The organism is Cobetia sp. ICG0124, assembly GCF_004006355.1.
GTDB lineage: Bacteria > Pseudomonadota > Gammaproteobacteria > Pseudomonadales > Halomonadaceae > Cobetia > Cobetia marina.
Map to the genome: position 1 here is coordinate 285,938 of NZ_CP024893.1, position 115,343 is coordinate 401,280.

Annotated in this window: 101 protein-coding genes and 4 pseudogenes (1 of these 105 cut by a window edge); 67 read left to right on the forward strand and 38 right to left on the reverse strand. The window is 63.1% G+C overall.

Going from position 1 to position 115,343, the window contains the following annotated elements:
• On the reverse strand, nt 1-846 hold the 5' portion of the coding sequence (locus CU110_RS01380; protein ID WP_084207796.1) for a peptide ABC transporter substrate-binding protein. Its footprint begins 780 nt before the window's first position; only the first 846 of its 1,626 coding nucleotides appear in the window; the start codon lies at nt 844-846; its stop codon lies off the left edge, out of view.
• Between the two features lie 382 nt (nt 847-1,228).
• On the opposite strand from CU110_RS01380, the gene prfB reads away from it, so the two are divergent.
• The 5 genes from prfB (at nt 1,229) to CU110_RS01405 (ending at nt 5,233) form a co-directional block, all read left to right on the forward strand.
• Nucleotides 1,229-2,327, forward strand: a protein-coding gene (gene prfB / locus CU110_RS01385; protein WP_103751451.1) for a peptide chain release factor 2 whose coding sequence is annotated in 2 segments (ribosomal slippage) — nt 1,229-1,303 and nt 1,305-2,327 — 1,098 coding nt in all. Because the reading frame shifts where the segments join, the coding sequence is not laid out codon by codon here.
• A gap of 162 nt (nt 2,328-2,489) precedes the next feature.
• Complete coding sequence (lysS, locus tag CU110_RS01390) at nt 2,490-4,028, forward strand: lysine--tRNA ligase (RefSeq protein WP_077377722.1); 1,539 nt, start codon at nt 2,490-2,492, stop codon at nt 4,026-4,028.
• Nucleotides 4,029-4,270: 242 nt separating this feature from the next.
• The gene (locus CU110_RS01395; RefSeq protein WP_084207797.1) at nt 4,271-4,654 is read left to right on the forward strand and encodes a hypothetical protein; all 384 of its coding nucleotides are present in this window, start codon (nt 4,271-4,273) and stop codon (nt 4,652-4,654) included.
• A 46-nt stretch (nt 4,655-4,700) separates the two neighbouring features.
• Nucleotides 4,701-5,012 carry a BolA/IbaG family iron-sulfur metabolism protein gene (locus tag CU110_RS01400; protein WP_077377728.1) on the forward strand — a complete coding sequence of 104 codons (312 nt, stop codon included), beginning with the start codon at nt 4,701-4,703 and terminating at the stop codon, nt 5,010-5,012.
• A gap of 2 nt (nt 5,013-5,014) precedes the next feature.
• Nucleotides 5,015-5,233: a hypothetical protein gene (locus CU110_RS01405; protein ID WP_127734381.1), complete on the forward strand. Its 219-nt coding sequence runs from the start codon at nt 5,015-5,017 to the stop codon at nt 5,231-5,233.
• Here the strand turns inward: CU110_RS01405 and CU110_RS01410 are convergent.
• Together CU110_RS01410 and rsmD are read right to left on the reverse strand one after the other, a co-directional pair.
• Entirely contained in the window at nt 5,199-5,459 is a 261-nt protein-coding gene (locus CU110_RS01410; RefSeq protein WP_077377738.1) for a cell division protein ZapB, read from the reverse strand. The two genes, CU110_RS01405 and CU110_RS01410, sit on opposite strands and share 35 nt — an antisense overlap.
• Nucleotides 5,460-5,639: 180 nt before the next feature.
• Nucleotides 5,640-6,290, reverse strand: a complete 651-nt coding sequence (gene rsmD / locus CU110_RS01415) for a 16S rRNA (guanine(966)-N(2))-methyltransferase RsmD (RefSeq protein WP_084207800.1) — start codon at nt 6,288-6,290, stop codon at nt 5,640-5,642.
• 106 nt (nt 6,291-6,396) lie between these two features.
• Between rsmD and CU110_RS15665 the strand changes: the two genes are divergently transcribed.
• From CU110_RS15665 to CU110_RS17475, 6 genes are all read left to right on the forward strand, one after another.
• Nucleotides 6,397-6,534, forward strand: coding sequence for a hypothetical protein (locus CU110_RS15665; RefSeq protein ID WP_164850246.1), 138 nt, complete (start codon nt 6,397-6,399; stop codon nt 6,532-6,534).
• A complete protein-coding gene (gene ftsY / locus CU110_RS01420; RefSeq protein ID WP_127734383.1) occupies nt 6,494-7,717 on the forward strand; it encodes a signal recognition particle-docking protein FtsY in 1,224 nt (407 codons plus the stop codon). Before CU110_RS15665 ends, ftsY begins: the two co-directional genes overlap by 41 nt.
• Nucleotides 7,714-8,382, forward strand: coding sequence for a cell division ATP-binding protein FtsE (ftsE, locus tag CU110_RS01425; protein WP_084207802.1), 669 nt, complete (start codon nt 7,714-7,716; stop codon nt 8,380-8,382). The genes ftsY and ftsE overlap by 4 nt, the downstream gene beginning before the upstream one ends.
• Entirely contained in the window at nt 8,379-9,449 is a 1,071-nt protein-coding gene (gene ftsX / locus CU110_RS01430) for a permease-like cell division protein FtsX (RefSeq protein ID WP_127734385.1), read from the forward strand. Before ftsE ends, ftsX begins: the two co-directional genes overlap by 4 nt.
• A 257-nt stretch (nt 9,450-9,706) precedes the next feature.
• Complete coding sequence (gene rpoH, locus CU110_RS01435; RefSeq protein WP_084207803.1) at nt 9,707-10,582, forward strand: RNA polymerase sigma factor RpoH; 876 nt, start codon at nt 9,707-9,709, stop codon at nt 10,580-10,582.
• 12 nt (nt 10,583-10,594) lie between these two features.
• Nucleotides 10,595-12,997 carry a GGDEF and EAL domain-containing protein gene (locus CU110_RS17475; RefSeq protein ID WP_127734387.1) on the forward strand — a complete coding sequence of 801 codons (2,403 nt, stop codon included), beginning with the start codon at nt 10,595-10,597 and terminating at the stop codon, nt 12,995-12,997.
• 187 nt (nt 12,998-13,184) lie between these two features.
• Here CU110_RS17475 and slmA read toward each other — a convergent pair whose 3' ends face one another.
• The 6 genes and pseudogenes from slmA to CU110_RS16445 form a co-directional block, all read right to left on the reverse strand.
• Nucleotides 13,185-13,802 carry a nucleoid occlusion factor SlmA gene (gene slmA, locus CU110_RS01450; RefSeq protein ID WP_077377757.1) on the reverse strand — a complete coding sequence of 206 codons (618 nt, stop codon included), beginning with the start codon at nt 13,800-13,802 and terminating at the stop codon, nt 13,185-13,187.
• Between the two features lie 115 nt (nt 13,803-13,917).
• The gene (gene argB / locus CU110_RS01455) at nt 13,918-14,835 is read right to left on the reverse strand and encodes an acetylglutamate kinase (RefSeq protein ID WP_084207805.1); all 918 of its coding nucleotides are present in this window, start codon (nt 14,833-14,835) and stop codon (nt 13,918-13,920) included.
• A gap of 36 nt (nt 14,836-14,871) precedes the next feature.
• Nucleotides 14,872-16,254, reverse strand: a complete 1,383-nt coding sequence (locus CU110_RS01460) for a phosphomannomutase/phosphoglucomutase (protein WP_084207806.1) — start codon at nt 16,252-16,254, stop codon at nt 14,872-14,874.
• A 31-nt stretch (nt 16,255-16,285) separates the two neighbouring features.
• Complete coding sequence (gene dut, locus CU110_RS01465; RefSeq protein WP_077377766.1) at nt 16,286-16,744, reverse strand: dUTP diphosphatase; 459 nt, start codon at nt 16,742-16,744, stop codon at nt 16,286-16,288.
• The gene (locus CU110_RS16440) at nt 16,745-17,512 is read right to left on the reverse strand and encodes a phosphopantothenoylcysteine decarboxylase (RefSeq protein ID WP_240665437.1); all 768 of its coding nucleotides are present in this window, start codon (nt 17,510-17,512) and stop codon (nt 16,745-16,747) included. It lies immediately after the preceding gene.
• 97 nt (nt 17,513-17,609) lie between these two features.
• A pseudogene (locus tag CU110_RS16445) lies at nt 17,610-18,173 on the reverse strand (flavoprotein); the annotation flags it as partial.
• Here CU110_RS16445 and radC point away from each other — a divergent pair.
• The 11 genes from radC (at nt 18,166) to CU110_RS01525 (ending at nt 28,450) form a co-directional block, all read left to right on the forward strand.
• Nucleotides 18,166-18,840, forward strand: coding sequence for a DNA repair protein RadC (gene radC, locus CU110_RS01475; protein WP_077377769.1), 675 nt, complete (start codon nt 18,166-18,168; stop codon nt 18,838-18,840). The pseudogene CU110_RS16445 and the gene radC overlap by 8 nt on opposite strands.
• 333 nt (nt 18,841-19,173) lie before the next feature.
• A complete protein-coding gene (gene rpmB / locus CU110_RS01480) occupies nt 19,174-19,410 on the forward strand; it encodes a 50S ribosomal protein L28 (RefSeq protein WP_043336270.1) in 237 nt (78 codons plus the stop codon).
• Nucleotides 19,411-19,502: 92 nt separating this feature from the next.
• The gene (gene rpmG, locus CU110_RS01485) at nt 19,503-19,658 is read left to right on the forward strand and encodes a 50S ribosomal protein L33 (RefSeq protein ID WP_016417370.1); all 156 of its coding nucleotides are present in this window, start codon (nt 19,503-19,505) and stop codon (nt 19,656-19,658) included.
• A 156-nt stretch (nt 19,659-19,814) separates the two neighbouring features.
• Nucleotides 19,815-20,630 (forward strand): bifunctional DNA-formamidopyrimidine glycosylase/DNA-(apurinic or apyrimidinic site) lyase, encoded by an 816-nt coding sequence (gene mutM, locus CU110_RS01490; RefSeq protein ID WP_054556537.1) that lies wholly within the window; start codon nt 19,815-19,817, stop codon nt 20,628-20,630.
• 111 nt (nt 20,631-20,741) lie between these two features.
• Entirely contained in the window at nt 20,742-21,941 is a 1,200-nt protein-coding gene (locus CU110_RS01495; protein ID WP_205632721.1) for a class I SAM-dependent rRNA methyltransferase, read from the forward strand.
• A gap of 144 nt (nt 21,942-22,085) precedes the next feature.
• Nucleotides 22,086-22,442: a DUF2007 domain-containing protein gene (locus tag CU110_RS01500; protein ID WP_077377775.1), complete on the forward strand. Its 357-nt coding sequence runs from the start codon at nt 22,086-22,088 to the stop codon at nt 22,440-22,442.
• Nucleotides 22,443-22,451: 9 nt separating this feature from the next.
• Nucleotides 22,452-22,892: a thioesterase family protein gene (locus CU110_RS01505; protein WP_127734389.1), complete on the forward strand. Its 441-nt coding sequence runs from the start codon at nt 22,452-22,454 to the stop codon at nt 22,890-22,892.
• A gap of 143 nt (nt 22,893-23,035) precedes the next feature.
• Entirely contained in the window at nt 23,036-24,157 is a 1,122-nt protein-coding gene (gene ald / locus CU110_RS01510; protein ID WP_084207809.1) for an alanine dehydrogenase, read from the forward strand.
• A gap of 32 nt (nt 24,158-24,189) precedes the next feature.
• Nucleotides 24,190-25,203, forward strand: a complete 1,014-nt coding sequence (locus tag CU110_RS01515; RefSeq protein WP_084207810.1) for a tryptophan--tRNA ligase — start codon at nt 24,190-24,192, stop codon at nt 25,201-25,203.
• 11 nt (nt 25,204-25,214) lie between these two features.
• Nucleotides 25,215-26,459: a YeeE/YedE family protein gene (locus CU110_RS01520; RefSeq protein ID WP_084207811.1), complete on the forward strand. Its 1,245-nt coding sequence runs from the start codon at nt 25,215-25,217 to the stop codon at nt 26,457-26,459.
• 311 nt (nt 26,460-26,770) lie between these two features.
• Nucleotides 26,771-28,450 (forward strand): NAD-dependent malic enzyme, encoded by a 1,680-nt coding sequence (locus tag CU110_RS01525; RefSeq protein WP_077377790.1) that lies wholly within the window; start codon nt 26,771-26,773, stop codon nt 28,448-28,450.
• 152 nt (nt 28,451-28,602) lie between these two features.
• Here CU110_RS01525 and acnA read toward each other — a convergent pair.
• Nucleotides 28,603-31,330: pseudogene (acnA, locus tag CU110_RS01530) on the reverse strand (aconitate hydratase AcnA).
• Between the two features lie 136 nt (nt 31,331-31,466).
• On the opposite strand from acnA, the gene CU110_RS16450 reads away from it, so the two are divergent.
• The 3 genes from CU110_RS16450 to trxB all read left to right on the forward strand — a co-directional run bounded on the left by CU110_RS16450 (nt 31,467) and on the right by trxB (nt 33,687).
• The gene (locus CU110_RS16450) at nt 31,467-31,793 is read left to right on the forward strand and encodes a CPXCG motif-containing cysteine-rich protein (RefSeq protein WP_240665438.1); all 327 of its coding nucleotides are present in this window, start codon (nt 31,467-31,469) and stop codon (nt 31,791-31,793) included.
• A 143-nt stretch (nt 31,794-31,936) separates the two neighbouring features.
• Nucleotides 31,937-32,539 (forward strand): peroxiredoxin, encoded by a 603-nt coding sequence (locus CU110_RS01540; protein ID WP_065392448.1) that lies wholly within the window; start codon nt 31,937-31,939, stop codon nt 32,537-32,539.
• Between the two features lie 191 nt (nt 32,540-32,730).
• Nucleotides 32,731-33,687 (forward strand): thioredoxin-disulfide reductase, encoded by a 957-nt coding sequence (gene trxB, locus CU110_RS01545; protein ID WP_077377802.1) that lies wholly within the window; start codon nt 32,731-32,733, stop codon nt 33,685-33,687.
• Between the two features lie 48 nt (nt 33,688-33,735).
• On the opposite strand, the pseudogene CU110_RS17810 reads toward trxB, so the two are convergent.
• Nucleotides 33,736-33,843: pseudogene (locus CU110_RS17810) on the reverse strand (SlyX family protein); the annotation flags it as partial.
• Between the two features lie 125 nt (nt 33,844-33,968).
• Between CU110_RS17810 and CU110_RS17480 the strand changes: the two are divergent.
• Nucleotides 33,969-34,433 (forward strand): cold-shock protein, encoded by a 465-nt coding sequence (locus tag CU110_RS17480; RefSeq protein WP_077377808.1) that lies wholly within the window; start codon nt 33,969-33,971, stop codon nt 34,431-34,433.
• 100 nt (nt 34,434-34,533) lie between these two features.
• Here CU110_RS17480 and CU110_RS01560 read toward each other — a convergent pair whose 3' ends face one another.
• The 7 genes from CU110_RS01560 to map form a co-directional block, all read right to left on the reverse strand.
• Nucleotides 34,534-34,947 carry a hypothetical protein gene (locus CU110_RS01560; RefSeq protein WP_084207814.1) on the reverse strand — a complete coding sequence of 138 codons (414 nt, stop codon included), beginning with the start codon at nt 34,945-34,947 and terminating at the stop codon, nt 34,534-34,536.
• Complete coding sequence (gene dapE / locus CU110_RS01565; RefSeq protein WP_084209577.1) at nt 34,944-36,140, reverse strand: succinyl-diaminopimelate desuccinylase; 1,197 nt, start codon at nt 36,138-36,140, stop codon at nt 34,944-34,946. Before dapE ends, CU110_RS01560 begins: the two co-directional genes overlap by 4 nt.
• Nucleotides 36,141-36,219: 79 nt before the next feature.
• Nucleotides 36,220-37,245, reverse strand: a complete 1,026-nt coding sequence (dapD, locus tag CU110_RS01570; RefSeq protein ID WP_077377814.1) for a 2,3,4,5-tetrahydropyridine-2,6-dicarboxylate N-succinyltransferase — start codon at nt 37,243-37,245, stop codon at nt 36,220-36,222.
• 40 nt (nt 37,246-37,285) lie between these two features.
• Nucleotides 37,286-37,687: an ArsC family reductase gene (locus CU110_RS01575; protein WP_346427151.1), complete on the reverse strand. Its 402-nt coding sequence runs from the start codon at nt 37,685-37,687 to the stop codon at nt 37,286-37,288.
• A gap of 39 nt (nt 37,688-37,726) precedes the next feature.
• Nucleotides 37,727-38,926: a succinyldiaminopimelate transaminase gene (dapC, locus tag CU110_RS01580; RefSeq protein WP_077377820.1), complete on the reverse strand. Its 1,200-nt coding sequence runs from the start codon at nt 38,924-38,926 to the stop codon at nt 37,727-37,729.
• 138 nt (nt 38,927-39,064) lie between these two features.
• The gene (locus CU110_RS01585; RefSeq protein WP_084207815.1) at nt 39,065-41,776 is read right to left on the reverse strand and encodes a [protein-PII] uridylyltransferase; all 2,712 of its coding nucleotides are present in this window, start codon (nt 41,774-41,776) and stop codon (nt 39,065-39,067) included.
• A 5-nt stretch (nt 41,777-41,781) separates the two neighbouring features.
• Nucleotides 41,782-42,573, reverse strand: a complete 792-nt coding sequence (gene map / locus CU110_RS01590) for a type I methionyl aminopeptidase (RefSeq protein WP_077378170.1) — start codon at nt 42,571-42,573, stop codon at nt 41,782-41,784.
• A gap of 316 nt (nt 42,574-42,889) precedes the next feature.
• Here map and rpsB point away from each other — a divergent pair, with 316 nt between their 5' ends.
• From rpsB to tilS (CU110_RS17815), 19 genes and pseudogenes are all read left to right on the forward strand, one after another.
• A complete protein-coding gene (rpsB, locus tag CU110_RS01595; RefSeq protein ID WP_065392491.1) occupies nt 42,890-43,624 on the forward strand; it encodes a 30S ribosomal protein S2 in 735 nt (244 codons plus the stop codon).
• A gap of 179 nt (nt 43,625-43,803) precedes the next feature.
• Nucleotides 43,804-44,673 (forward strand): translation elongation factor Ts, encoded by an 870-nt coding sequence (gene tsf / locus CU110_RS01600; RefSeq protein WP_065392492.1) that lies wholly within the window; start codon nt 43,804-43,806, stop codon nt 44,671-44,673.
• A 115-nt stretch (nt 44,674-44,788) separates the two neighbouring features.
• Nucleotides 44,789-45,526: a UMP kinase gene (gene pyrH / locus CU110_RS01605; RefSeq protein WP_240499639.1), complete on the forward strand. Its 738-nt coding sequence runs from the start codon at nt 44,789-44,791 to the stop codon at nt 45,524-45,526.
• 4 nt (nt 45,527-45,530) lie between these two features.
• Nucleotides 45,531-46,088: a ribosome recycling factor gene (gene frr / locus CU110_RS01610; protein WP_077377825.1), complete on the forward strand. Its 558-nt coding sequence runs from the start codon at nt 45,531-45,533 to the stop codon at nt 46,086-46,088.
• Between the two features lie 55 nt (nt 46,089-46,143).
• A complete protein-coding gene (gene uppS, locus CU110_RS01615; protein WP_084207816.1) occupies nt 46,144-46,887 on the forward strand; it encodes a polyprenyl diphosphate synthase in 744 nt (247 codons plus the stop codon).
• Entirely contained in the window at nt 46,887-47,690 is an 804-nt protein-coding gene (locus tag CU110_RS01620; RefSeq protein WP_084207817.1) for a phosphatidate cytidylyltransferase, read from the forward strand. Before uppS ends, CU110_RS01620 begins: the two co-directional genes overlap by 1 nt.
• Nucleotides 47,690-48,922: a 1-deoxy-D-xylulose-5-phosphate reductoisomerase gene (gene ispC / locus CU110_RS01625; protein WP_240665439.1), complete on the forward strand. Its 1,233-nt coding sequence runs from the start codon at nt 47,690-47,692 to the stop codon at nt 48,920-48,922. Before CU110_RS01620 ends, ispC begins: the two co-directional genes overlap by 1 nt.
• Before the next feature lie 88 nt (nt 48,923-49,010).
• Nucleotides 49,011-50,366, forward strand: a complete 1,356-nt coding sequence (gene rseP, locus CU110_RS01630) for a sigma E protease regulator RseP (protein ID WP_084207818.1) — start codon at nt 49,011-49,013, stop codon at nt 50,364-50,366.
• Between the two features lie 218 nt (nt 50,367-50,584).
• Nucleotides 50,585-52,921, forward strand: a complete 2,337-nt coding sequence (gene bamA, locus CU110_RS01635) for an outer membrane protein assembly factor BamA (protein ID WP_205632722.1) — start codon at nt 50,585-50,587, stop codon at nt 52,919-52,921.
• A gap of 10 nt (nt 52,922-52,931) precedes the next feature.
• Complete coding sequence (locus CU110_RS01640) at nt 52,932-53,444, forward strand: OmpH family outer membrane protein (protein WP_077377836.1); 513 nt, start codon at nt 52,932-52,934, stop codon at nt 53,442-53,444.
• 86 nt (nt 53,445-53,530) lie between these two features.
• A complete protein-coding gene (gene lpxD / locus CU110_RS01645; protein WP_077378183.1) occupies nt 53,531-54,568 on the forward strand; it encodes a UDP-3-O-(3-hydroxymyristoyl)glucosamine N-acyltransferase in 1,038 nt (345 codons plus the stop codon).
• Between the two features lie 138 nt (nt 54,569-54,706).
• The gene (gene fabZ, locus CU110_RS01650; RefSeq protein WP_077377839.1) at nt 54,707-55,150 is read left to right on the forward strand and encodes a 3-hydroxyacyl-ACP dehydratase FabZ; all 444 of its coding nucleotides are present in this window, start codon (nt 54,707-54,709) and stop codon (nt 55,148-55,150) included.
• Nucleotides 55,147-55,914, forward strand: coding sequence for an acyl-ACP--UDP-N-acetylglucosamine O-acyltransferase (lpxA, locus tag CU110_RS01655; protein WP_077377842.1), 768 nt, complete (start codon nt 55,147-55,149; stop codon nt 55,912-55,914). Before fabZ ends, lpxA begins: the two co-directional genes overlap by 4 nt.
• A 2-nt stretch (nt 55,915-55,916) precedes the next feature.
• Nucleotides 55,917-57,068 carry a lipid-A-disaccharide synthase gene (gene lpxB / locus CU110_RS01660; protein WP_084207819.1) on the forward strand — a complete coding sequence of 384 codons (1,152 nt, stop codon included), beginning with the start codon at nt 55,917-55,919 and terminating at the stop codon, nt 57,066-57,068.
• Between the two features lie 92 nt (nt 57,069-57,160).
• Nucleotides 57,161-57,805, forward strand: a pseudogene (gene rnhB / locus CU110_RS01665) (ribonuclease HII); the annotation flags it as partial.
• Between the two features lie 384 nt (nt 57,806-58,189).
• On the forward strand, nt 58,190-61,690 hold the full coding sequence (gene dnaE, locus CU110_RS01670) for a DNA polymerase III subunit alpha (RefSeq protein WP_077377851.1): 3,501 nt from the start codon (nt 58,190-58,192) through the stop codon (nt 61,688-61,690).
• 234 nt (nt 61,691-61,924) lie between these two features.
• A complete protein-coding gene (gene accA, locus CU110_RS01675; protein ID WP_084207821.1) occupies nt 61,925-62,878 on the forward strand; it encodes an acetyl-CoA carboxylase carboxyl transferase subunit alpha in 954 nt (317 codons plus the stop codon).
• 143 nt (nt 62,879-63,021) lie between these two features.
• Nucleotides 63,022-63,960, forward strand: coding sequence for a tRNA lysidine(34) synthetase TilS (tilS, locus tag CU110_RS01680; protein WP_240665440.1), 939 nt, complete (start codon nt 63,022-63,024; stop codon nt 63,958-63,960).
• Between the two features lie 34 nt (nt 63,961-63,994).
• On the forward strand, nt 63,995-64,150 hold the full coding sequence (gene tilS, locus CU110_RS17815) for a tRNA lysidine(34) synthetase TilS (RefSeq protein WP_346427152.1): 156 nt from the start codon (nt 63,995-63,997) through the stop codon (nt 64,148-64,150).
• Here the strand turns inward: tilS (CU110_RS17815) and ppx are convergent.
• Nucleotides 64,080-65,612 (reverse strand): exopolyphosphatase, encoded by a 1,533-nt coding sequence (gene ppx / locus CU110_RS01690; RefSeq protein WP_240665441.1) that lies wholly within the window; start codon nt 65,610-65,612, stop codon nt 64,080-64,082. The two genes, tilS (CU110_RS17815) and ppx, sit on opposite strands and share 71 nt — an antisense overlap.
• 460 nt (nt 65,613-66,072) lie before the next feature.
• Between ppx and rho the strand changes: the two genes are divergently transcribed.
• From rho to folM, 4 genes are all read left to right on the forward strand, one after another.
• Entirely contained in the window at nt 66,073-67,332 is a 1,260-nt protein-coding gene (gene rho / locus CU110_RS01695) for a transcription termination factor Rho (protein ID WP_077377862.1), read from the forward strand.
• A gap of 117 nt (nt 67,333-67,449) precedes the next feature.
• Complete coding sequence (gene ubiD, locus CU110_RS01700; protein ID WP_084207824.1) at nt 67,450-68,919, forward strand: 4-hydroxy-3-polyprenylbenzoate decarboxylase; 1,470 nt, start codon at nt 67,450-67,452, stop codon at nt 68,917-68,919.
• A gap of 33 nt (nt 68,920-68,952) precedes the next feature.
• Complete coding sequence (locus CU110_RS01705) at nt 68,953-69,747, forward strand: FAD-binding oxidoreductase (RefSeq protein WP_084207825.1); 795 nt, start codon at nt 68,953-68,955, stop codon at nt 69,745-69,747.
• Nucleotides 69,748-69,800: 53 nt separating this feature from the next.
• Complete coding sequence (folM, locus tag CU110_RS01710; RefSeq protein WP_127734395.1) at nt 69,801-70,535, forward strand: dihydromonapterin reductase; 735 nt, start codon at nt 69,801-69,803, stop codon at nt 70,533-70,535.
• A 21-nt stretch (nt 70,536-70,556) separates the two neighbouring features.
• On the opposite strand, the gene CU110_RS01715 is transcribed toward folM, so the two are convergent.
• A complete protein-coding gene (locus CU110_RS01715; RefSeq protein WP_077377873.1) occupies nt 70,557-71,267 on the reverse strand; it encodes an anti-sigma factor in 711 nt (236 codons plus the stop codon).
• Entirely contained in the window at nt 71,246-71,800 is a 555-nt protein-coding gene (locus tag CU110_RS01720; protein ID WP_084207827.1) for a sigma-70 family RNA polymerase sigma factor, read from the reverse strand. The genes CU110_RS01715 and CU110_RS01720 overlap by 22 nt, the downstream gene beginning before the upstream one ends.
• Nucleotides 71,801-72,427: 627 nt before the next feature.
• On the opposite strand from CU110_RS01720, the gene CU110_RS01725 reads away from it, so the two are divergent.
• Both CU110_RS01725 and CU110_RS01730 read left to right on the forward strand, forming a co-directional pair.
• The gene (locus CU110_RS01725) at nt 72,428-73,588 is read left to right on the forward strand and encodes a 3-deoxy-7-phosphoheptulonate synthase (protein ID WP_167592958.1); all 1,161 of its coding nucleotides are present in this window, start codon (nt 72,428-72,430) and stop codon (nt 73,586-73,588) included.
• Nucleotides 73,589-73,696: 108 nt separating this feature from the next.
• A complete protein-coding gene (locus CU110_RS01730; RefSeq protein WP_084207828.1) occupies nt 73,697-75,847 on the forward strand; it encodes a PhoX family phosphatase in 2,151 nt (716 codons plus the stop codon).
• 9 nt (nt 75,848-75,856) lie between these two features.
• Here CU110_RS01730 and ppk1 read toward each other — a convergent pair whose 3' ends face one another.
• Entirely contained in the window at nt 75,857-78,025 is a 2,169-nt protein-coding gene (gene ppk1 / locus CU110_RS01735; RefSeq protein ID WP_077377882.1) for a polyphosphate kinase 1, read from the reverse strand.
• Between the two features lie 164 nt (nt 78,026-78,189).
• Entirely contained in the window at nt 78,190-79,209 is a 1,020-nt protein-coding gene (hemB, locus tag CU110_RS01740) for a porphobilinogen synthase (RefSeq protein WP_084207829.1), read from the reverse strand.
• A gap of 127 nt (nt 79,210-79,336) precedes the next feature.
• Between hemB and elbB the strand changes: the two genes are divergently transcribed.
• On the forward strand, nt 79,337-80,023 hold the full coding sequence (elbB, locus tag CU110_RS01745; RefSeq protein WP_084207830.1) for an isoprenoid biosynthesis glyoxalase ElbB: 687 nt from the start codon (nt 79,337-79,339) through the stop codon (nt 80,021-80,023).
• Here the strand turns inward: elbB and tatC are convergent, their stop codons facing one another.
• From tatC to CU110_RS01810, 13 genes are all read right to left on the reverse strand, one after another.
• Entirely contained in the window at nt 80,024-80,815 is a 792-nt protein-coding gene (tatC, locus tag CU110_RS01750) for a twin-arginine translocase subunit TatC (protein ID WP_077377891.1), read from the reverse strand.
• Nucleotides 80,815-81,219 carry a Sec-independent protein translocase protein TatB gene (gene tatB, locus CU110_RS01755; RefSeq protein WP_077377894.1) on the reverse strand — a complete coding sequence of 135 codons (405 nt, stop codon included), beginning with the start codon at nt 81,217-81,219 and terminating at the stop codon, nt 80,815-80,817. The genes tatC and tatB overlap by 1 nt, the downstream gene beginning before the upstream one ends.
• Before the next feature lie 5 nt (nt 81,220-81,224).
• Nucleotides 81,225-81,479 (reverse strand): Sec-independent protein translocase subunit TatA, encoded by a 255-nt coding sequence (gene tatA / locus CU110_RS01760; RefSeq protein WP_084207831.1) that lies wholly within the window; start codon nt 81,477-81,479, stop codon nt 81,225-81,227.
• Between the two features lie 113 nt (nt 81,480-81,592).
• On the reverse strand, nt 81,593-81,928 hold the full coding sequence (locus CU110_RS01765; protein WP_077377900.1) for a phosphoribosyl-ATP diphosphatase: 336 nt from the start codon (nt 81,926-81,928) through the stop codon (nt 81,593-81,595).
• Between the two features lie 34 nt (nt 81,929-81,962).
• A complete protein-coding gene (ubiB, locus tag CU110_RS01770) occupies nt 81,963-83,591 on the reverse strand; it encodes a ubiquinone biosynthesis regulatory protein kinase UbiB (RefSeq protein WP_084207832.1) in 1,629 nt (542 codons plus the stop codon).
• Entirely contained in the window at nt 83,588-84,256 is a 669-nt protein-coding gene (locus CU110_RS01775) for an SCP2 sterol-binding domain-containing protein (RefSeq protein ID WP_084207833.1), read from the reverse strand. The genes ubiB and CU110_RS01775 overlap by 4 nt, the downstream gene beginning before the upstream one ends.
• Before the next feature lie 7 nt (nt 84,257-84,263).
• On the reverse strand, nt 84,264-85,010 hold the full coding sequence (gene ubiE / locus CU110_RS01780; protein ID WP_077377909.1) for a bifunctional demethylmenaquinone methyltransferase/2-methoxy-6-polyprenyl-1,4-benzoquinol methylase UbiE: 747 nt from the start codon (nt 85,008-85,010) through the stop codon (nt 84,264-84,266).
• A 150-nt stretch (nt 85,011-85,160) separates the two neighbouring features.
• A complete protein-coding gene (locus CU110_RS01785; protein WP_240499733.1) occupies nt 85,161-85,520 on the reverse strand; it encodes a DUF971 domain-containing protein in 360 nt (119 codons plus the stop codon).
• A 242-nt stretch (nt 85,521-85,762) separates the two neighbouring features.
• On the reverse strand, nt 85,763-87,088 hold the full coding sequence (gene hslU / locus CU110_RS01790) for an ATP-dependent protease ATPase subunit HslU (RefSeq protein WP_077377915.1): 1,326 nt from the start codon (nt 87,086-87,088) through the stop codon (nt 85,763-85,765).
• Nucleotide 87,089: 1 nt separating this feature from the next.
• Complete coding sequence (hslV, locus tag CU110_RS01795) at nt 87,090-87,611, reverse strand: ATP-dependent protease subunit HslV (RefSeq protein WP_077377918.1); 522 nt, start codon at nt 87,609-87,611, stop codon at nt 87,090-87,092.
• Between the two features lie 208 nt (nt 87,612-87,819).
• Nucleotides 87,820-88,473, reverse strand: a complete 654-nt coding sequence (locus tag CU110_RS01800; protein ID WP_077377921.1) for an SPOR domain-containing protein — start codon at nt 88,471-88,473, stop codon at nt 87,820-87,822.
• 3 nt (nt 88,474-88,476) lie between these two features.
• Nucleotides 88,477-90,162 carry an arginine--tRNA ligase gene (argS, locus tag CU110_RS01805; protein ID WP_077377924.1) on the reverse strand — a complete coding sequence of 562 codons (1,686 nt, stop codon included), beginning with the start codon at nt 90,160-90,162 and terminating at the stop codon, nt 88,477-88,479.
• A gap of 200 nt (nt 90,163-90,362) precedes the next feature.
• Nucleotides 90,363-92,621, reverse strand: coding sequence for a primosomal protein N' (locus tag CU110_RS01810; RefSeq protein ID WP_240499640.1), 2,259 nt, complete (start codon nt 92,619-92,621; stop codon nt 90,363-90,365).
• 227 nt (nt 92,622-92,848) lie between these two features.
• Between CU110_RS01810 and rpmE the strand changes: the two genes are divergently transcribed.
• Nucleotides 92,849-93,061 carry a 50S ribosomal protein L31 gene (rpmE, locus tag CU110_RS01815; RefSeq protein ID WP_077377930.1) on the forward strand — a complete coding sequence of 71 codons (213 nt, stop codon included), beginning with the start codon at nt 92,849-92,851 and terminating at the stop codon, nt 93,059-93,061.
• A gap of 309 nt (nt 93,062-93,370) precedes the next feature.
• Nucleotides 93,371-94,639, forward strand: a complete 1,269-nt coding sequence (locus CU110_RS01820; RefSeq protein ID WP_077377933.1) for a malic enzyme-like NAD(P)-binding protein — start codon at nt 93,371-93,373, stop codon at nt 94,637-94,639.
• On the opposite strand, the gene CU110_RS01825 is transcribed toward CU110_RS01820, so the two are convergent.
• Both CU110_RS01825 and CU110_RS01830 read right to left on the reverse strand, forming a co-directional pair.
• Nucleotides 94,636-95,412, reverse strand: a complete 777-nt coding sequence (locus CU110_RS01825) for a DUF481 domain-containing protein (RefSeq protein ID WP_127734399.1) — start codon at nt 95,410-95,412, stop codon at nt 94,636-94,638. The genes CU110_RS01820 and CU110_RS01825 overlap by 4 nt on opposite strands.
• 16 nt (nt 95,413-95,428) lie before the next feature.
• Nucleotides 95,429-97,945 (reverse strand): penicillin-binding protein 1A, encoded by a 2,517-nt coding sequence (locus tag CU110_RS01830; protein ID WP_084207836.1) that lies wholly within the window; start codon nt 97,943-97,945, stop codon nt 95,429-95,431.
• A 247-nt stretch (nt 97,946-98,192) separates the two neighbouring features.
• Between CU110_RS01830 and pilM the strand changes: the two genes are divergently transcribed.
• The 13 genes from pilM to eno all read left to right on the forward strand — a co-directional run bounded on the left by pilM (nt 98,193) and on the right by eno (nt 115,290).
• Nucleotides 98,193-99,257: a type IV pilus assembly protein PilM gene (gene pilM / locus CU110_RS01835; protein ID WP_103751454.1), complete on the forward strand. Its 1,065-nt coding sequence runs from the start codon at nt 98,193-98,195 to the stop codon at nt 99,255-99,257.
• The gene (locus CU110_RS01840; RefSeq protein ID WP_127734401.1) at nt 99,254-99,805 is read left to right on the forward strand and encodes a PilN domain-containing protein; all 552 of its coding nucleotides are present in this window, start codon (nt 99,254-99,256) and stop codon (nt 99,803-99,805) included. Before pilM ends, CU110_RS01840 begins: the two co-directional genes overlap by 4 nt.
• The gene (locus tag CU110_RS01845; RefSeq protein ID WP_127734403.1) at nt 99,802-100,455 is read left to right on the forward strand and encodes a type 4a pilus biogenesis protein PilO; all 654 of its coding nucleotides are present in this window, start codon (nt 99,802-99,804) and stop codon (nt 100,453-100,455) included. Before CU110_RS01840 ends, CU110_RS01845 begins: the two co-directional genes overlap by 4 nt.
• On the forward strand, nt 100,424-100,954 hold the full coding sequence (locus CU110_RS01850; RefSeq protein ID WP_127734405.1) for a pilus assembly protein PilP: 531 nt from the start codon (nt 100,424-100,426) through the stop codon (nt 100,952-100,954). The genes CU110_RS01845 and CU110_RS01850 overlap by 32 nt, the downstream gene beginning before the upstream one ends.
• Nucleotides 100,951-101,466, forward strand: coding sequence for an AMIN domain-containing protein (locus CU110_RS16470; RefSeq protein WP_240665442.1), 516 nt, complete (start codon nt 100,951-100,953; stop codon nt 101,464-101,466). The genes CU110_RS01850 and CU110_RS16470 overlap by 4 nt, the downstream gene beginning before the upstream one ends.
• Nucleotides 101,427-102,950, forward strand: coding sequence for a type IV pilus secretin PilQ family protein (locus CU110_RS01855; protein WP_240665443.1), 1,524 nt, complete (start codon nt 101,427-101,429; stop codon nt 102,948-102,950). Before CU110_RS16470 ends, CU110_RS01855 begins: the two co-directional genes overlap by 40 nt.
• The gene (aroK, locus tag CU110_RS01860) at nt 102,950-103,492 is read left to right on the forward strand and encodes a shikimate kinase AroK (protein ID WP_077377951.1); all 543 of its coding nucleotides are present in this window, start codon (nt 102,950-102,952) and stop codon (nt 103,490-103,492) included. The genes CU110_RS01855 and aroK overlap by 1 nt, the downstream gene beginning before the upstream one ends.
• A gap of 71 nt (nt 103,493-103,563) precedes the next feature.
• Nucleotides 103,564-104,670: a 3-dehydroquinate synthase gene (gene aroB / locus CU110_RS01865; protein ID WP_084207838.1), complete on the forward strand. Its 1,107-nt coding sequence runs from the start codon at nt 103,564-103,566 to the stop codon at nt 104,668-104,670.
• Between the two features lie 551 nt (nt 104,671-105,221).
• Nucleotides 105,222-109,673 (forward strand): glutamate synthase large subunit, encoded by a 4,452-nt coding sequence (gene gltB / locus CU110_RS01870; RefSeq protein WP_084207839.1) that lies wholly within the window; start codon nt 105,222-105,224, stop codon nt 109,671-109,673.
• 77 nt (nt 109,674-109,750) lie between these two features.
• A complete protein-coding gene (locus tag CU110_RS01875; protein WP_084207840.1) occupies nt 109,751-111,166 on the forward strand; it encodes an FAD-dependent oxidoreductase in 1,416 nt (471 codons plus the stop codon).
• 193 nt (nt 111,167-111,359) lie between these two features.
• Entirely contained in the window at nt 111,360-113,000 is a 1,641-nt protein-coding gene (locus CU110_RS01880) for a CTP synthase (protein WP_077377963.1), read from the forward strand.
• Between the two features lie 46 nt (nt 113,001-113,046).
• Entirely contained in the window at nt 113,047-113,898 is an 852-nt protein-coding gene (kdsA, locus tag CU110_RS01885; RefSeq protein ID WP_084207841.1) for a 3-deoxy-8-phosphooctulonate synthase, read from the forward strand.
• 102 nt (nt 113,899-114,000) lie between these two features.
• A complete protein-coding gene (gene eno, locus CU110_RS01890) occupies nt 114,001-115,290 on the forward strand; it encodes a phosphopyruvate hydratase (protein WP_077377968.1) in 1,290 nt (429 codons plus the stop codon).
• Nucleotides 115,291-115,343: the final 53 nt, after the last annotated feature.

Below are 115,343 nucleotides of genomic sequence, written 5' to 3' on the forward strand. Positions count from 1 at the left end.
CAGCCAGCCGTATTGCTGGGTGGGGAATTCGCGTGCGATGTCGATCTCGCCGGCACGGAAGCGCTTCAGGGCGCTGTTGCGCTCCTCGATGGGGTAGTAGATCACCTCATCCAGCGCGACCTCCTTGGCATCGTGGAATTCAGGATTCTTGACCGCGACGATGCGGGTCTGCGGCTGCCACTCGCTCAGCTCGAAGGCGCCGTTGGAGACCATCTTGCCGGGGTCGGTCCAGTCCTTGCCGTACTTCTCCACCACATGTTTCGGCAGCGGGTAGGCGGTGTAATGCGAGAGCTGGTCCAGGAAGTAGGGCGTCGGGCGCTCGAGGGTGATCTCGAGAGTGTGGTCATCCACGGCTCGCACGCCGAGGGTATCCGGCTCGGCCTCGCCGCTGTTGATGGCCTTGGCATTCTTGATCGGATACAGGATGTAGGCGTAATCCGAGGCGTTCTCGGGTGTCATGATGCGCTTGAGCGCGTACACGAAGTCCTCGGCGGTCACCGGCTCACCGTCAGACCACTTGCCGTCCTGGCGCAGCGTGAAGGTATAGGTCTTGCCGTCATCGGAAATCTGCCATGACTCGGCCGCGCCGGGGATGCGCTCGCCATCGGCGGCTTCGGTGACCAGCCCCTCGAAGAGATCGCCCACCACGTCATTTTCCCAGGTGCCGGAGATCTGCTGCGGGTCCAGCGAGGCCGGCTCTCCCATGATCGCCAGCTTGAGCGTATCGGCCATGAGGCCCGGGGAAGCGGCGATGCTCCCGGCCAGCAGCAGGGAGCTTGCCAGTCGCTTGAGCGCGAAGCGCTTGGGGAGGGCCGGCGCATGAGACGAGGAGTGCAGTAGTGCCATGGTAGGGAGGCTCGCTATTGTTGTTAGGGGGAATACGAGTGATGCCTTCTACCATCGAGTCTTTTCCTGCCTGCTGTCCATGTTAAAAAATGGATAGCTCATGCATGCATTCGATGATCGCCATGCAAGACACGGAAAATCGGGCGTTCTGGGGCTGACAGCCGTTTGAATGACTTTGGTCGCAGTCGCATGGAAGGCAGGCAGCTGCCGGCTGGCGGGCAGCGTGACGGATACCCGAGAGCGTCCTTCGGCCACCTGGCCACGGATGATGGGGCGGGCATGGTCGCCACGCCGGGAAATGGCTACAATATCGGGCTTCGCGCGCTGTCGATCTGCGCAGGTGTCCCCCATTCACGCATCATCGCCTCAAGACAGGACGACCATGCAAGAGATCAATCCGATCACCAACCTCATCAAGGACCTGTCCGAAAGGGCAGAAGTCCTGAGGGGGTATCTTTGACTATGCCGAAAAGCAGGATCGGCTAGAGGAAGTCACTCGCGAACTCGAGAATCCGGATGTCTGGAATGACCCGGAATACGCGCAGAAACTCGGCAAGGAGCGTGCGTCGCTGGAGCTGGTCGTCAAGACCCTCGACGACATGAGCAACGGCCTGTCCGACTGCGCTGACCTGCTGGAGATGGCGGTCGAGGAAGAGGATGAAGGCACCGTGGACGAAGTCGTCCGCGAGCTGGATCAGCTCAAGGCCAGTCTCGAGAAGCTCGAGTTCCGCCGGATGTTCTCCGGTGACATGGATGCCAACAACGCCTACCTCGACATCCAGGCCGGCTCCGGTGGTACCGAAGCTCAGGACTGGGGCAACATGCTGCTGCGCATGTACCTGCGCTGGGCCGAGCATCACGGCTTCAAGACCGAGATCGTCGAGGCGAGTGCCGGTGAAGTCGCGGGCATCAAGTCCGCCACCATTCACATCGAGGGCGACTATGCCTTCGGTTGGCTGCGCACCGAGCTGGGTGTGCACCGTCTGGTGCGCAAGAGTCCCTTCGACTCCGGCGGCCGTCGTCACACCTCGTTCGCGTCCGTGTTCGTGTCGCCGGAAATCGATGACAACATCGAGATCGACATCAATCCGGCCGATCTGCGCACCGATACCTATCGCTCCTCCGGTGCCGGTGGTCAGCACGTCAACACCACCGACTCCGCGGTACGTATCACCCACATCCCGACAGGGATCGTGGCGGCCTGCCAGACCGAGCGCAGCCAGCACTCCAACCGTGACCGCGCCATGAAGATGCTGAAGGCGCGTATCTACGAAGCCGAGATGCAGAAGCGCAACGCCGCCAAGCAGGAACTCGAGGACTCCAAGTCCGACATCGGTTGGGGCAGCCAGATCCGCTCCTACGTCCTCGATGACCAGCGCATCAAGGACTTGCGGACCGGTGTCCAGTCGAGCAACTGTGACAAGGTGCTCGACGGCGATCTCGATGACTTCATCGTCGCCAGCCTCAAGATGGGGCTCTGATCGCGAGGAGACTCGCGAACCAGCGCCCATTCGCCTCCGCCGGTATCGCCGGCGGAGGCCACGAATTCCCGAATCGCGATCAGTCCTGATGCGCTATCCCCAGGCTGATCTTGATCTGTCGTGGCTTTGGCCATGACCCTTTGATACGAGACAGGCCCCTCCATGTCGACAGAGCAGACCCCCGCCATTGATGAGCAGCAGGCCGCCGAACAGGCTCAGGAAGAGAATCGCCTGATCGCCGAACGTCGCGCCAAGCTGAGTGCCCGCCGTGAGCAGGCCGCCGCCGAAGGCAAGAGCGCCTTCCCGAATGACTTCCGTCGTGACAGCCTCGCCGCTGACCTGCAGGCGGAGCTGGGCGAGAAGGACAAGGCCGAGCTGGAGACGCTGGACCGCAAGGCCGCCGTCGCCGGGCGCATCATGCGCAAGCGTGGCCCCTTCATCGTGCTGCAGGAAGTCTCCGGCCAGATTCAGCTCTATGTCGACAAGAAGGGCCTGCCGGAAGCGCTGCTCGAGGACATCAAGGGCTGGGACATCGGCGACATCGTCGGTGCCAGTGGCCCGGTGCACAAGTCCGGCAAGGGCGATCTGTACGTCATGATCGAAAGTGCCCAGCTGATGACCAAGAACCTGCGTCCGCTGCCGGACAAGTTCCATGGTCTGTCCGACCAGGAAATGCGCTATCGCCAGCGCTATGTCGATCTGATCATGAACGAGCAGTCACGTCGCACCTTCGCGCTGCGTGCCGGCATCGTCGCCTCCATCCGTCGTTTCCTCAGCGACCGCGGCTTCATGGAAGTCGAGACGCCGATGCTGCAGCAGATTCCGGGTGGCGCGACCGCGCGTCCGTTCATCACGCACCACAATGCGCTGGACATGGAAATGTACCTGCGCATCGCCCCGGAGCTGTACCTGAAGCGTCTGGTGGTGGGTGGCTTCGAGCGCGTGTTCGAGATCAACCGCAACTTCCGCAACGAAGGGCTGTCGACGCGTCACAATCCCGAGTTCACCATGCTCGAGTTCTACTGGGCCTACGCGGACTACCGTGACCTGATCGCGCTGACCGAAGACATGATCCGCACCGCAGCTCAGGAAGTGCTCGGCACTACGCAGATCACCTGTCAGGGCAGCGAGTACGACCTGAGCCAGCCGTTCATCCAGATGACCATGCGCGAGTCGATCATCAAGTATGGCGATGGCATCACCGCAGCCGACCTGGCCGATTACGACGCCGCACGCGCCACGGCGGAGCGTCTCGGTATCCAGGTCAAGCCGATCTGGGGGCTGGGCAAGCTCGAGACCGAGATCTTCGAAGCCGTCGCCGAGCACCGTCTCGACCAGCCGACCTTCATCACCGAGTACCCGGCCGAAGTCAGCCCGCTGGCGCGTCGCAACGATGCCAACCCGCACGTGACCGATCGCTTCGAGTTCTTCGTCGGTGGCCGCGAGATCGCCAATGGCTTCTCGGAGCTCAACGACGCCGAAGATCAGGCCGAGCGCTTCCAGGCTCAGGTGGCCGAGAAGGATGCCGGGGATGACGAAGCCATGTTCTACGACGCCGACTACGTGCGCGCGCTGGAATACGGCATGCCGCCGACGGCGGGTGAAGGCATCGGCATCGACCGTCTGGTGATGCTGCTGACCGACAGCGCCTCCATCCGCGATGTGCTGCTGTTCCCGGCGATGCGTCCGCAGCAGGGCTGATCGCGCTGCTCGCCTCCCGTGGTGAGTCATCGTGACGAACCGCGCTGATGGCACTTGCGACGCCTCCGATCCTCGATCGGGGGCGTCGTGGTCTCTGCAGGGCGACATTGGCTGACGACGAGCGGTGGCCGAGGCGCAATCGTCACGGATGAGGCGAGGCGGTGCTTGGCTTTGTTGCCTGCGAGCGGCCATAATGGTCGGCGTCCTGTCAGTCAGCCCCTGAATGTCCTGGAGAGTGCAGAATGAAGCTGCTTAACCGTTCCGCCCTGAGCGTCAAGCCGACCCAGGCGTTTGTCGACTGGATCAACTCGCTGGAATCCGAAGGTGAGGGAGGTGAGGATCTGGCGCTGGAGGATGTCAATCAGGAGAGTACCGTCTACCTGATTCCCGAGATGGACACTCGCGAAGCGCTGGATGGCTTCGTGTCCGAGCGCTGGCTGGACGTGCTGGAAAGCGAGCTGCGCGCCTGGGAGGAAGACACCCGCCATTGGCCGGAGCCGATGGACAAGGCGCTGTTCGAGCGCTTCCTGACCGTCGAGCACAGCTACCTGGCCGTTGACCTGGATGACGAGGCGCCGCTGGAAGTCTGCGAAGTGGACGACGAGCTGCTGGCGGATCTCGATTGAGTCCGTCGCGCGCCGTCTGTTGACGCCCCATTCAAGGAGATCGCGCATGAGCGTCCAGGCCCGGATAGAAAGCAAGCTAGCGACGCTCGACCCGCTGATGGTCGAGGTCGTCAACGAGAGCCACATGCATAGCGTGCCGGCCAATTCCGAGACGCACTTCAAGGTCACGCTGGTCAGCGAGCGCTTTGACGGCCTGATGCCGGTCAAGCGTCACCAGCTGTTGTACGCCCTGCTGGATGAAGAGCTCGCCGGCCCCGTCCACGCGCTGGCGTTGCATCTGTATACCCCGCAGCAATGGACGGCGCGCGGCGGTGAGATTCCCGAATCCCCCAACTGCCTGGGCGGTGGCAAGCACTGACCATGACCTCTGAACCGCAACGCCTGCAATACCTGGACGCCATGGGCCTGACCGCCTGGGTCGGTCGCTATCAGCTGCCCAATGCGCTGCCCACCGAGGCCTGTGAATGGCCAGAGCCGGTGGTGGCTGAGCCGGTGGCACCTCAGGCACGTCTGCATGCGCTGATTGAAGAGGCGCCGCAACCGATCAGGCGCTCTGGGTCTCGCTCTCGTTCTCGCTGAAGCGGGCGATCAGGCCTTCCAGACGGCTCGCCCACTGGTCGCGCTCTTCCTGCAGGCGCGCATTGGCCTGACGCAGCTGCTCCAGTTCCTCGCCCTGGCCTTGCTTGGCGTCGCTCAGACGCTGGTTTTCTTCCTTCAGCTCATCGACTTCCATCTTCAGCATCTCGATGGAGTCGATCGCCTGGCCGACTTTCTGCTCAAGCTGGGTAAAGAGTTCAGTGCTCATGCTATCTCCTTGTCGGGCCCCAAGGGCTCGAGGGTGTTCGTTGAGGGCGGTAAAAGTATGCGGTGAATGCTGGTGCGATGAAGATCGGCCACCCCGGCAGTCCCTGCCGGAACGGCGCAGCGATACCCGCCTGCAGGCAGACTACGATGCTGCCTTTATCGACACAAGCGCGAAAGGTGCTCAGGCCGGTTGCTGGCGTCGATAGAGGCGTCCGTGACTGTCGCCGGCGCGACTCTCGCGATGCAGCTGCCAGTTGGCGGGGACCTGAGGCGTCAGCTCCGCCTCGACTTCCAGATAGATCATGGCGCCATCCTTCAACCAGCCCCGCGACTCGAGCAGCTCGCAGCTCTCGGCGGCGAGTCCGAGCCGGAAGGGCGGGTCGAGCAGGACCAGATCCACGCCCTCCTCGGGCGGGGTGCCGCTCTGTAGCCAGTGGATCACGTCGGCGGTGATGACCGTCGCCGGCAGCTGGCCTTCATTGCTCAGGGTCGTGATGTTGTCGGCCAGCGCCCGAGCGACACGGCTCTCGCGTTCCACGAAGGTGACCTGGGCTGCCTCCCGTGACAGCGCCTCGAGTCCCAGTGCGCCGCTGCCGGCGAACAGATCCAGTACTCTGGCGCCACCGACATGAAAGCCGAGCCAGTTGTAGAGTGTCTCGCGAACGCGGTCTGGCGTCGGCCGCAGGCCGGGCGCCTCGATCACGGTCAGCAGGCGGCGCTTGAAACGTCCGCCGATGATTCGCAGACGCCCCGCTGGCCCTGCCTTGCCAGAGCGCGAGGGGGCTGAGGATTTGCCCCGTGCGGGGCCTTTGTGAGGTGCGCGTTTTTTCATGCCGCGAGTCTAGCATGTGCGACGCCGGATGCCGCGTGGTGCGTACCTTAAGGCCTGAAGGGATGGTAGGATGACGCCACTTTCACGAGTTCAGGACTGTCTCGCCATGTTCGGTTTTTTCAAGCGCAAGAAACACAAGGCTCAGGAGCAGCAAGCCTCCGAGCAGCAGGCCCTCGAGCAACAGGCTCTTGAACAGACACAAGATGCCACGCCCCACGAGCAGGACTCCGGCAAGCAGGGCTGAAGCTGAGCGCCTCGCCGCCCGCGAAGAAGAAGAGCGCCTGGCTGCCGCGCAGCTGGCCGCCATCGAGGCCGAAGAACAGGCCGCGCTGGAGCAGGCTCGCCTGGAAGAAGAGGCCCGTGCTGCCGAAGTCGCCGTGGCGGAGGCTGATGCCACGGTAGACGATGAGGATGCCCGCGATACGGCGCGCGATGGACGTGAGAAGCCGCGTCGTGGCTTCTTCGCGCGCATCAAGGCAGGTCTAGGCAAGACGCGCGCCAACCTGACCGAGGGTGTCGCCAGTCTGTTCCTCGGCAAGAAGCAGATCGACGATGAGCTGATGGAAGACCTCGAGACCCAGCTGCTGATGGCAGATGTGGGCATCGAGGCCACCACCGAGATCATCGACAACCTGACCGCGCGCATCTCGCGCAAGGAATTGAAGGAGCCGCAGGCGCTCTACGAAGCGCTGCAGGAAGAGCTGCGCGTGATGCTGGCGCCGGTCGCGAAGGATCTCGAGCTGCCGGCCAAGGGCGATGGCCCCTTCGTGATCCTGATGATCGGGGTCAACGGGGTCGGCAAGACCACCACCATCGGCAAGCTGGCCAAGCGCTACCAGAGCCAGGGCCGCAGCGTGATGCTGGCGGCGGGCGATACCTTCCGTGCCGCAGCGGTGGAACAGCTCAAGGTCTGGGGCGAGCGCAACAAGGTGCCGGTCATCGCGCAGCACACCGGTGCTGACAGCGCCTCGGTCATCTATGACGCCCTGGAAGCCGCCAAGGCGCGTAACGTCGATATCCTGATCGCCGATACCGCGGGTCGTCTGCACAACAAGAGCCACCTGATGGAAGAGCTCAAGAAGGTGCAGCGCGTGATGGCCAAGCTGGACGTCGCCGCGCCCCACGAAGTGATGCTGGTGCTGGATGCCGGTACCGGCCAGAACGCGCTGTCACAGGCCTCCACCTTCCATGAAGCGGTCAACATCACCGGCCTGACGCTGACCAAGCTGGATGGTACCGCCAAGGGTGGCATCATCTTCGCGCTGGCCAAGCAGCTCAATCTGCCGATTCGCTACATCGGTGTCGGGGAGGGAGTGGATGATCTGCGGCCCTTCGCGGCGGACGATTTCGTCAACGCCCTGTTCGCGCGTGCCGGAGAGGAAGAGGATGCACGTCCGGCGGATGGCGCGGAGACACGCGAGGCATGATTGCCTTCGAGCATGTGGGCAAGCGCTATGGAGGGCGCTTCGATGCACTCGCCGGGCTCGATTTTCGCATCGAGCGTGGCGAGATGGCGTTCCTGACCGGGCATTCCGGGGCAGGGAAGAGCTCATTGCTCAAGCTGATCATGCTCCTCGAGCGTCCCTCGCGTGGCCGTATCCTGGTGGCCGGGCACGATATCGGACGCCTGCATGCCTCGCAGGTGCCTTACTACCGCCGCCAGATCGGTGTGGTCTTTCAGGACCATCAGCTGCTGAGCGATCGCAACATCTTCCACAACGTGGCGCTGCCCCTGATGATCCAGGGGGGCACGCCGCGCGAGCAGGCGCGTCGCGTGCGTGCCGCTCTCGACAAGGTGGGCCTGCTGCATCGTGAGAAGGCGCTGCCCATCGAACTCTCCGGGGGGGAGCAGCAGCGCGTGGGCATCGCGCGTGCGGTGGTCAACAAGCCAGCCTTGCTGCTGGCGGATGAGCCGACCGGCAACCTGGACCCGAAACTCTCGACCGATATCATGCGTCTGTTCGAGGACTTCAATCGCATCGGTACCACGGTGATGATCGCCAGTCATGATCTGGCGCTGATCGCGCGTCTGCACCATCGCACGCTGGAGCTTTCCGACGGTCGCCTGATTGCCGACAAGGAGGCCCGATGAGCCCTCCCCGCACTCACCACGAGTCCTCGTCCGACAAGCGCCAGGCGGGAAGAGGTCGTGCCGCCAAGGCCGCCTCGGACGCTGTCGAATCCACGGAGTCTGTCGAGCGTCAGGCGCGCAAGGGCGCGCGCTCCAGCCGGATTTCCGTCGAGAGTCGCTATCGCAGCTGGCTGCGTCATCATGGCGCCATGGCGCGTGACAGCGCACGCCGTCTGCTGGTCACTCCGGTCGCCAGCCTGCTGACCATGCTGGCGATCGCCATCGCGCTGACACTGCCTGCCGCGCTGTGGCTGGCGCTGGACAGCGCGCGCCTGCTGGACAATGAGCTCAATGACAGCGCTCAGCTCACCCTCTATCTCGAGACGTCGGTCGACGAGAGCCAGGCACTGACGCTGTCGGACAAGCTGCGCGGCGCCCCGGGCGTCGGGGGCGTACGCCTGATCACTGCCGCCGAGGGCATGCAGGAATTCGCCCAGGCACTCGATCTCAAGCGCTCACTAAGCCTGCTGGACGACAACCCCTTGCCGGCCAGCATCGTCATCACGCCGCTGGATACCTCGCCGGAATCCGTCCGCGATCTTGCCGCACGCCTCGAGGGCGAGCCGGGCGTCGAGAGTGCACGGCTGGATCTGGCGTGGCTGGAGCGTCTGCGTCAATTGAGTGAGCTGGGTCAGAAAGTGACGCTGGGACTTGCGCTACTCTTCGGACTGGGAGTGCTGCTGGTGGTAGGCAATACCATCCGGCTGTCGGTGGAGAGCCGCCGGCAGGAGATCGAGGTCGTGACCCTGATCGGTGCGACCCACGCCTTCGTGCGGCGTCCCTTCCTTTATAGCGGTGCCTGGTATGGCCTGGGCGGCGGGTTGCTGGCGTGTGGCATTCTGGCGCTTGGCGGTAACTGGTTGGCGGCACCCGTGACGGCTCTTGTACAAAGTTATGGCGGCAACTATGTGTTGCCCGCACTGGGCATCACAGGGGGTACCACGCTGCTGTTTTCGAGTACAATACTGGGTTGGTTGGGGGCCTGGATCGCGGTCGGACGTCATCTGGCGAGTATTTCTCCGCGCTGATGCCGATCTTTTTTCGCGGTTTTCCGCCAGTGTTCCTCTCCAGAAAGGTCATCAGTTACGCTCCGGAAACAATTGCGCCGGGCGTCAGTGAAGGGGCTGGTGGGTGGTTAAACGTACCGCACACCCGCTGGCGTTACGAAGCGCTACTCGTCATGACAATTGTACACGTCATGTACAGCTATTGACGGGAACCTGTCGCAACCTTCACAGTCTCACTACTTGCATGCGTGTTAGGCAACCATGGAGACATCTGCATTATGAGCACCAGTCTTCAGCCACTTGGCCACCTGTCACCGGGTCAAGATCTAAACGGCTATATCCAGTCGGTGAACCGTATCGCTGTGCTTACTGCTGAAGAAGAGCATGAGCTTGCCCTGCGGTTGCATGAAGAGAATCATCTGGAGTCGGCCCGTCGACTCGTCATGTCGCACCTGCGCTTCGTGGTACATATCGCGCGCAGCTACAGCGGCTATGGCTTGCAGCAGGCGGACCTGATCCAGGAAGGCAATGTCGGCCTGATGAAAGCGGTCAAGCGCTTTGACCCCCATCAGGGCGTTCGCCTCGTGTCCTTTGCCGTGCATTGGATCAAGGCCGAGATTCACGAGTTCGTGCTGCGCAACTGGCGCATCGTGAAAGTCGCGACCACCAAGGCCCAGCGCAAGCTGTTCTTCAATCTTCGCGGTGCCAAGAAGCGTCTGGCATGGCTGAACAATGAAGAAGTGGACGCCATCGCAGGCGACCTGGACGTCAAGCCATCGGTGGTACGCGAGATGGAAAGTCGTCTCTCGGCTCACGATGCCGGCTTCGATGCGGGTCCCAGTGATGACGAGAGCTCCGCTTACCAGGCGCCGGTCAATTATCTCGAGGACCACAGTCTCGATCCGGCGGCTCAGGTCGAGCAGCAGGATCTGGAAGATGACTCCCACGGGCGTCTGCTCAAGGCACTGGCAGCATTGGATGAGCGTTCGCGCGATATCCTCCAGCAGCGCTGGTTGAGCGACAACAAGGCGACGTTGCACGAGCTGGCAGACATCTACAGTGTCTCGGCAGAACGTATCCGTCAGCTGGAAAAGAACGCCATGAAGAAGCTGCGTGAATCGATGGGTGACATGAGCGAAGGGTTCGCTGCCTGAATTGGTGGCTATGTGGACCCGATTACCTCGCGTCAACCAGGCACACATTCACTGTGGCGCATCCTTGGCATCAATGTCGCTTTGCTGGTGGTGTTGGGCGGGCTGTTTCTGGCGGGACAATGGTTTGATGTCCGCGAACAGGAGATGCAACGCCTCGAAGCGCTCGATACGCAACTGCACATCTCGACTGAACAGCTCGTGGCGGATGTCGCCCGCGAGATGATGGTGCTCGAGCGTGTGTTGCACGAGGAGACACCAAGACAGTGGAGAGGCTCGCTCGAGAGTGCGCTGGGGCGTCATCCGGCGCTGGTCTCCCTGATGATGGTGCCGTTCGCCGATTATCGTGGCAGCAGCCTCAATCAGATCGGTGTCGGGCGCAGCTGCAAGTGGCAGCTCTCGCAGGCCGAGGCGCAATCCCTGCCCGGCAGAAGCAATCTGTTGTTCGGTTCGGCATTGCCTCTCGGGTCCGGACAGCCCGGCTTGCCTTTCTATCGCCATATGCAGCTCGAGGACAAGGCGTGGCTGCTGATCGGGTGCCTGGATTTCTCGGAGTCCAGAAGTCTGCTGGCCAATCCGGGGGCGGATGACGGGCAGCGCCTGCGCCTGTTCTCGACCAACGGACTGCTGCTGTTTTCCAGCCCCCAGGAGCACGCGCTGGGGGTGACGGGAAAGTTGCCGTTGCCGACGCTGGCCAACATGGGCAAGTACATCTCCGAGCGTGGCGTGCGGCGTTATCACGTGGACGGCTTTGATGGCCGTCCGCGCATGGCGGCGGGCAGTTTTATCGCACCACTCAAGCTGTTCAGCGTCGTCAGTCAGCCTGTCTCGAGCCTGTGGTGGGTCTGGTGGCAGCGTATCTGGTTCGGTCTGCTGCTGGGAGGCATCTTCCTGGTGGTGCTTGGCGTGATGATCGCGCGTGCCGAGCGGCAACGCAGTGAGCGCCACGATGAGCTGGAGGGCGAGCTCGAATCGATGGCGGCGCGCTCGCGTACTCTGGTGACCTTGATGGATAACCTGCCCGGCGTGGTGTATCGCATCGAGGTCAACACCGGCACGCTGACCTTCATCAGCAGTGGCGCCGCGGAATTGTTCGGACGTTCGGCCGAGTCTCTGGTCGGGGCCGGCATCACTCTCAATGAGCTGATCCATCCCGAGGATCGCCCGTCCGTCGCGTCGGCGCGTCACTGGGCGATGTGCGCTCAGATGCGTCATGAACAGGTGTTCAGAATCGTCGCGGATCACGAGCGCTGGGTGCTGGACCGCAGCGTGATGATCGAGGGAGAGGAGGGTGTACGTTACTGGGAAGGCCTGCTGCTGGATATCAGCGCCCACAAGGAGTCGGAGCGTCAGCTCGACTACCTGGCGCGCCACGATGCCTTGACGGGGCTCTACAACCGCAAGGCCTTCATGGCGGCGGCGGATGAGCGGGTCGCGATCGGAGGCGTGATGATCTATGCCGACATCGATCGCTTCTCGACGGTGAATGATGGCCTGGGGCATGAGGCGGGGGATCAGCTGCTGGTCTCGATCGGTGAGCGCCTGCGGCGCATCCTGCCGCCCGGTGGCCTGGTCGCGCGTCTCGGGGCGGATGAGTTCGGCCTCTATTTCCCTCAGGTCGGCGAGCAAGCCGAGCAGATCGTGGCCGATGTCCAGCAGAAGCTGGAGCGCCCCTTCACGATTCTCGGGCGTCCCTTGATCATCAGCCTGACGGCCGGCTACTCCCTGGCCGAGGCAGATGGTGATGCCCAGGCGTTGATGCTCAATGCGGACGTGGCGCTCTATCATGCCAAGTCGCGTGGCGATCATGCCCTGCGCTGGGAGTCCTCGCTGGACAAGCATGTCGCCTCGCGCATGACGCTGGAGCAGGACCTGCGTCAGGCCATCGAGCGCCAGCAGCTCTTCCTTCACTACCAGCCGCAGCTGAACGCGGCGGGAGAGCTGCTGGGGGTCGAGGCGTTGCTGCGCTGGCAGCATCCTGAGCTGGGCATGATCTCTCCGGCCCAGTTCATTCCGCTCGCGGAAGAGACGGGACTCATCTTCCGGCTGGGGCGTTTCGTGCTGGAAGAGGCCTGCGCCCAGATGGTGCGCTGGCAGGAAAGCGGCCTTTACATGCCGCGCATGGCCGTCAACCTCTCGGCGCGCCAGCTGACCTCGGGCTATGAGCATGAAGTGATCAGCGTGCTCGAGAGTCAGAATCTCGCGCCGACGCGCCTGGAGGTCGAGGTCACGGAGACCCTGTTGATCCAGGACATGGAGGGTGGGCTCAGCGTACTGAGAGCACTGCGGGAGCTCGGTGTGCGTGTGGCGCTGGATGACTTCGGGCAGGGATACTCGTCACTGTCCTATCTGTCTTCCCTGCCGCTGGATGTGCTCAAGGTCGACCGCAGCTTCGTGATGAAGATGGACGCCCAATGAGCAGGCCATCCAGCTGGTAGGTGCCATCATCAGTCTGGGGCATTCGATGGGGCACGAGATCGTGGCGGAAGGTGTCGAGACACAGGCGCAGTTCGAGGGGCTCAAGCGATTGCGCTGCGACAGTTATCAGGGCTACCTGCTGGCGCGCCCGATGACGGCGACGGCCATCGTCGAGCGTTATGGGCCGTCAGACGGCAATCCGCTCCTGGCTGCTCAGCAGCAGGTCGCGACTCAACAGTCTCCACTGTTCTTCCCAGTGCTCGGTGGGTCGCTTGCGATAGTCGCTGCGGACATACTGTCCGATGCGGCCTTCGGCACTGGCCAGCAGGAGATTGGCTGCGGCTGTCACGGTAATGGCAGGCCGCAGGCCTTCACGAGGCTCGGCCTCGCGCAGTACCTGCTTGAGCTGGGTCTCGAGACGTTCGAACAGCTGCGCCATGCGCACGCGCAGACGAGCCGTCTCCCCGGTCAGGGCATCGCCGTTGAGCAGGCGGCACAGTCCGGGATTCTTCTCGGCAAAGCCAAGCAGCAGGCTCAGGATATGGTGCACCCTGGCATGAGCCGTATCGTTGTCCTGCAGAATCAGCGCGATGCGCTCGAACAGGGTGCTCTCGATGAACTCGATCAGCCCTTCGAACATGCGCGCCTTGCTGGGGAAGTGACGATAGAGTGCAGCCTCGGAGACGCCGACCTGACGTGCCAATGCCGCGGTGGTGATACGTTTGCCGCTGTCCTCTTCCAGCATCAAGGCAAGTGCCTGGAGGATCTGTTCGCGACGTGATTGTTTTGGATTCGCCTGCGTCATGGAATCTTGTCATTTCTCGCGGCCTGCAGCGATGTGCTGCGGGCGGGTCCGTGTCCTGAGGCGTGTCGCTGGCCTCGCGCGAATCACCGGAAGTCTGGCCCCGGCTTTATGCTCTTCATGCCTTGGAGGTGTCCGGATCAGCATTGCTGATCAAGGTGCCGACACCGGCATTGGTGAAGATTTCCAGCAGGGTGGCATGCGGTACGCGACCATCGATGATGTGTGCACTGCGCACGCCCTGCTTGACGGCATCCAGCGCGCAGCTGATCTTGGGCAGCATGCCGCCATAGATGGTGCCATCCTCGATGAGTCCATCCACCGCTTCGGTGGTCAGCCCCGTCATGACTTCGCCCTCGGCGTTCAGAAGGCCGGCGACGTTGGTCAGCAGCATCAGCTTCTCCGCCCCCAGCGCTTCTGCGACCTTGCCGGCGACCAGGTCGGCATTGATATTGTAGCTGCGTCCCTCATCGTCGACGCCGATCGGCGCGATCACCGGAATGAAGTCATTGCGGGTCAGCAGCTCGATCAGATCCGTCGAGACATGCTCGACTTCACCGACGTGACCGATATCGATGATTTCCGAGGCATTCATGCCCGGCATGTGGCGGGTGACCTTGAGCTGACGCGCGCGAATCTGGCCGCTGTCCTTGCCGGTGACGCCGATGGCCTTGCCGCCGCACTGGTTGATCAGATTGACGATGCCCTTGTTGACCAGGCCGCCCAGTACCATCTCGACCACATCCATGGTCTCTGAGTCGGTCACGCGCATGCCGTCGACGAAGCGTGATTCGATGTTCAGCTTCTTGAGCAGGGCGCCGATCTGAGGGCCGCCACCGTGCACGACCACCGGGTTGATGCCGACTTCCTTCATCAGCACCATGTCGCGGGCAAAGGAGTCGATCAAGGTATCTTCGGTCATGGCGTTGCCGCCGTATTTGACCACCACGGTCTTGCCCGAGAACTGCTGGATATAGGGCAGGGCTTCGGACAGGACCTCGACCACCTGGTGCGGGTCGCGGTTGGCGTGGCTCATCAACGTATCACTCCACAGAAATTGGGTCCGAAAGGATCAGAACGGGGCGGTGATGCTTGGCTCGGCCTGCTTCAGTGCGGCGCGGAAGCTGTCCTTGATGCGCTCCAGCGCCGCCTCTGACTTGCCTTCGAAGCGCAGTACCAGCACCGGTGTGGTGTTGGAGGCGCGGCACAGGCCCCAGCCGTCGGCGTAGTCGACGCGAATGCCATCCAGCGTGGTCTTCACGCCGTCGTCACCGAAGTCACCTTCGCTGGCCAGTCGCTCGACGATAGCGAACTTGGTCTCATCGGTCACTTCCACGTTGATCTCGGGGGTGCCCAGATCCTGCGGATAGCGTGCGAAGAAGGTGTCGGCATCGACATCCTGCTTGGCGAGGATTTCCAGCAGACGCGCCGCGCCGTAGAGGCCATCGTCGAAGCCGAACCAACGCTCCTTGAAGAAGATGTGGCCGCTCATCTCGCCGGCCAGGGCCGCGCCGGTTTCCTTCATGCGCGCCTTGATCAGGGAGTGGCCGGTGCGCCACATTTCCGGTGTGCCTCCCGCCTTCTCGATCACGGTGGCCAGGTTGCCGGTGCACTTGACGTCGAAGATGATGCGCGCGCCCGGTACACGTTCAATGAGGTCTTCCGACAGTGCCATCATCAGACGGTCGGGATACAGGATCTCGCCCTTGGGCGTGACGACGCCGAGGCGATCGCCGTCGCCATCGAAGGCCAGACCGATGTCCGCGCCGGTTTCCTGCATGGTTCTGATCAGGTCCTGCAGGTTCTCCGGCTTGCCCGGGTCCGGGTGATGGTTCGGGAAGTTGCCATCGATCTCCTCGAACAGCGGGATGGTCTCGACGCCGAGGCGACGGATCAGCTCCGGGCCCAGCTCACCAGCCACGCCATTGCCGCAATCGACCACTGCCTTGAGCGGGCGCTTGACGACCACGTCGCCGGTAATCTGATCCAGGTAGCGTTCGCGCACGTCTTCTTCACGCAGGCTACCTTCGCCTTGCGCCAGATCGCCTTCCTGCAGGCGGCGATAAAGGTCGGTGATGGTGTCGCCGGACAGGGTCTCACCCGCCAGCACGATCTTCAGACCGTTGTAATTGGCCGGGTTGTGGCTGCCGGTCAGCATCACGCCGGAGCGGGTGCCTTCCAGGATATTGGTGGCGTAGTAGAGCACCGGGGTCGGCACCATGCCGATGTCGATGACATCACGGCCGGCATCGCGCAGGCCGGCAATCAGCGCCTTGGACAGGCGCGGGCCGGAGAGGCGACCATCGCGGGCGACCACGACGGTGGACTCACCGCGTGCCGCGGCTTCGCTACCGATGGATTGGCCGATGGCGCGCACGCCGTCTTCGGTGAGGGTCTCATCCACGATGCCACGGATGTCGTAGGCGCGAAAAATTGAAGCGGGTACCTGACTCATGGTGCATCCCTGTCGGTTGAATCAATCGTGATCAATGACGACCAGAATGGCCAAAGCCGCCTTCACCGCGCTGGCTGGCCTCGAATTCCGTGACCTCGACCAGTTCGGCCTGTACAACCGGGACTAGCACGTACTGTGCCAGTCGCTCACCGGGTTCCAGCACGAACTCGCTGTCGCCGCGGTTCCAGACCGAGATCATCAGTTCGCCCTGGTAGTCGGAATCGATCAGACCGACCAGATTGCCCAGCACGATGCCGTGTTTATGCCCCAGACCGGAGCGCGGCAGGATCATGCCGGCCAGTGCGGGGTCGGCGATGTGGATCGCCAGGCCGGTACGCACCAGCTCACAGGCGCCCGGGGCCAGTGTCAGCGGGGCATCCAGCAGTGCGCGCAGGTCCATGCCGGCACTGCCGGGAGTCGCATGGTGGGGTAGCGGGTAATCGCGAACGCGCTCGTCGAGGATCTTGAGTTCGAGCCGGGGGCGGGTCATCTAAGGTGTTTCCTGGTCATCGATGGCGGAGGTCGCCATGTTCAAATTGGCGGCACCATGGAGGGCGCCGTCTTGATGCAGTGCCAGTGCGCGCTCGAGAATCGCACGCGCCAGCGCAATCTTGGGGCAGGCTGCGATGGCCTGTTCATGCAGTCTGTCATTTGCCTGGCCGGGGCGTCGCCACACCAGGGTGGCGGCATTGCTGTCACTGCCGAACCCCAGTCCCGGGGTGCTGACGTCATTGGCCACGATCATGTCGAGACGCTTGCGTGTCAGCTTGTCGCGGGCATAGCGAAGGACATCGCGAGTCTCGGCGGCGAAGCCGACCACCAGCGGAGCGGGCTGTCCGTTGGCGCGCCGCGCCTGACTCTGCTCGGCAATGCCGGCAATGATATCGGGATTGCGGATCAGATGGACCTGCATCTGTTCTTCGCCGACCTGCTTCTTGAGCTTGTGCTCGGCGACAGCGGCAGGTCGGAAGTCGGCGACGGCGGCGCAGCCGATGAAGACCTGGCTATCCTGCAGCGCCGCTTCGGCAGCGCCTTGCATCTGCAAGGCTGACTCGACATCGATGCGCTCGACGCCAGGCGGTGTGGGCAGGGCGACAGGCCCACTGATCAGGCGAACTCTTGCGCCCAGTGCCGCGGCTTCGCTGGCCAGGGCATACCCCATCTTTCCGGAGCTGTGATTGCTCAGATAGCGCACCGGATCCAGCGCTTCCCGGGTCGGACCGGCGGTGATGGTGATGGTCAGGCCCGCTGCCGGCAATGGTGCCGGCTCGCCCTTCGCCCTCGTCGAGCAGCTCGCTCAGACCGGCGACGATCTCTTCTGGCTCGAGCATGCGCCCGGCTCCCACGTCGCCGCACGCCTGTTCGCCGCTGGCCGGGCCGAGCAGCGTCCAGCCATCGGCACTGAGCTGCCGGGCGTTGCGCTGGGTGGCAGGGTGCGCCCACATCGCCTGATTCATCGCCGGGGCCACGACCCAGCGTGCGTTGTTGGCCAGGCACAGGGTAGTGATCAGATCATCGGCACGGCCATGGGCCAGGCGGGCCATGAGGTCGGCAGTGGCGGGGGCGATGAGAATGACCTCCGCCCAACGCGCCAGCTCGATATGTCCCATGCCGGCCTCTGCCTCAGGATCGAGCAGCGAGGTATGCACGGGATTGCCCGACAGCGCCTGCAGGGTCAACGGCGTGATGAAGGCCTGGGCACCTTCGGTCATGGCGACGCGTACCTCGCACCCGGCCTTTTTCAGCAGACGAGTGATGAGCGCCGCCTTGTACGCTGCGATACCGCCGCTGATGCCCAGCAGAATGCGCCGTCCGGCGAGTGAGTGCATGGTGTCCTCTACCATATCACCGTGATGCAACCTTGCGTAGCGTCGCTGGCCGGGCACGCCGTCTGTCGCGAGGAGAATGTGCATGGGCATCAGGGAGTGGCCAATCGGGGAGCGGCCCCGTGAGAAGCTTCTGTCATCGGGGGCTGCTGCGCTATCAGATGCCGAGTTGCTGGCAATCTTCCTGCGAGTGGGAATCAAGGGACGTTCGGCGGTGGACCTGGCGCGCGACCTGTTGACCACCTTCGGCGGGCTGCGCCCACTGCTGGAAGCCAGTCAGCAGGATTTCTGTGCCGCGCGAGGCCTGGGAGATGCCAAGTACGTACAGTTGCAGGCGTCGCTGGAGCTGTCCCGTCGACATCTGGAAAGCCTGTTGATGCGCGGGGCGGCATTGACCTCACCGCTGCTGGTACGGCGCTACCTCTCCTCTCATCTGCGTGATCTGCCACATGAGGTCTTCGCCGCACTCTTCCTGGATAGTCAGCATCGCGTCATTCGCTTCGAGACACTCTTCACCGGCACGCTGGATGCTGCTGCCGTCTACCCGCGCGAAGTGGTCAAGCGGGCGCTGGCGCTCAACGCGGGCGCCTTGATACTCGCCCACAACCATCCCTCCGGAGTGGCGGAGCCCAGTGATGCCGATCGTCGTATCACCCAGCGCCTGGAAGAGGCGTTGGGGCTTTTCGATATCCGGGTGCTGGATCACTTCGTGGTGGGGGACGGCGAGGTGATCTCCTTCGCCGAGCGTGGCTGGTTGTGAGCCAGGCATCGCAGGGATTGCAAAACAGGGCGTCGATTGTGGTAATGTTGCGCCTCCCGTACCACCCACCACAGAATTCGCGACCACTCTGGCCGACATTGGCTGAGTGACAGCGTCTGGCTAAGGCGTGTTGGCGAAAAAAATCCGTCTTGGGCGTGCTTTCGCGTTCCTCTTCGGGTAAAATGCTGCGCCTGCACGTTCCAGTACCCTGAAGCTTGTCTTCCGGAATGGACGTAACACACTTTGAAATCAGGGCATGAGGCGGCGCCTGCCACTTCCGGTTTGCCCGACAGGTTTTGAACAACTTAGCCAACGCAGCGGTTGGAGGCTCCAATGTCCAAAGTATGTCAGGTTACCGGCAAGCGCCCGGTGACTGGTAACAACGTTTCTCACTCCCAGCGCAAGACTCGTCGCCGGTTCCTGCCGAACCTGCACACCCACCGTTTCTGGGTTGAATCCCAGCAGCGCTTCGTCAAGCTGCGCGTCTCTACCAAGGGCATGCGCATCATTGACAAGAAGGGTATCGACGAAGTCCTCAAGGACCTCACTGCACGTGGCGAGCGCTTCTAAACACTAGAAGACAGCCCCTGTAGCAATGGCAACCGAGCCGAGGGCAACGCTCTCAATCGTTCGGTGAATGCGACTGTGGAAGGAAACTGAAAATGCGTGACAAGATCAAGTTGGTGTCAAGTGCCGGTACTGGCCACTTCTACACCACCGACAAGAACAAGCGTAACACTCCGGACAAGCTTGAATTCAAGAAGTACGATCCGGTCGTTCGCAAGCACGTGATGTACAAGGAAGCCAAGATCAAGTGATCTTGTCTCCCGCCAGCGTGCTGTCGGAACCCTCGAAAACCCGGTCCTGACCGGGTTTTCGAGTATCTGGATGTCGGAGTTCCGGGCATCCTGCAACAGGGTGGCGGCTTCTGTCGTCACCCTGTTGTGCGTCTGGCGGTCAGTCGAGGAGGAAGCATGCCCGAATTACCGGAAGTCGAGACGACTCGCCGTGGTATCGCACCATTGGTCGAGGGCCAGGAGGTCACCGAGGTGATCGTGCGTCAGCCACGGCTGCGCACGCCAGTACCGAGTGAGCTGGCGGAGTGGCTGGTGGGGCAGCGTTTCGGTGAGCTCTCGCGCCGTGCCAAGTACCTGCTGTTGCCGATCGCCGATGGCCACCTGCTCTGGCATCTGGGCATGTCCGGCAGTCTGAGGCTGGTACCCATCGGCACGCCGCCCCGTACGCATGACCATGTCGATGTGGTGCTGGGCAATGGCCAGGTGTTGCGCTATCACGACCCGCGTCGCTTCGGTTTCGTCGACTTCGTGCGCGGTGACCCGCACGCTGACACACGTCTGGCGAGGCTCGGGCCGGAGCCCTTGTCGGACGCCTTCACCGGTGAGCTTCTCTTCGCGCGCTCGCGCAAGCGACGCGTGGCGATCAAGCCTTTCCTGATGGACAACGCCAATGTGGTCGGCGTGGGCAACATCTACGCCAGTGAGGCGCTCTTCATGGCCGGCATCGACCCGCGTCGTCCGGCGGGGGAGACCTCCCTGGAGGAATATGAGCGCCTCGCCGAGGCCTCACGCAGCGTGCTGGCGGCCGCCATCGAGCAAGGCGGTACCACCTTGCGTGATTTCGTCGGTGGTGATGGCAAGCCCGGCTACTTCGCCCAGCGCCTCAACGTCTATGGGCGAGGGGGCGAGCCCTGCCGCGAGTGTGGCCATGAGATCATGAGCCTGGTGCTCGGGCAGCGTGCCAGTTGCTTCTGCCCTCATTGCCAGAGCTAGTGCCGGATGATCACTTGACCGGAGGCTCCGTGACCGGGGCCGCCATGACGACTAGAATGGCCCCATTCGGGCGCGCCCTGTCGTCGTCCTGTCCCTTTCCCTGTCTTATGGATGATTCCCGTGACTGAACGTCTGCGCCTGAAGAAGAATGCTGATCGCCGCCTCAAGGCTGGCCATCTGTGGCTGTACTCCAATGAAGTCGATACCGTCGCGACGCCGCTCAAGAATTTCGAACCGGGCGCCCAGGCGATCATCGAGGCCAGCAACGGCCGCGCGATGGGCGTTGCCTACGTCAACCCGAACTCGCTGATCTGCGCGCGTATCGTCTCGCGCAACCCGGAACAGCGTCTGGACCGCTCGCTGCTGGTGCATCGCTTCAACCAGGCGCTGTCACTGCGCGAGAGCCTCTATGACAAGCCGTTCTACCGTCTGGTCCACGGCGAGGGCGACCTGCTGCCGGGTCTGATCGTCGATCGCTTCGACGACGTGCTGGTCTGCCAGCTCAACACCTTCGGCATGGAGCGACTGGCGGAAGTGATCGTCGATGCGCTCTTGAAGGTCGTCAAGCCGACCGCCATCGTGTTCAAGAACGATTCCAGCGGTCGCCGTCAGGAACAGCTCGAGCGCAACGTCGAAGTCGTCTATGGCGAGCTGCCGGAAAGCGTGCTGCTGGAAGAGAATGGGGTCCAGTTCAGCGCGCCGGTACTGGATGGCCAGAAGACCGGCTGGTTCTATGATCACCGCGACAACCGTGCCTGGCTGAATCGTCAGGTGGCAGGCAAGCGCGTGCTGGACCTGTTCAGCTACGTCGGTGGCTGGGGTGTGCAGGCGGCGGCGCATGGCGCCAGCGAAGTGCTGTGTGTCGACGCCTCCGGTGCGGCACTTGAGCGAGTCTCGGGCAACGCCGTGCTCAACGGTGTCGAGGATCGCGTCTCCATCGCGGAGTCGGATGTCTTCGAGGCACTGACGGCCCTGCGCGCGGAAGGCGAGCAGTTCGACGTCATCATCGCGGATCCGCCCGCCTTCATCCGCAAGCGCAAGGACATCACCAATGGTGAGCGTGCCTATGCACGCCTCAACCGTGAAGCCATGCGCCTGCTGGGCCGCGACGGTCTGCTGATGTCCGGCTCCTGCTCCATGCATCTGGCGCCGGAGCGCCTGATGGATGTGGTGCGCGGCGCCGTGCGTCACCAGGACCGCCACGGTCAGGTCATCTTCCAGGGCCATCAGGCCAGCGACCACCCGGTGCACCCGTCCATCCCCGAGACCTCCTACCTCAAGGCGCTCGGTGTGCGGGTCTATCGCGACTGAGATCGAGTCTCGGGTCGCGACCAGGAGCGCGATCGGGATCGCGAGCGATGAACGTGTCCTTTGGCACGAACGACAACGCCGCCCTTCGGGGCGGCGTTGTCGTTGATGGCTTCCGTAGCGCCCGGACTCTGATAGTCTGACGGCATGTATCGACGACTGACATCCCATCACAATCTCGTGCTGCTGGATCACTGGCGCAACCTTCTGGAAAGCGAAGGTATCCCGTGCGAGCTGCGCAACCGTCTGCTGGGTTCGGCAGCCGGGGAGTTGCCCGTCAACGATTGCGAGCCGCAATTGTGGGTTGCCGAGCACAACCTCGCCCGCGCTCGCCAGCTGCTGGCGCATATCGAGGCCGCGCCTGCGCAGCCGGATTGGCAGTGCGCCTGCGGGGAGCGCCTCGAAGGCAGCTTCAGTGAATGCTGGTCCTGCGGTGCCAGTGCGCCCATGCGTGATGATGCAGGGCCCCGCGAGCAGGATGACGACACGGAGTTCGTGGCATGAGGGTGGGCGCTGCCGTCTCCCTTCCTGCTGCCGATCGCGGTAAGTGTCGAGGCGCTGGATGGCTATGGCCATGTCAACAATGCCGAATACGTGCGCTGGCTGGAGAGAATCAGCTGGGCGCATTCCGAAGCGTTGGGGCTGGGCCTTGAACACTATCGTGCCCAGGATCGTGGCATGGTGGTGCATCGTCACGAGATCGACTATCTGGCCAGCGCACGGCTTGGCGATTCGCTGATGCTGGCCACCTGGCTGGTGGCGTGCGATGGCCGCCTGAGCCTGACGCGCCGCTTTCAGCTGCGTCGTTGCTCGGATGGCCTGACGCTGTTGGAGGCGCGCACGCGCTTCGTCTGCATCGAACTCTCGAGTGGGCGAGCCAGACGCATGCCCGAGGCTTACCGTGAATGCTATTCGGCGGCGCTGGTGAGCGAGGATGCTGCCAGCCAACGATGATTCCCTGCATTCCACTGCATTGCTGTCGTGTTTTGGTGAATCTTGCTGGCATCTGATTGGCGCGACGCTGACGAGTCTGCTGTGCTTGTAGGAGGTGTCGAGATGACATCGCCGTATTCCGCCAGCAGTGCAAGGAGCTCGTTATGCAGATCGCCGTGCCGAAGGAAATCAAGAACCACGAATACCGTGTCGCTCTGACGCCCGCCGGGGTGCGAGAGCTGATTGCCCATGGCCATGACGTCATCGTCGAGCGTGGTGCGGGTGAGGGCAGTGGGTTCAGTGACGCCGAGTACCAGGGGGTCGGGGCTCGTCTTGAATCGGATGTCGAGCAGGTCTTTCGTGAGGCCGAGCTGATACTCAAGGTCAAGGAGCCTCAGCCGGCCGAGGTGGCGCGTCTCACCAGCGGCCAGACATTGTTCACCTACCTGCATCTGGCCGCCGCCCGTGAGCTGACCGAAAGCCTGCTGGATAGCGGGGTGACCGCGATTGCCTACGAGACCATCACCGACATCGCCGGTGGTCTGCCGCTGCTGGCACCCATGAGTCGCGTTGCCGGGCGCATGGCGATCCAGGCCGGCGCGCATGCGCTGGAGAAGGCGCAAGGCGGGATGGGGGTGCTGTTGCCCGGTGTGCCTGGCGTGCCACCGGCGCGGGTCACGGTGATCGGCGGCGGCGTGGTGGGGGAGAATGCGGCGCGCATGGCGCTGGGGCTGGGCGCCGAGGTGGTGATTCTCGATACGTCATTGAACCGCCTCGAGACGCTGGATCACCGCTATCAGGGACAGATTCGTACGGTCTATTCGACATCCGAGGCGCTGGATGAGGCGGTACGCCATTCGGCATTGATCATCGGGGCCGTGCTCGTGCCCGGTGCCGCAGCTCCCAAGCTGATCCGTCGCGAGCATCTGCGCAACATGATGCCCGGTGCGGTACTGGTGGATGTCGCGATCGATCAGGGCGGATGTTTCGAGACCAGTCGCGCCACGACCCATGCGGAACCGACCTATCTCGTCGATGGTGTCGTGCATTATTGCGTGGCCAACATGCCGGGGGCCGTGGCGCGTACCTCGACCCAGGCACTCACCAGCGCGACGCTGCCTTATGTGGTGAAGCTCGCCAATGGCGGCTATCGCAAGGTATTGCGGGAAGATCGTCACTTCGCGGCAGGCCTCAACGTGCATGCCGGCCAGCTGACGATTGCGGAAGTCGGCGCTGCCTTCGGCATGCCGGTGATCTCGCTGGAAGATGCCCTGGCAAAGGGCTGACTCCCCGACTCAGACGCCCAAGAAGTGCATCCATGACCAAGACCCGCGTTCTTACCGGCATCACGACCACCGGCACCCCTCACCTCGGCAACTATGTCGGCGCCATCAAGCCCGCCATCGAGGCCAGTCAGGACCCGACGGTCCAGTCCTTCTATTTCCTCGCCGATTTCCATGCTCTGATCAAGTGTCAGGACCCGAAGCGCGTGCAGGAATCCCGCCGTGAGATCGCCGCCACCTGGCTGGCGCTGGGGCTGGACACCGACAACGCCATCTTCTATCGCCAGTCGGATGTGCCGGAGATTCCGGAGCTGATGTGGTTGCTCAACTGTGTCTGCGCCAAGGGCCTGATGAACCGTGCGCATGCCTACAAGGGCGCCGTGGCCGAGAACGAGGAAGCGGGCATCGAGGACGTGGATCGTGGCATCAGCATGGGGCTGTTCAGCTATCCGGTGCTGATGGCGGCGGACATCCTGATGTTCAATGCCCACAAGGTGCCGGTGGGGCGTGACCAGATCCAGCATATCGAGATGGCGCGTGACATGGCCGGGCGCTTCAACCACCTCTTCAAGGGCAACTACTTCACCATGCCCGAGGCGGTGACCGACGAGAAATCCCAGCTGCTGCTGGGCCTCGATGGCCGCAAGATGTCCAAGAGCTACAACAACACCATTCCGCTGTTCGGCACCGAGAAGCAGCTGCTCAAGAGCGTGCGCAAGATCAAGACCAATTCGCTGGAGCCGGGGGAGCCGAAGGACCCGGATACCTGTTCGCTGTTCCAGATCTATTCGGCCTTCGCCACCGAGGCGGAAGTCGCCGCCATGCGTGAGCAGTACGCCGCCGGCATTGGCTGGGGCGATGCCAAGAATCAGCTGTTCGAATACCTGAACGACCATCTCAAGGCGCCGCGTGAGCGTTACGTCGAGCTGATGGAAGATCCGGCACATGTCGAAGCCATCCTCAAGCGTGGTGCCGAGCGTGCGCGCGATGAGGCCGCGCCGATGATGGAGCGCCTGCGTCGTGCCGTCGGTCTGGGCAACTTCGTGTAAAGGAGCAAGACATGAGTCACGATGCGATACCCGGCAAGGCCAGCCAGTCCGGCCTGCCGACGACCGCCATCAACCCGAAGGCCATTCTGGCCGGAGGCTTGCTGGTGGTGGCTGCCATCCTGCTGGGGATGGTGTCCGGCTGGCGCCAGGGCTTTCTGCTGCTGGTGGGGGGCGCGCTGGGCGTGGTGCTCTACCACGCGGCCTTCGGCTTCACCTCCGCCTGGCGAGTCTTCATCACCGAGCGCCGAGGACGCGGCCTGCGTGCCCAGATGCTGATGCTGGCGATCGCCGTGGTGCTGTTCTTCCCGGTGCTGGCCTCGGGCAGCCTGTGGGGGCAGGAGGTCTCCGGCTTCGTCTCGCCGCTGGGTATCTCGGTGGTGGTCGGTGCCTTCCTGTTCGGGCTCGGCATGCAGCTGGGCGGCGGCTGCGCCTCGGGCACGCTGTTCACCGTCGGTGGCGGCAATGCGCGCATGGTGATCACCCTGATCTTCTTCTGCGTCGGCTCGGTGATCGGCACCGCGCACTTCAGCTGGTGGCAGAGCCTGCCGTCGCTGCCCGCCGTCTCGCTGGTGGACAGCTTCGGCGCGCTGGGTGGCATCATCGTCAGCCTGGTGCTGTTCGCCATCATCGTGGTGGTGACACGCACGCTGGAGAAGCGCCGTCACGGTGAGCTCGAGAAGGCCACCGTGACCGACAGTCAGCCGCGTGGTCTGTCACGCTTTCTGCGGGGTCCCTGGCCGCTGCTGGCGGGAGCCGTGGCGCTGGCGCTGCTCAACTTCGTGACGCTGGCGCTGGCTGGTCGTCCCTGGGGCATCACCTCAGCCTTCGCGCTGTGGGGCACCAAGGCCTATACCGCGCTGGGCTTCGATGTCAGTGACTGGGGCTACTGGCAGGCGGCGGGCAATGCCAAGGCGCTGGCCGCACCGCTCTATCAAGACATCACCACGGTGATGAACATCGGTATCGTGGTGGGGGCGCTGGCGGCGGCACTGCTGGCCGGCAAGTTCGCGCCGAAGTGGAACATTCCGCTGCGCTCGGTGGTGGCTGCCGTGCTGGGTGGTCTGCTGTTGGGCTACGGCGCGCGCCTGGCCTTCGGCTGCAACATCGGTGCCTACTTCGGTGGCATCTCCTCCGGCAGTCTGCATGGCTGGCTGTGGCTGGTGATGGCCTTCGCCGGCAACATGCTGGGCGTGAAGCTGCGCCCGTTCTTCGCGCTTGCGCCGCGCAAGCCGGCATCGCGCGCCGATCTGGCCTGAGCCATTCCCCGCACGTGACCGCGAACGCCTCTCTCCTTCCCCGTCAGGGGGATGAGCGGGGCGTTTCTCGTCATGCAGCACCCTTGTCTGCGCAACGCACGTCGGCCCTGCACAGGCTGCCGGAGATAGCACTGCGCGTGCTATCATCATGCCTTGTTCGCACGTGGAAACTGCACGTCGAAAGGTCCCTCGGACGCCCGGTTGCCAGCAGGTCTTCTGCGGTGCTTCAGCGGGCATGCTGCGCGTGTCTGCCGGCATGCCGAGAAGCTTGCCGAGCGTGAGGTCGTCCCCACTGATTCAAGAGTCTCGCCATGACGGATACTTCCAAGCGCGCCCTGTACGTTCCCTACGCCGGCCCGAGCCTGCTCGAGATGCCGCTGCTCAACAAGGGCAGCGCCTTCAGCCTCGAGGAGCGTGTCAGCTTCAATCTGATGGGCCTGCTGCCGCAGAATGTCGAGAGCATCGAAGAGCAGGTCGCGCGCGTCTACAGCCAGTATCAGCAGTGCGCCACCGACCTCGACAAGCACATCCTGTTGCGCTCGGTGCAGGACGACAACGAGACCCTGTTCTTCCGCGTGATCGAGGAGCACCTCGAGGAGATGATGCCGATCATCTACACCCCGACCGTCGGTCAGGCGTGCGAGGAGTTCTCCAACATCTACCGCAACCACCGTGGCCTGTTCATCTCCTACCCGGACCGCGAGCACATGGATGACATCCTGCGCTCCGCGACCAAGGACAACGTCAAGGTCATCGTCGTCACCGATGGCGAGCGTATCCTGGGGCTGGGCGATCAGGGCATCGGCGGCATGGGCATCCCCATCGGCAAGCTGTCGCTGTACACCGCCTGTGGCGGCATCAGCCCGGCCTATACCCTGCCGATCTCGCTGGATCTGGGCACCAACAACCAGAAGCTGCTCGACGACCCGCGCTACATGGGCTGGCGTCACGAGCGCGTCACCGGTGATGACTACAACGCCTTCGTGGCCGAGTTCATCACAGCCGTGAAGCGTCGCTGGCCAAAGGCCATGATCCAGTTCGAGGACTTCGCGCAGGCCAATGCCATGCCGCTGCTCGAGCGTTACCGCGATGAAGTCTGCTGCTTCAATGACGACATCCAGGGCACCGCCTCCGTCGTGGTCGCGACCCTGATGGCGGCCTGCAAGGCCAAGGGCGAGAAGCTCTCCGACCAGCGCGTGACCTTCCTGGGTGCCGGCAGTGCCGGTTGTGGCATCGCCGAGATGATCGTGGTGGCGATGGTCAAGGAAGGCATGGACGAGGCCGAGGCCCGCAAGCGTGTCTTCATGGTCGATCGCTTCGGCCTGCTGACCAGCGACATGGAAGGCCTCTACGACTTCCAGAGCCGTCTGGCTCACGACGTCGAGAGCGTGGCCGACTTCGGTGACCGCGGCCTGCTGGATGTGGTCAAGGCCGCCAGGCCGAGCGTGCTGATCGGTGTCTCCGGCCAGCGTGGCCTGTTCAGCGAAGACGTGATCCGTGCCGTGCAGGCCGGTTGCGAGAGCCCGCTGGTGATGCCGCTGTCCAACCCGACCTCACGCGTCGAAGCGACCCCGGCGGAAGTCATCGAGTGGACCGACGGCAAGGCACTGGTCGCCACTGGCAGCCCGTTCGCGCCGGTCGAGCACAACGGCCACACCCACGCGATTGCCCAGTGCAACAATGCCTACATCTTCCCGGGCATCGGTCTCGGTGTGCTGGCATCCAGCGCCTCACGCATCACCGACAACATGCTGATGGCCGCCGCCAACGCGCTGGCCAACAACGCTCCCATCGTCCTGAAGGGCGAGGGCGCGCTGCTGCCGTCGCTGGGCGACATCCAGGACATCAGCCGTCAGATCGCCTTTGATGTAGCACGTCAGGCCCAGGCCGATGGTGTGGCGCTGACCTCCAGCGATGAGATCATCCAGGCCAACATCGAGAAGAACTTCTGGCAGCCGCGTTACCGCGCCTACCGTCGCAAGGCGTTCTGATCGCGCCTGCGCCTGCGCCGTCAGTGAGCGCATGAAGCAGATTGCCTGAAACAGGTTGCCTGAAACAGAGTGTGCAAATGAAGAAGCCCCCGCAGGCCATGCCTGCGGGGGCTTTTGTATTGCGGTCAGCGCTGCGGTCAGCGGCTGGCGGGTTACAGCATGCCGCGCAGCACGTAGTGGAGGATGCCGCCGTGGCGGTAGTACTCCAGCTCGTTGTCAGTATCGATGCGGCACAGCGCCTCGATCTTCTGCTCACCCTTGTCGCTCTTGAAGGTGACCTGGACCTTGCCGCCGGCCGTCAGGTCATTCAGACCGCTGATGCTGATTTCCTCATCACCGGTCAGGCCGAGAGACTGGCGGCTTTCGCCTTCGGGGAACTGCAGCGGCACCACGCCCATGCCGATCAGGTTGGAGCGGTGGATGCGCTCATAGGACTCGGCAATCACCGCACGCACGCCCAGCAGCAGGGTGCCCTTGGCGGCCCAGTCACGTGAGGAGCCGGTGCCGTACTCCTTGCCCGCGACCACCACCAGTGGCGTGCCTTCCTCGGCATACTTCATGGCGGCATCGTAGATGGCCATCTGCTCGCCGGAGGGCACGTGGCGTGTCTCGCCGCCCTCGACGCCATCGAGCATCTCGTTGCGGATGCGCACGTTGGCGAAGGTGCCGCGCATCATCACCTCATGGTTGCCGCGACGTGAGCCATAGGAGTTGAAGTCCTTGACCTCGACGCCGTTCTCCTTGAGGTAGCGACCCGCCGGGCTGTCCGGCTTGATGGCACCGGCCGGTGAGATGTGGTCAGTGGTCACCGAATCGCCGAGCATGGCCAGCACGCGAGCGTTCTCGACGTCCTGCACGGCCTTTGGCTCGCGCTCCATGCCTTCGAAGAACGGCGGATGCTGGATGTAGGTGGAATCCTTCCACTCATACACCTCGGCTTCCGGTACCTCGATGGCCTGCCAGGTCTCGTCGCCGTCGAAGACTTCAGCGTACTCCTTGCGGTACATCTCGGTGCGTACCTGTTCGACGGCCGTGGCGATTTCCGCCTGGGTGGGCCAGATGTCCTTGAGGAAGACATCGTTGCCGTCGTTGTCCTTGCCCAGCGGCTCCTTGGAGAGGTCGGTGCGCACGGTGCCGGCGAGGGCGTAGGCCACCACCAGGGGCGGTGACGCCAGCCAGTTGGTGCGGACGTTGGGATGCACGCGACCCTCGAAGTTGCGGTTGCCCGACAGCACCGAGGCGACCGTCAGGTCACGCTCGTTGATGGCGGCTTCGACAGGGTCCGGCAGCGGGCCGGAGTTGCCGATGCAGGTCGTGCAGCCATAACCGACCAGATTGAAGCCCAGCTCGTTGAGGTCATCCTGAACCCCCGCCGAGGCGAGATAGTCGGTGACGACCTTGGAACCCGGTGCCAGAGAAGTCTTGACCCATGGCTTGGTGCGCAGGCCTTTCTCGCGTGCCTTGCGGGCCACCAGGCCTGCCGCCAGCATCACGCTGGGGTTGGAGGTGTTGGTGCAGGACGTGATGGCGGCGATGACCACGTCCCCGTGATCGAGACGGAAGGTCTCGCCGTCCAGCTCGCTGTAGTCGGTATCCTTCTCGTGTTCTCTAGCTCTGCTCGACATCGACGGCGGTCTGGCCACCCTCGGACAGCCATTTGCCGTCCTCGACCGCGGGAATCTGACCCAGCTGGTCATCGAGGATCTTCTCGAAGGTCTGCTTGATGTCGGTGAGCGCGACGCGATCCTGCGGACGCTTGGGGCCGGCCAGAGAGGCGACGACCTCACCCATGTCCAGCTCCAGGGTGTCGGAGAAGATCGGCTCATGGCCCGGCTCACGCCACAGACCCTGCTCCTTGGCATAGGCTTCGACCAACGCGACCTGTTCATCGGAGCGGCCGGACAGACGCATGTAGTTGAGCGTCTCGTCATCCAGTGGGAAGAAGCCGCAGGTGGCACCATATTCCGGCGCCATGTTGGCGATGGTCGCGCGGTCCGCCAGTGGCAGGTCGTCCAGGCCATCACCGTAGAACTCGACGAACTTGCCGACCACGCCACGGCTTCTCAGCATCTGGGTGACGGTCAGCACCAGGTCCGTCGCGGTGATGCCTTCGTTGAGCTTGCCGGTCAGCTTGAAGCCGACCACTTCCGGAATCAGCATCGAGACCGGCTGGCCGAGCATCGCGGCTTCCGCCTCGATCCCGCCGACACCCCAGCCCAGCACGCCCAGGCCATTGATCATGGTGGTGTGGGAGTCGGTGCCGACCAGGGTGTCAGGGTAGGCGAGCGTCTTGCCATCTTCCTCGCGGGTGAAGACGGCGCGACCGAGATATTCCAGATTTACCTGGTGGCAGATGCCGGTACCCGGCGGGACGACGGAGAAGTTGTCGAAGGCCTGCTGGCCCCAGCGCAGAAACTCGTAGCGCTCGCGGTTGCGCTCCATCTCGATGCGCACGTTGTCCTTGAAGGCGCTCGGGTCGCCGTAGTGATCCACCATCACCGAGTGGTCGATGACCAGATCCACCGGGGTCAGCGGATTGACCTTCTCGGGGTTCGCGCCCAGTGTCTTGACGGCGTCACGCATGGAGGCCAGGTCGACGACCCCGGGCACACCGGTGAAATCCTGCATCAGCACCCGGGCCGGGCGATAGCCGATCTCATGAGTGCTGGAGGCGGTCTTCTGCCAGTCGGCCAGCGCCTTGATGTCGTCCTTGGTGGCAGTGTCACCATCCTCGAAGCGCAGCTGGTTCTCCAGCAACACCTTGAGCGTGAAGGGCAGTCGCGTCAGGTCGCCAAGCGACTCGGCGGCCTTCTTGAGCGAGTAGTAGTGATATTGCCTGTCTCCGACCTGCAGTTCGGAGAGGGTATTGAGCGAATCCAGTGACTGAGAGCGCTGGGAACCCATGATTCTCCTCCTTGTCGTTGTCTTCACCGGCCAGACTGCTGATGTGTCATCCAACAGGTGCGTCAGGTGCCTTGGCCGGCTGCGACGCGTCGCCTGAGGTGAGCCGGGTGAGTTGCCGGAAGATGACGAGGTACTGGATGCTGCCGTCGAGCAGTGGCTGGCGGAGCATTCCTCGGGGCAGTCCGATGAGTGGCCGGGGCATGAGCTGCTCGAGGACAAGCATGAGGGCGTGACCAGTGAGGCGCTGCACGAGGCGGAAATCAACTGCCCCTACTGTGACACGCCCTTCACGGTGTTCCTGGATCTGGACGAGGGCAGTCTGACCAACATCATCGACTGCGAGCGCTGCTGTCAGCCGATTCAGGTGCGCCAGCAGGTGGACCCCGTCAGTGGTGAGCTGGACGGCCTGGATATCGGCCAGGACGATGACGTGCTCTGACGTCATCGAGCTTTCATAGGCAAACTCTATGATGGTGATTGCGCCAAACATTTGGCATCTGCCACCTGAGGCGATTAGTCTGTGTGGCGATTCATCACGAAGGCGGCTTTGCGCCTTCCATCATCATTTCTCAGGAGATCACCATGAGCGTATTGGTCGGACGTCAGGCCCCGGATTTCGAAGCCGCAGCTGTGCTGGGCGACGGTACCATCGTCGACAACTACAAGCTGTCTGATTCCAACGGCAAGCTGCGTGTGCTGTTCTTCTGGCCGCTGGACTTCACCTTCGTTTGCCCGTCTGAAATCATCGCCCACGACAACCGTCTGGCGAAGTTCAAGGAACTCGGCGTTGAAGTCATCGGTGTTTCCATCGATTCCCAGTTCACTCACCACGCATGGCGCAAGACCTCTCCGGACGCTGGCGGCATCGGTGAAGTCGGCTTCCCGATCGTGGCTGACGTCAAGCACGAAATCGTGCAGGCCTTCGGTGTCGAGCACCCGGAAGCTGGCGTCGCACTGCGCGCGTCCTTCCTGATCGACGAAGACGGTGTCGTTCAGCACCAGGTCGTCAACAACCTGCCGCTGGGCCGCAACGTCGACGAGATGGTCCGCATGGTCAAGGCCCTGCAGTTCCACCAGACCAACGGCGAAGTCTGCCCGGCAGGCTGGGAAGAAGGTCAGGAAGGCATGAAGGACACCGCTGAAGGTGTCGCCAAGTACCTGGCAGGTCACTCCAGCAGCCTGTAAGTCGCTGCCTGGTCGCGATCAGCATGAGTGGCTCGACTGGCAGGCGAACCGGAAGCCGTCGCCCCTGGCGGCGGCTTCCGTGTATCTGAGGCTAGCGTCATAAGCTTCTGCGATGCCGGTCTGAGCGCAGTGCTGAAAGCTCGGCGCGTCTGCGCTAATCTGCGCAGTCCCTGTTCACCCTGAGGTCATCCATGAGCAATGTCCGTCACGAACGTCTGATCATCCTCGGCTCCGGCCCGGCGGGTTACACCGCTGCCGTCTATGCCGCGCGTGCCAACCTCAAGCCGCTGCTGATCACCGGCATGCAGATGGGTGGCCAGCTGACCACCACCACCGATGTCGACAACTGGCCGGGCGATGATGCCGGTGTGCAGGGGCCGGAGTTGATGGAGCGCATGCGCCGCCACGCCGAGCGCTTCGAGACCGAAGTCCTGTTCGATCACATCAACGAAGTGACTCTCGGCGAGCGTCCGTTCCTGCTCAAGGGTGACAACGGCAGCTACAGCTGTGATGCGCTGATCATCGCCACCGGTGCCAGTGCACAGTATCTGGGACTGCCGAGCGAGCAGCAGTTCATGGGCCAGGGCGTCTCGGCCTGCGCGACCTGTGACGGCTTCTTCTATCGCAATCAGGAAGTCGTGGTGGTCGGTGGCGGCAACACCGCGGTCGAGGAAGCGCTGTACCTGTCCAACATCGCCTCCAAGGTCACCCTGGTGCACCGTCGCGACAGCCTGCGCGCCGAGAAGATTCTGCAGGACAAGCTGTTCGACAAGGTCGAGAACGGCAACATGGCGGTGGAATGGCACCACACGCTGGATGAGGTGCTGGGTGACAACTCCGGCGTCACCGGCGTGCGTCTGCGTCATGTCGAGAGTGGCGCCACCAAGGAGCTGAGCTCGATGGGCGTGTTCATCGCCATCGGCCATCGTCCGAATACCAGCCTGTTCGAAGGCCAGCTGGAGATGCAGGGCGGCTATCTTAAGGTCCAGTCCGGCCTGGAAGGCAATGCCACCCAGACCAGCATCCCCGGTGTCTATGCCTGTGGTGACGTGATGGATCACGTCTATCGCCAGGCGATCACCTCTGCCGGTACTGGCTGCATGGCGGCGCTGGACGCCGAGCGCTATCTGGATGGCCTGACTGCCTGATTCGCGCAATTGGTGCAGCTGCGCGCTCATCAGCGCGGTGAGGCGCTCGAGCGTCTCTATCTGGCGTTGCTGGGCAATCACGGTGCGATCCAGCGTCTCCAGCCAGTCATCCTGGTGGGCCAGGCGGCTTTCGAGCGCCTCCAGGCGTGCTTCCAGCCGAGCATCCGAGTGTCAGTCACAGCCACGGGCATCGCCGTGAGGCGTTGCGTTCAGGCAGAGGTCCGACGACTGACGGTCGCATCGCGTTCCACCTTAATCCATTGCTTAGAGAGTTTATCTTGATGAGTTCCAAATCGTTCTTCCGTTGTTTCATCATCAGTCTGTTGCTGGCATTGCCGGCACCGTTGCTGATTGCCGTCTTCATCACCCTGACCGGCGGCGAGCTGGCCGACACGCTGTCCACGGCACTCAGCGTCGAGGGCTTTGAACTGGCCTACGCCGCTGCTGCCGTCGCCGTCTTCATTCTGCTGCTGGTCGCCACCCTGGCCATTCCGGTGCTGACACCGCGTTCCGCGGCGCTGGCCGAAGTCGAGGACGACGATCGTGAGATCGGCGAGGTCAAGTGGTTCAACGTCAACAAGGGCTATGGCTTCGTGACCCGCGAGAGCGGTGAAGATGTCTTCGTGCACTTCCGTGCCATCCGTGGCAAGGGCCATCGCACGCTGGCCGAAGGTCAGAAGGTGCGTTACCACGTCATCAGCAATGAGCGTGGCCTGCAGGCGGATGACGTGACGGTCATCACCTGATCGCTGACTCGCTCAGTGAAAGACGACAACGCCCCGCAGGCTAGCCTGCGGGGCGTTGTCGTTCATGGCCTGCACATTGGGGTGACGAGCGTCGCGTCACTCAGCCCTGGTCTGGCCAGGTGAAGGCCTCTTCGCTGCCATCGGCCATGACGCGGAAGAAGCGGTCCGGCTCATCACCTGGCTGCCAGCTGCCCAGCGAGCAGCGCGCCTCGACCTGCAGCCCTCGGGCGGCGGCGCGAGCACAGTCGACATCACGTGCCCAGGGAGTGCTGGCGCTGTCGAACCACAGGCTGGCGAACCCGTCAGCGACTTTCTCCACGACCAGTACCGCGATCTCGGCGCCGTCACGCGTGAGGCGGGTCCGGTGCTGCAGCTTGCCGGCCGGCTGGAAGACGACGACCTGCCCGAACTGCTCGCCCAGCCAGGCACCGAGCGCTTCCAGGCTCAAGGGCTTGAGGTAGATCTCGATGTCCGGGTATTGCTCATCGGCGTCAGTGTGCGGGGTGTCGCTCATGCCGTGGTCTCTCGGGTCGCGGGGACAAACAGGTATTCCAGGATGTGTTCATAGGCACTGGAGAGCTGGTCCAGGTCGCTGGCCATGACGCGTTCATCGATCTTGTGGATGGTCGCGTTGACCGGCCCCAGCTCTACCACCTGGGTGCCGAGCGTGGCGATGAAGCGTCCGTCCGAGGTGCCGCCGGAGGTGGACAGTACCGGCTTGCGTCCCAGCGCGCGTTCCACGCCGTGCACGGCGGCATCGACCAGCGCGCCTTCCGGTGTCAGGAAGGGCTCGCCGCTCAGGTTCCACTCGATCTCGACGTCCAGACCGTGCTTCTCGAGGATCTCGTAGGTGCGACGCTTGAGGTCATCGGCGGTCAGCTCGGTGGAATAGCGGAAGTTGAACACCACTTCCAGCTCGCCGGGGATGACGTTGGTCGCGCCGGTACCGCCACGGATGTTGGAAATCTGGAAGCTGGTTGCCGGGAAGAAGTCGTTGCCGTCGTCCCAGTGTTCAGCGGCCATGGCGGCCAGTGCCGGGGCGGCCTCGTGGATCGGGTTGCGTGCCAGGTGCGGATAGGCCACGTGGCCCTGCACGCCTTTCACGTGCATGACGGCACCCAGCGAGCCGCGACGGCCATTCTTGATCACGTCACCGGCATAGTCGGTGGAGGACGGCTCGCCGACGATGCAGTAATCCAGGCGTTCGTGGTGCTCGCGCAGATACTCGACCACCGCGCGGGTACCGTGAACCGCCGGGCCTTCCTCATCGGAGGTGATCAGGAAGGCGATGCGGCCTTCGTGGTCCGGGTTGGCGGTCACGAAGCGCTCGGTGGCGGTCAGCATCGCGGCCAGCGAGCCCTTCATGTCGGCGGCACCACGGCCACACAGGAAGCCGGCGTCATCGATGCACGGTGAGAACGGCGGGTACTGCCAGTTGGCTTCCGGGCCGGTGGGCACGACGTCGGTGTGGCCGGCGAAGGCCAGCACCGGACCATGATGACCGCGTACTGCCCAGAAATTCTCGACATCACCGAAGGGCAGGCGGGTGATCGTGAAGCCAAGTGCCTCGAGACGGTCGATCATCAGGGCCTGGCAGTCCAGATCATCCGGTGTGACGGAAGGGCGTTCGATCAGGTCGAAGGCCAGTTCCAGCGTCGGCGAGAGATTGCTGGGGCGTGACGGAAGCGGTGCGTGTGAATCAGTCATCATGGGCCATCGCTGCAGGCGTCGCCGCGAGGAGCGGCAACGCGAAATTCGGGGGCCTGACAGGCAGCCGTCACGCGCCTCAGTTGTGGGCGTGCAGGGCATCGTTGAGCGCGATGGCGCTCTTGTTTGTGCGGCACTCGACACGGCCGGTGACGGAGTTGCGACGCAGCAGCAGGTCGTCCTGGCTCGCCAGCTCACGGGCCGCGACCGTCTCGACTTCCTGGCCTTCGTTGTCGAAGACCATGACCTTGGTGCCGGCGGTGATGTAGAGGCCAGCTTCCACGGTGCAGCGATCGCCCAGCGGGATGCCGATGCCGGCATTGGCGCCGATCAGGCAGCCTTCGCCGACCTTGATGACGATGTTGCCGCCACCGGACAGGGTGCCCATGGTGGAGCAACCGCCGCCCAGATCAGAGCCCTTGCCGACGAAGACGCCCGCGGAGATGCGGCCTTCGATCATGCCCGGGCCTTCGGTGCCGGCATTGAAGTTGCAGAAGCCTTCGTGCATCACGGTGGTGCCTTCGCCCAGGTAGGCGCCCAGACGCACACGCGCGGTGTCGGCGATACGAATGCCGGTCGGCACCACGTAGTCGGTCATCTTCGGAAACTTGTCGACGCAGTCCACGGATAGGGTGCGACCTTCCAGGCGGGCCTTGAGGCGACGCGCCGGCAGCTCCTCGATGTCGATGGCGCCTTCGCTGGTCCAGGCGACATTCTTGAGCAGACCGAACATGCCGGTCAGATCGATGCCGTGCGGACGCACCATGCGGTGAGACAGCAGGTGCAGCTTGAGGTAGACCTCCGGCACGCTCTGCGGGGCGGCGTCTTCCTCGATGAACATGGCGACCAGCGGGCGCTGGCTGGCGGCCAGGCTCTCGGCCAGTTCGGCCTGGGCGCTGTCACCGGCGTCGCGCAGGGCGCTGGCCAGGGCGGCGCAGTGTTCCGGCAGGAAGCTGGTGGCGGTGGTGCCAGCCGGTGCGTCCAGTGCCTTGCGAGCGGCGTCAGCAACGGCAGCGGTCGGCTTGAACAGCGGGGCAGGATAGTAGACTTCCAGCCAGTCGCCGGTGGTGTTCTGGGTGCCGATTCCGAGGGCAAGGCTCAACATCGTGTCAATCTCCGGGGTGTCCAGTGGTGTAAGGGGTAGCTCAGTCCTGCGGTTCGTAGACCGCCTTGTCATAGCCGATCACCAGATCCATCTCATTGTCGGCGGGATGACGCTCGAGAATGGGACGCTTGATCAGGGTCGGGTGCTCCAGCATCAATGCACGTGCCGAGTTGGCATCGAGGCTGTCACGTTGTTCATCGCTCAGGTTGCGCCAGCTGGTGCTGCGCTTGTTGAGCAGGCTGCTCCAGGCGGTCTGCTCCAGCCAGGATTCCAGCAGGCTGGCGGAGAGGCCATCCTCACGCAGGTCATGCCAGCGATAGGGCACGCCCCGGTCGTCGAGAGCGCGGCGCGCCTTGCGGCAGGTATCACAGGTCTTGATGCCGTAGAGCACGTGCATGGCGGTCTCCTTGAGCCAATCCACCCCGCCGCGCGGGGCTGTCATCCAGTGTTGGGCTGCTGTCAGCCCGTGCAGGCCTGGCGCTCAGCGCAGGCGTTCGACGAAGCGACGCAGGCGCCGGGCGGCTTCGACGGTCTGTTCCAGTTCGGCCACCAGCGCCAGACGAATGCGTCCGGCGCCCGGATTCACGCCGTCCACCTCACGCGCCATGTAGCTTGCCGGCAGCACGCCGACGGCCTCCTCACGCAGCAGCTCGCGGGTGAAGGCGGCGTCATCCCCGCCCGGCACGGCCGGGTAGAGATAGAAGCTGGCTTCCGGGGTCGGGAAGTCCATCACCGGCGCGAGGATCTCGGTCACGGCGGCAAACTTCTCGCGGTAGGCGTCGCGATTGGCCAGCACGTGGGCTTCATCATTCCAGGCGGCGATGGAGGCGTGCTGGTGGTGCAGCGGCATCGCGCAGCCGTGATAGGTGCGGTAGTGACGGAAGCGACGGATCACCTCGCCATCGCCGGCCACGAAGCCGGAGCGCAGGCCCGGCAGGTTGGAGCGCTTGGACAGCGAGTGGAAGACCACGCAGCGCGCGTAGTCATCACGACCCATGGCGGCACAGGCTTGCAGCAGGCCCGGCGGCGGTGTGGCTTCGTCGAGGTAAAGCTCCGAATAGCACTCGTCGGAGGCGATCAGGAAGTCGTGCTCGTCAGCGAGGCGAATCAGCTGCTGGAAGTCGGCCAGCGGCGTCACCGCGCCGGTGGGGTTGCCCGGCGAGCAGACGAAGACGATCTGGGTGTCACGCCATACCTCGGCCGGCACCGCGGCATAGTCGGGGCGGAAGCCGTTCTCGGCGGGGCAGGGCAGGTAGGTGACCTCGCCGCCGGCCAGCAGCGTCGCGCCTTCGTAGATCTGATAGAAGGGATTCGGCACCAGTACGCGCGCCGGACGCGTGCTGTCCAGCGAGGCCTGGATGAAGGCGAACAGTGCCTCGCGGGTGCCGGTGACCGGCAGGACCTGCTGGTCGATATCCGGGGTGGCGTTGAGCGAGAAGCGCTTCTCCAGCCAGCTGGCGATCGCGGAGCGCAATTCCGGCAGGCCGCCGGTGGCGGGATACTTGGCCACGCCCATGATGTGCTCGCGCAGGGTGTCGAGCACGAACTCGGGCGGCGCGTGACGCGGCTCGCCGATGGTCAGCGCAATCGGGTCCAGAGCGGGGTTGGGGACGACGCCCTCGCGCAGCTTGGCCAGGGTTTCAAACGGGTAGGGCTTGAGCTGGTCGAGATCCGGGTTCATGCACGTTCCATGGGTGATGGCCGTTGCCGGCCGGACTGCCATGCAGGTCGACTCGCGATTATAGGGAAGGCGGCCGGTCCCCTCAATCGCGGGGTGCCGGCGGCCTCTCGCTGTTCATGCCTGCGTGACGTGTCCGTGTCAGCCGCGCTCGCCGACCTGGAGCACTTCGGTCAGGGCATCACGCAGGCGCGTCTGGCGCTCTGGGTCGGTGATCGGCTCACCGGCGCGGTCAGTGATGAAGAAGATATCCTCGACGCGCTCGCCCAGGGTGACGATCTTGGCGGCATCGATGGCGATCTCGTGCTCCATGAACACGCGGCCGATGCGCGCCAGCAGACCCGGGCGGTCAGAGGCGATCACTTCCAGCACGCTGCGGCCATTGGTGTAGTCCTGGCTGAGCGTGATGCGTGGCGCGATGCGGAAATGCTTGAGCTGACGCGGCGTGTGACGGTTGACGATCACCGAGTAGTCATCCGGATCATCCAGCTCTTCGACCAGATGGGTGCGGATGTCGGCGAGACGTGCGGCATCGCGGATCGGCTCACCGTCGTCATCGAGCAGGATGAAGGTGTTGAGCGTCCAGTTGTGGCTCGAGGTGGCGATGCGTGCATCGTGGATCGAGAGCCCCAGCTGCTCCAGTGCCGCCGCCGTGGCGGCAAACAGGTTGTCCACCGAGCGGGTATGGATGAAGACCTTGGTGCCGCCTTCGGTCATCTCTTCGGTGGGGGCACTGGTCAGCACCAGCGGCAGAGGTTCGCCATGCTCGTCCAGCTGGGGCGATGCCTGACGTGCCAGGATGCCCTGGGTGTGCCAGGCCACCTCGCTGGGCGCGTAGCGTACGAAGTAGTCGTCACCGAGGCTGGCCCACAGCGCTTCGGCGTCGCTGCGTGAGGTGCCCATGCCGGCCAGCAGTGACAGGGCTTCCTCGCGGGTCTCGGCGATCCATTCGTGGCGTTCCGGCGGATGCTCCAGGCCCCGTCGCAGCGCCCTGCGCGTCTCCATGTGCAGCTGACGCAGCAGCGCCGCTCGCCAGCCATTCCACAGCGAGGGGTTGGTGGCATTGATGTCGGCCACCGTCAGCACGTAGAGGTAGTCGAGATGCGTCTCGTCGCCGACGATCTCGGCGAAGCGCGTGATGATCTCGGGGTCGGCGATGTCCTGCTTCTGTGCGGTCATCGACATCAGCAGATGGTGGCGCACCAGCCAGCTCAGGGTGCGAGTGTCGCGCTGGCTGAGATCATGACGGCGGGCGAAGTCCTCGATTTCCAGTGCGCCGATCTCGGAGTGATCGCCGCCGCGTCCCTTGCCGATGTCATGATAGAGCCCCGCGATCCACAGCAATTCCAGCTTGGGCAGTTCACGGATCAAGGCGGCGGCGACGGGGAATTCCTCTTCCGCGTCAGGGGCGCGGAATTCCTGGGCGACCTTGAGCAGACGCAGGGTGTGGGCATCGACGGTGTAGACGTGGAACAGGTCATGCTGCATCAGGCCGACGGCACGACCGAAGGCCGGCAGGTACTTGCCGAGGATGCCGTAGCGCGCCATGCGCTTGAGGACGCGTGGCACGTTGCCGCCGGAGCGCATCAGCTCCATGAACAGGCTCTGGTGACGGACGTCGTCACGGAAGGCGTCATCGATCTGGTGACGATGATCACGCAGTGCGCGGATGGTGTCGGCGCGCACGCCCTCGATCTCGGGGTGCTGGGCCATGAGCAGGAACAGCTCCAGCAGCGCGGCGGGGCGACGGCGGAACACGCCTTCCTCGCGCAGGCTGATGTAGCCGCTGCGAATCTCGAAGCGCGGATTGAGCGGCACGATGTTGACCGGCTCGTCATGGCGCAGGATGGCCTCATCGAAGTGCTGCAGCAGCATGTCGTTGAGGCCCGCCAGGGCGGTGACGTGGCGATAGTAGCGCTTCATGAACTGCTCGACCGCCAGGTGCTCGGGCGTGTCCTGGAAGCCGAACAGCTCGGCGATGGTGCGCTGGTGGTCGAACAGCAGCCGGTCCTCGGCGCGTCCGGCCAGCATGTGCAGCGCGAAGCGCACCTGCCACAGGAAGGCCTGGCCCTGGCTGAGGATGCGCAGCTCGGCGTCATTCATGAAGCCCAGCTCGACGAGGTTGTCGTAGCGCTCGACCCCGAAGTGACGCTTGGCGACCCAGCCGATCATCTGGATATCGCGCAGGCCACCGGGGGATGACTTGATGTTGGGCTCGAGGTGATATTCGGTATTGGCGAACTTGTGGTGGCGAGCGATCTGCTCCTGCCACTTGGCCTCGAAGAAGGCCTCGGCCGGCCACAGACGGTCGGTACCCAGGCGCTCGCGCATGGCCTCGCGCAGCCGCTGCGGGCCGGCGATGACACGGGATTCCAGCAGGTTGGTGATCACGGTGACGTCGGCACGGGCCTCACGTTCGCAGTCACTCAGCGAGCGCACCGACTGGCCGATCTCGAGCCCGATGTCCCAAAGGAAGGTGATGAAGGCGGACAGCGCCTCACGGTAGGGGATGTCATCGTCCTGCTCCAGCAACAGCAGCAGGTCGATGTCGGAGTGCGGGTGCAGCTCACCACGGCCATAGCCGCCCACGGCGAGCAGGGCGATGCCATCATCCGGCCAGGCCTGGCGTTGCCAGGCGATGGCCAGCAGGCGATCGATGGCGCGGGCTCGGCCATGGATGAGGTCGCGGATGTCGGCACCCGCCTTGAAGCGGGCCTCGAGACGCTCCTGTACCTGTGCCAGAGCCCGCTTGAACAGCGGGATGGGCGTCTTCGTCGTGGCCAGCTCGCCGTCGAAGGTGACGGCATCGTAGAGCGCTTCACGCTCGACGAAGTGGTAGTGGTGCAGGAGCATCGTGATCAACCCTCGAGGAAGGAGAGGTCCTCTTCCGTGCGACGTGTCAGCACCTCGACGCCGGTGGCGGTGACCAGCAGGGTGTGCTCCCACTGCGCGGACAGGCTCTTGTCCTTGGTCACGGCTGTCCAGTCGTCCTTGAGTACCTTCACCTTGTAACCACCGACATTGACCATCGGCTCGATGGTCAGGCACATGCCTTCCAGGAGCTCGGCGTCGGCACGGGCTTCGTAGCCGTCATAGTGCAGCACCTGCGGGTCCTCATGGAAGCCGGCACCGATACCGTGGCCGCAGAAGTCACGCACGACGCTGTAACCTGCCGCTTCGGCATGCTTCTGGATGGCGCGACCGATCTCGGAAAGACGCACGCCCGGGCGTACCAGCTCGATGCCCTTGTAGAGACATTCTTGGGTGATGCGGCACAGGCGCTCCGCCTGGATGGTCGGTTCCCCGACGATGTACATCTTCGAGGTGTCGCCGTGATAGCCGTCCTTGATCACGGTGATGTCGATGTTGAGGATGTCACCCTTCTTGAGCTTCTTGTTGTCATCGGGGATGCCGTGACAGACCACGTGATTGATCGAGGTGCAGATCGATTTCGGGAAGCCGTGGTAGTTGAGCGGTGCCGGAATGCAGCCCTGAACCTCGGTGATGTGATGGTGAGCGATGCGATTGAGCTCGCCCGTGGTGACACCGGGACGGACGTGCTCGTCGAGCAGCTCCAGCACTTCAGCCGCCAGACGGCCGGCGACGCGCATCTTGTCGATTTCTTCAGCTGTCTTGATGGGAATGTTCATGAGGACTCGAGGCAGGAGATAAGAGGGATGAAACGCCGCCAGGCCGCGCGTGGCGGGGGAATGGCGCGACGCATCGCGTGCCGTGTCGGGCAGTCGCGACTTCATATCGTGGTCGAGCTATGGTATAAAGCCGCGCGCTTTCCTGCAAATTCTCCTCGATCGGCCACCTCCGGGCATCTGGCCGAGGCGACATTGAAAGGACTGACGTACATAACCCCAATCCACACACGTTCCGTCACATGGTCCCGGGTGCCGCGCAAGCGGTCGGATCCATGGGGGACGTGGAGGCCCAACCCGATATCCAGGAGATATTCACATGGCGCAAGTCAACATGCGCGATCTGCTCAAGGCAGGCGCACACTTCGGTCACCAGACCAAGTACTGGAACCCGAAGATGTCCAAGTTCATCTTCGGCGCTCGCAACAAGATCCACATCATCAACCTCGAGCACACCCTGCCGGCGCTGAACGAAGCCGTGTCAGTGGTCGAGAAGATGGCTGCCAATGGCAACAAGATCATGTTCGTGGGCACCAAGCGCGCTGCCGGCAAGATCATCAAGGAAGAAGCTCGCAAGGCTGGCCAGCCGTACGTCAACCATCGCTGGTTGGGCGGCATGCTGACCAACTTCAAGACCATCCGTCAGTCCATCAAGCGCCTGCGCGAAATCGAGCAGATGCATGAAGACGGTACCTTCGCGAAGCTGACCAAGAAAGAAGTCCTGATGGCCACTCGTGAGCAGGACAAGCTCGAGCGTTCCATCGGCGGTATCAAGGAAATGGGCGGCCTGCCGGACGCCATGTTCGTGATCGACGTTGACCACGAGCGCATCGCGATCAACGAAGCCAACAAGCTGGGCATCCCGGTCATCGGCGTCGTCGATACCAACTCCAACCCGGACGGCGTGGACTACGTCATCCCGGGTAACGATGACTCCATCCGTGCCATCCAGATCTATGTCCAGGCAATTGCAGGCGCCTGTGGCAAGAACAAGGAAGAAGAGCTGGCCGGTGAGTTCGTCGAAACTGCGGCTGAAGAAGACGCAGCAGAGTGATCCTGGCGGCTTGATCTGACTGTCACACACGCTGCGCTACACTAAGTGCGGCATGGCCTAGCCAAGCGGCAGTCAGGTCAGGCAATGAGGGGGCCACGGCCCCCTCATTTGCGACCGCTCAAGCGGTCGTGACCGAATTCCCGTATTCAAAGACGTCGACACGACAGAGGTTTCATCCCATGGCAGCTATCAGCGCATCTATGGTCAAGGAACTGCGTGAGCGTACTGCGCTCGGCATGATGGAATGCAAGAAGGCTCTTACCGAAGCCGGTGGCGACATCGAGCTCGCGATCGAGAACCTGCGCAAGAACTCCGGCCTGAAGGCCGCCAAGAAAGCTGGCCGTGTGGCCGCTGAAGGCGCCATCGTCATCAAGGTCGCCGACGATGCCAGCTATGGCGTGATGGTCGAAGTCAACTCCGAGACCGACTTCGTCGCTCGCGATGACAACTTCCAGGCCTTCACCAAGCTGATCGCCGACCGCGTGTTCGAGACCAAGAACACCGATATCGCTTCCCTGATGGAAGGCGAGCTGGAAGACACTCGTGGTCAGCTGGTTCAGAAGATCGGTGAGAACATCTCCGTGCGTCGCGCCGAGCTGGTCGAAGCGCCGGCCGGTGGTGTCGTCGGTGGTTACGTCCACGGCGGTCGCATCGCGGCTCTGACCCTGCTGCAGGGCGGCACCGCTGACGCGGCCAAGGACGTCTCCATGCACGTCGCAGCCGTGAACCCGGTCTGTGCACGTCCGGCAGACATGCCGCAGGAACAGATGGACGCCGAGAAGGCCATCATCCTTGCTCAGCCGGACATGGCTGGCAAGCCGGCGGAAATCGCCGAGAAGATGTCCCAGGGCCGTCTGAAGAAGTACCTGGCTGAAAACAGCCTGACCGAACAGCCGTTCGTCAAGGACCCGAACCAGACCGTCGCCGAGTTCGTCAAGGCTGCCGGCGGTGAAGTGGTATCCTTCGTGCGCATGGAAGTCGGTGAAGGTATCGAGAAGGAAGAAGTGGACTTCGCAGCTGAAGTCCGTGAGCAGGCCAGCCGCGCGTAAGGGCTGACTGTTTTCGCTTCTCACGATGGCGTGCGCTTAGTCGCACGCCATCGTGTATCTGGCCCCCGCCTTCGGGCCGCCCCGTCCCCGTATGTCAGTATCAGGAGAAATTCGCATGGCCACCATTTCCGCTGAACGCAATGCCAAGTACAAGCGCATACTGCTCAAGCTTTCCGGTGAGGCCCTGATGGGCGATGGCGAGTTCGGCATCGACCCCAAGGTGCTGGATCGCATGGCGCTGGAAATCGGTCAGCTGGTGGGCATCGGTGTCCAGGTCGGCATCGTGATCGGCGGCGGTAACCTGTTCCGTGGCGCGGCCCTGCAGGAAGCCGGCATGGAACGCGTGACCGGCGACCACATGGGCATGCTGGCCACCGTCATGAACGGTCTGGCGCTGCGTGATGCACTGGAGCGTTCCAACATCCGCTCTCGCGTCATGTCTGCCATCCCGATGAGTGGCGTGGTAGAACATTACGACCGCCGTACCGCGATCCGTTATCTGACCTCGGGTGACGTCGTCATCTTCTCCGCCGGCACCGGCAACCCGTTCTTCACCACGGATTCCGCCGCCTGTCTGCGTGGCATCGAGATCGATGCCGATGCCGTCATCAAGGCGACCAAGGTGGATGGTGTCTACGACAAGGACCCGGTCAAGTTCCCGGATGCCGTGAAGTACGAGAGCCTCAGTTATGACGACGCGCTGGAGCAGAAGCTCGGCGTGATGGATTTGACCGCCATCTGCCTGGTGCGTGACCATGACATGCCGGTACGGGTGTTCAACATGAACAAGGTAGGCGCGCTGCTCAACCTGGTGGTGGGTGGCAAGGAAGGCACGCTGATTGATAGAGGGTAAGATTGTGATCAACGATATCAAGAAAGACGTCGAAGCACGCATGAAGAAGACCATCGAGTCCCTCGGTGCCGCCTTCAGCAAGATTCGTACCGGTCGTGCGCATCCGAGCATTCTCGATGCCGTGACGGTCGACTACTACGGTAGCCAGGTGCCGCTGAATCAGGTGGCCAACATCACCACCGAAGATGCGCGCACCCTGACTGTCGTGCCGTGGGAAAAGCCCATGGTGCCGAAGGTCGAGAAGGCCATCATGACTTCTGACCTGGGTCTCAACCCGTCCACCGCCGGTGACGTGATTCGCGTGCCGATGCCGATGCTGACGGAAGAGACGCGTCGTGGTTACACCAAGCAGGCGCGTGCAGAAGCGGAAAACGCCCGCGTGGCGCTTCGCAATGTGCGTCGTGACGCCAATGGCGACATCAAGAGCCTGCTCAAGGACAAGGACATCTCCGAAGACGATGCACGTCGCGGAGAAGACGAGATCCAGAAGCTGACCGACAAGTATGTGGCGGAAGTCGACAGTGCTCTGGAGCACAAGGAAACTGACCTGATGCAGGTCTGATCGGGTCTGCCGCCGGCACCCTGTCGGCGGCATCCGGTGCTCGTAGCGAGACCCCATGACGTCACCGAATTCCCTCTCCACGCCACGCCATGTGGCGATCATCATGGACGGCAACAACCGCTGGGCGAAATCCCGCGGCTGGGCTGGCATCCGTGGCCATCGTGCCGGTGCCGAGACCGTCCGCAGTACCATCCGTCGCGCTGCCGAGCAGGGCGTCGAGGTACTGACCCTGTTTGCTTTCTCCAGCGAGAACTGGAAGCGTCCGGCCAATGAGGTCAGTGCGCTGATGGAGCTGTTCCTCATGGCGCTCAAGCGTGAGGTCAAGAAGCTTCATCGACACGACATACGCCTCTCCGTGATCGGGGAGCGCAGCCGCTTCTCAAGCTCCATCCAGAAACATATCCGCAGTGCCGAAGAGATGACGCGCGACAATCGCGGCATGCATGTGGTCATCTGCGCCAACTACGGTGGCCGCTGGGACATTGCCGAGGCTGCCCGACGTCTGGCGACGCAGGTCGAGCGAGGCGAGCTCAAGGCCGCGGATATCGACGAGTCCCGCCTCGGGGCCGAGGTCTGTCTGAGTTCGCTCCCGGAAGTGGATCTGTGCATTCGCACCAGTGGCGAGCAGCGTATCTCCAACTTCCTGCTCTGGCAGCTGGCCTACGCCGAGTTCTACTTCTCGCCGGTGCTGTGGCCTGATTTCGACTCGGCGGCCTTCGATGAGGCGCTCGATGCCTATGCCCAGCGTCAACGGCGCTACGGCATGACCAGCGAACAACTCGACGCCGAGGGGCTCTAGTGCTCAAACAACGAATCATCACCGCGCTCATTCTCGCCCCGCTGGCGCTGTGGGGGCTGTTTGGCCTCGACGGTGCCGCCTTTGCGGTCATGACCGGGGGCGTGGTGGCACTGGCCGCCTGGGAGTGGGCCAATCTTGCCGGCGTGCGTGCCGGCGCGGCGCGTCTGCTGTTTCCTGCCTGCATGGCGCTGGCGATGCTGCTGGTGTGGTGGGCGGATGCCTCCCAGGCTCGCTGGCCGCTCTATCTGGCGGCGCTGGCATGGGCCGTCAATCTGCGCTGGGTGATGCATTACCCCGAAAAGCGTCAGGAATGGCATGCCACCGGCATGCGACTGGGTGTCGGGGTCCTGGCACTGTTGCCGACCTGGTTCGGCTTTCTCCAGCTCAAGACCAGCGGTGGCGAGTGGCTGCTGTACGTGCTGCTGATGGTGTGGGCGGCGGATATCGGTGCCTATTTCTCCGGCAAGCGATTCGGCAAGCGCAAGCTGGCGCCACGTGTCAGCCCGGGCAAGTCCTGGGAAGGTGTCTACGGCGGGCTGGTCGCCACCGGATTGCTGGCCACCGGCTATGCGCTGGCAGGGCAGGCCGACTGGCTGCCGCTGCTGCTGGTCACACTGGGCGTCACTGGCGTCTCGGTGCTGGGAGACCTGCTGGAAAGCATGTTCAAGCGCGAGCGTGAGATGAAGGACTCCAGTCAGCTGTTGCCGGGGCACGGCGGCATCATGGACCGCATCGATAGTCTGACGGCGGCCGTGCCGTTGTTTGCGCTACTGTTGCCCTGGGTGTTGGGAGGTGGTGCGTGATGGCGGGTGACATGTCCTCCAATGCGCCGGTGCAGCGCATCACGATTCTGGGGGCCACCGGCTCCATCGGCTCCAGCACGCTGGATGTGATCTCGCGCCATCCGGAGCGCTATGTGGTGCATGCATTGAGTGCCGCCACGCGCCATGAGGCATTGCTGGAGCTGTGCCTGGTCCATCGACCTCAGGTGGCGGTGATCGCCTCCGCCGAGGCGGCGCTGTGGCTCGGTGAGGCGCTCGAGGGCGTCGAGAGCTACCAGGGCACGCCCATCGAGGTACGTCACGGTGAGCAGGCGCTGGTGGACATCAGCGAGGCCCCCGAGGTCGACAGCGTGATGGCGGCCATCGTGGGTGCTGCCGGGCTGCTGCCGACTCTGGCTGCGGTGCGTGCGGGAAAGCGCGTCCTGCTGGCCAACAAGGAGGCGCTGGTGTGTGCCGGCCAGTTGTTCATGGATGCGGTGAAGCAGCATGGTGCGACGCTGCTGCCCATCGATTCCGAGCACAACGCCATCTTCCAGTGCCTGCCGCCCGAGCATCGCGATGGGCTGGCCCCCATCGGGGTCGAGAAGCTGCTGTTGACTGCCTCGGGTGGCCCGTTCCGTGACGAGGTCGAGTGGCCTGCCGAGCGCCTGGCGACGGTGACGCCGGCCGAGGCCTGCGCGCATCCCAACTGGTCGATGGGGCGCAAGATCTCCGTCGACAGTGCCACCCTGATGAACAAGGGGCTGGAACTGATCGAGGCCTGCTGGCTGTTCGCCTGTGGGCCCAACGACATCCAGGTCGTCGTGCATCCCCAGAGTGTCATTCACTCGATGGCGGCTTACAGTGATGGTTCGGTGCTGGCCCAGATGGGCAATCCCGACATGCGCACGCCCATCGCCTACGCGCTGGCCTGGCCGGAGCGCATCGATGCCGGCGTCGAGCCGCTGGATCTTTTCCAGGTGGCGCGACTCGACTTCCGTGCCGCCGATGAGACGCGCTTCCCGTGTCTGCGTCTGGCGCGTGAAGCCATCGCGGCAGGCGGCACCTGGCCTGCAGTGATGAATGCCGCCAATGAGGTGGCAGTGGCAGCCTTCCTCGAGGGCCGCCTGGCCTTCGATCGTATCCCGGTGGTGGTGGAAGCCGTCATGCAGGCTCGCCCGCCCCTGGCGGTGGATGGTCTCGAGGTGATCCTGTCCGAAGATGCCGCGGCACGTGAGTTGGCAGCCGCCCAATTGGCCCTCGTCGGGCCCTGAAATCCTATCTTGCACTGTCTTGTCACTTTCCTTGTGGGCGTGACAGGGCAGGCTGCCCATCTCGGGCACCAATTTCCAGGAGCGCGTGATGGGTGTGATCCAGAATATTCTTGCCGTGATCGTCGTGCTGGGGGTGTTGATCACCATCCATGAGTACGGTCATTTCTGGGTCGCGCGTCGTTGCGGCATCAAGGTGCTGCGCTTCTCCATCGGTTTCGGCAAGCCGTTCTGGTCGTGGACGGACCGCCACGGCACGGAATACGGTGTCGCGGCCATTCCATTGGGCGGCTACGTCAAGATGCTGGATGAGCGCGAGGGGCCAGTCGACCCGTCGGAGCGCCATCTGGCCTTCAATACCAAGTCCGTCTGGAAGCGCATCGCCGTCGTCTCGGCAGGGCCGCTGGCCAATTTTCTGCTGGCGATTCTGGCGTACTGGGCGCTGTTCGTCGCCGGTACCACGACCGTGGTGCCGATGGTCGGAGCGGTGGCGCCGGACTCTCCTGCAGGGCGTGCCGGGCTGACGCCCGATGCGGAAATCGTCGCCATCAATGATCAGCCGACACCAAGCTGGGAGGCGATCAATCTGCGCCTCATCGGCGCGATAGGGGACGACCAGCTGACGATCACCACCCGTGCTCCGGGCGCCAGTGCCTCGCGTGAACAGACACTGGATGTCGAGCGCTTCCTGGTGGATCAGGATCCGCCGCGTCCGCTGGTCACGCTGGGCATCACCGCCTGGCGGCCCCAGTTGCCGGCGGTGCTGGGGCGAGTGCTGGAGGACGGTGCGGCGCAGGCTGCCGGCTTGAAGGCGGGAGACCGTATCGTCAGCATTGATGGCGTGCTGGTGGTGGACTGGATCGACTTCGTCGAGCGGGTGCGCGGTGCGCCGGGCGAGACGCTGTCCGTGCTGGTGGCGCGTGATGGCAAGGAAGAGACGCTGTCGCTGACGCCCGCGAGCAATGCGCTCGATGACGGGCGTGTCGTGGGGCAGGTCGGCGCCGGTGTCGAGAATGTCAGCTGGCCGGAAGAGTATCAGCGTGAGCTCAGTTATGGGCCCCTGGCTGCCGTAGGGCAGGCGGTGAGCAAGACCGGCGAGATGACGGTGCTGACGCTGGACTCCATCCGCAAGATGCTGGTGGGCCTGATCGCGCCCTCCAACCTGTCCGGACCGATCACCATCGCGCGGATCGCCGGTGATACGGCTCGCTCCGGGCTTGAAGCCTTCCTGGGCTTCATGGCGTATCTGTCCATCAGTCTCGGGGTATTGAATCTGCTGCCGATTCCGGTGCTGGATGGCGGGCATCTGCTGTTCTATCTGGTCGAGGCGGTGCGCGGCAAGCCACTGTCCGAGAAGGTGCAGAATGCCGGGCTCAGGATCGGCATGGCGCTGGTCGGGTCGTTGATGTTCATGGCGATCTATTTCGACCTCATGCGTCTGTGGTAACCGTTTCCTGCAAGATGAACCAGAGCTGAACTGTCGCCCCTCATGAGGGTCAATTCATTGCACGGGCTGGCCAACATGGCCAACTCCCGTCATCATGCCCACACGACTTCGGCCCCGATTGCCGACCCCCAGGGGTGCTGTCTTGTCAGTAGCCAGGGGTTGTGTATAAGGTGCCTGTTTATCCAAGCGGGCGGAATCCAGAGAAGCGAAGCGACTGCATGAAACTCAAGACCATTGGATTGGCAGCTGCGCTGCTCGGGGCCAGTCAAGGCGCCTTGGCCGCGTCTTTCAAAGTATCCGACATCCGGGTAGAAGGCCTTCAGCGCGTGTCTGCGGGCACCGTGTTCAACGCCTTCCCTGTCTCCGCTGATCAGACCGTCGAGGATGATGATCTGTCCTCCGCGGCGCGCCAGCTGTTCGACACTGGCCTGTTTGATGATATCCGCCTCAAGCGTGATGGCGATGTGTTGATCATCGACGTGGTCGAGCGCCCGACGATCTCCAAGATCGAGATCGACGGCAACTCGCAGATTCCCGACGAGGACCTGCGCAAGGGCCTCAAGGAAGCCGGGCTGGCCGAAGGTCAGGTGTTGCAGCGCTCCACGCTGGAAGAGATGCAGCGTGAGCTGGAGCGCGTCTACCAGGCGCAGGGCCGCTACAGCGCTCGCATCGAGACCTCGGTGGAAACCCTCGAGCGCAACCGTGTTCAGGTCAATATCGACGTCAAGGAAGGTGCGGTCGCCAAGATCCACCAGATCAACATCGTCGGCAACTCCGCCTTCGATGACGAGACCCTGCGTGAACAGCTCGAGCTGGAAGACCGCCCGAGCTGGTTCTTCGGCTGGTTCTCCGACGACGAATACTCGCGCGAGAAGCTGACCGGGGACATCGAGACGCTCAAGTCCTGGTATCTGGATCGTGGTTACGTGAACTTCCAGGTGCGCTCGACCCAGGTGTCCATCTCGCCGGACAAGTCCGAGATCTTCGTCACCATCAATGTCGACGAAGGCAAGCCGTACAAGATCGGTGAGATCGGTTTCGCCGGCGACATCAAGATGAAGGAAGAGCGGGCGCGTGATCTGGTCAAGCTCGCTCCGGATGCCCTCTATTCCCAGCGTGATGTGACGGCTTCCAGCGAGGCCCTGCGTCAGGCATTGGGAGCCGACGGCTTCGCCTTCGCCAATGTCAACGCCGTGCCTGAGGTCAATGAAGAGAGCGAGACGGTGGATCTGACCTTTGCGGTCGACCCCGGCAAGCGCGCCTACGTGCGTCGCATCAACTTCAAGGGCAATACCACGACGGCGGACGAGGTGCTGCGTCGTGAGATGACCCAGCTCGAGGGTGCGCCTGCCTCGACGGACAAGATCAAGCAATCCAAGCAGAAGCTCGAGCGTCTCGGCTTCTTCAAGCAGGTCGATGTGGACACGCGTCCGGTCGCCGGCGAGCCGGACCAGCTGGACGTCAACTACAACGTCGAGGAACAGCCGTCGGGCTCGATCTCGGCGTCGGTCGGCTTCTCTCAGGGTGACGGGGTCATCTACGGGGTGGGGCTGTCGCAGAAGAACTTCCTGGGCACCGGCAACGAAGTCAACATCAATGCCCAGAAGTCCGATGACTACACCAATGTCAGCTTCGGCTATACCGACCCGTACTGGACACTGGATGGCATCTCGCGTGGCTACAACCTGTTCTACCGCAAGGTGGATTACGACGATGATGACGATGTCGCCAGCTACGCGACCGACAGCTTCGGCGGTGGCATCAACTTCGGTTACCCGATCAACGAACTGTCGCGCCTGAATTTCGGTGCCGGTTACGAGTTCGTGCGCGTCAAGGACTTCGATGACAGCCCCGCCGAGGTCACGCAGTACATCAGTGATGAGGGCGAGGATTTCAACCTCTACAAGCTGACCGCCAGCTGGTCGCGCAACAATCTCAACCGCGGCATCCTGCCCACGGCGGGCAGCTCGCAGCTGCTGTCACTGGAAGTGGCAGTGCCCGGCTCCGATGCGGATTATTACAAGTTCCGCTACAAGGGGCAGAAGCTGTTCGAACTGCATGATGACTGGTCGCTCAAGTTCCGGACCGAACTTGGCTATGCCAATTCGTTCTCCGGCGATACCTACCCGTTCTTCAAGAACTTCTATGCGGGTGGTCTGGGCAGCGTGCGTGGTTACAGCTCCAACACCCTGGGTCAGGCATCCACCGAGGTCGATGACGGTGATGACGATACCCTGGGCGGCAACATTCTGGTCGAGGGCGGGATCGACCTGATCTTCCCGATGCCCTTCGTCAAGGACAAGCGCAGCGTCCAGCCGTCGTTCTTCGTGGATGCGGGGAATACCTATCTGACGTCCTGCTACGATGTCGGCTCCAGCTATTCCAGTTCCTGTGAGAGTGGCGTGGACCTCGGCGATCTGAATTACAGCGCCGGTATCGGCCTGTCATGGATCACGCCGGTTGGCCCGCTGACCTTCAGTGTCGCGCAGCCCATCGGTGACGATGACGACGACGACACCGAGATCTTCCAGTTCTCACTGGGCCAGACCTTCTAAGGCTTTTATGATGCGTAAATTGACCCGCGCACTGTGTCTGGCAGGCGGCCTCGCAGCCTTTGCGACCCCGATGATGGCCCAGGCCACGGAAGTGGCGGTCATGGACTGGCGCCAGGCGCTGTTGAGCTCCGATGCTGCCCAGCGCTCCATGAATCAGCTCAAGAATCAGCTGGCTGGCAAGCAGGATCAGGCCAAGGCGCTGGCCAAGGAGCTTGAGACCATGCAGAACAAGCTGCAGAAGGATGGTGCGGTGATGTCGGATTCCGAGCGCCAGTCACTGCAGCAGCAACTGCGCCAGAAGGGCGGGCAGTTCCAGCAGCTGCGCGGCCAGGTCCAGCAGCAGCAGCAGCAGGCCGAGCAGGCATTCCTCAAGCAATCCAAGCCCAAGCTGGACAAGGCCATTCAGCAGGTCGTCGACAAGCACGGTGTCGAGTTGCTGGTGGACCGCAGTGCCACGGTCTACAGCAAGGATGGTCTCGACCTGACCGATGAGGTCACCCAGGTCTTCAACTCGCTCAACTGATGTCGTCGCGCGTCACGGCGCGCGATGCCAGCATTGAGCATGCCTACGCGAATGCGAGCCAGCGGCGCCCGACGCCTAGAGACAGCATGAAAAAGCAACAATTCTCCTACACTCTCGAGGATCTGGCTCAGCGGCTGGGTGCTCGACTCGTTGGCGACCCGAACGTTCGGGTCTCTGGTCTGTCGACGCTGGTGGACGCGGCGCCAGGCGATATCGCCTTCCTCGCCAATCGCGCCTACCTCAAGTATCTCGCGGACTCTCAGGCCACGGCGGTGCTGCTGCACGAGAGTCATCTCGACGAGTGCAAGAGCCATGCGCTGGTGCTGGACAATCCTTACCTGGCCTATGCAGAGCTGTCACGGTTGTTCGATCCCATGGCACAGGCACCGCAGGCCAGCGTGCATCCCAGTGCGGTCGTCGATGAGACGGCCACGCTGGGCGCGAATGTCGAGATCGGCCCGCAGGTGGTGGTCGGCCCCGGTGTCAGTATCGGGGATGGCTCCCGTCTCCAGGCCGGGTGCGTCATTGGCGCTGACAGCGTGCTGGGCGAAGGGTGTCTGCTGCATCCCAATGTCACGCTCTATCACGGGGTGGTCATCGGGGCGCGGGCAGTCCTGCACAGTGGCTGCGTGATCGGTGCCGACGGCTTCGGTTTCGCCCACGACGGCAAGGGCTGGCACAAGATCGCCCAGCTGGGTGGCGTGATGATCGGTGATGATGTCGAGGTCGGCAGCTGCACCAGCATTGACCGAGGAGCACTCGGCGACACCATCATCGGCAATGACGTCAAGATCGACTCCCAGGTCCAGATCGCGCACAACGTGCAGATCGGAGATCACTCGGCGCTGGCCGGCTGTGTCGGCATCGCCGGTTCCACCAAGGTGGGTCGCTACTGTCTGATGGGCGGTGGCGTGGGGCTTGCCGGGCATCTGGAAATCTGTGATGGCGTGCAGGTCACCGGCATGAGTCTGGTGACCAATTCCATCACCAAGCCGGGCGTGTACTCGTCGGGTACCGGGGCGATGGACAATGGCCTGTGGCGCCGCAATGCCGTGCGTTTCAAGCAGCTGGATCAGCTCGCACGACGTCTGAACCAGGTCGAGAAGGACTTGAAGGACAGGTAGCGCTGCGGGCAATGAGCGGCTGCCAGTCGCGCGCAAGGACGCTATAATGCGCGCCATTGCCAGAACGGCGGTCCGGACCGTCATTACATGCCTGCCCGAGTGCGGCAGGCATTTCGTTATTTCAGAGGTTGCAAGCCAATGGTTATGGACGTCAACGAGATCCGTGAGTATCTCCCGCACCGCTATCCTTTCCTGCTGATCGATCGGGTCATGGAACTGTCCCTTGGCGAGTTCATCGTCGCGCGCAAGAATGTGAGCATCAATGAGCCGTTCTTCAATGGCCACTTCCCGGGACACCCGATCATGCCGGGTGTGCTGATCGTTGAGGCCATGGCTCAGGCGGCAGGTATTCTGGGTTTCAAGACGGTCGACAAGCGTCCTGCCGATGGTTACATCTATTACCTCGTGGGCAGTGACAACGTGCGCTTCAAGCGTCCGGTCATGCCGGGCGACCAGCTCGAGATCAGCGCCCGCGTGCTGCGCGAGAAGCGTGGTATCTGGAAGTTCGCCTGTCAGGCCAAGGTCGACGGTGATGTGGTCTGTGAAGCCGAAATCATCTGTGCCGAGAGGAAGGTCGCTTGATACATCCTACTGCCATTGTCGATCCCGGCGCCCGCCTGGCCGACGATGTCGAGGTCGGTCCGTTTTGCGTGATCGGTGCCGACGTCGAGATCGGCGCTGGCACGGTGGTGGGGCCGCACGTCGTCATCAAGGGTACGACGGTCATCGGTGAGCGTAACCGCATCTTCCAGTTCGCCTCGGTCGGTGAGGATTGCCAGGACAAGAAGTACGCCGGTGAGCCGACACGCCTGGAGATCGGGGATGACAACGTCATTCGCGAGGGTGTGACCCTGCACCGGGGTACCGTCCAGGATGCCAGCCTGACACGCATCGGCAGTCGCAACCTGTTCATGGCCTACTCGCACGTGGGCCATGATTGCATCATCGGGGATGACTGCATCATGGCCAATCAGGCGACGCTGGGGGGGCATGTCCATCTGGGCAATCACGTCATTCTTGGCGGACTGTCGGCGGTGCACCAGTTCTGTCATGTCGGCGAGCACGCCATGGCGGGCGGTGGCTCCATCATCACCAAGGACATCGCGGCCTTCGTGATGGTCAATGGGCACCCTGCCGAGGCGCATGGCCTCAACAGCGTCGGCCTCAAGCGCCGTGGTTTCAGTCGCGAGACCATCTCCGCCCTGAACGCGGCCTACAAGACGGTCTTCCGTCAGGGGCTGACACTGGCGCAGGCACTCGAGAAGCTGGAAGGTGAGCCGCCTCTCGCCGAGCGCGATGTCTTCATCGCCTCGCTCAAGGCGTCCACTCGTGGCCTGACACGCTGAGCATGCGCATCTACCTGGTAGCCGGAGAGCTCTCCGGTGACATCCTCGGTGCCAGCTTGATGCGCGCGCTCAAGGCGCGTCATCCCGATGTCGAGTTTCGTGGCATCGGGGGGCCGCGCATGCAGGCCGAAGGCTTCGACAGCCTCTATCCGCTGGAAACTCTCTCCATCATGGGGCTGGTCGAGGTGCTCAAGCATCTGCCGGAGTTGATCAAGGTGCGTCGCCATCTGTTGCGCGACGCGCTTGAGTGGCAGCCTGACGTGATGATCGGTATCGATGCTCCCGACTTCAATCTGGGGCTCGAGCTGCGCCTGCGCAAGCGGGGCATCACCACGGCGCACTATGTCAGTCCTTCCGTCTGGGCCTGGCGTCAGGGCAGGGTGAAGACCATCCGCCGTGCCGTCGATCGCATGCTGACCTTCCTGCCCTTCGAGGCGGCCTTCTATCGCGAACATCAGGTGCCGGTGACCTTCGTCGGCCATCCGCTGGCGGATGAGTTGCCGCTCGAGGATGATCGCGATGCTGCTCGCCTGCAGCTGGGGATTGCCCCCGACGTGCAGTTGCTGGCGGTGTTGCCGGGATCCCGTGGCAACGAGATTCGTTTCCTCGGCGAGACCTTCCTGGCCTCCATTGAGCGCCTTTGCCAGCGTTACCCTGCGCTTGAAGTGGTGATTCCGGCCGCCACGTCGCTGCGGCGTAGCGAGCTTGAGTCACTGATGCAGGGGCGCGAGGCGCTGGATCGCAGTCGCATTCACCTCATCGATGGCCAGTCGCGTGAAGCGATGACTGCCGCCGATGCCGTGCTGCTGGCCTCCGGTACGGCAGCGCTCGAATGTCTGCTGTGTCATCGTCCGATGGTGGTGGCCTATCGCATGGCGCCGATGACCCACCGCATCGCACGGCACATGGTCAAGACCGAGTGGATTTCGCTGCCCAACCTGATTGCCCGCGAGACATTGGTGCCGGAGCTGATCCAGGACGCAGCCACGCCGGAGTCCATCGAGGAAAGCCTCGCTCCCTTGCTGTCGCGTGCCGCCGGCGATGTCTGTCGCCAGCGTGAGCTGCGTGAGCGCTTCGTCGCCATGCATCGTGAGTTGACCTGTGATGCCAGCGCCGCGGCCGCCATTGCCATCGGTGAGCTGGCGGGGCGCTGATCACGACCGCCCGTGATGCCTTTACTGACTGATACCCCCTGATCGGCAGGCCGCAACAGTGGTCTGTCGGTTGTCTGACGCCCCGAGATACCATGACCGACTCTGCCGATCGACCCGCCACTCTGCCCGCCAGCCGCAAGCGCAAACCCGCCGATGATTTTCCGGCGCTGGTGATCCCCTATCACGGGGAGCTGCTGGCAGGTATCGATGAGGTCGGGCGTGGACCGCTGGTCGGGCCCGTGGTGGCGGCAGCGGTGATTCTTGACCCGAATGACCCCATCGAGGGCATCACCGACTCCAAGAAACTCAGCGAGAAGAAGCGCCTGGCACTGTACGAGCAGATTCGTACGCGTGCCTGGGCCTGGGCGATCGCCGAGGCTACCAGTGAAGAGATCGATGAGCTGAACATCTATCAGGCCACGCACCTTGCGATGCGGCGTGCTGTCGATGCCCTGGGCGTACGCCCGGAATATCTGCTGGTGGATGGCAACCGCTTGCCGGGGCACGAGATTCCCGGCATGGCAGTGGTGAAGGGCGACCTGCGCCACGCCGCCATCGGCGCGGCTTCCATACTGGCCAAGGTATACCGCGATGCCCAGATGGCAGCGCTGGATGCCTGCTTCCCCGCCTACGGTTTCGCGCGTCACAAGGGCTACCCGACCCGCGAGCATCAGGCCGCCATCGAGACGCATGGCATCCTTACCCTGCATCGCAAGAGCTTCGGGCCGGTCAAGCGGCTTTACATGGCCGGGCATGTGCCGCAGGCCGTGCCGGAAGATGCATTGATCGCGCTGCCGGCCCCGGTTGAGCCAGCCGCTGAGCCGGACAAGGCTGTCGAGTCATCAGGGCATTCGTCGGGGCCGGACGAGTGAGCCGAGCCAGTCTCCCGCTGCAAAAAAGCCGCCAGCCGTGGTCTGACTGATGCCAGTGAGACCACGGCATCCCCGTCAGTCGAGGTCGTCCTGACAGGCGAGGCGCCTTCAGACGCTGCCCCCGACGCGCTATCCTTGGCAGCGGAGTCCCCGCCTTCAGCGTCCAAGGCGCCGGCAGCGTCAGCGCGGCCATCGTCACCCGCCGCGACTGAATCCTTTACCGTCACGCAGACTTCACGAGCCGATTCCATGACCACGCCCTTTGTTCACCTGCGCGTTCACACCGAGTTCTCTCTCGTCGATGGTCTGCCCGGCGTCAAGCCGCTGATCAAGGCGACCGCCACGGCAGGCCAGCCGGCTGTCGCGGTCACCGACGAGGCCAACCTGTTCGGGCTGGTCAAGTTCTACTCCAATGCCCGAGGGGCCGGGATCAAGCCGATCATCGGTTCCGATCTGTGGATGACCAATCCGCAGGACGTCACGCGTCCCTACCGCATCACGCTGCTGGCGATGAATGACATCGGCTATCGCCATCTGACCGAGCTGATCTCGCGTGGTTGGACCGACGGCCAGAAGCAGGGGCGTGCCTATCTCGAGAAGCAGTGGATCTTCGAGCAGGCCGAGGGGCTGATCGTGCTGTCCGGGGGGCGCGAGGGCGAGATCGGGCGTCATCTGCTCTCGGATCACGAAGACACCGCACGGACCCTGCTGAGCGAATGGAAGGCGGTCTTCGGGGATCGCTTCTATCTGGAGCTGACCCGTACCCAGCGCCAGTACGAGGAAGAGTGCCTGCACCTGTCGGTGGCGTTGGCGGAGGCGACCGATACCCCGGTGGTCGCCACCAATGACGTGCGCTTCCTCAAGCGTGAGGACTACTGGGCCCACGAGACACGCGTGGCCATCGGGGAAGGCAAGGCGCTGGATGACCCGCGCCGCGAGACCCGCTACAGCGATGAGCAGTACCTGAAGACCGCCGAGGAAATGCACGAGCTGTTCGCCGACATTCCCGAAGCGCTCGAGAACAGCGTGCTGATCGCGGCGCGCTGTTCCGTGACGGTTCAGCTGGGGACCTACTTCCTGCCCGAGTTCCCGGTGCCGGAAGGCATGACGATGGATGAGTTCTTCCGCAAGGTTTCCCATGATGGCCTGACGGAACGCCTCGAGAAGCTCTATCCGCGCGACAGGCATCCCCGCGACAGCGAAGCCTGGGCTGACACCGAACAGCGCTATCGTTCCCGCCTGGACTTCGAGCTCGACATCATCCTGCAGATGGGCTTCCCCGGGTACTTCCTGATCGTCATGGACTTCATCCAGTGGGGCAAGGACAACGGCGTGCCGGTCGGCCCGGGGCGTGGTTCCGGTGCCGGCTCACTGGTGGCCTATGCCCAGAAGATCACCGATCTGGATCCGCTGGAATACGACCTGCTGTTCGAGCGCTTCCTGAACCCGGAACGTGTCTCCATGCCCGACTTCGACGTCGACTTCTGCATGGAGAAGCGCGATCGCGTCATCGATTACGTGGCCGAGCGCTACGGGCGCAATGCGGTCTCGCAGATCGTCACCTTCGGCACCATGGCCGCCAAGGCGGTGGTGCGTGACGTGGCGCGTGCCCAGGGGCGTCCCTACTCGCTGGGCGACAAGCTCTCCAAGCTGATTCCCTTTGAAGTCGGCATGACGCTGGAGAAGGCCATCGAGCAGGAGCCTCAGCTCAAGGAATTCATCGAGAACGATGAAGAGGCCCAGGAAATCTGGGAGATGGCGCTCAAGCTCGAGGGCACCACCCGCGGTACCGGCAAGCACGCCGGGGGCGTGGTGATCGCTCCCACCAAGCTGACCGATTTCTCGCCGCTGCTGTGTGAAGAGGATGGCAGCGGTCTGGTGGTGCAGTTCGACAAGAACGATGTCGAGGAAGCCGGGCTGGTCAAGTTCGACTTCCTGGGGCTGCGTACCCTGACCATCATCGACTGGGCGACCGAGATGGTCGACAAGGTCCGTGAGCGTGAAGGGCTGCCGCCGCTGGAGATCGATGACATTCCGCTGGACGACGCCAAGACCTTCGACATGCTGCAGAAGGCGGAGACGACGGCGGTCTTCCAGCTGGAATCCCGCGGCATGAAGGAGCTGATCAAGAAGCTCAAGCCTGACTGCCTGGAAGACATGATCGCCCTGGTGGCCCTGTTCCGTCCGGGCCCGCTGCAGTCCGGCATGGTGGATGACTTCATCAACCGCAAGCACGGTCGCTCCGAAGTGTCTTATCCACACCCGGATTATCAGCACGAGCTGCTCAAGCCGGTACTGGAGCCGACCTACGGCATCATCCTGTACCAGGAGCAGGTCATGCAGATCGCGCAGGTGCTGGCCGGCTACACGCTGGGCCAGGCCGACATGCTGCGCCGCGCGATGGGCAAGAAGAAGCCGGAAGAGATGGCCAAGCAGCGTGCCGGCTTCATGGAAGGGTGTGCCGAGAAGGGCATCGACAAGGACCTGGCGGGCAACATCTTCGACCTGGTGGAAAAGTTCGCCGGTTACGGCTTCAACAAGTCCCACTCGGCGGCCTATGGCCTCGTCTCCTACCAGACGGGCTGGCTGAAGGCGCACTATCCGGGGCCGTTCATGGCCGCGGTGATCTCGACCGAGATGCAGACCATCGAGAAGGTGGTACCGCTGATCGAGGAATGCCGCCATATCGGCCTGACGGTCACGCCACCGGACGTCAACATCGGTGGCTACAAGTTCACCGTCGACCTCGAAGGGCGCGTCGTCTACGGGCTGGGCGCGATCCGTGGCGTGGGCGAGGGCCCGATCGAGGCGATCGTCAGCGCACGTGCCGAGGGTGGGCCGTTCAGCGACATCTTCGACTTCTGCAAGCGCATCGATGCCAAGAAGATCAACAAGCGCACCCTGGAGGCGTTGATCCGCTCCGGGGCGCTGGACAACATCGGCCCGTCCCGTGCGGTGCTGATGCTGGCGGTGGAGGATGCGCTCAAGGCCGCCTCCCAGAATCATGCCAACAACGATGTCGGCATCACCGACATGTTCGGCGATGCCTTCAGCGAGCCGGAAACGGATGTCTACGCCGGCTATCGCAAGGCGCGTGAGTGGACCGACAAGGAGCGCCTCACCGGCGAGAAGGACACCCTGGGGCTCTATCTGACCGGCCATCCCATCGATGAATACGAAGGTGAGCTCAAGCGCTTCATCAATGCGCGCATCAGCGACCTGAAACCGTCGCGGGAGCCGCAGCGCATCGCCGGGCTGGTGATCGCCATGCGCACCATGAAGTCCAAGCGTGGCGATACCATGGCCTTCGTGACCCTGGATGATCGCACCGGACGCATCGAGGCCTCGATGTTCGGCGAACTCTACGATCAGGTACGCAACAAGCTGGTACCTGACAGCGTGGTGATCGTCGAGGGGGAGGTCAGTCAGGATGATTATTCCGGCGGCCTGCGCCTGCGTGGCAAGGATGTCACGCCGATCATCGATGCGCGGGCGCGCTTCGGTGAGGCCGTCGAGATGAGCATCGCCGCCGAGGATATCGGCGGACGCTTCACCCAGCAGTTGTCCACGCTGTTGACGCCGCACCTGGCCAGCGAAGGCCTGCCGATGCGGCTACGCTATCGCAATGCCGCCGCGGAGGCCTGGCTGGAGCTTGGTGAGCAATGGCGCGTCGCCCCCAGCGATGAACTGCTGATCCAGCTGGGTGAGGTGGAAGGCCAGCGCGGCGTGCGACTCAAGTACCGTGAGTGATGCAAGTGAAACCAGGTGGTGAAGGGCGTGGGGGAGAGGCAATCCCGCGCCGAACGGGCGGGCAAGGTTTGCACCTGTCGAACAGGGTGCGATAATGCCCCCCTATCTTTTCCGTACCCAATTCCATGCCGACTGTGACCGCCGTGAGCCACAGATCGCCTGAGCGCTTGCTCAGGGGGAGTGACCCGGCCGACTCGCTTTCCTGGCTGCCCGAGACGACGAACGAAACGCCTTATGAATCCCAATTATCTGGACTTTGAACAGCCGATCGCCGAGCTGCAGGCCAAGATCGAGGAACTCCGTCTGGTCGGTAACGACTCCCAGGTCAACCTGTCTGACGAGATCGCTCGTCTGCAGGACAAGAGCACCAAGCTCACCGAGTCCATCTTCAAGGACCTCGGTGCCTGGCAGGTATCTCAGCTGGCGCGTCATCCGCAGCGTCCGTATACCCTCGACTACCTCGAGAACCTGTTCACGGATTTCGATGAGCTGCACGGCGACCGTCACTACGCGGACGATGAAGCCCTGGTCGGTGGCATCGCGCGTCTCGACGACAAGCCGGTGATGGTGATCGGTCACCAGAAAGGCCGTGACGTGAAGGAAAAGGTGCGTCGCAACTTCGGCATGCCGCGTCCGGAAGGCTACCGCAAGGCCTGCCGTCTGATGGAGATGGCCGAGCGCTTCAAGATGCCGATCCTGACCTTCATCGACACCCCGGGTGCCTATCCGGGCATCGGTGCCGAGGAGCGCGGTCAGTCCGAGGCCATCGCCTACAATCTGGCAGTGATGTCGCGTCTCAAGACCCCGATCATCTCCACCGTCATCGGTGAGGGCGGTTCCGGTGGTGCACTGGCCATCGGCGTGTGTGACGAGCTCAACATGCTGCAGTACTCCACCTACTCGGTGATCTCGCCGGAAGGGTGTGCCTCCATCCTGTGGAAGAGCGCAGAGCGTGCCGCCGATGCCGCTGATGCCATGGGCATCACGGCCTCGCGCCTCAAGGAGCTGGGCTTCGTCGACAACTTGATCAAGGAGCCGCTGGGTGGCGCGCACCGCAATCCGCAAGCTGCTGCCGACAGCATCAAGGCCGCGCTGGGTGAAGGCCTGGAGCGTCTTGGCGCGCTGGATACCGACGCCCTGCTGGAGCGTCGTTACCAGCGCCTGATGAGCTACGGCGCACCGGCATGATCTCTGCACATCACGCTTGATGCGCATGCAGTTCACGCCTGAGTGACCAGGACGCCTCCGGAATCTTCCGGGGGCGTCCTTGCGTTCAGGGCCGCTTTTTCTCCGCTCACTCCATCCATCTGCTTTCGCGACGGGAGCTCGGCATGTCTCTGTCTTCTTCACTGGACTCGATGTCCTCGTCTCCGCAGTCTCTTGGCGAGATGGCGGAATCGCGCGCACTCGTTGCCGTCCGTGCGGCGTTGGCAACAACGGATTCACGGCACACGGTATGGATCGCACTCTCGGGCGGACTGGATTCGGTGATGCTGGCGAGGCTGGCGGCACGAGCGACGCAGGAGTGCCCGCGGCGACTGCGGCTGGTGCATGTGCACCATGGCCTGCAGGCGGCCAATGATGATTTCGAGCGTCTGGCGCGCAGGCTGGCCTCGCGGTTGGGGTTGCCGTTGAGTGTGCGCCATCTGGCGCTGGATGAGGCGGCATTCAAGTCGCGAGGCGTGGAGGCTGCCGCACGTGAGGCGCGGCTGGCGGCACTGACGGCCTGTCTGGCGGCGGGCGATAGCCTGTGGCTGGCGCAGCATCAGGATGATCAGGCCGAGACATTGTTGCTCAACGCGCTGCGCGGCAGTGGCGGGCGCGGGCTGGCGGCCATGCCGCCTGAGCGGGCGCTGACTGTGGGCAACTCGCCCACTGGGCGAGATCTGCCCCCCCATGCGCGTGCACGACTGGTACGCCCGCTGCTGGATGTCTCTCGCCGTGATCTCGAGACTCTGGCGAGTCAGCAAGGGCTGTGTGTCTCACGAGACTGGTGCGAGGACCCCAGCAATCTCAGTCAGCGTTTCGATCGCAATTATCTGCGTCACACGGTGCTGCCGGCACTCGAAGGGCGTTGGCCACAGGCTGCGGGCAGCCTTGCGCGCTCGGCGCAGCAGCTCCAGGAAGAGCAGTCATTGCTGGATGAGCTGGCGGCCGAGCTGCTGGCGAAGGTACGGCTGTCAGGCGCGGAGCGCGTCACGCCGGGGCAGGAGCAAGAGCAAGAGCAAGAGCAAGAGCAAGAGCAAGAGCAAGAGCAAGAGCAAGAGTGAACTGGATGATCGGGCGAGACAGAGCTGGCAGGCATTGGCCGCGCAGGAGGACGAAGTCGTGATCGGTCAGCGTCAGCCGGGTGATGTCATGCGTCTGGCTGACAGGGGCCGGCGGGACCTCAAGCGCCTGCTGCAGGAAGCCGACATCCCACCCTGGCAGCGCCACCAGCTGCGGGTAGCGCGAGGGTGAGCGTCATGTCGGCGGCCTTCTGCAGACTGCTTTCCTGGGTCAGGTCATCACAGATCAGACTGTGATCCCGATATTCTTCTGCCAGGCTCAGCCGCAATTCGTCGCCCTTGGCGCTCAATTGCGTGCCGAGGACAGGCTGTTCAGGGCGTGAATGATTGAGCATCACGGCGATGCGCAGCAGGCGTGCCAGACGGGCGAGGCGTGGCTGGAGCGTCAGCGGCAGATTGGCAAGCTCCCGGCTGGCGAACTTGCGACGATGGGCGCGTACCAGGAAGGCGAGCGCCTTCTGCTCCGGTCGCGAGAACCCCTGCAGGTCGGAATGCTCGATCAGGTAGGCGCCATGACGATGGAACTGGCTATGCGAGATGGCCAGCCCGACTTCATGCAGTTCGGCCCCCCAGGCCAGCATCTGACGGGAGGTTGCCCCCAGTGACCACGCATCCGCGACCTGGTCGAACAGCGCCAGCGCGGTATCGCGCACGTTGGCCGCATGGCGGGTGTCGATACCATAGCGACGGCGCAGCAGATCGATGGCCGCGATGCGCGAGTCTTCCGCCGTATTGCGACCGATCAGATCAAACAGCACGCCTTCGCGCAACGCGCCATCGGAGTAGCGGATCTGCTCGAGTTCCAGGGCTTCGAAGATACCGCACAGGATCGCGACCCCGGCCGGGAAGACGCTGGCGCGGTCACTTTTCAGGCCTGGCAGGCTGACCTTGTCGAGACGCTTGAATCCCAAGAGAGCGGTGCGCAGCCGATGGAGTCCCTCGCGAGTCACCAGGCCGTGTGCTGCCCAGCCATGGGCTTCCATCACGCTGGCGGCTGCCTTGATGGTGCCGGAGGAGCCGACGGGGTCGTCCCAGCCCAGCTCGCGATAGCTGCGCTGTATGCTGGCCAGCTCCGAGCGAGCGGCCAGTTCGGCACGGCGCATGCGTTTCTCGCTGATCTCGCCGTCAGAGAAGAATGCCTTGGTATAGGCCACGCAGCCCATGTGCAGACTTTCCAGCAACAGCGGCTCGAACTGTTCACCGATGATGAATTCCGTCGAGCCGCCGCCGATGTCGATGATGAGGCGCTTGCCATGCACATCGGCCAGGGCATGGGCGGCCCCCAGATAGATCAGGCGCGCTTCTTCACGGCCGGCGATGATCTCGATGGGATGCCCTAGCAATTCCTCGGCGCGATCGATCAATGTCTGGCTGTTGTGCGCGGCACGCAGCGCGTTGGTGCCGACGATGCGCAGATGCTCCGCCTCGATGCCATCCAGGAAGGGCGCGAACTGTGCGAGGCAGTTGAGCGCACGCTCCATGGCATCTTCACTGAGCATGCCGTCTTCATCCAGGCCAGCTGCCAGCTGGATCTTCTCGCCCTGCTTGGCCACGACCTGCAATTGTCCGGCCTGATGATTGGCCAGCAGCAGATGGAAACTGTTGGAGCCGAGATCGATGGCGGCCAGCTTCAACAGTGGTGCATCGTCACTGGTGACGGGACTTGCGTTCGAGGTGAAGCTTGACTACCATCGAGGCGTTCGCCTGATTACACGCTCTCTGATTGCGTCATGTCGACCGTCCCACGGTCCCCCAGTTGTCAGCCAGCCCTCTGGTAATTCTGTCCTTATATTCACAGGTCAGCCACCAGGCGATTCATACCGCTAGATTCCATATCGAGAAGACTTTTACGTCAGGAAGCACGACGCCCCATGTCCTTGCGGACGGGCTGCAGTCGCTGCGTCGCTCGACACTCCGTTGCCGAATCCGTTGTACGGCCGTGGTGAGTGATCTTTCCTGAACCTTTGGCACCTGTATTCTTTCCACTCAGGCGCTTGCCCCCGGGAATGCTGTCGAGATCAGCCTGCACTCACACAGTACAGTGTCAGTCTCTGCCTCCTGCTCGTCTTCTCGATTCCCTTCTTATCTAAGCCGATGAATCTTACCCAACTCAAGCAAAATACCGTCCCGGAACTGCTGGAACTCGCCCAGACCATGGGGATCGACAACCTGGCACGTTCGCGCAAGCAGGACATCATCTTCGCCATCCTCAAGAAGCACGCGAAAAGCGGCGAGGATATCTATGGTGATGGTGTGCTGGAAATCCTGCAGGACGGCTTCGGCTTCCTGCGCAGTGCGGATTCTTCCTACCTTGCTGGCCCCGACGACATCTACGTTTCCCCGTCCCAGATTCGCCGCTTCAATCTGCGCAAGGGCGATACCATTTCCGGCAAGATTCGTCCGCCGAAGGAAGGGGAACGTTACTTCGCGCTGCTCAAGGTCAATCAGATCAACTTTGACCGTCCCGAGAACGCCAAGCACAAGATCCTGTTCGAGAACCTGACGCCGCTGTTCCCGCAATCGCGTCTGCTGATGGAAATCGGCAACGGTTCCACCGAGGACATCACCTCGCGCATCCTGGATCTCACGGCCCCGATCGGCAAGGGACAGCGTGGTCTGATCGTGTCACCGCCCAAGGCGGGCAAGACGATGATGCTGCAGAACATCGCCGCCTCCATCACTCGCAACAACCCCGAATGTCACCTCATCGTGCTGCTGATCGATGAGCGTCCTGAGGAAGTCACCGAAATGTCGCGCACCGTGCGCGGCGAAGTCGTGGCCTCCACCTTCGATGAGCCGCCGGCCCGTCACGTCCAGGTCGCCGAGATGGTGATCGAGAAGGCCAAGCGTCTGGTGGAGCACAAGAAGGATGTCGTCATCCTGCTCGATTCCATCACGCGTCTGGCGCGTGCCTACAACACCGTGGTGCCGTCCTCCGGCAAGGTGTTGACCGGTGGTGTCGATGCGCATGCCCTCGAGAAGCCGAAGCGCTTCTTCGGTGCCGCGCGCAACATCGAGGAAGGCGGCAGTCTGACCATCCTCGCCACGGCACTGGTCGACACCGGTTCCAAGATGGACGAAGTCATCTTCGAGGAGTTCAAGGGCACCGGTAACATGGAAGCGCACCTCGACCGCAAGCTGGCCGAGCGTCGTGTCTTCCCGGCACTCAACATCCGTCGTTCCGGTACGCGTCGTGAAGACCTGATCGCGTCTGAAGATGAAATGCAGCGCATGTGGATCCTGCGCAAGCTGCTCAATCCGATGGAAGACGTGGCCGCGACCGAATTCCTGATCGACCGCCTGAAAGATACCAAGACCAACCTCGAGTTCTTCGAGGCCATGAAGCGCCGCTGAGCACTTCCCGAGACGCCCATCTCCTGATCAGGAGATGGGCGTCTTGCGTTGTCGGCCTGCCGACTATCGGCTGGCAATGGTATGCTCGGAACCTGATCAAGCCGACCGGAAACTCCCATGCAGTATCGAGACTTGCGCGATTTCATCGCGGCGCTGGAAGAGAAGGGCGAACTCAAGCGCATTCGTGCCGAGGTGGACCCTTACCTGGAGATGACCGAGATCTGCGATCGCACCCTGAAGGCGGGTGGTCCGGCGTTGCTGTTCGAGAACGTCAAGGGCCACAGCATGCCGGTGCTGGGCAATCTGTTCGGCACACCGCGTCGTGTGGCGCTGGGCATGGGGCAGGAATCGGTCGAGGCGCTGCGCGAAGTCGGCGAGCTGCTCGCCTTCCTCAAGGAGCCGGAGCCGCCCAGAGGCTTCCGTGATGCCTGGGACAAGTTGCCGATCTTCAAGCAGGTGATGAGCATGGGCCCCAAGCGGGTCAAGCGTGCGCCCTGTCAGGAAGTCGTGCTGGAAGGGGATGATGTCGATCTCGACATGATTCCGATCCAGCACTGCTGGCCCGGAGATGCCGCGCCGCTGGTGACCTGGCCGCTGGTGATTACCCGCGGGCCGCACAAGGAGCGTCAGAACCTCGGCATCTACCGTCAGCAGAAGCTTGGCAAGAATCGGCTGATCATGCGCTGGCTGGCGCACCGTGGCGGGGCTCTGGATTTCCGTGAGTGGCAGAAGGCCCATCCGGGTGAGCCCTTCCCGGTCGCCGTGGCGCTGGGGGCTGACCCGGCGACGATTCTGGGCGCTGTCACTCCGGTGCCGGATACGCTGTCCGAGTATGCCTTCGCGGGGCTGCTGCGCGGCTCGCGCACCGAGCTGGTCAAATGTGGCCTGTCGGAGCTCGAGGTGCCGGCCAGCGCCGAGATCATCCTCGAGGGCTACCTGTATCCGGATGACATGGCACCGGAAGGCCCCTACGGCGATCACACCGGCTATTACAACGAGGTCGAGACCTTCCCCGTCTTCACCATCGAGCGCATCACCCATCGGCGCGATCCGATCTATCACTCGACCTATACCGGGCGTCCACCGGATGAGCCGGCGATTCTCGGTCTGGCCCTCAATGAGGTCTTCGTGCCGATTCTGCGCAAGCAGTTCCCGGAGATCGTCGACTTCTATCTGCCGCCGGAGGGATGCTCCTACCGCATGGCGGTGGTGACGATGAAGAAGCAGTACCCCGGCCACGCCAAGCGCGTGATGATGGGAGTCTGGAGCTTCCTGCGCCAGTTCATGTATACCAAGTTCGTGATCGTGCTGGATGATGATGTCGATGCCCGCAAGTGGGAAGATGTCATCTGGGCCATCACCACGCGGATGGACCCGAGCCGTGATACCGTTCTGGTCGACAATACGCCGATCGACTATCTCGATTTCGCCTCGCCAACGGCGGGGCTCGGCTCCAAGATGGGCATGGATGCCACCAACAAGTGGCCCGGCGAGACCGACCGCGAATGGGGCGAGCCCATCGTGATGAGCGACGAGATCGTCTCGCGGGTCGATGAGCGCTGGGACAGTCTGGGCATTCTGGATTGAGTCGCGGCAGGCTTCAGACAACAAGAGGATACGATGACGGCGCGGACCCTGACCTGTCATGTCGAGAGTGTGGAAGACCTGACCCCGGACGTGTTTCGTGTGCGCTTTGCCGCACGTCCCGAGGCCCTGGCGCATGCGCCGGGCCAGTATCTCGAGATGAAGCTCGACGACACCACCTGGGTACCGTTCTCCATCGCCAACGCTGCCAAGGGAGATGGCGTGCTTGAGCTGCATATCCAGCACTGGCCGGAGCGCAGCAACTCGGCGCGTCTGCGCAGCCTGCTGGTCGCGGCCAATCAGCTGGAGTTGCGCCTGCCGAATGGCGAATGCGTGCTCGATCTCGACGACCCCAGTCCCGTCGTGCTGATCTGTGCCGGTACCGGATTCTCGCAGATGCATGCCATGTTGCAGGCAGCGTTTGCACACGGCCTCAATCAGCCCATCGAACTGTGGTGGGCCGCGCGTGAGCGTCGGGATCTGTATCTGGAAAGCGCCGCGCTCCACTGGGCCGCCAGTCAGCCCAATTTCCGCTACGTGCCGGTACTGGAAGAAGCGCCTGAGGCGGGTGATGCTCACCATCAGGCACTGGAAGCGGCTGGGGTCGAGGCAAGCTTCAATGGCCATATCGGTCGTATCGATGATGCGCTGCGAGCGCATGCGGAGAGCATGGCAGGCAAGCGCGTCTATCTGTCGGGCTCGCCCGGCATGGTCTATGCCTGTGTCGATGCGCTGACGCCGTTGGGGGTCGAGGCCAGCGCGCTGAGCTCCGATGTCTTCAGTTATGCACCACGCGAGCCGCTGCTGGATCCGGCGCTGGTATCCGGCTGAAGCTGCCTGACGTTGCCTGAAGCTGCCTGACGTTGCCTGAAGGAGTCGAGTGAATGAGTCAGTCCCCCATTCTGATCACCGGTGGCGCCCAGCGACTGGGGCGCTACTGCGCCGAACGTCTGGTGGATGATGGCCATCCCGTCATCATCAGTTACCGACGTGAGCGCGAAGAGCTCGATGCCCTGCGGGCGTTGGGTATCCGCACCGTCCAGGCGGATTTCTCCAGTGAGGCGGGCATCCAGGCCTTCATCGCGACGATTCGTGAGATGACGCCGACGTTGAGGGCCATCGTGCACAATGCCAGCGACTGGGCGCCGGATGGTGGGGCGGAGGAGCGCGGCGAGATGTTCGAGCATCTGTTTCGCGTCCACATGCAGGCGCCGTATCTGATCAATCTGGCGCTGCGTGATCTGCTGGAGGCAGGTATCGAGACTCAGGCCGACATCATTCACATGAGTGATTTCGTGGTCCAGAAAGGCTCGCGCAAGCATGCGGCCTACGCGGCCAGCAAGGCGGGGCTCGAGAATCTGACCTTGTCGTTCGCATCGATGTTCGCGCCACGCATCCAGGTCAACACCATCGCGCCGGCGCTGATCATGCTGCGCCCGGACGACGATGATGACTACGCCGAGCGAGCGCGGGCCAAGTCTGCGATGCAGAGTGTGCCGGGCCCAGGGGTGATCTGGCAGGCGCTGCGTTATCTGCTGGACAGTCCCTATGTCACGGGCACGACACTGCCGGTGGATGGCGGACGTCATCTAGGGCAGCATGAAAAAGGCCCCCGCTGAGAAGCGGGGGCTTTTTAGTGCCTACAGAATGTGGCGGCCTTCGACGGCGGTGAACTGGCCTTTCTTGAGCGTTGGCCCCATGTTCTGACCGGAGGGAGCGCCGCCCGGATTTTCCAGCGTGATCACCAGATCGCTGTCGGGGAAGGCGGCCAGATATTCCTTCGGCACCTCCACCTTCATGGTGCCGGAGTGCGGCAGGATGCCCAGTGACATCGGCTCCTTGCCATCCTTGGCCATCAGCCACAGCTCGCAGACCTTGCCGGGGGCCGGGGCGTTGGGGCTGACGGCCTGGACCATCATCTCACCCGAGTGGGAGGCATTGACGATCCAGCCGGGGCTGCTGTCAGGGTTGCTGACCACGAACACGTAGTCGCTCTCCATGCTCTCGTTCTGACCCAGACTGAAGGTCAGGCTGACGGCGAGTGCGAGGCTGAACGCCGTGGCCGTCATGCCTTGCCACAGGCCCAGGCGACGCCACCACGGCTGCCGGGCGGTGCCCGTCGCCTCGGCGATGCCTTGCCAGACATCGGCGGGCGGCGCGACAGGGGGCAGCTGTTCATTGAACACGTTCAGGTGTTCGCGCCAGCGCTCCACATCGCGCTGCAGGTCGTGACTCACGGAGAGCAGCGACTCGAAAGCGGCGCGCTCACTGCGTGTCAGGGTTCCGAGCGCGTACTCGCCCGCTGCGGTTTCACGCAGTTCGGGATCGCTCAGATCAAATGACTCATGCATGTCTTTAACCTCTCGAGTCCACGTCGGACCCAGCTCTTGACGGTGCCCAAGGGCTGGTCCAGTTGGTTGGCCAGATCCTGGTGGGTGAGGCCTTCGAAGTAGGCCAGTTCCAGGGCGCGGCGTTGATCGTCATTCAGCTCGGCCAGACACTGGTGGAGTTCACCACTGTGCTGGGCCAGGTCGACATCTGCCTCGATATCACTTCGACCGGGCATGGCAGCGATCAATTCGTCGCTGTCGTGCTCGCTGGGTCGCTGTCGACGTATCCAGTCGATGGCGATGTTGCGGGTCATGGTGCCGAGCCAGGTCATCGGGCGGGCGCGGCCGGCGTCATACTGGCCGGCGGCGGCCCATACCCGGATGTAGACCTGCTGAAGACAATCCTGCGCGGATGCCTCATGTCTCAAGATACGCAGCAACTGAGCGTATAGATGCGCACTGGTTGCGCGATAAAGTCGATCCAGTGCCTTGGCATCCTGCCGGGCACATCCCGACAGATACTCTATCAGTGCATCATTTCGGGAATCCTGCATGTATGCATTCCAAGCTGTGGGCGCGGTGTCAGGCACCGCTGGACGAATGCGCGTTGCCGATCATGTCGTTCGACAACCAAAGGTTATACTGATGCCACTCCGGGCTGATAGTCCTTCTTTATACGTGCAGGCAACGGTTTGTTGCCCGATCACGCTTGCGTGCGACGTTTCGTAGTGCAAGGATAGAGTCATCCGGCTGCGTGTGCGGCTGGCTATTGGTATTGGTTTACACAGGGGCGCGCCTGAGGTTACGGCGTGCCTGTCTCGTACGGGCTGCCACCACCTTGAAGAACCCCCGGTCGCAGCCACGACCGGGGGTTCTTGCGTTTGGGCCCGGCAATCTCTCATGACGAGAGAGGCGTGCCACCCTAACGTGCCAACGATGATTGCAGCATGAATGACTGGAGGAATGACCATGCGTACCACGATCCCGACTACCCGCTTCTCTTTCGCTTCCGCTCGGGTCGTGCATGGTTATTGGCGCTGGCGATTTAGCGGCGTCCTGCCTCTTTCCGCTGTCACCGCGGGGCAGGGCGAGCAACATCGGGGTGACGATTCGCGAAGTCCCTGTCTGTCAGAGTGAATATTGCGTGATGAAGCCGAAGCTTCGTCACAGGAGAGAAGACCATGAACGCCAGCCTTGAACGCGTGTTGACGAATGACCCGCACACAGCCGATACCACTGTCGACACCATGACCGCCGAGACTACCCCCGTGACCCGCTTCGATGCCGCCCAGACACCGACCACTCCCGGACGCATCAGTCGTGAAGCCCTGCCCAGCGCCAGCGAATTGCGCGCGCAGCTGCCGGTGGATGCTGACCTGGCCGGCCAGATTCGCCAGCACCGCGCTGAGATCAACGCGATTCTTGCCGGGGAGGATGATCGCCTGCTGGTGGTAGTCGGCCCGTGTTCCATCCATGATCTCAAGGCCGCGCGTGAATACGCCCAGCGCCTTGCGGTGATCGAACCGCAGGTCCGTGATCGCCTCAAGCTGGTGATGCGTGTCTATGTCGAGAAGCCGCGCACGACGGTGGGCTGGAAGGGGCTGGCCTATGATCCGCATCTGGATGGCAGTGATGACATGGCCAGCGGCCTGCGTCAGGCGCGCGAGCTGATGCGCGAGATCAACCAGATGGGCCTGCCGGTGGCGACGGAGCTGCTGCAGCCGCTGACCGCCGCCTACCTGGAAGACCTGCTCGGCTGGGCGGCCATCGGGGCACGCACCACCGAGTCACAGATCCACCGCGAGATGGCCTCCGGCCTTGGCTGCGCCGTAGGCTTCAAGAATGGAACCGATGGTGGGGTCGAGGTCGCCGTGCAGGCGATCGGTGCGGCAGCTCACGGGCATCGCCACTTCGGCATGGATGACAGCGGGCGCCCGGCGCTGATCGAGACCGCGGGCAATCCCCACACCCACGTGGTGCTGCGGGGCGGCCATGGTCAGCCCAACTACGATGCAGACTCGGTGGCCGCCTGCCGGCGAGAGCTGGAAGGGGCCGGTCTGACACCGCGACTGATGGTCGACTGCAGTCATGCCAACTCGCGCAAGGACCACCGTCGTCAGAGCGAAGTGATGCTGGATGTGCTCTCCCAGCGTCTGGCCGGTGATGACGCCTTGATCGGCGTGATGCTGGAAAGCCATCTCAACGAGGGCAAGCAGGCATTGCCGGCAGCGGACAAGCTCTCGCAGCTGCGCCATGGCGTTTCCGTGACCGATGCCTGTCTCGGGTGGGAGACGACGGAGCATCTGTTGAGTCTGGCGGCAGAGCGTCTGCGAGACGCCTGACGTCATACGACTGTCATTTGGTTCGCGTATCACTCTTGTTGCCCTTGGCGGCCCCACAGGGGCCAGGCCTGAAAAGAACAACCCGCAACCTGACTACGGGGAAGCAGCATGAGCAAGGAAATTGAAGATCATCGCCTACTGAATGCCAGTCACAACGAGACATTCTCTTCCATCATCGACAAGCACCTTTCCCGTCGTCGCGTGTTGCAGGGTGGTCTGGGCATGGCGGCTGCCAGCATGCTGGGCGGCTTCGGGCTGGCGGGCCTGAGCGGTGCGGCCAATGCCGACAGCGGCAAGACCACAGGGACTCCGGCGAAGACACCGCTGGCGCTGGCCTTCGAGTCCATCAAGGGCTCTCGCACGGATGCCTTCGTGGTACCTGCAGGGTATACCGCCCATGTCCTGGCACCGTGGGGCACTCCGCTCAACGACAAGGCACCGCAGTGGAGTGAATCGCTGGCGATGACGCCGGAGGCCCAGCTCAACAGCATCGGCATGCATCACGACGGCATGCACAACTTCGCGCTGAGCGAAGACACCGCCTCCAGCAATTTCCTGCTGGTGATGAACAATGAGTACATCGATCAGGATGCCCTGTGGGCGCCCAAGGGCGGCGCGACCAATGCGGAGTCCGGCAAGCGCCCGGCCGATGAAGTGCGTACCGAGATCAATGCCCACGGCGTGACCGTCGTCGAAGTCAAGAAGGATGCCGGCGGCAAGTGGGATGTGGTGAGCAACTCCGGCTACAACCGTCGCTATACCAGCGCCAGCGAGATGGTGTTGAGTGGCCCGGTGGCAGGCAGTGATTACGTCAAGACTGCCTTCTCTCCGGAGGGCACGCGCACGCGTGGTACCAACAACAACTGCGCCAACGGCTATACCCCCTGGGGCACCTACCTGACCTGTGAGGAGAACTGGCCGGGGTACTTCGTCAAGCGCAGTGATCGTCAGAGCGATGATGATCGCATCGGCATCGAGACCGAGCGTGGCCGCTACGGCTGGGAAACCGCCGCGGGAGATGCCAGCGAAGTCGATGGCGAATTCGCGCGCTTCGACAATACGCCGACGGCGGACAGTGCCGACAAGGATTATCGCAATGAGCCGCGTACCTTCGGCTACATCGTCGAGATCGACCCCTACACCGGTGAGAAGGCCGTCAAGCGCACCGCGCTGGGACGTTTCCGCCATGAAGGCTGCTGGCCTGGCAAGCTGGTCGAAGGCGAGCCGGTGGTGTTCTATTCAGGCCATGACTCGCGCAACGAATACATCTACAAGTTCGTCTCCGATGCCAGATGGGAGGCCGCCGATGCGCACGTGCCGGGAGCCGACAAGAATCGCCTGACGATCGGTGACAAGTATCTGGACAAGGGCACGTTGTATGTTGCCCAGTTCTCCGCCGACGGTACTGGCAAGTGGCTGAAGCTGACGCCGGATGCCGTGACCAGGGATGGCCGGACGCTGGCCGCTGCACTGGGCCTGGCGGCCGATGATCTGGCCGGTGTCATCATCCATACCGCGGACGCGGCGGATCTGTTGGGCGCCACGCCGATGGACCGCCCGGAGTGGGGTGCCGTCGACCCGGCTTCCGGTGAGGTCTACATGACACTGACCAACAACTCCAAGCGCACCGAAGAGGGTACCGCGGCGGCCTTCACCAATGACGGCAAGGCCATCGAGGAGCCGGGAGTCGGTTACAAGACGGCGCCGACCAATGCCGCCAACCCGCGCGGTGACAACGAGGCTGGGCAGATCATCCGCTGGCGTGAGGCGGGAGATCACACCGCCTTCGATTGGGAGATCTTCGTGTTCGGCGCGGCGGCCAGTGATGCCGACAACCTGTCCGGCCTGACTGAGATGAATGAATTCGCCAGTCCGGATGGCCTCTACTTCGACGAACGTGAGGACGAGCAGGGTATCCTGTGGATCCAGACGGACAACGGCTACGCCGGTGTGGCGGACGCCACCAATGACCAGCTACTGGCGGTCGTGCCGGCCGCGCTTCAGCAGGCCGAAGGGGATGCTGCCGTGATCGGTGCCGATAACCAGGCACAGCTCAAGCGCTTCGCGGTTGGCCCGAACGGCTGTGAAGTGACCGGCATCTTCGCGACACCTGACAGGACGGCGTTGTTCGTCAATATCCAGCATCCCGGCAACTGGCCGCAGAGTGTGGATGCGACTGCCGAAACTGACGGCAGTGTGCGCCCGCGCGCCGCGACCGTCGTCATCCAGCGTGAAGATGGTGGTCAGATCGGTGTCTGATGGGCGCGATCAGGCCTTGGCAGCGTAGGCGAACAGCAGGGTTTCCTGCACGCTGATCGGCTCTGCATCGCCGGCATCCAGCTGGGTGTAGTGACCATCGCTTTCCAGGCGCCAGCTCTGGCAGTTGTCGACCAGATAGGTGTCCAGGTCCTTGCGGATGCGCTGCGCCAGCTTCTTGTCGAGCAACGGGAAGCAGGTCTCGACGCGATGGAACATGTTGCGCTCCATGAAGTCCGCGCTGGAACACCAGGTCTCCGGCTGGCCGGCATTGTGGAAGTGGAAGGTGCGAGTATGTTCCAGGAAGCGACCGATCACCGAGCGGACGCGGATATTGTCGGAGATGCCCGGAACGCCCGGACGCAGACAGCAGACCCCGCGGATGATCAGATCGCACTGCACGCCCGCGCGTGAGGCGCGATACAGCGCGCGGATCAGCTTGGGTTCGGTCAGTGAGTTGCACTTGATGATGATGTGGGCGCGCTTGCCCTTCTCGGCGTTGCGCGCTTCCCGGTCGATCATCTCCACCAGTCGCTCATGCAGTGTGAAGGGGGCATGCAGCAACTTCTCGATATTGCGTTGCTTGCCCATGCCGGTCAGCTGCTGGAAGACCTTGTGGACGTCCTCGCACAAGGTCTCATTGGACGTCAGCAGGCTGTAATCGGTGTACAGGCGCGCCGTCTTGGCGTGGTAGTTGCCGGTGCCGAGGTGCGCATAGTGGCGCAGCTCGCCATTTTCTCGCCGCACGATGTGCAGCATCTTGGCATGGGTCTTGTAGGCCATCACCCCGTAGATGACGATGGCGCCTGCCTCCTGAAGGCGGGAGGCCAGCTGCAGGTTGTCGGCTTCATCGAAGCGGGCACGCAGCTCGATCACCACGGTGATCTCCTTGCCCTGGCGTGCAGCTTCCACCAGCGAGGAGACGATGTTGGAATCGGCTCCGGTGCGATAGAGCGTCTGCTTGATGGCCAGCACGTTCGGGTCGCGCGCTGCCTCGGCCAGCAGACTCTCGACCGGCGAGAACGACTGGAAGGGGTGATGCAGCAGGATGTCCTCGCGGCGAATGGCATCGAACAGGCTGTTGTCACTCTTGAGTGCCTTGGGCGTGCCGGGAGTGAACGGTGCGTAGAGCAGGTCCTCGCGGCCCACGTCGCCGATGACTTCCATCAGGCGATTGAGGTTGACCGGTCCCTTCACCTGATACAGGTCTCGCTTCTCCAGCTCGAACTGCTTGAGCAGGAAGGTGTAGAGCGCCTCTGGACAGTTGTCCGCCACTTCCAGGCGCACGCCATCGCCGTAACGCCGCGCCAGCAGCTCGCCGCGCAGCGCCGAGGCCAGATCCGAGACATCCTCGGCATCCACCGAGAGGTCGGCGTTGCGCGTCAGCCGGAACTGGTAGCAGCCCTTGATCTTCATCCCTGGGAACAGCTCCTGGGCATGGGCATGAATCATCGAGGACAGGAAGACGTACTCGGTATAGCCGCTCTCTGCGAGCGCTTCCGGCACGCGAATCAAGCGCGGCAGCGAGCGTGGAGCCGGAAGAATGGCCAGGCCGCCCTCGCGCCCGAAGGCGTCCTTGCCTTCCAGCTCGACGATGAAGTTGAGGCTCTTGTTGACCAGGCGCGGGAAGGGATGTGATGGATCAAGCCCGATCGGGCTGATGACCGGCTGAATCTCTTCCTCGAAGTATTCGCGAACCCAGGCTTTCTGGGCGTCGTTCCACTGATTGCGGCGACGGAAGCGGATGTGTTGCTCTTCAAGCGCCGGAATCAGTTCTTCGTTGAGGATGCGGTACTGGCGCTCCACTTGCTCGTGGGTGATGCGCGAGATCTCGTCGAGCACCTTGCCGGGCAGCATGCCATCCGGGCCGGGCTCGGTGCGGTCGAAGGCGATCTGATGCTTGAGACCCGCCACGCGGATCTCGAAGAACTCGTCCATGTTGGACGTGAAGATCAGCAGGAACATCAGCCGGTTGAGCAGCGGATGCGAAGTGTCCTGCGCCTGCTCCAGTACCCGGATGTTGAACTGCAGATTCGACAGCTCACGGTTGAAATACAGGGCGGGGTCGGCCAGGTCGGCTTCGGGGGAGGGCGTGACCTTGGCGTGAATGCCCTTGCGCGTGCGATTGACGCGCAGGGGCGGAGGTTCAAGGGCTGGCGGCTCGTCGGTGACCAGCTCCATGTCGCCCTCTTTCCCCCGGGACGCCGCCGGGGCGGCAGCGTCCTGATGCGGTTGGGGAGCGGTGTCCAGCGAGGTGTCTGACGCGTCATCTATGGCGTTCTTGTGGGTCTGTTCCATCATCAACTCCATGACCCCGGTCAGACACGGTCCGGTCGCCGGGGTAGTCAAAGGCGATTCTTCTCCGCCAGCAGTTCCGCGGCCCGGCGGGCAAAATAGGTGAGAATGCCGTCGGCACCCGCACGCTTGAAGCACATCAATGATTCGAGAATGACCTTGTCGGCATCCAGCCAGCCGTTCTGGAAGGCGGCCATGTGCATGGCGTACTCGCCGCTGACCTGGTAGGCGAAGGTCGGCACTTCCAGTTCACGCTTCACGCGGGACACCACATCCAGGTAGGGCATGCCCGGCTTGACCATCACCATGTCGGCGCCCTCGGCGAGATCCATGGCCACTTCATGCAGCGCTTCGTCGCTGTTGGCCGGATCCATCTGGTAGGTCTGCTTGTCGGCCTTGCCCAGATTGCCGCTCGAGCCCACCGCATCACGGAACGGGCCGTAGTAGTTGGAGGCGTACTTGGCCGAATAGGCCATGATGCGGGTATTGATCAGGCCTTCCTGTTCCAGCATGGCACGGATGGAGCCGATGCGGCCGTCCATCATGTCAGAAGGGGCCACGACATCGGCGCCCGCTTCCGCGTGTGACAGTGCCTGCTTGATCAGGGTGTCCACGGTGCGGTCGTTGAGCACGTAGCCGTCATCATCGAGGATGCCGTCCTGGCCATGCACGGTGTAGGGATCCAGCGCCACATCGGTGATCACGCCCAGCGTCGGGATGGCTTCCTTGAGGGCACGCACCGCGCGCTGCACCAGGCCATTGGCGTTGTAGGACTCCTCGGCCAGCAGGCTCTTGGCCTCGGCATCGATCACCGGGAACAGCGCGATGGCCGGCACGCCCAGCGCATGGACCTCACGGCATTCCTTGACCAGCAGGTCGATGGACAGGCGCTCGACCCCGGGCATGCTGGTCACGGCTTCACGACGCTGCGAACCTTCCAGCACGAAGACCGGCAGGATCAGATCATCGGCCGTCAGCTGGTTCTCGCGCATCAGGCGGCGAGAGAAATCATCCTTGCGCATGCGGCGCATGCGAATCGCAGGAAACTGGCGTGGGGTACGTTGACTCAAGAGAGGCTCTCCGGATCTAAGGCTCCGGTTCCGTGAGGGACGCTGGAAGTCTAGGTCTATAATATTTCAATGATATTACAGGTCAGACGGCGCCCATACGACCAGTTCACCGTCAATGGAGTAACACATGACCAAGCAGGTAGCCCTGATCCTATCCGGTTGCGGTGTCTATGATGGCTCCGAGATCTACGAAACGACCCTGACCATGCTTCGGCTTGATCAGCTGGGCATCCGCTACGAGTGCTTCGCTCCGGACATCGATCAGCATCATGTGCTCAACCACGCCACCGGCGAGGAAATGGACGAGACACGCAATGTGCTGACCGAGTCGGCTCGCCTGGCGCGTGGCAAGGTGCGTCCGTTGCCGGAGCTGTCCGCCGAGGACTTCGACGCGCTGATTCTGCCCGGTGGCTTCGGTGCCGCCAAGAATCTCAGCAACTTTGCCGTCAAGGGCGCGGATCTGACGCTGGTGGATGGTCTGCGCGAGGTGGTGCAGCCCTTCCATGCGGCCGGCAAGCCGATCGGCGTGATGTGCATCGCGCCGGTGATGATGCCGAAGCTGCTGGGCGAGGGGATCTCGGTCACCATCGGCACGGACCCTGAAGTCTCCGGCGCCATCAGTGCCCAGGGCGGTCTGCACAAGAGCTGTGAGGTGACGGATATCGTGATTGATGCCGCCAATCGCGTGATCACGACGCCAGCCTACATGCAGGCAGAGCGCATCTCCGAGGCTGCCGAAGGCATCTTCAAGCTGGTGGAGCGTCTGAACGGCTGGATCGAGGAAGACCAGGCCAAGGCCAGTCAACAGGATTGATCAGGGGGCCTGCTGCGAGGCCTCATCATCGCTCGCCGGACGGCGGCGCTTGAAGGCGCGTGCGGCGAGAATCCCGACCTCGAACAGCAGCCACATCGGAATCGCCAGCAATGACTGCGAGATGACGTCAGGCGGTGTCAGCAGCATGCCGACCACGAAGCAGGCGATCACGATGTAGGGGCGTTTCTTGCTCAGCACCTCCACGGACGTGGCCCCCGTCCAGATCAGCAGGAAGGTGGCGATGGGAATCTCGAAGGCCACACCGAAGGCGAAGAACAGCTTGAGGACAAAATTCAGGTACTGATTGATGTCCGTCATGATCGCCACGTTCTCGGGGCCCGTGGTGGTGAAGAACTGGAACAGCAGCGGGAAGACGACATAGTAGGCAAACGCCGCGCCCGCATAGAACAGCAGGATGCTGGAGGCCAGCAGCGGCAACGCCAACGCCTTCTCGTTCTCGTAGAGTCCCGGCGCGATGAAGGCCCAGGCCTGATAGAGCACCGCCGGAATCGCCAGGAACAGCGCCACCACCAGTGTCAGCTTGAAGGGGGCCAGGAAGGGCGAGGCCACCTCGGTGGCGATCATCTGAGAGCCGGGAGGCAGCAGGGCCATCAGCGGCTCGGCCACATACAGATAGATCTGATTGGAGAAGCCATACAGCGCCGCGAATACCACGAGGACCACGACAGTCGCACGCAGCAGGCGGGAGCGCAGTTCGATCAGATGCTCGATGAGCGGGGCGTGGGCAGCCTCGCCGGAGGCGGAGGGCTGCGGGTCATGCGGATCACTCATCAGGAACGCGGCTCCCGTGACTCACTGGTGGGGGTGGCGGAGGTCTCTTGCTCGCCTGAGGTCGTCTCCGTGGTCGAGCGAGCACTGTCGGCGGCAGGCGAGGCGTTGGCATCCTCCTGTGACGCGGGCGAGGAACGCGTGATGGTGGTTTCCACCTCACGCGCCTCATTGCGGGCATGTGCCAGGGTCTCGTCGAGCTGCTTCTTCTGCTCATTGAGCGTCTGACGCAGTTCTTCGGCTTCCAGCTGGGCGCTGATTTCCTGCTGGATCCCCGAGACGCTGCGCTTGATGCGCCCCAGCCACAATCCCGCCGTACGCGCCGCCCGGGGCAGACGCTCCGGGCCGAGCACGATCAATGCCAGCAGCGAGATCAGTGCCAGTTCAAAAAAGCCGATGTCGAACATGCGGCTTACGAGCGCTTGTCAGCGGTATCGCGGCGCTCGGCCTCGACATCGATGGTATCGCCGCGGGATTCACCGTGGGAGACCTTCTGCTGAGGAGCCGTGTCTTCGGGGGCCTTTTCCTCTTCCTTCATGGCGCCCTTGAAGCCTTTGACCGCGCCACCGAGGTCTGATCCGACGTTGCGGAGCTTCTTGGTGCCGAAGATCAGGATGATGATGCCGAGCACGATGAGGAGCTGCCAGATACTGATGCCACCTAACATGGGAAGTTCTCCATTTTGGCCGATGGGACTAGGTCACGAGGCCTTGAGTCTTGCAGGGTGAGAGCACCACTGCCAGGGAAATCGGCTTGCGCTGCAAGTCGTCTGCTTGATCATCACTGACCGCGAGCGGCCTTTTCATCATGGCCGGAGACGCCGAAGCGTCGCGCCAGCTCATCCAGCACGTCCTGATGGTCCAGCCCGAGGTGAGAAAGCATCACCAGCGAGTGGAACCACAGGTCGGCGGTCTCACCGATCACTGCACGGTGGGAGTCCACGTCGTCCTGAGTGAAATCCTTGGCGGCCAGTACCGTTTCCGTGGCCTCTTCGCCAATCTTCTCCAATACCTTGTTGAGGCCCTTGTGATGCAGGCTCGCGACATAGGAGGACGTCGGATCAGCGTCGCGCCGCTCTGCCAGTACGTCTGACAGGCGGTTGAGAATATCACTCATGAATCATCATTCCTGAAAGCATGGGGTCTGGCGGCTAGCGCCACAGCAACAGCACGATGCCCAGCCCCGCGCCGACCAGCACCATCATCGGTTGCGTCTCGGCCCAGGCGATCAGCGGTTGCCAGCCGAAGGCCACGGCGATCAGCAGTCCACCTGCGCGCAAGCGCCAGCCGGTGCTGGACGCATGATTGACACGATCGCGCAGCGTGGCGAGTGCCTCGGTCTGACGCTGTCGAGCGCGGTGTTCATCATCGATGCGCTGCATGGCCTGGAAGGCCATCACCGGCAGCTGCGGCAGCTGATGTGACAGCTCCGGAGCCTGCTTGACCATCTCGGCCCAGAACGCCTTGGGGCCGGCGCGCTCCTTCATCCAGCGCTCCAGATAGGGGCGGGCGGTGGCCCACAGGTCGAGATCCGGATACAGCTGACGGCCGAGGCCCTCGATGTTGAGCAGCGTCTTCTGCAGCAGGACCAGCTGCGGCTGGACTTCCATGTTGAAGCGGCGCGCGGTCTGGAACAGGCCCAGCAGCACCTGGCCGAAGCTGATGTCCTTGAGCGGCTTCTCGAGAATCGGCTCGCAGACGGCCCGGATGGCCGCGGCGAACTCGTTGGCGCGCGTGCCCTCCCCGACCCAGCCGGACTCGATGTGCAGCGCCGCGACCTCGTAGTAATCCTGACGGAAGAAGGCCAGCAGATTGCGCGCCAGATAGTCCTGGTCCTCGCGGGTCAGGCTGCCGACGATACCGCAGTCGATGGCGATGAACTGCGGGTCATGGGCGTTCTCTCGCGAGACGAAGATGTTGCCGGGGTGCATGTCGGCGTGGAAGAAGTTGTCGCGGAACACCTGGGTGAAGAAGATCTCCACGCCGCGCTCGGCCAGCTTCTTCAAGTCGGTGCCCTGGGCTTCCAGCTCGTCGATGTCGGCGACCGGGATGCCGCGGATGCGCTCCTGCACCATTACCCGGCGCCGCGTCAGCGGCCAGTGGATGGTCGGCACGTAGAGCAGGGGCGAATCGAGGAAGTTGCGCTTGAGCTGGGAGGTGTTGGCGGCCTCCTTGTGCATGTCCAGCTCGTCGAACAGCGTGGCCTCGTAATCGGAGACCACTTCCACGGGGCGCAGACGCCGTGCTTCCGGCGAGAGCTTCATCAGCAGACGCGCGAGCAGATACAGCAGGCCGATATCCTTGCGCATCACCTCTTCGATGCGCGGGCGGATCACCTTGACCACCACGTCGGCACCATCGTGCAGGCGTGCCGCATGGACCTGGGCGATGGAAGCCGAGGCCAGCGGTTGCGCCTCGAATTCGGCGAAGGCTTCCTCGACCGGCATGCCCAGCTCCTGCTCGACCAGTTCGCGCGCCACCTCGTTCTCGAAGGGCGGCACCTGGTCCTGCAGGCGCTTGAGCTCATCGGCGACGTCCGGTGGCAGCAGGTCACGACGAGTCGAGAGCATCTGGCCGAACTTGATGAAGATCGGGCCCAGCGCTTCGAGTGCCAGCCGCAGGCGCTCACCACGCGAGCGCTTGCCGACAGGCAGCAGGCGCAGCGGTGAGAGCTTGACCAGCGGCCGCAGCAGCGCAGGTACGCGAGACAGCGGGATCAGATCATCCAGTCGATAGCGGGCGATGACCCACAGGATGCTCAGCAGGCGATAGAGTCTCACGACGGCTGGCACTCCCGATCAGCGGACCGTGGCGTGGTGACGGCCTCCAGATGGCGTCGCAGGCGCGCCAGGCGTGCCTCGGTGCGATCCAGGCACTGGGTCAGCTCGGTCAGCTCGTCCCGCGCGACCTGCAGCTGGGCATGGCCGGGCAGCCAGCGTGCTTCCTCGGTCAGATACTCGCGCAGATCCAGCTCCAGCTCACGACGGCTGGTCAGCCCGAAGCGACCGAGGCTGCGCAGGCCGGTGGCCAGACTATGACCGGGGGTCTCGCCGAACCATTCGCTCAAGGCCCCTTCCCAGTCGAGATCGAGATCCATCACCAGGTCCCGTGCGCTTTCCAGCAGGTGCAGACGGCCACGCACGGCCAGGCGGCCCTCGAACATCAAGCGCTCGATGGGCTCACCGGACAGCAGTGCCGCGGCAGTTTCCATGTCCAGCTCCACCACCACGTCGCCGTCGCTCTCGTTGGCCTCGGGCAGGCGCAGCAGATGCAGCCCCTGCAGGTCGAAGTGCACCAGCAGGTCGAAGGCGGGGCGCTCCAGGCGCAGCAGCAGGCGTCTGCCGGCAAGCGCATTCAGGCGCATGGCGGAGGCGGGGTCACGGGCGAGCAGGCGGTTGAGCGTGCGTTCCGCCGTCGCCACCAGCAGGGGGGTCAGCAATGCCATGACAGCCTCAAAGCTTGATACCACGGTGCAGCGCGACGATGCCACCGGTGAGATTGGTGAACTCGACACGCTCGAGACCTGCCTCTTCCATCATGCCGGCCAGGGTCTTCTGGTCGGGGTGCATGCGAATGGATTCGGCCAGATAGCGGTAGGAATCGGCGTCGCCGGCGACCATCTCGCCCATCTTCGGCAGCAGGCGGAAGCTGTACTGATCGTAGGCGGTGGAGAGCAGCGGATTGACCGGCTTGGAGAACTCCAGCACCAGCAGACGGCCTCCGGGCTTGAGGATGCGCTGCATGGAGCGCAGGGCCTTGGCCTGGTCGGTGACGTTGCGCAGCCCGAAGGCGATGGTGATGATGTCGAAGGTGTTGTCAGGGAAGGGCAGCGCCTCGGCATTGGCCTGCACATACTCGACATTGCCACCCACACCGCGGTCGAGCAGCTTGTCACGCCCGACGTTGAGCATCGAGGCGTTGATATCGGCGAGCACCACGCGACCCTTCGGCCCGACCAGGCGCGAGAACTTCAGCGTCAGATCCCCGGTGCCACCGGCAATGTCCAGCACCGTCTGGCCCGGACGGGCACCGGCACGCTCCAGGGTAATGCGCTTCCACAGACGGTGGATGCCGAAGGACATCAGGTCATTCATCACGTCGTACTTGGCGGCGACACTGTGGAAGACATCCGCGACGCGGCCTGCCTTCTCGTCCACGGCAACTTCCTGATAACCGAAGTGAGTCGTACGCTTGTCCATGACTTCCCCTGTTGTGACGCCACCCATGGGGGACGTCAGCGCAATATGGTGAGCTTTCGCAGTGGCTCGATTGTAACCGCTGGCCAGCGGGCTGTCTTTTGACAAGACGTCGAGTCGGACATCTTGCCGCGCCCCATTGGCATCAGTGGCTTACAGCTGATTGAGCGGAATGCCCAGCGGCTCACGCGAGGCACCGGCCTCTTCCAGCTGGCGCAGGTAGTAGGCCCACATGGCATCGCGGCGGTTGGCCAGTTCCCACAGGTATTCCCAGGTGTAGAGGCCGCTGTCGTGGCCATCATCGAAATGCAGCTTCAGCGCATAGCGACCGCTCTGGGTGATGTTGGCCAGACCGACGTGGCGCATGCCGACCTGCAGCGTTTCCTGGCCGACACCGTGACCGCGCACTTCCGCGGAGGGGGACATCACGCGCAGGAATTCGGTGCTGAGGCGGAAAGTCTGGCCATCCGCATAGCCCAGTTCCAGTTCACGCTCCGACTTGTGATAGTGCACGCGCGTCGGTACCGGGGCCTCGTCGGCGTCACGGGCATGGCGCTCATTGAGGCGGTAGTCGCGCTGCTGGCTGCCGAAGGAACAGGAGCGTCGAGCGACATCTCGGGCGCGTCGACGTATCTATGTCGCATGATGCACTGACGCCCGAACCGGGCCAAGCCGGATCGGGCGTCAGTGGCATCTCTCAGGGTGGCGATTGCCGCCATGAGGGCTTCTCGCGGGTCAGGCGCTGACGCCAGACGTCAGAGAATGTAGCGCGACAGGTCTTCGTCACACGCTAGGTCGCCCAGGCGAGCATCGACATAGGCGGCATCGACCTTGAGCTCACCCGCCTGATCGGCACCTTCGTAGGAAATCTCTTCCAGCAGGCGTTCCATCACGGTATGCAGACGACGCGCGCCGATGTTCTCGGTGCCTTCGTTGACCTGATAGGCGATCTGGGCGATACGCTCGATGGCGTCATCCGCGAAGCTCAGCTCGACGCCTTCGGTGGCCAGCAGCGCCTTGTACTGACGGATCAATGCCGCGGACGGCTCGGTCAGGATGCGCTTGAAGTCGTCCGGGGTCAGGGCATTGAGCTCGACGCGGATCGGCAGACGGCCCTGAAGCTCCGGAATCATGTCCGAGGGCTTGGACAGGTGGAAGGCGCCGGAAGCGATGAACAGGATGTGGTCCGTCTTGACCATGCCGTGCTTGGTGGAGACGGTGGAGCCCTCGATCAGCGGCAGCAGATCGCGCTGCACGCCTTCACGGGACACGTCGCCACCACTGCCGGACTCGCCACGCTTGGCGACCTTGTCGATCTCGTCGAGGAAGACGATACCGTTCTGTTCGACGGCCTCGATGGCACGGCTCTTGAGGTCTTCATCGCTGACCATTCTGGCCGCTTCTTCCTCGTGAACCAGCTTGAGGGCTTCCTTGACGCTGATGCGACGGCTTTCCTTCTGCTGCTTGCCCATGCTGGAGAACATGGACTGCAGCTGACTGGTCATCTCTTCCATCCCCGGCGGGGTGGCGAAATCCAGGCTCTGGCTGGCCGGGCTCAGCTCGATGTCGATTTCCTTGTCATCCAGCTGACCTTCGCGCAGCTTCTTGCGGAACATCTGACGCGTGCTGCTGTTGTTGGCCGCCGCATCATATTCCTCGCCACGGGCGCGCGGCAGCAGCGCATCGAGGATGCGATCCTCGGCGGCATCCTCGGCCTTGTCGCGCACTTCCTTCATGGCCTCTTCACGCACCAGCTTCATGGCGACCTCGACCAGGTCACGGATGATCGATTCCACGTCACGTCCGACGTAGCCGACCTCGGTGAACTTGGTCGCCTCGATCTTCAGGAAGGGCGCGCCGGCCAGCTTGGCCAGACGACGAGCGATCTCGGTCTTGCCGACACCGGTCGGGCCGATCATCAGGATGTTCTTCGGGGTGACTTCCGGGCGCAGATCATCGTTGAGCTGCATGCGACGCCAGCGATTGCGCATGGCCACGGCCACGGCACGCTTGGCTTCCGGCTGACCGACGATGTGCTGATCGAGGGCGTTGACGATTTCCTTCGGGGTCATCTGGGACATCTCAGGACAGCTCCTCGATGATGGCATTGTGGTTGGTGAAGACGCAGATGTCGGCCGCGATGGAGATGGACTTCTCGGTGATCTCGCGGGCGGACAGCTCGGTGTTCTCGATCAGGGCGCGGGCGGCGGCTTCGGCGAAGTTGCCGCCCGAGCCGATGGCCAGCACGCCGTGTTCGGGCTCGACCACGTCACCGTTGCCGGTGATGATCAGCGAGGCATGCTTGTCGGCCACCACCAGCATGGCTTCCAGCTTGCGCAGGGCGCGGTCGGAGCGCCACTCCTTGGCCAGTTCCACGGCGGATTTCACCAGCTGGCCCTGATACTTCTCGAGCTGCGCTTCGAAGCGTTCGAACAGCGTGAAGGCATCGGCGGTACCGCCAGCGAAGCCGGCCAGCACCTGATTGCGATACAGGCGACGCACCTTGGCTGCGTTGCCTTTCATGACAGTGTTGCCAAGGGATACCTGGCCGTCACCAGCCAGGGCGACCTGGCCGTTGCGACGCACGGAGACGATCGTGGTCATGGATAACTCCTGAGAGAGCATGCCGGCGATTGGAATAAGGTGAACGGGGCCGGGCATGGCATTTCGGGGCAGACGAGGCCAGGGCCTCGTCGCGTAAAACGGGTGGTGGTCGTCAGTCTGGCAATTGCCACTGCTTGCCGCGACGTGTCACCGCCACCGTGGCGGATCGCGGTGAGCGGGCCCGTTGACCTGTGGCGTCATGCCGAGGTCATTGCAGCTTGATCAGCAGAGGCTCGATGCCCTGGGTGTTCATCAGATCCTGTGCGCGGTTGAGCTCGCGGGTGTCCTTGTACGGGCCGACCTGAACGCGGTGCCAGACGGTACCGCCAGAAGCATTGACGTCACTGACCTTGGCCAGCAGGCCGAGATCCTTGAGCTTGCCGGCCAGTTTCCTGGCATCGGACATCTCGCGGAAGGAGGCCGCCTGCAGCATGTAGTTGGTCAGCGAAGCCTCGGACTTCTTGGTGCTCTCGGCGCTGCCCGGACGCGGAGTGGACTTGTACTCATCCACCTTGGGGGCGATCACCTCGGTTTCCGGCAACAGAGTGTAGAACTCGAAGGTCGGCATGCTGCCGCCGCTCTCTTCGGGAGTGTCCTTCTGCGATGCCTTGTCCTGCTGGCTACCCTGTTGTGCGGCCTGCTGACCATTCTGCTGAGTGTTGGCCTTGGGCACGATGGCAGCCACCGGCAGACGCGGCGCCTGTTGCTGGAAATACTGAGCCAGCACGAAGCCGGCGACCAGACCGACGATCCCCCACAGCCACCCCGGGAAGCCGCGGCTCTGACTGGCGGCGGGCTGCCGGCGGGGGCTGGCTCCCTGACGGGAAGCGGGCTTCTTGCTGGCGGGGCGGCGAGCAGCCATGGCTTACATCTCCTCGGGAGCGCTGACACCCAGCAGGGCCAGGCCGTTGCGGATGACCTGAGCGGTCGCCAGACCCAGCGCCAGGCGCGCGTTGCGGGTCGCGTCGTCCTCGACCATCACCTTCACCGCGTTGTAGCAGGTGTGGAAGTCAGAGGAGAGGTCCTGCAGATACTGAGCGACCTGCTGCGGTTCCCGCACCTTGGCGGCGTGGGTGACGACGTCCGGGAACTGGGCCATGCGATTCATCACGGCCTTTTCCTGATCGCTGGTCAGCAAGGACAGTTGCGCCATGGCCAGAGATTCATCGAAGGCCTTGTCTTCACGGCTGGCCTTGCGCAGCACGCTGTGCACGCGGGCGTGGGCATACTGGATGTAGTAGACCGGGTTGTCGTTGGACTGGGAGCGGGCCAGGTCAATGTCGAAGGTCAGCTGGGAGTCGGCACGTCGCGCCGCCAGGAAGTAGCGGGTCGCGTCGCGGCCGACTTCCTCGATCAGGTCACGCAGGGTCACGTAGCTGCCGGCACGCTTGGAGAGCTTCACTTCCTCACCGGAGCGCATCACGGTGACCATCTGGTGCAGCACGTAGTCCGGCCAGCCTTCCGGGATGCCGGCCTTGAGGGCCTGCAGGCCCGCACGCACGCGAGTCACGGTGGAGTGGTGGTCGGCACCCTGTTCATTGATGACCTGGGTGAAACCGCGCTGCCACTTGTCCAGGTGGTAGGCGACATCTGGCAGGAAGTAGGTGTAACCGCCGTCACGCTTGCGCATCACGCGGTCCTTGTCATCCCCGAAGTCGGTGGTGCGCAGCCACATGGCGCCATCGTCTTCGTAGGTATAGCCGTTGTCGACCAGGCGCTTGACGGTGTCTTCGACCTTGCCGTCACGGTAGAGCGAGGATTCGAGGAAGTAGACGTCGAACTCGACGCCGAAGGCCTTGAGGTCCAGATCCTGTTCATGGCGCAGGTAGGCGACGGCGAAGACGCGGATGGCGTCGAGATCGTCAGGTTCTGCGGCGCCCGTGACCTGCTTGCCATCGGCTTCGACGGTATCGCCGGCCATGTAGGAGGCGGCCAGTTCGCGGATGTAGTCACCGCGATAGCCATCAGCCGGCCAGCTGGCGTCATCCGGGCCCAGGCCCTTGGCGCGTGCCTGAACGGAGAGCGCCAGATTGTTGATCTGGGCGCCGGCGTCGTTGTAGTAGAACTCGCGCGTGACGTCGTGGCCGGTGGCGGCCAGCAGGCGGCACAGCACGTCGCCGACCGCGGCGCCACGCCCGTGACCGACATGCAGCGGCCCGGTCGGATTGGCGGAGACGAACTCGACCTGGACCTTCTCACCGGCGCCCACGTCGCTGTGCCCGAAGCGGTCGCCTTCGCTGAAGACGCGGCGCACGATGTCGGCCACCGCCCCGGTCTCGGCGAAGAAGTTCAGGAAGCCGGGGCCGGCGATCTCGACCTTGGAGACCGCGTCGGAGGCCGGCAGGGCGGCGACCAGCTTCTCGGCCAGCTCACGCGGCTTCATGCCGGCAGCCTTGGACGTCATCATCGCCAGGTTGCTGGCGTAGTCGCCGTGGGTCTTGTCCTTGGTCGGGTCGACCTTGATCTGCGGGCTGGCGTCGGCGGGCAGGGTGCCGTCGGCCTTGAGGGAATCCAGGGCCTGGCCCAGCAGTTCGATGATCGTCTCTTTCATGGAATATCGGTCTCTTCACGGCTCAGGTCGCACCGCGTGCTCTGGAGCAGGCGGTTGCAGGCATCAGGCCTGCGGGCAATGGGGGAGTGCGGATGTCGCTGCACGATGGCGGGCATTATCACCGATCCTGCGGCTTGCATAAACCGTCGTGATCAATCACGGCGCAATCCGTGTCCTGGCGGGATAGTGGTCAGTTCAACTCAGGCCATGCCGATGGGATCGACATCCAGTGACCAGCGCAGGCGGCGCGCGTCACGATCCTGCTCGCAGAGCGTCACCAGCCAGGCGGCGGCTTCATGCAGCGGGCCGCGTTTCGCCGCGCGCAACAGCAATTGGGCGTGATAGCGATTCTGGCGGCGCTCCATCGGCGCCGGTACCGGGCCGAGGCAGTCCACCTTGAGGTCGGCACTGTCGATGTGCTGACGCAGGGCGCTTCCTACCTTCAACAGCCACTGCTCGACCTGCTGCTGATCGGTGGCTTCGGCGCGCAGCAAGGCCAGATGGCTGAACGGCGGCAACTGCGCGATGCGGCGCTCCTCCAGCAGCTCGCCGGCCAGCTGTGGGTAGCCGGCCTGGATCAGTGTCAGCAGGTTGGGGTCTTCCGGATGGCGGGTCTGGATCAGCACCTCACCGGGGCGCTCGGCGCGTCCGGCTCGCCCGGCGACCTGCACCAGCAGCTGGGCGGATTGCTCCAGCGCACGGAAGTCGGCGGCGTAGAGTCCGCTGTCGGCATTGACCACCACCACCAGCGTGACGTGGGGGAAGTGGTGGCCCTTGGCCAGCATCTGGGTGCCGACCAGCAGGCAGGGTTCGCCACGGCGGATCACTGCCAGCGCTTCACTCATGGCGTCCTTGCGCTGGGTACTGTCGCGGTCGATGCGCAGCACCGGCACGTCGGGGAATTTCTCGCCGAGCAGCTCTTCGGTGCGCTCGGTGCCCGCGCCTTGTGGACGAACATCGCCGCTGCCGCAGGCCGGGCAGGCATCCGGCAGCGGGCGGGTGCGTTCGCAGTGATGGCAGGTCAGCTGCGGGGGATGGCGATGCAGGGTCATGCGTGCGTCGCAGTTGTCACATTCGGCGATCCAGCCGCAGGCATGGCAGGTCAGCGTCGGAGCGAAGCCGCGCCGATTGATGAATACCAGCACCTGATCGCCCTGGGCGAGGCGCTTCTCGATGGCGTCCAGACTCTGGGTGGAGAGTCCGCCCAGCGTCATGCGGCCGCGCAGGTCGATCGGGTGCAGGCGTGCCGGTTGGCTGCGCCCGGCACGCTGATGCAGATGCAGGTGAGTGAAGCGCCCTTCGCGGGCATGGCGCAGGCTTTCCAGAGACGGCGTGGCGCTGCCGAGCACTACCGGGATGCCTTCCTGCTTGCCACGTACCAGCGCCAGATCGCGGGCGTGATAGCGCAGGCCATCCTGTTGCTTGAAGGAGCCGTCGTGCTCCTCGTCGACGATGATCACCCCGAGCTTTGCCATCGGCGTGAAGATGGCAGAGCGCGTGCCGATCACGATGCGCGCGCGGCCGCTGCGTGCCGCCTCGAAGCCATCGAGGCGCTCGCCATCGCTGACGCCGGAATGCAGCATCACCTGGGGGACGCGGAAACGTCTGCGGAAGCGCTCCAGCGTCTGGGGCGTCAGGCCGATCTCGGGCACCAGCACCAGAGCCTGGCCGCCGCGATCCAGCACCGCCTCGATCAGTTGCAGGTAGACCTCGGTCTTGCCGGAGCCGGTCACGCCCTCCAGCAGCGTGGGGGAGAAGCGACTCAGGCCTTCATGCAGGCGCGAGAGCGCGCGGCCCTGCTCGTCATTGAGTGCCAGGCTGGGCTCGGCCAGCACGCCCTTGCTGGCCTGCTCCGGGGTGGCGCCGGTGACAGGCTCTTCACGTGATTCGATGAAGCCACGACTGCGCAGGGTTTCCAGCTGCTGGCGGGTGAAGCCCTGGGCGGTGATCGCGCTGTGTACCAGGCCATGACGGTGCTGAGCGAGCAGCTCGAGCAATGCGATCTGGCGGGTCGCGCGGCCGAGGCTGGCCGGCTCCGTGATACGCCCCTTGTCGGTGAGTGACCAGCGCTCACGGGTGCGTGCCTCGAGGGCACGTCCCTGGCGCAGCAGTGATGGCATCGCCTGCGCGAAGGTGTCGCCGAGTGAGTGCTGGTAATAGCGTGCGGTGAACTGACATATCCACAGCCAGTCGGCCGGCAATGGCGCTTCGTCGATCACCTCGCTGACGGGCTTGAGCTTCTCGATGGGAAAGGCTGAGTCGCTGCGCAGCTCCGCGATCACCCCGACCAGCTGGCGACGGCCGAACTCGACGCGCACGCGCAGACCGACCTGCCAGCCATGGCGAGGTGGCTGGCGTGCTGGCAGATAGTCAAACAGGTCGCGCAGGGGGCCGGGAATCGCGATGCCCAGTACACGTCCGGGCAGGTGAGTCGCAGTCTTGTCGCTGGTGTCAGGCACGCAAGGCATCCGAGGAAGAGAGAATGAGATGACGAGAGGAAAACGCCACGCAGTCTACAGAGTGTTGCCGGCAATAAACGCCACAAAGTTTGGTCTTGTCGCAGATGGCTGGTAAAATGCGTCGCCTTCCGTCGGAGTCGGCGGAATGACCGGTTACATCCAAAACCCGTGTACGGTGCCTGGCAATCGATCAGGTGGCGGTGCACAGCGACCTGAGGTTACACACCATGAAACAGGGTATCCATCCGGACTACCAGCGCCAGACCGCAACCTGCTCCTGCGGCGCGCAGCACGAAATCGGTTCCACTTCCAAGCAGACCTTCGCGCTGGACGTGTGCTCCGAGTGCCACCCGTTCTACACCGGCAAGCAGAAGCAGGCTACCACCGGTGGCCGCGTCGAGCGCTTCAACAAGCGTTTCGGTGCTGCCATCAAGCGCTGATACCTTCAGCTGCTTGTCGCTTGCATGGCGCTGTGCATCGCGCAGCGCCATCAACGAAAAAACCGATGCGCGCGGTCATTGCGCGGATTTTCATGAGATACGCGGGGCGAAACGCCACGCCGACCCGTCAGTGATAAGGAAAGGTTTATGACTGAGTGGGGCATCCATAACGTTAGACGAATGGCTAAAACAGTTTTTAAACATCCGTATTAATTCCTTTTATAACAACAAGTTGCGTTGGTTGTTCGCGAGGGGGTTTTTCTATATTCTGGTCACAGCCAACCCCCGCTAAAATACCGGATGACACGCATGTCTGATGCCATGAAGAAAGCAGCACTGCAATATCACGCCGAACCGATTCCCGGAAAGCTGTCCATCGAGCTGACCAAGCCGACAGAAACTGCCAAGGACCTCGCGCTGGCCTACAGCCCGGGTGTAGCCGAGCCGTGCCGCGAGATTGCTGCCGATCCGGAAAATGCCTACCTGTATACCGGCAAGGGCAACCTGGTCGCCGTCATCTCCGATGGCACCGCCATCCTGGGGCTGGGCAATCTCGGGCCGCTGGCTTCCAAGCCGGTCATGGAAGGCAAGGGCGTGCTGTTCAAGCGCTTCGCTGGCATCAACTCCGTCGACGTCGAGATCGATGCGGAAAGCCCGCAGGCCTTCATCGATACCGTGCGTCGCATCCACACCACCTACGGTGGCATCAACCTGGAAGACATCAAGGCACCGGAGTGCTTCGAAGTCGAGCAGGCGTTGATCGAACAGTGCAACATCCCGGTCTTCCATGATGACCAGCACGGCACGGCCATCGTCACCGCTGCCGGCATGCTCAACGCACTCGATATCGCCGGCAAGTCCCTGGAAGACGCGCGTATCGTCTGCCTGGGCGCCGGTGCTGCCGCGATTGCCTGCATGAAGCTGCTGGTCTCCAGTGGTGCCAAGGTCGAGAACATCTTCATGCTCGATCGCAAGGGCGTGATCCACAGCGGCCGTGATGACCTGAACCAGTACAAGGCGATGTTCGCCACCGAGACCGAGCTGCGTACGCTGGATGATGTCATCGAAGGTGCGGATGTCTTCGTCGGCCTGTCCGGCCCCAACCTCTTGAAGGCCGAGCAGCTCAAGAAGATGGCTGACACGCCGATCGTGTTCGCGTGCTCCAACCCGGATCCGGAAATCCATCCGGATACTGCTCGCGAAGCGCGTCCGGACGTCATCATGGCGACAGGTCGCTCCGATTACCCGAACCAGGTCAACAACGTGCTGGGCTTCCCGTTCATCTTCCGCGGTGCGCTGGACGTGCGAGCCACACGCATCAATGAAGAGATGAAGCTGGCGGCCGTTCACGCGCTGAAGGACCTTGCTCGCGAGCCGGTCAGCCAGGACGTGCTGGATGCCTACGAGATCGACAGCCTCGAATTCGGTCCGGGGTACATCATCCCGACGCCGATGGATGCGCGTCTGCTCGAGCGTCTGCCGGCTGCCGTGGCGCAAGCCGCCATCGATTCCGGTGTCGCGCGCAAGCCCTATCCGGCGCATTACCCGCTGACCAATGCGGATCAGGTCTACGGTTAAGCGTCATCGGAGAAGCTGTAGAGAATCGAGGCGGCGGTGGTGGTGTCGGTCTTGGCGTCCGTGTCATCCGGCGGGCTGGTGTTGTTCTTGATCTCGTGGGAGAGCTTCAAGGCCAGGCTGGAATTGATGGAGACGGTCAGTGCGGTATAGCTGCGGCTGATGATGTTGTCCCGGGTACCTTCCACCGAGAACTGCTGCTCGAAATTCGAGGTATCAGACAGCTGCCAACGATAGTCCATGGCCGTGTAGCCGAGGAGGTAGTTCTCGTGATCCCCCTCGGTGATATTGTCGTAGCGATAGCCCGGACCCGCCTCGACAGAGAGGTTGTGCTCAGGGCCTGACAGCAGGCGAATCCCGTACCCCCCGATGGAGGTGACTTGATCGTCATAGCCGGAGAAGCGCTCCTTCTCCCAGCGCAGCAGCCCGAAGGCATAGCGATCACGCCCCAGGTCATAGCGCTCACGCTGACCGATCAGGTACTGCTCGGTGGTGGTCTCGCCGCTGCTGGACACATGCTTGGCTTCCATGCGGAAGGTGTGGGTCCAGGGCTTGAGGTGCCAGGACAGGCGGGCCTTGCCCAGCAAGGTTTCGCTGTTCGAGTTGCCGGAGAGCTTGGTAAAGCCCAGCTCGGCCTGACCGCTGAATGGCTCGGAATCCTCGCTGGCGGCGGGGGGAGCGTAGAAGAGGTCATCATCGGCACTGGCCTCGCGAAGCGGGCTCAGGGCCAGACACAGCAGCAGGGTCATGCGCAGTGTGGGCAATGGGTGAAGCATGCAGACTCCGGTCAGATCAGAAGATGGCCTCGAAAGTTCCGGTGCCTTCTGAGCCGCTCTGTTGCTCCAGCTCCTTGCGGATGGTGCGTTCCTTGTAGGGCGGCAGATTGTCCTTGCGGAACAGCTCGCTGACGCCGCCGGATTGACCACTGTGCAGGCGCTTGCCGGACTCCGGGTCGATGGTCGCGCTCACGATGTCATCGGGGCGCTCCATCCTGGCGGATGGCATGCCCTTGAGGGCGCCACGCATGTAGTCGACCCAGATGGGCAGCGCGGCCTGGGCACCGTACTCGGCGAGGGTGTCATTGGAGTCCTTGCCGACCCAGACGGTCGCGACCAGCTTGCTGTTGAAGCCGGAGAACCAGGCATCACGCTGGTCATTGGTGGTCCCTGTCTTGCCAGCCAGGTCATCGCGACCAAGCGTCAGGGCCCCACGGCCGGTGCCGCGCTTGATGACGTCTTCCATCATGTCACGGATCAGGTACATGGATTCCGGCGAGGCGATGCGCTCGGCCAGCGGATACTGACGGCCATCACGATTGACGGTCACCATGCCCGGCGTGCAGTTGGCGCAGGCGACGGCCGGATGAGCTTCGTAGTCGGTCTCGTCGTCACCGCGCGTGACGGTGTCGATGTACCAGGGTTCGACACGGAAGCCGCCGTTCGAGAGTACGGCGTAGGCACGGGCCATTTCCAGCGGTGTCAGCGAGGCGCTGCCCAGTGCCAGTGACAGACCGTTGGGCAGCTCTTCGCGCTTGAAGCCCACCTTGACGAGGAAGTCGAGCGTCTTCTCGAGACCGACGGTCTGCAGCAGTCGCACGGACACCAGGTTCAGGGAGCGATAGAGACCAACGCGGATCCGGGTCGGACCAGTGAACTTGCCGCCGGCGTTCTCCGGGCGCCATACCTTGTTGCCATCCTGCATGACCACCGGAGCATTGTTGATGATGGTCGCCGGTGACATGCCGCCCTGCTCGAGCCCCGAGAGGTAGATGAACGGCTTGAAGATGGAGCCGGCCTGACGACGTGCCTGTATCGCTCGATTGAACTTGCTGGCGGAATAGCTGAAGCCGCCCTGGAGTGCGAGGATGGCGCCATTTTCCGGGTCCAGTGAAACGATGGCCGACTGGGCATCCGGCAGCTGACCCAGGCGATAGCCATCATCTTCCTTGATGACGCGCACCAGATCGCCGACCTTGGCAATCTCGGCGGCAGAGCCGGGTACACCACCGCGCCAGCGGGAGCTCTTGTACTCGCGCGCCCATTTCAGACCGTCCCAGCCAATCGTGGCCAGGCTGGCGTCTGCCAGCAGGACCTTCATCTGCTTGCCATCATTTTCCACCACGATGGCGGCTTCGAGCGGGCCATAGTCCGGCGTGCGATCCAGCACTTTCAGCCAGTTGGAGACATCGCGGTCGATGCCCTCGATGCGCTTCTCGCTCTTCTGGGCGGCCTGTCTGGCCGTTTCCAGCACTTCGGGAGAGCGAGAGATCTCTTCTTCGAGGCCGGCCTGATCGGTCTGGTCCTGAGCTTCCGCCAGTGACGCCGCGATACCGGATTCCTCCACGCCACGCCAGCCATGGCGGGTGTCATAGTCGATCAGGCCCTTGATCAAGGCATCGCGAGCCTGCGGCTGCAGCTTGCTGTCCAGCGTCGTGGTGATGCGCACATTGTCGGTATATGCCTTGTCACCGAAACGATCGACCGCGAAGCTTCTGGCCATCTCTGCGACGTAGGGCGCCTCGACTTCCGGGCGCGTGTAATGGCGTGCCGCGGTGATCGGTGCCTTGACGGCCTCGTCATAGGCCTGAGGCTCGATATAGCCCAGTTCCTTCATGCGCAGCAGGATCCAGTTGCGACGGATCAGGGCGCGCTGAGGGTTGGTGAGCGGGTTGAAGCTGGAGGGGGCCTTGGGCAGGCCTGCCAGCATGGCCTGCTCGGCCAGGGTCAGTTCATCGAGAGACTTGTCATAGTAGGTGCGTGCCGCAGCCGCGATCCCGTAGGCGCGATGGCCCAGGAAGATCTTGTTGACGTAGAGCTCGAGGATCTCCTGCTTGGAGAGGATCTGCTCCATCTGCAGTGACAGCAGGATTTCGCGAATCTTGCGCGTGAACGTCTGATCCAGCGTCAGCAGGTAGTTGCGCGCGACCTGCATGGTGATGGTGCTGCCGCCCGATTGGATGCTGCCGCTGGAAGCCAGCTGGACGGCGGCACGCGCGAGGCCCTTGGGGTCGATGCCCGGGTGCGAGAAGAAATTGCTGTCCTCGGCCGCGAGCAGGGCGTCCACAAACGTCTCGGGGATCTCGTCGAAGGTGACCGGGATGCGGCGCTGGTCACCGTATTCGCCGATCAGCTTGCCGTCACGGGTGTAGATGCGCAGCGGCGTCTGCAGCTTGGTATCCTGCAATTGATGAACATCGGGCAGGCCAGGTGCGAAATACAGGGAGGCGCCGACGATGGCCAGCAATCCCGCAGCACACAGTGACAGCAGCAGCCAGAACACTGGCGAAAGTAGTCGTCTCAATAGCTTCATGGGCAAGACAGGGTCCGTGGGTAATGAAAGGCGGGTGGCTGCGGGGGGATTGGCAATTCCATTGCTGGGGCATTATAAGTAGCGGGTCCAGATGCGGCCAGCGTTGAACCCTGTCTTGCGCGTCTGTTGTGTTATTCTGCGAAACATAATGTAACCTCTCAGCAGAAGAGGATGCCGCGGCGGTGCCGCACGGGAAGCGGCGGCCCGCCAGTCAGACGGGGTCGTCATCAGAGCAGGGGAATGCCAATTGCTGGGACTCAAATCCGCCGGCAAGGGACTGATTGGCGTCGATATCACATCGGCGACCGTCAAGCTCCTGGAGCTGTCCAGACACGGAAATCGATACCAGATCGATAGCTACGCGGTGCGCCCCTTGAAGGAAGGCGCAGTCGTCGAGCGGCGCATCCGCGACATGGATGAAGTCGTGCTGGCGATCAAGCGCGCGGTCGAGCAGGCCCAGCCGCGCTCGCGACGAGCCGTCGTGGCGGTGCCGGCCAGTGCCGCCATCACCAAGACATTGAGTTTTCCGACCAATCTGGCCGATGACGAGATCGAGCAGCGCATCGCGCTCGAATCCGAGAAGCATTTTCCCTTCCCGCTCAATGACGTGGCGTTCGACTTCCAGCATCTGGGGGTCAATGCCCGCAATCCTGATCAGCAGGATCTGCTGCTGGTGGCCTGTCGCAGCCTGGATGTCGATCAGCTCACCTCCGCGCTCGAGCAGGCCGGCCTTGAGCCGTCAGCGGTCGATGTCGAGACCTTTTCGCTGGAGCGTGCCTTCGGTGAATTGCGCCACCAGCTCCCCCCTACCTACGACAATGAAGAGTGCGTCGCGGTCGTCGATATCGGTGCCACCATGACGGCTTTTCATGTCATCCAGAATGGTCGCATCGTCTACAGCCGGGATGCCGTGTTCGGGGGGCGTCAGCTGACCGACGAGATAATGAACCGTTTCGATCTTTCCAATGACGAAGCGGGCCTGGCCAAGAAGCGTGGTGGTCTGCCGGACACCTATGACAGTGAAGTGCTGGATCCGTTCCGTGACACGCTCGTGCAGCAGATCGCGCGCTCCCTGCAGCTCTATTACACCGCCGGCAAGCGTCGTGAGGTCCAGCGCATTCTGCTGGGAGGAGGGACAGCCGCCATTCCCGGATTACGTGAGTCGCTGGCAGGGCACACCGGACTGGAAGTGATCATGGCCAATCCCTTCACGCACATGAGCGTCAACCCTCGAGTCGACATCCAGGCGCTGGCCGGTGATGCCCCTGCGATGTTGACGGCCTGCGGGCTTGCGATGAGGAAGCGCTCATGACCATCGAGATCAATCTGCTGTCGTGGCGTGAGGAGCGTCGCGAGAAACGCAGCAAGCGCTTCTTCGGCATCCTGGCGCTGGCCGCCGTGGTGGGGGTGGGAGCCGGGTTTGGCATGAGCGAGTATTACCAGAGCCAGCTCGAGGCGCAGAAGCAGCGGCATGCCTTCATCGAGAAGGAAATGGCGCGACTGAATCGCGATATCAAGGAAGTCGAGGATATCGAGAGTCGGCGTGATCAGATGCTGGCGCAGATCGAGCTGATTCGCAGTCTGCAGTTCTCGCGCCCGGAAACGGTACGTGTCTTCAATCAGCTCGTTGCGACGCTGGTCGAGGGTGCCTGGTACCAGAGCATCAGTCGCAGCGGACGTCAGATCAAGGCCAACGGCATCGCGGAGAATACGCGTCAGGTGTCCGGTCTGATGCGCACGCTTGCGGCATCGGATGTCTTCGGTACGCCGACACTGTCCGACGTACAGAGCAGCGACGATGATCGTCGCAGCTTCAATATCATGATTCCCGAGACACCGACGGAGGGAGGTCGGAAATGAGTTTCCTCAATGCCGAAGTGCGTCGTCTCAAGTCGACGGACTTCCAGGATCTCGACCTCAAGGAGGCGGGTATCTGGCCCGTCACCTTGCAGGTGGTGTTGGTGCTGATCGTCTTTGGTGCCCTGTTCTGGGCGTCCCACTGGTTCCTTGCGGCGCCCAAGGCCGAGGATCTTGAGCGCCTGCAAGCCAAGGAGCGTCAGCTGCTGAGCCAGTTCGAGACCAAGGCCTTCAAGGCGGCCAATCTGCCCGTGATGCGTGAGCAGATGGCCGAGCTGGAGACGCGCATGGAACAGCTGCTCGAGATGCTCCCGACCGATGCCGAAGTGCCGGCTCTGCTCGATGACATCAGCGAGACGGCCATCAACAACCAGCTGGAGGTGGAATACATTCGCCTCAAGCCGGCCCAGAATCGCGATTTCTACGTCGAGCAGCCCTTCGATATCAAGGTGCGCGGCGATTACCACCGCATTGCCGCCTTCGTGTCTGGGGTCGCCGGGCTTTCGCGTATCGTGACGTTGCATGACTTCGTGCTGACACCGGTCTCGCAGGGTGAAGACCTGGAGTTGTCGCTGCTGGCCAAGACTTACAACTACCGCCAATGTCGTGCTGGGTGGTGCGATGTTGCTGACACTGCTGGCCGGTTGTGGTGACCCGCAGCTGCCTGCGCTGGAGAGCGAGCTCGAGTCGCTCAGAGGGCGGCCGACGGGGCAGGTCAAGGACCTGCCGCCTCAGCCCGAGTATCATCCCGTGACGTACGACATGGCGGATGCTCGCAGTCCTTTCCAGTCGCGACTGCCGGAGCCGGAGGAGGAGCTCGCCATGGTGGACAATGGCGTGCGGCCGGATCTGGATCGCCCCCGCGAGCCTCTTGAGGCCTGGCCGATGGAGCAGCTCAGCATGGTGGGGACCCTGGATGTGGACGGCAGTCGCTCGGCGTTGATCTTGACGCCGGAGCAGGAGGTGCAGCGTGTGAGTGTCGGCGGACACATGGGGAGCAATTTCGGCCGCATCATTCGCATCGGTGATACTCAGCTGGACCTGGTGGAAATCGTGCCCAACGGTCAGGGCGGTTGGATCGAACGAACCCGCGCCATGGCATTGACAATGGCTGGGCGGAGCCGCAGCGAGACAGGGGACAAGGGAACATGACGCGATTGCAACGAATGAGTCTGCTGGGGTTGGCGGCTTTCGGCAGCCTGATGGCGAGTGTGGCGCAGGCGGCCTCCACGCTGCAGGATCTGGAATTCACTTCGCTGGGTGGCGATCGGATGGAGCTCAAGCTCGATTTCGCCGGCGGGGTGCCTGAGGTCAAGGGATACCGGATCGAGACACCGCCGCGTATCACCATCGATCTCATGGATACCAGCAGTCAGCTGGACAAGCGCCGCTTCGAGCTCGGCCTCAATGGGGTCGAGGAGCTGGTGGCGCTGGAGGCCGGCTCGCGTACGCGCCTGGTCATGAAGCTCAGCCAGACCCGTCCCTATGTGACGCGTACCGAAGGCAATAGCCTCTATGTCATCGTCGGTGAGCAGGGCGGTCCGGTGGCCGCCTGGAAGTCGCGGCGGAGCCTTCCGTCAGTGGTATCGATTTCCGTCGGGGCAGTGAGGGGGAAGGGCGTGTCGTGGTCAACTTCAATCGCGCCAATGTCGAGTCTCGTGTGACCGAGCGTGGCCGCAAGATCTATATCGATCTCAAGGGTGTCGCCCTGCCGCCAGAGCTGAATCAGGTGCTGGATGTCGGTGATTTCGCGACTCCGGTCTCGAGGATCGACCCGCAGCGTACTCGTGATGGTGTGCGCCTGGTGGTGGATGCCAATGGCTACTACACCCAGTTGGCCACCCAGGCCGGCAACGAGCTGGTGCTTGAGGTCAAGCCGCTGACACGGGAAGAGCAGGCGGAGCGGATCAAGGACAAGTTCCCGTACACCGGCAAGAAGATCTCGCTGAACTTCCAGAATATCGAAGTGCGCTCGGTGCTGCAGATCATCGCGGACTTCACTGGGCTCAATCTGGTGGCCAGTGACAACGTCACCGGCAACGTGACCCTGAACCTCAAGGAAGTGCCCTGGGATCAGGCGCTGGACCTGGTGCTCAAGTCGAATGGCCTGGCCAGTCGCCGCATGGGCAACGTGCTGATGGTCGCGCCGGCGGAAGAGCTGGCGGCACTTGAGCGCAAGGAGCTGGAAGCCAATCAGCAGGTCAAGGAGCTGGCGCCCCTGACGACGGAGTACATTCAGGTGCGATATGCCAAGGCGGCGGACCTGGCGGCATTGCTGCGCGGTGAAGGCGGTATCGGCCTGCTCTCCGAGCGCGGTCGTGTCATGGTGGATGAGCGTACCAACACCATGTTGATCCAGGACACGCGCGACACTCTGGAGTCCATTCGCGGTACCCTCGAGTATCTCGACATTCCGGTGCGTCAGGTCCAGATCGAGGCGCGCATCGTGATCGCGCGCAGCAGCGTGTCGAGTGAAATCGGTGTCAACTGGGGGCTTTCCAACAGCAGCAACGGCAAGTTCGGCCTGGAAGGTGCGTCGACCGGCACGACCAGTGACGGTGGCCTGAGCGTCAATCTGGGTGACGACAGTGATCCGGGCAGCACCTTCAGCTTCGGTTACCTGTCCGGCGACATCCTGCTGGATCTGGAGCTTTCGGCGCTGGAAAGCGAAGGCAAGAGCCAGACCATCTCCCAGCCCAAGATCATCACCGCCAACCAGAAGAAGGCCGTCATCAAGCAGGGTCAGGAAATTCCCTACGAGGAGGCGACCTCCAGCGGCGCGACCAACATCGAGTTCAAGGAGGCGGTGCTGGCGCTGGAGGTCACGCCGCAGATCACCCCGGACAACCGCATCATCATGGATCTGTTGATCAACAATGACGACGTGTCCGATGACAGCTTCAATGGCGAGCCGGCCATCGATACCAATGAAATCGAGACTCAGGTGCTGGTCAATGATGGCGAGACGGTGGTGCTGGGCGGTATTCTGACCTCCGAACAGATACGCAGCGTCTTCAAGACACCTTTCCTGGGGGATCTGCCGGTGATCGGGAATCTCTTCCGCTATACCGAAGAGTCCAACGAGAAGGTAGAATTGCTGGTATTCATTACCCCGAAGATCATCGAGGACGGCCTGGCGGTGCGCTGATGCATGTGATTCCCAACGTATTCCTTGTCGGCCCCATGGGGGCCGGCAAGAGCACTATCGGCCGCCTGCTGGCGGCCGACTTGCATCGTGAATTTTGCGATAGCGACCACGTGATCGAAGATCGCTGCGGTGCCAGCATCCCCTGGATCTTCGATGTCGAGGGCGAGGCGGGCTTTCGCGGGCGCGAGCAGGCCGTGATTGACGAGCTGACCTCGCTGTCCGATGTCGTGATGGCCACCGGTGGCGGTGCCATCATGGCCGAAGCCAACCGGCGCGTGCTGCGAGAGCGCGGCACGGTGGTCTATCTCTATGCTCCGGTCGAGCAGCAGCTCAAGCGTGCCGGACGTGACCGCAATCGTCCTCTGCTCCAGCAGGATGACCCGGGGCGGGTGCTCAAGCGTCTCTTCGAGCTGCGAGACCCTCTCTATCGCGACACCGCGGATATCATCGTGCGTACCGATCGACGCAGCCCGCGTGCGGTCACCAACGAGATCCGGCGCCGGCTCAAGGCATTGTCAGACCCGCTCCACGTGCATGGCTAGACTCCCCTGGGGAGTCTGGCTCTCGCTTACATTCAGGCGCCGTCATTCGTTTCGCCGCAAGGAGAATCATCATGTCCCTGGCTCCCGCTCATCGTCTCGATGTCGCACTTGGCGAGCGTAGTTACCCCATTCACATCGGCCCGGGCCTGACGGCGCGAGGAGACCTCATTCGTGAGCATCTCGCCGGTCGTCAGGTGATGATCGTCACCAACACCGTGGTGGCGCCACTGTATCTGGAGGCGCTCAAGGCATCACTTGGCGATGGTCTGGATATTCGAGAGGTGATTCTCGAGGATGGCGAACAGACCAAGCACATGGCCAGTATCGGTCTGATCTGGGATGCCCTGCTCGAGGCCGGCTTCAATCGTCGTTGCACCTTGATCGCCCTCGGTGGGGGAGTCATCGGCGACATGACCGGTTTTGCCGCCGCCTGTTATCAGCGGGGGGCGGCCTTCATCCAGGTGCCGACCACGCTGCTGTCGCAGGTGGATTCCTCGGTGGGTGGCAAGACCGGCGTCAATCATCCGCGCGGCAAGAACATGCTGGGTGCCTTCTGGCAGCCGAGACTGGTGTTGATCGATACCTCAAGCCTCAGGACATTGCCGCAGCGTGAGCTGTCGGCGGGCATGGCCGAGGTCATCAAGTATGGCCTGCTGTGGGATGAAAGCTTCCTGAGCTGGCTGGAAGACAACATGCAGGCCTTGATGGCGCTGGATGAAACCTTGCTCGGAGAGGCCATCCGCCGCAGTTGTGCGATCAAGGCGGATGTCGTGGCGCAGGACGAGACCGAGCAGGGCGTGCGCGCACTGCTCAACCTCGGCCACACCTTCGGGCATGCCATCGAGACGGACCAGGGCTATGGCGTCTGGCTGCACGGTGAAGCCGTCGGCACCGGCATGCTGATGGCCGCTGAACTTTCGGCGCGCATGGGGTGGCTGTCGAGTGCCGATGTCGAGCGTATCGCCAAGGTGATCGGCAAGGCCGGTCTGCCGCTGCAAGCGCCGGAGGACATGGGGGTCGAGGACTTCCTGCGTCACATGCAGCTGGACAAGAAGAATGTCGATGGCCGTCTGCGTCTGATCCTGCTCGAGCGTATCGGGCGTGCGGTGATTACCGAAGAGGCGCCTGCCGGCCTGCTGGCGGACATGCTGGAGCACTGGCCGCGCAGCAGCCACTGATCCCTCGACCAGCCGTTGGCTGGTGCACGGAATCTGCCGCAGAAGAAAAGCCGTCACCTCAGGGTGGCGGCTTTTCTTTTTGTCGAGCGTCAGTGGGCCATTAGCGGGGCGTGATTCCTGAATTGGTATGCCGTATGCGTAATCGGTATGGGGAGAATTGAATAAAAAATTCCTGAATTGGTATGCCGTATGCGTAATCGGTATGGGGAGAATTGAATAAAAACGCTGTTTTTTATTCATCCAAGACTAAAGTTGCAAGGCGAAACCCGCGAGGCATGTCTACCCGCTAAGCGCTTGAGCCTACAGGGTTTTTTGGAATGAGGTGTCTCTAACCTTCGGTTTTGTCAGGTTTTTTTGCCCGATGGGCGACCTGTGGAGAATTGCGCGGTGGGGAAGCGCGGGGATATGCTCGAGGGAAATCTGGCGTCGTGTTGCGACACTGATGGCGCCACTATCGGCAGGCATAAAAATAAAGATAACCGATAACTATAACCTCGAAAATGCTTGTTGAAAAGCATCTGGACACATGATTTCTCCGTGAGGCACGCCCCATGAATAAAGGTCTCCACCAACCGGGAGAGTTCCGCGACAACTGCGGCTTCGGCTTGATCGCCCATATGGAAGGGCAGGCAAGCCATGAGCTGCTGCAGACTGCCATTGAATCCCTGACGTGCATGACTCACCGCGGTGGTATCGCTGCCGACGGCAAGACCGGTGATGGCTGCGGCCTGCTGCTCAAGATGCCGGATGGCTTCATGCGCCAGATCGCCCGAGAGACGCTCGGGCTCGAGCTGGGCGAGCGCTATGCCGTCGGTACGCTCTTCCTGCCGAATGATGACGCGCGTGAACAGGCCGCGCGTGATGCTTTCGAGTCCGCTCTGACGGCACGCAACCTCGAGGTGCTCGGCTGGCGTGACATGCCGGTGGATGACAGCGTGTGCGGCCCGATGGCCCGCGACTGCCTGCCGCGCATTCGTCAGGTCTTCGTTGCAGCTTCCAGTGAACGTACCGATATCGCCTTCAATGTCGACCTGTTCATGGCGCGCAGATACGCCGAGCAGGCGCTGAAGGGCGAAGAGGACTTCTACGTCTGCTCGCTGTCCGGCAAGGTCATCTCCTTCAAGGGTCTGGTGATGCCGGAAGACCTTCCGCGCTTCTACAAGGACCTGGGCGACCCGCGCCTCGAGACCGCGATCTGTGTCTTCCACCAGCGCTTCTCGACCAACACCGCGCCGCGCTGGCCGCTGGCCCAGCCGTTCCGCTTCCTCGCCCACAACGGCGAGATCAACACCATCGAGGCCAACCGTGGCTGGGCAAACGCGCGCAAGGAGAACTTCGTCTCCGAGCAGCTGCCCGAGATCGCCGAGCTGGACGAGATCGTCAACACGGTCGGCTCCGATTCCTCCAGCATGGACAACATGCTGGAAGTGCTGCTGACCGGTGGCATGGATATCTATCGCGCCATCCGCATGATGGTGCCGCCGGCCTGGCAGAACGTCGAGCAGATGGATTCCGACCTGCGGGCCTTCTACGAATACAATTCCATGCACATGGAAGCCTGGGATGGTCCGGCGGGCATCGTGCTCACCGACGGTCGCCACGCCGTGTGCATGCTGGACCGCAACGGTCTGCGTCCGGCGCGTTGGGTCATCACCCGCAATGGCTTCATCACGCTGGCCTCCGAGATCGGTACCTACGATTACAAGCCGGAAGATGTCGTCGCCAAGGGGCGTGTCGGGCCGGGGCAGGTGCTGGGTGTCGATACCGAGACCGGTGAAGTGCTGCACACCGATCAGGTCAGCGAGCGCCTCAAGGGGGCCCATCCCTACAAGCGCTGGTTGCGTGAAAATGCCAATTACCTCGAGTCCGCGCTGACCGAGCTGGCGCGTTTCCAGCCGATGGAAGCGGACACGCTGGACGTCTATCAGAAGATGTTCCAGGTCAGCTTTGAAGAGCGTGATCAGCTGCTGCGCCCGCTGGCCGAGAGCGGTCAGGAGGCGGTCGGCTCCATGGGGGATGACACCCCGATGGCCGTGCTGTCGCGCCAGAACCGCGTACTGACCGACTATTTCCGCCAGAAGTTCGCCCAGGTCACCAATCCGCCGATCGATCCGCTGCGCGAAGCGATCGTGATGTCGCTGGAGACCTGCTGTGGCGCCGAGCTCAACATCTTCGACGCGACGCCGGAACACGCGCATCGTCTGATCCTGACCACGCCGGTGCTGTCACCGCGCAAGTTCAATGCGCTGGTCAATCATGAGGACCCGGCGTTCACCTCCCAGACGCTCAAGCTGCACTATGACCCGAGTCAGGACTCTCTGAAGCAGGCGCTTCAGGGCATCTGTCAGCAGGCCGAGGAAGCGGCGCGCAATGGCAAGGTTATCCTGGTACTCAGCGACTGTGGCTTGAAGAAGGGACAGCTGCCGATCCATGCCGCACTGGCGACTGGCGCCATTCACCATCACCTCGGAGCACTGGCACTGCGTCCGCGCGTCAATCTGGTCATCGAGACCGGCTATGCGCGTGATGCACACCAGATGGCAGTGCTGTTCGGGGTTGGTGCCACGGCGGTCTACCCCTACCTTGCCTATCAGGTGATGGCCGACATGCATCGCACCGGCGAGCTGTCCGGCAACCCGGCCGATGCCCGCGAGAACTATCGCAAGGGCATGCAGAAGGGCCTCTACAAGATCCTGTCCAAGATGGGCATCTCGCACATCGGCTCCTACCGTGGCTCGCAGCTGTTCGAGGCCGTAGGGCTCAACAGTGAAGTCATGGACATGTGCTTCACCGGCATGGCCTCGCGCATCGAAGGCGCCGGCTTCGCCGAGCTGCAGTTCCAGCAGGAGCTGCTGGCGCGTGAAGCCTGGCTGCCGCGCAAGCGCATCAAGCAGGGCGGTCTGGTCAAGTACGTGCACGGTGGTGAGTACCACGCCTACAACCCTGACGTGGTGATGAAGCTGCAGCAGGCCGTGCAGCAGGGGGACTACGGCAAGTGGAAGGAATTCGCGCGCCTGGTCAACGAGCGTCCGGTCGCGACCATTCGCGATCTGTTGAGCCTCAAGCCCGTGGCCGAGCCGCTGCCGCTTGAGGAAGTCGAGTCCGTCGAATCACTGCTGCCGCGCTTCGACAGCGCCGGCATGTCTCTCGGCGCGCTGTCTCCCGAGGCACATGAGGCGCTGGCGCAGGCCATGAACGAGGCCGGCGGGCGCTCCAACTCCGGTGAGGGCGGTGAAGACCCGGCACGCTACGGTACCGTGCGCTCCTCCAAGATCAAGCAGATCGCGTCCGGGCGTTTCGGTGTCACGCCGGCGTACCTGGTCAATGCCGAGGTACTGCAGATCAAGGTCGCACAGGGCGCCAAGCCCGGTGAGGGCGGTCAGCTGCCGGGCGGCAAGGTCAACGACCTGATCGCACGTCTGCGCTACGCCGTGCCGGGGGTGACACTGATCTCGCCGCCGCCGCACCATGACATCTATTCCATCGAGGATCTGGCACAGCTGATCTTTGACCTGAAACAGGTCAATCCGTCAGCGCAGGTCTCGGTCAAGCTGGTCTCCGAGCCCGGTATCGGCACCATCGCCACCGGTGTCGCCAAGGCCTATGCCGACCTGATCACCGTCTCCGGCTACGACGGTGGCACCGCGGCCAGCCCGATCACCTCGATCAAGCATGCCGGTTCCCCGTGGGAGCTGGGGCTGCCCGAGGTGCACCAGGCGCTGCGCATCAATCAGTTGCGTCACAAGATTCGTCTGCAGACGGATGGCGGTCTCAAGACCGGTCTGGATGTGGTCAAGGCGGCGATTCTGGGGGCCGAGAGCTTCGGCTTCGGGACGGCACCGATGGTGGCGCTGGGCTGCAAGTACCTGCGTATCTGTCACCTGAACAACTGTGCCACCGGTGTCGCGACCCAGCACCAGGCGCTGCGTGATGAGCATTTCCGCGGCACCGTCGAGATGGTCAAGCACTACTTCCGCTTCATCGCTGAAGAGGTGCGCGAGCTGATGGCGCTGCTGGGCGTGCGCCAGATCACCGACCTGATCGGTCGTACCGATCTGCTCGAAGTGCTGGAAGGCGAGACCAACGCGCAGCGTCGTCTCGACCTCACGCCGTTGCTGGGCAATGACTTCGTGCCCGAGGACGCGCCGCAGTTCTGCCAGGTCAGCCGCAACGAGCCGCATGACCCCGGCGCCAAGAACCTCGAGATGCTGGCGGCGATGGAGTCGGCGATCGACAGCCGCAGCGGTGGCGAGTTCAGCTTCCATGTCACCAACTGCGATCGCTCCATCGGGGCGCGTGTCTCCGGTGAGATCGCCAAGCGGTATGGCGAGGCAGGACTGGCGGGCTCGCCGCTCAAGGTCAGCCTGACCGGCGTGGCAGGGCAGAGCTTCGGGGTCTGGAATGCGCATGGCCTCGAGATGCATCTGGAAGGCGATGCCAACGATTACGTCGGCAAGGGCATGAATGGCGGCAAGCTGACCATCGTGCCGCCGCGCGGCTCGCGCTTCGAGAGCCACAAGACGGCCATCATCGGCAACACCTGCCTGTATGGGGCGACCGGCGGCAAGTTGTACGCCGCGGGAACTGCCGGCGAGCGCTTCGCGGTGCGCAACTCCGGTGCGCATGCCGTCATCGAAGGGGCGGGCGATCACTGCTGTGAGTACATGACCGGCGGGCTGGTCTGCGTGCTGGGCGAAACCGGCGTCAACTTCGGTGCAGGCATGACCGGCGGCTTCGCCTATGTACTGGACGAGAGTCGAGACTTCGTCGACAAGTACAACCACGAGCTGGTGGAAATCCACCGTATCAATACCGAAGCCATGGAGGCCTATCGTCGCCATCTGCGCGAAGTGATCGAGGAATACGTGGCCGAGACCGGCTCCGAGCGCGGTCGCAACATCCTGCGTGATTTCCCTGACTTCGTGCGTCACTTCTGGTTGGTCAAGCCCAAGGCGGCAAGCCTGGGGGGATTGCTCGATCAGTCCCGGCGTCAGCCGGAGTGATCGCATCCCTCACCCTGGCAAGCCCCGGGTGAGGGCCCGCACCGCGACGGTGCCCGGATTTTGAGAGAGGATTTATCATGGCCAATCAGCTCGCCAACGACTTCCAGTTCATCGATGTGGGTCGTCAGGACCCGCAGAAGAAAGATGCTCGCGTGCGTGCCCGCGAGTTCAACGAGATATACGCCGAGTTCAAGCCGGTGGAAGCGGCCAGTCAGGCGCATCGCTGCCTGGGTTGCGGCAACCCCTACTGCGAGTGGAAGTGTCCGGTACACAACTACATCCCCAACTGGCTGAAGCTGGTCTCCGAGGGCAACATCCTCGAGGCTGCGGAGCTTTCGCACCAGACCAACTCGCTGCCCGAAGTCTGTGGGCGCGTCTGCCCGCAGGATCGTCTCTGTGAAGGCGACTGCACCCTGAATGATGGCTTCGGTGCCGTCACCATCGGTTCGGTCGAGAAGTACATCACCGACACCGCCTTCGCGATGGGCTGGCGCCCCGACATGTCCAAGGTCAGCTGGACGGACAAGCGCGTCGCCATCATCGGTGCCGGCCCGGCGGGTCTGGGGGCAGCCGATATCCTGGTGCGCAACGGTGTGCGTCCGGTGATCTATGATCGTCACCCGGAGATCGGTGGGCTGCTGACCTTCGGTATCCCGGAGTTCAAGCTCGAGAAGGGCGTGATGACGCGCCGACGCGAGATCTTCGAAGAGATGGGCATGGAGTTCCGTCTCAATGTCGAGGTCGGTCGTGACATCGGCTTCGATGCCCTGCTCGAGGAATACGATGCCGTCTTCCTGGGCATGGGCACCTACAACGCCATGAGCGGCGGTTTCCCGGGCGAGGATCTTCCGGGAGTTCACAAGGCGCTCGACTTCCTGATCGCCAACGTCAATCACTGCCTGGGCTTCGAGAAGGACCCGGCCGATTACGTCTCGATGGAAGGCAAGAAGGTCGTGGTGCTCGGCGGTGGTGATACCGCGATGGACTGCAACCGCACCTCCATCCGTCAGGGCGCCGATACCGTGACCTGTGCCTACCGTCGCGACGAGGCCAACATGCCGGGCTCGCGTCGTGAGGTGACCAATGCTCGTGAGGAAGGCGTCGACTTCCTGTTCAATCGCCAGCCGGTGGCGGTGGTCGGTGAGGGCAAGGTCGAGGGCGTCAAGGTCGTGCGTACCCGCATGGGTGAACCGGATGCCAACGGGCGCCAGCGTCCGGAAGTGGTGCCGGGTTCCGAAGAGATCCTGCCGGCGGATGCCGTCATCGTCGCCTTCGGCTTCCAGGCCAGTCCTGCGCCGTGGTTCACCGATTTCGATATCGGGGTCGATGAGCGTGGGCGCATCGCGACCAGTGCCGAGCGACTCGCCTTCCAGACCACCAATCCCAAGGTGTTCGCCGGTGGTGACATGGTGCGCGGTTCCGATCTGGTGGTGACCGCCATTGATGAAGGTCGCCGGGCCGCAGAAGGGATTCTCGATTTCCTGGAAGTGTAAAGAGATCGCAGTATCACGTATCAGGCCCGCCACGGCGGGCCTGATACGTTGGGCGGGTGCCCGTGGCGGCGTCACCAAGGATGGATGGAGTGGCAATCAAATTGAGCCGGAGCAGCCTTTCCGCTAGACTGGCGACCCATCCTGATCCGTTCCCCCGGATCTCTCCTACAGCTCACGTTTTCGGCAGGTTTCCATGACACGATTTATCTTCGTGACGGGCGGCGTTGTGTCCTCGCTTGGCAAGGGCATCGCATCCGCTTCGCTGGCGGCTATTCTCGAGGCCCGTGGCCTCAAGGTCACCATTCTCAAGCTGGATCCGTACATCAACGTCGATCCGGGCACCATGAGCCCGTTCCAGCACGGCGAAGTCTTTGTCACTGAAGATGGCGCGGAAACCGATCTGGACCTCGGTCACTACGAGCGTTTCATCCGCTCGCGCATGACCCAGGGCAACAACTTCACCACCGGCCGTGTCTACGAGCACGTGCTGCGCAAGGAGCGCCGCGGCGACTACCTGGGTGGAACGGTTCAGGTCATCCCGCACATCACCGACGAGATCAAGCGTCGCGTGATCGCTGGCGGTGAAGGCTATGACGTCGCGCTGGTCGAGATCGGTGGCACCGTCGGTGACATCGAGTCCCTGCCATTCCTGGAGTCGATCCGTCAGTTGCGCGCCCAGCTGGGTAGCGAGCGTGCCATCTTCATGCACCTCACGCTGGTGCCGTACATCAAGACGGCTGGTGAGACCAAGACCAAGCCGACCCAGCACAGCGTCAAGGAGCTGCGCTCCATCGGTATCCAGCCGGATATCCTGATCTGCCGCAGCGAAGTCGAGATCGAGGAAAGCGAGCGTCGCAAGATCTCGCTGTTCACCAATGTCGAGGAACGTGCTGTCGTGTCGCTGCAGGATGCCGACACCATCTATCGTATTCCGCTGATGTTGCATGAAGCCGGTCTCGATGAGATTGTCTGCGACAAGCTGCGCCTGGAGGCCAAAGAGGCCGACATGTCCGAGTGGGTGTCGGTACTGGATGCCAAGCTCAACCCGCTCAAGACCATCAACATCGCGATGGTCGGCAAGTACATGGAGCTGCTGGACGCCTACAAGTCCCTGAACGAGGCACTGATTCATGCCGGTATCCAGGGACGTGTGAAGGTCAACGTCGACTTCATCGATTCCGAAGAGATCGAGCGCAACGGTACCGATCGTCTGATCGGCAAGGACGCGGTGCTGGTGCCGGGCGGTTTCGGCGAGCGGGGTGTGGAAGGCAAGATCGCCACCGCACGCTTCGCACGTGAGAACAAGGTGCCGTATCTGGGTATCTGTCTGGGCATGCAGGTCGCGGTCATCGAGTTTGCCCGCAACGTGGCCGGCTGGACTGATGCGAACTCCACCGAGTTCACTCACGACACCCAGCACCCGGTGGTCGGTCTGATCACTGAATGGCTGACGCCGGAAGGCAAGATCGAGACCCGTGACGCGGCATCCGACCTGGGCGGCACCATGCGTCTGGGCGGTCAGGCCTGTCGTCTGCTCAACGGCTCCAAGGCGCATCAGGCCTATGGCAGCGATGAGATCGTCGAGCGTCACCGCCACCGCTATGAGGTCAACGACCAGTTCGTGCCGGCGCTGGAAGAGGCCGGTCTGATCTTCTCGGGCCGCAGCGTCGACAACTCGCTGGTCGAGATGGTCGAGCTGCCGGACCACCCGTGGTTCGTCGCGTGTCAGTTCCACCCGGAGTTCACCTCCACCCCGCGTGATGGTCACCCGCTGTTCTCCGGCTTCGTGAATGCGGCGCTCAATCACAAGGCGGCGCGGACTCGCGGCGAGTGATAGGGTGATCGCCGGGCGTCACGCCAGTTTGATGGACGGTGCAGTGATGAGCAACGAACAACGCGTGATCGAATTTGCAGGCCTGCAAGTCGCCAATGATCGGCCGATGACGCTTTTCGGTGGCATGAACGTGCTGGAATCGCGTGAGCTGGCACTGGAGGTCGCCGAGCAATATGTCGAGGTGACATCGCGCCTCGGCATGCCGTACGTCTTCAAGGCCAGCTTCGACAAGGCCAATCGCAGCTCCATGCACTCCTATCGCGGGCCGGGGATGGAGAAGGGTCTCGAGATCCTCGCCGAGATCAAGTCGCGCTTTGGCGTGCCGGTCATCACTGACGTCCACGAGCCTCATCAGGCAGCTGCCGTGGCCGAAGTGGCCGATGTCATCCAGCTGCCCGCCTTCCTGGCGCGCCAGACGGATCTGGTCGTGGCCATGGCGCGCACCGGTGCCGTCATCAACGTCAAGAAGCCGCAGTTCCTGGCCCCGCACGAAATGCGCCATATCGTCGCCAAGTGCGGTGAAGCGGACAATGACCGGATTCTGCTGTGCGAGCGCGGCTCCAGCTTCGGCTACAACAATCTGGTGGTCGACATGCTCGGCATGGCCGAGATGAAGGATACGGGGCTGCCGGTGCTGTTCGATGTCACCCACTCGCTGCAACGCCCGGGTGGGCGGGCCGATTCCGCCGGTGGTCGTCGTGAGCAGGTCTTCGATCTGGCCCGTTCCGGCGTGGCGCTGGGGCTGGCAGGCCTGTTCCTCGAGGCACATCCGGACCCGGACAATGCCAAATGTGACGGCCCCTGCGCATTGCCGCTGGATCAGCTCGAACCCTTCCTGCGCCAGCTGCAATCGCTGGATTCGCTGGTGAAGGGCTTTGCGCCGCTGGATATTCGCTGAACATGACTACTGGCCGTTCACTACCCTGTGAGCGGCCTTTTTGCGCTATGGGCAAGATGCCCGTCGTGGTGTTTCAATCCCCCGTGTAGAGGACGACACAAGATGGCCAATATCGTCGAAATCCGCGCCCTTGAGGTGCTCGATTCCCGTGGTAACCCGACCGTACAGGCCGAGGTCGTGCTGGAAGGTGGACAACGTGCCAGCGCCTGCGCGCCTTCCGGTGCCTCCACCGGTTCGCGCGAAGCGCTGGAATTGCGTGATGGCGACAAGAGCCGTTATCTGGGCAAGGGTGTGCTGAAGGCAGTCGAAGCCGTCAATGGCCCGATCCGCGAGCGTCTCGTGGGCATGGATGCACTGGACCAGCGTGCGCTGGATGACGCCATGCTGGCGCTGGATGGCACCGAGAACAAGGAATCGCTGGGTGCCAATGCGATCCTCGCGGTCTCCCTGGCCGCTGCCAAGGCAGCTGCCCAGGCCAAGGGCATCGAGCTCTACGCTCACATCGCCGAGCTCTACGGTCAGCCGGGCAAGTACTCCATGCCGGTGCCGATGATGAACATCATCAATGGCGGCGAGCATGCCGACAACAATGTCGACATCCAGGAGTTCATGGTCCAGCCGGTCGGCGCGCCGACCTTCCGTGAAGCGCTGCGCACCGGCGCCGAGATCTTCCACGCGCTCAAGAAGGTCCTGCAGGGCCGCGATCTGAGCACTTCCGTGGGCGACGAAGGTGGTTTCGCACCGAACCTTGCCTCCAATGCCGAAGCGCTGGCGGTCATCAAGCAGGCGGTCAGCGATGCGGGCTACACGCTGGGCACTGACGTGACCCTGGCGCTGGATTGTGCCTCCTCCGAGTTCTACAAGGATGGCCAGTACAATCTGTCTGGTGAAGGCAAGAGCTTCGATGCACGTGGTTTCGTCGACTACCTGGCCGAGCTGGCGGACGAATACCCCATCGTGTCCATCGAAGACGGCATGGACGAGTCTGACTGGGAAGGCTGGAAACTGCTGACCGACAAGCTCGGCGACAAGGTGCAGCTGGTCGGTGATGACCTGTTCGTCACCAACACGCGCATCCTGAGCCGTGGTATAGATGAAGGCATCGGCAACTCCATCCTGATCAAGTTCAACCAGATCGGTTCACTGTCCGAGACCCTGGATGCGATCAAGATGGCGCAGGCCGCTGGCTTCACTGCGGTCATCTCCCACCGCAGTGGCGAGACCGAAGACACCACCATCGCCGACCTCGCCGTGGGTACCTGTGCCGGGCAGATCAAGACCGGTTCTCTGTGCCGCTCTGACCGTGTCGCCAAGTACAACCGCCTGCTGGTGATCGAGCAGCAGCTGGGCGATGTCGCCTACAATGGCCTGAAAGAGATCAAGGGCCAGTAAGCAGAAACGGGCATTGTGGTGGGACAGCTGCGCAAGCAGTGCCACAATGCCCC

What these genes read in the sequence shown, in the direction of transcription:
- lysS (WP_077377722.1), top strand. Translation starts at nt 2,490, where the DNA reads ATGTCGACAGAGCAGACCCCCGCCATTGATGAGCAGCAGGCCGCCGAA.
- CU110_RS01395 (WP_084207797.1), top strand. Translation starts at nt 4,271, where the DNA reads ATGAAGCTGCTTAACCGTTCCGCCCTGAGCGTCAAGCCGACCCAGGCG.
- CU110_RS01400 (WP_077377728.1), top strand. Translation starts at nt 4,701, where the DNA reads ATGAGCGTCCAGGCCCGGATAGAAAGCAAGCTAGCGACGCTCGACCCG.
- CU110_RS01405 (WP_127734381.1), top strand. Translation starts at nt 5,015, where the DNA reads ATGACCTCTGAACCGCAACGCCTGCAATACCTGGACGCCATGGGCCTG.
- CU110_RS01410 (WP_077377738.1), bottom strand. Translation starts at nt 5,459, where the DNA reads ATGAGCACTGAACTCTTTACCCAGCTTGAGCAGAAAGTCGGCCAGGCG.
- rsmD (WP_084207800.1), bottom strand. Translation starts at nt 6,290, where the DNA reads ATGAAAAAACGCGCACCTCACAAAGGCCCCGCACGGGGCAAATCCTCA.
- CU110_RS15665 (WP_164850246.1), top strand. Translation starts at nt 6,397, where the DNA reads ATGTTCGGTTTTTTCAAGCGCAAGAAACACAAGGCTCAGGAGCAGCAA.
- ftsY (WP_127734383.1), top strand. Translation starts at nt 6,494, where the DNA reads ATGCCACGCCCCACGAGCAGGACTCCGGCAAGCAGGGCTGAAGCTGAG.
- ftsE (WP_084207802.1), top strand. Translation starts at nt 7,714, where the DNA reads ATGATTGCCTTCGAGCATGTGGGCAAGCGCTATGGAGGGCGCTTCGAT.
- ftsX (WP_127734385.1), top strand. Translation starts at nt 8,379, where the DNA reads ATGAGCCCTCCCCGCACTCACCACGAGTCCTCGTCCGACAAGCGCCAG.
- rpoH (WP_084207803.1), top strand. Translation starts at nt 9,707, where the DNA reads ATGAGCACCAGTCTTCAGCCACTTGGCCACCTGTCACCGGGTCAAGAT.
- slmA (WP_077377757.1), bottom strand. Translation starts at nt 13,802, where the DNA reads ATGACGCAGGCGAATCCAAAACAATCACGTCGCGAACAGATCCTCCAG.
- argB (WP_084207805.1), bottom strand. Translation starts at nt 14,835, where the DNA reads ATGAGCCACGCCAACCGCGACCCGCACCAGGTGGTCGAGGTCCTGTCC.
- CU110_RS01460 (WP_084207806.1), bottom strand. Translation starts at nt 16,254, where the DNA reads ATGAGTCAGGTACCCGCTTCAATTTTTCGCGCCTACGACATCCGTGGC.
- dut (WP_077377766.1), bottom strand. Translation starts at nt 16,744, where the DNA reads ATGACCCGCCCCCGGCTCGAACTCAAGATCCTCGACGAGCGCGTTCGC.
- radC (WP_077377769.1), top strand. Translation starts at nt 18,166, where the DNA reads ATGGGCATCAGGGAGTGGCCAATCGGGGAGCGGCCCCGTGAGAAGCTT.
- rpmB (WP_043336270.1), top strand. Translation starts at nt 19,174, where the DNA reads ATGTCCAAAGTATGTCAGGTTACCGGCAAGCGCCCGGTGACTGGTAAC.
- rpmG (WP_016417370.1), top strand. Translation starts at nt 19,503, where the DNA reads ATGCGTGACAAGATCAAGTTGGTGTCAAGTGCCGGTACTGGCCACTTC.
- mutM (WP_054556537.1), top strand. Translation starts at nt 19,815, where the DNA reads ATGCCCGAATTACCGGAAGTCGAGACGACTCGCCGTGGTATCGCACCA.
- CU110_RS01495 (WP_205632721.1), top strand. Translation starts at nt 20,742, where the DNA reads ATGATTCCCGTGACTGAACGTCTGCGCCTGAAGAAGAATGCTGATCGC.
- CU110_RS01500 (WP_077377775.1), top strand. Translation starts at nt 22,086, where the DNA reads ATGTATCGACGACTGACATCCCATCACAATCTCGTGCTGCTGGATCAC.
- ald (WP_084207809.1), top strand. Translation starts at nt 23,036, where the DNA reads ATGCAGATCGCCGTGCCGAAGGAAATCAAGAACCACGAATACCGTGTC.
- CU110_RS01515 (WP_084207810.1), top strand. Translation starts at nt 24,190, where the DNA reads ATGACCAAGACCCGCGTTCTTACCGGCATCACGACCACCGGCACCCCT.
- CU110_RS01520 (WP_084207811.1), top strand. Translation starts at nt 25,215, where the DNA reads ATGAGTCACGATGCGATACCCGGCAAGGCCAGCCAGTCCGGCCTGCCG.
- CU110_RS01525 (WP_077377790.1), top strand. Translation starts at nt 26,771, where the DNA reads ATGACGGATACTTCCAAGCGCGCCCTGTACGTTCCCTACGCCGGCCCG.
- CU110_RS01540 (WP_065392448.1), top strand. Translation starts at nt 31,937, where the DNA reads ATGAGCGTATTGGTCGGACGTCAGGCCCCGGATTTCGAAGCCGCAGCT.
- trxB (WP_077377802.1), top strand. Translation starts at nt 32,731, where the DNA reads ATGAGCAATGTCCGTCACGAACGTCTGATCATCCTCGGCTCCGGCCCG.
- CU110_RS17480 (WP_077377808.1), top strand. Translation starts at nt 33,969, where the DNA reads ATGAGTTCCAAATCGTTCTTCCGTTGTTTCATCATCAGTCTGTTGCTG.
- CU110_RS01560 (WP_084207814.1), bottom strand. Translation starts at nt 34,947, where the DNA reads ATGAGCGACACCCCGCACACTGACGCCGATGAGCAATACCCGGACATC.
- dapE (WP_084209577.1), bottom strand. Translation starts at nt 36,140, where the DNA reads ATGACTGATTCACACGCACCGCTTCCGTCACGCCCCAGCAATCTCTCG.
- dapD (WP_077377814.1), bottom strand. Translation starts at nt 37,245, where the DNA reads ATGTTGAGCCTTGCCCTCGGAATCGGCACCCAGAACACCACCGGCGAC.
- CU110_RS01575 (WP_346427151.1), bottom strand. Translation starts at nt 37,687, where the DNA reads ATGACAGCCCCGCGCGGCGGGGTGGATTGGCTCAAGGAGACCGCCATG.
- dapC (WP_077377820.1), bottom strand. Translation starts at nt 38,926, where the DNA reads ATGAACCCGGATCTCGACCAGCTCAAGCCCTACCCGTTTGAAACCCTG.
- CU110_RS01585 (WP_084207815.1), bottom strand. Translation starts at nt 41,776, where the DNA reads ATGCTCCTGCACCACTACCACTTCGTCGAGCGTGAAGCGCTCTACGAT.
- map (WP_077378170.1), bottom strand. Translation starts at nt 42,573, where the DNA reads ATGAACATTCCCATCAAGACAGCTGAAGAAATCGACAAGATGCGCGTC.
- rpsB (WP_065392491.1), top strand. Translation starts at nt 42,890, where the DNA reads ATGGCGCAAGTCAACATGCGCGATCTGCTCAAGGCAGGCGCACACTTC.
- tsf (WP_065392492.1), top strand. Translation starts at nt 43,804, where the DNA reads ATGGCAGCTATCAGCGCATCTATGGTCAAGGAACTGCGTGAGCGTACT.
- pyrH (WP_240499639.1), top strand. Translation starts at nt 44,789, where the DNA reads ATGGCCACCATTTCCGCTGAACGCAATGCCAAGTACAAGCGCATACTG.
- uppS (WP_084207816.1), top strand. Translation starts at nt 46,144, where the DNA reads ATGACGTCACCGAATTCCCTCTCCACGCCACGCCATGTGGCGATCATC.
- ispC (WP_240665439.1), top strand. Translation starts at nt 47,690, where the DNA reads ATGGCGGGTGACATGTCCTCCAATGCGCCGGTGCAGCGCATCACGATT.
- rseP (WP_084207818.1), top strand. Translation starts at nt 49,011, where the DNA reads ATGGGTGTGATCCAGAATATTCTTGCCGTGATCGTCGTGCTGGGGGTG.
- bamA (WP_205632722.1), top strand. Translation starts at nt 50,585, where the DNA reads ATGAAACTCAAGACCATTGGATTGGCAGCTGCGCTGCTCGGGGCCAGT.
- CU110_RS01640 (WP_077377836.1), top strand. Translation starts at nt 52,932, where the DNA reads ATGCGTAAATTGACCCGCGCACTGTGTCTGGCAGGCGGCCTCGCAGCC.
- lpxD (WP_077378183.1), top strand. Translation starts at nt 53,531, where the DNA reads ATGAAAAAGCAACAATTCTCCTACACTCTCGAGGATCTGGCTCAGCGG.
- fabZ (WP_077377839.1), top strand. Translation starts at nt 54,707, where the DNA reads ATGGTTATGGACGTCAACGAGATCCGTGAGTATCTCCCGCACCGCTAT.
- lpxB (WP_084207819.1), top strand. Translation starts at nt 55,917, where the DNA reads ATGCGCATCTACCTGGTAGCCGGAGAGCTCTCCGGTGACATCCTCGGT.
- dnaE (WP_077377851.1), top strand. Translation starts at nt 58,190, where the DNA reads ATGACCACGCCCTTTGTTCACCTGCGCGTTCACACCGAGTTCTCTCTC.
- accA (WP_084207821.1), top strand. Translation starts at nt 61,925, where the DNA reads ATGAATCCCAATTATCTGGACTTTGAACAGCCGATCGCCGAGCTGCAG.
- tilS (WP_240665440.1), top strand. Translation starts at nt 63,022, where the DNA reads ATGTCTCTGTCTTCTTCACTGGACTCGATGTCCTCGTCTCCGCAGTCT.
- rho (WP_077377862.1), top strand. Translation starts at nt 66,073, where the DNA reads ATGAATCTTACCCAACTCAAGCAAAATACCGTCCCGGAACTGCTGGAA.
- ubiD (WP_084207824.1), top strand. Translation starts at nt 67,450, where the DNA reads ATGCAGTATCGAGACTTGCGCGATTTCATCGCGGCGCTGGAAGAGAAG.
- CU110_RS01705 (WP_084207825.1), top strand. Translation starts at nt 68,953, where the DNA reads ATGACGGCGCGGACCCTGACCTGTCATGTCGAGAGTGTGGAAGACCTG.
- folM (WP_127734395.1), top strand. Translation starts at nt 69,801, where the DNA reads ATGAGTCAGTCCCCCATTCTGATCACCGGTGGCGCCCAGCGACTGGGG.
- CU110_RS01715 (WP_077377873.1), bottom strand. Translation starts at nt 71,267, where the DNA reads ATGCATGAGTCATTTGATCTGAGCGATCCCGAACTGCGTGAAACCGCA.
- CU110_RS01720 (WP_084207827.1), bottom strand. Translation starts at nt 71,800, where the DNA reads ATGCAGGATTCCCGAAATGATGCACTGATAGAGTATCTGTCGGGATGT.
- CU110_RS01725 (WP_167592958.1), top strand. Translation starts at nt 72,428, where the DNA reads ATGAACGCCAGCCTTGAACGCGTGTTGACGAATGACCCGCACACAGCC.
- CU110_RS01730 (WP_084207828.1), top strand. Translation starts at nt 73,697, where the DNA reads ATGAGCAAGGAAATTGAAGATCATCGCCTACTGAATGCCAGTCACAAC.
- ppk1 (WP_077377882.1), bottom strand. Translation starts at nt 78,025, where the DNA reads ATGGAGCTGGTCACCGACGAGCCGCCAGCCCTTGAACCTCCGCCCCTG.
- elbB (WP_084207830.1), top strand. Translation starts at nt 79,337, where the DNA reads ATGACCAAGCAGGTAGCCCTGATCCTATCCGGTTGCGGTGTCTATGAT.
- tatC (WP_077377891.1), bottom strand. Translation starts at nt 80,815, where the DNA reads ATGAGTGATCCGCATGACCCGCAGCCCTCCGCCTCCGGCGAGGCTGCC.
- tatB (WP_077377894.1), bottom strand. Translation starts at nt 81,219, where the DNA reads ATGTTCGACATCGGCTTTTTTGAACTGGCACTGATCTCGCTGCTGGCA.
- tatA (WP_084207831.1), bottom strand. Translation starts at nt 81,479, where the DNA reads ATGTTAGGTGGCATCAGTATCTGGCAGCTCCTCATCGTGCTCGGCATC.
- CU110_RS01765 (WP_077377900.1), bottom strand. Translation starts at nt 81,928, where the DNA reads ATGAGTGATATTCTCAACCGCCTGTCAGACGTACTGGCAGAGCGGCGC.
- CU110_RS01775 (WP_084207833.1), bottom strand. Translation starts at nt 84,256, where the DNA reads ATGGCATTGCTGACCCCCCTGCTGGTGGCGACGGCGGAACGCACGCTC.
- ubiE (WP_077377909.1), bottom strand. Translation starts at nt 85,010, where the DNA reads ATGGACAAGCGTACGACTCACTTCGGTTATCAGGAAGTTGCCGTGGAC.
- hslU (WP_077377915.1), bottom strand. Translation starts at nt 87,088, where the DNA reads ATGTCCCAGATGACCCCGAAGGAAATCGTCAACGCCCTCGATCAGCAC.
- hslV (WP_077377918.1), bottom strand. Translation starts at nt 87,611, where the DNA reads ATGACCACGATCGTCTCCGTGCGTCGCAACGGCCAGGTCGCCCTGGCT.
- CU110_RS01800 (WP_077377921.1), bottom strand. Translation starts at nt 88,473, where the DNA reads ATGGCTGCTCGCCGCCCCGCCAGCAAGAAGCCCGCTTCCCGTCAGGGA.
- argS (WP_077377924.1), bottom strand. Translation starts at nt 90,162, where the DNA reads ATGAAAGAGACGATCATCGAACTGCTGGGCCAGGCCCTGGATTCCCTC.
- rpmE (WP_077377930.1), top strand. Translation starts at nt 92,849, where the DNA reads ATGAAACAGGGTATCCATCCGGACTACCAGCGCCAGACCGCAACCTGC.
- CU110_RS01820 (WP_077377933.1), top strand. Translation starts at nt 93,371, where the DNA reads ATGTCTGATGCCATGAAGAAAGCAGCACTGCAATATCACGCCGAACCG.
- CU110_RS01825 (WP_127734399.1), bottom strand. Translation starts at nt 95,412, where the DNA reads ATGCTTCACCCATTGCCCACACTGCGCATGACCCTGCTGCTGTGTCTG.
- CU110_RS01830 (WP_084207836.1), bottom strand. Translation starts at nt 97,945, where the DNA reads ATGAAGCTATTGAGACGACTACTTTCGCCAGTGTTCTGGCTGCTGCTG.
- CU110_RS01840 (WP_127734401.1), top strand. Translation starts at nt 99,254, where the DNA reads ATGACCATCGAGATCAATCTGCTGTCGTGGCGTGAGGAGCGTCGCGAG.
- CU110_RS01845 (WP_127734403.1), top strand. Translation starts at nt 99,802, where the DNA reads ATGAGTTTCCTCAATGCCGAAGTGCGTCGTCTCAAGTCGACGGACTTC.
- CU110_RS01850 (WP_127734405.1), top strand. Translation starts at nt 100,424, where the DNA reads ATGTTGCTGACACTGCTGGCCGGTTGTGGTGACCCGCAGCTGCCTGCG.
- CU110_RS16470 (WP_240665442.1), top strand. Translation starts at nt 100,951, where the DNA reads ATGACGCGATTGCAACGAATGAGTCTGCTGGGGTTGGCGGCTTTCGGC.
- aroK (WP_077377951.1), top strand. Translation starts at nt 102,950, where the DNA reads ATGCATGTGATTCCCAACGTATTCCTTGTCGGCCCCATGGGGGCCGGC.
- aroB (WP_084207838.1), top strand. Translation starts at nt 103,564, where the DNA reads ATGTCCCTGGCTCCCGCTCATCGTCTCGATGTCGCACTTGGCGAGCGT.
- gltB (WP_084207839.1), top strand. Translation starts at nt 105,222, where the DNA reads ATGAATAAAGGTCTCCACCAACCGGGAGAGTTCCGCGACAACTGCGGC.
- CU110_RS01875 (WP_084207840.1), top strand. Translation starts at nt 109,751, where the DNA reads ATGGCCAATCAGCTCGCCAACGACTTCCAGTTCATCGATGTGGGTCGT.
- CU110_RS01880 (WP_077377963.1), top strand. Translation starts at nt 111,360, where the DNA reads ATGACACGATTTATCTTCGTGACGGGCGGCGTTGTGTCCTCGCTTGGC.
- kdsA (WP_084207841.1), top strand. Translation starts at nt 113,047, where the DNA reads ATGAGCAACGAACAACGCGTGATCGAATTTGCAGGCCTGCAAGTCGCC.
- eno (WP_077377968.1), top strand. Translation starts at nt 114,001, where the DNA reads ATGGCCAATATCGTCGAAATCCGCGCCCTTGAGGTGCTCGATTCCCGT.